Genomic DNA, 112615 nt, shown 5'->3' on the forward strand with positions numbered 1-112615 from the left:
GCAGGATCCGCGGCCAATATTGCACATGTTGTGCCTGTCGTCACACCCACCGTTTCCCCAGACTTCAGGTCAAGCCCGCAGGCACGACCCCGTGCAAGGAGTGCAGAGTGTCAGCCCAACACCAGACCATCAAGGCTTCTGTCGCCGTGAAGGCGTCGCGGACCAGCCGTCCGGAAATCGTCGAGACCGTCGCGGACGTGATCGCCGACGTACGGGCGCACGGCGACGCCGCCCTGCGCCGCTGGTCGCAGAAGTTCGACGACTGGAGCCCGGAGTCCTACCGGCTCGGCCCCGACCGGATCGCTTCCATCGTCTCCTCCGTCCCCGAGACGGTCCTCGACGACCTGCGGTTCGCCCAGAAGCAGATCCGCGGCTTCGCCCAGGCGCAGCGGGACTCCCTCACCGACTTCGAGGTGGAGACGCTGCCCGGCGTGTTCCTGGGGCAGCGCAACATCCCCGTCGGCGCGGCCGGCGCCTATGTGCCCGGCGGCCGCTACCCCCTCACCGCGTCGGCCCACATGACCGTCCTGACCGCGAAGGTCGCCGGTGTCGAACGGGTCGCCGCGACCACCCCGCCGGACCGGGGCGCGCCGCCGCCCGTCAGCGTCGCCGCGATGCACCTGGCCGGCGCCGACGAGATCTACGTCATGGGCGGTGTCCAGGCCGTGGCCGCCCTGGCACTGGGCACCGAGACGATCGACGCGGTCGACATGTTCGCCGGCCCCGGCAACGCCTACGTGGCGGAGGCCAAGCGCCAGCTCTTCGGCGAGGTCGGCATCGACCTCTTCGCCGGACCGACGGAGGTGGTGATCGTCGCGGACGACACCGCGGACCCGTTCGTGGTGGCGACGGACCTGCTGTCCCAGGCCGAGCACGGCCCCGACTCCCCGACGGTCCTCATCACCACGTCGGAGGAGGTGGGCAGGCGGACCATCGCCTGGGTGGACGAACTGCTGCCGGACCTCCCCACCGGAGGAGTCGCCGGGCCGGCCTGGCGCGACCACGGCGAGGTGATCGTGGTCCCCACCCTGGACGCCGCCTACGCACTCGCCGACGAGTACGCCAGCGAGCACGTCCAGATCCTCACCGCCGAGCCCCGCGAGGCGCTGCACCGGATGCGCAACTACGGTGCCCTGTTCCTCGGGGACAAGACCTGCGTCGCGTACGGCGACAAGGTCATCGGCACCAACCACGTGCTGCCCACCCTGGGAGCGGCCCGGTACACCGGCGGTCTCTGGGTCGGCAAGTACCTGAAGACCGTGACCTACCAGGAGATCAGGGACGCGGGGTCCAGCGCCCGGCTCGGCGAGATCTGCGGCAGGGCCTCACGCACCGAGAACTTCGAGGGACACGCGCGCTCCGCGGACGTCCGCGCCGCGCGGTACGGATCGGCCCGGCTGGACTGGACCGACCACACCTTCGAGCAGAGCTGAACCGCGATGACGGATCGCGACTTATGCCGGACCGCACACGCGGCACGGCAGCCGTTCGGCAAGGAGCACGTCCCCCTCGACCCACGGAGATCGTCATGTCAGCTACAAGAAACGAGGCGCACACGGCGCCCACATCCACCCCCGTAGGCCCCTCGGGCGGGGCCGCGAGCCCTGTTTCATCGGCCGAGGACGCGGAACTGCTCGCCGTACTGGGCTATGAGCAGAAGTTCGACCGCAAGGTCAGCCTGTGGGGGAACTTCGCCCTGGGCTTCGTGTACCTCTCACCCCTCGTGGGTGTCGTGTCCCTCTTCGCGGTCGGTCTGGCGACGGCCGGCGGACCGTCCGTCTTCTGGATCGGCATCGTAGGGGTCGGGCAGTTCCTGGTCGCGCTGGTCTTCGGCGAGGTCGTCTCGCAGTTCCCGCTCGCGGGCGGGCTCTACCAGTGGGTCAGACGCCTGTGGAACGGGCGATATGCCTGGTTCAACGCCTGGATCTACATCTGTACCATCACCATCGGCATCACCAGCACCGCACTCTTCAGCTCGGACTTCCTGGCCAGCCTCTTCGCCGGAACCGCCGACGCGCCCGGCATCAGCTCCACCCCCACCCAGCGCCTGTGCATCGCGATCGGCATGACCGTCATCTGCCTGATCTGCAACTGCTTCGGCACCAGGACACTGGCTCTGATCTCGAAGATCGGACTCGCCGCGGAGCTGATCGGCATCGTTCTCGTGGGCCTCTACCTGCTGATCTTCGAACGGCACAACTCCGTCTCGATCTTCTTCCAGACCAGCAGCTCCAACCACGACAACTACCTCATAGCCTTCATCGCCGCCTCGCTCGTCGGGCTCTTCCTCTTCTACGGCTTCGAGGCATGCGGCGAGATCGCGGAGGAGGTCCCCAATCCCTCCCGCAGCATCCCGCGGGCCATGCAGCTGACCGTGGCCGTCGGTGGAGTGGCCGCGCTCCTCGCGTTCGTCGGTTACGCCCTCGCGGCTCCGGACCTCGCTTCGATCCTCTCGGGCAAGGACACCAACCCGATCCCCTCGATCCTGCAGAGCTCGCTCGGCAGCGTGGGCACGAAGGCGGTGCTCGCGGTCACCATCACGTCCTTCATCGCGGGTGTGATGAGCCAGCAGGCCGCCGCGAGCCGGATCGTCTTCTCCTTCGCCCGCGACGACATGTTCCCGGGATCCCGCGTCTTCTCGAAGATCTCCCACAAGCAGCGCGTCCCCATGAACGCGTTGCTGGCCGTGAACGTCGTGCCGGTGCTGATCTACGTGTTCGTCTACTTCTCGCCCGACTCCCTCACCAAGATCGTGTCGTTCCAGGTGCTGGCCGGATACGCGGCGTTCATGATGGTCGTACTGGCCGCGCTGCGGATGCGTCTGAAGGGCTGGCGTCCCGCCGGAGCCTGGAGCCTCGGCCGCTGGGGCTTCGTGGTCAACGTGGCGGCCCTGGTCTACGGCGTGCTCGGGATGGTTCTTCTCGCTCTGCCCACCGGCGGCTCGGGAACCTCGTTCGTGGACCAGTGGATCGCACTCGTCGGTTTCCTCGTCGTCTCGGCCGTGGGTCTGGTGTATCTGCTGACCATGAAGCCGGACCGCAAGTCGACCGCGCCGGAAGGCGACGCCATGGAGGTGGCCGAGCGCCTGCGCAGCCGCGCCGCGGCCCTTGGGAGCACGCCCGGAGGGAACCTGTCATGACACGCGTCCTGTATCTGTACGGAGGCTGGCCGGGGCACAAGCCCTACCAGGTGGCCGAGGAGTGGGCCCTCCCGATCTTCAAGACCCTCGGATTCGACGTCGACGAGACCAACGACATCTTCTCGCTCGACGCCGACCTCACCGGCTACGACCTCATCGCGCTCAACTGGAACAACGCCCTGCTGTCCGAAGGGCTCACCACCGCTCAGGAGTCGAACCTGCTGGGGGCGGTGGAGAGCGGCACCGGGATCGCCGCCTGGCACGGCGCGGCCGCCGCATTCCGCACCAGCCTCAAGTACCACTGGCTGCTCGGCGGCAGCTTCCTCGAACACCCCGCGGGCGAAGGCGTGAAGTACCCCTACGAGGTCACCGTCACGGACACCGGCCACCCGATCACCGCCGGGGTGAAGGACTTCCGGGTCGCGTCGGAGCAGTACTACATGTCCGTCGACCCCAACAACCACGTCCTGGCCGAGTCCACCTTCACCGGCGAACACCTGCCGTGGCTGGAGGGAAAGACGATCCCTCAGGCATGGACCCGCACCTGGGGCGAGGGCCGCGTCTTCTACAGCGCGGTCGGACACGACCTCGACGACCTCCAGAACCCGGACGTCACCCGCCTGTGCACCCAGGGCTTCGCCTGGGCCGCCCGTCGGAACGCCTGATCCCACCGTCCGATCCGAGCTGATTGGGAACACACCATGCCTGTCCTCACCGGAGGCCAGATCGTCGCGCGGACCCTGCGCAACTACGGGGTCGACGTCGTCGCCGGTATCCCCGGCCACGGCATCTGGTCACTGACCGACGCCTTCCTGGACGACGAGTCCAGGATCCCCTTCATCCAGACCTTCCACGAGCAGAGCGCCGTCCACCTCGCCGACGGCTACTACCGCGCCACCGGCCGCCCGCAGGCCGCGGTGACCTCCATCGGCGCCGGCGCGAGCAACACCGTCATCGGCATGGGCACCGCGTTCACGGACTCCACCAGTGTCCTCGTCGTCACGGGCGGCCCGCCGACCCACATGCGCGGCCACGGACTGCTGCAGGAACTCGACCGCTACACGGCGAACGACTTCCCCAAGGTGGCCGAGGCCGTCAGCAAACGGCACTGGGTCGTCACCCGGGTCGAGGAGCTGCCCTTCGTCCTGCACCGTTGTTTCAACTCCATGCTGACCGGCCGCCCGGGCCCGGTGCACCTCGAAGTCCCCATGGACGTACAGGCCGAGGCGGCGGACGTACAGCTTCACGACCTGGAGCGGCGCATCCCGGTCGGCCGCCAGCACCCCGACCCGGAAGCCGTGGAGCGTGCGGTCGACGTGCTGCGCGCGGCCACCCGGCCGGTCATCGTGGTCGGCGGCGGTGCGATCACGTCCGAGGCGTCCGACCAGGTTCTCGCGCTCGCCGAGCGGTGGCGGATCCCGGTCGTCACCACCTGGAACGGCAAGAGCGCCTTCCCCGAGGACCACGAGTTGTTCGCCGGCAGTGTCGGCCAGACCGGCACGATGACCGGCAACGCGATCGCCAGCTCCGCCGATGTCGTCATCTCCGTCGGCTGCCGCTTCACCGACTGGTCCGCCTCCAGCTACGCCAAGGGCATCAGCTTCTCCATCCCGCCCGCGAAGCTCATCCACATCGACATCGACCCGCACGAGATCGGCAAGAACTACCCCGCCGAAGTGGGCATCGTCGCGGACGCGCAGCGAGCCGTGGCAGCCATCGTCGACTCCCTCCCCGGCAAGGGCGTAGACCGCTCCGAGTACCTCGCCGAACTCGCAAGCCTCAAGCAGGACTGGGAGGAGAAGCTCGCCGGCCGCCGTGACAGCGACCGCTTCCCGTTCACCTCGCAGCGCCCGCTCGGCGCCCTGCGCTCCGTGCTCCCGCGCGACGCGATCATCGTCGCCGGGTCGGGCAACACCCAGGGGGCGGTCAAGCAGACCTTCCCCGTCTACTCGCCGCGCACCCACCTCACCTCCGGCGGCTTCTCCTCCATGGGCTGGGCCATCCCGGCGGCCATCGGCGCCAAACTCGCCCGACCGGACAGCCCGGTCGTGTGTGTCCTCGGCGACGGCGACTTCCTCATGACCTCCCAGGAGATCGCCCTGAGCGTCACTGCCGGCGCACCGGTGATCTTCGTCGTCCAGAACAACGCGGGCTACATGTCGATCCGCGGTGGCCAGCGCAAGCAGACCTCGCGCCACATCGGCACCGAGTTCTCCCACCCCGACGGCTCGCCGTACAGCCCCGACTTCGCGGCCATGGGCCGGGCCTTCGGCATCGAGTCATGGAAGGTCGACGACGCCGCGTCCCTGGAGCCGACCCTGCGCAAGGCGGTCCAGTCCGGGGCGCCCGCCGTGATCGAGGTTCCCACGGACCGCGACGCCGCGGGCCCCTGGGTGCCCGGCTGGTGGGACTTCCCGGTCCCGGCGTACATCACCGACGAGCGCCAGGACGAGTACCACCGCACCCGGGCCACCGAACAGCACCTCTGAGACGGCCCCGCGCCCTCCGGCAGACGACCGCCCGTGCAGCCGAGACCCGGCCACACGGGCGGTCGTCATCGCATCCGGGATGTGTGGACCCGGGTAGGAGCCCCAGCCCCTCAGCACTCGATGATGTTCACCGCGAGCCCGCCCCGGGCCGTCTCCTGGTACTTCACGTTCATGCCGGCGCCAGCTGCGATGATCCCCTTGACCTGCGGATTCAAGGTCAGTTTCTCGTCTCTTCCCAACCTGCGCATGTGCGAGATCAGCGATGTGGTGGTGCGTCACCCGCTACACATTGAAGCGGAACTCCACCACGTCGCCGTCGCGCATCACGTAGTCCTTGCCCTCCATGCGCGCCTTGCCGGCCGCGCGGGCCTCGGCGACGGAGCCCGTCTCGACCAGGTCGTCGAAGGAGATGACCTCGGCCTTGATGAAGCCCTTCTGGAAGTCGGTGTGGATGACACCGGCCGCCTCGGGGGCCGTGGCGCCCTTCTTGATGGTCCAGGCGCGGGACTCCTTGGGGCCTGCCGTGAGGTAGGTCTGGAGGCCGAGGGTGTTGAAGCCGACGTGGGCGAGAGTGGCGAGGCCGGGCTCGGTCTGGCCCACGGACTGGAGGAGTTCGAGGGCTTCCTCGTCGTCGAGTTCGGCGAGGTCGGCTTCGAGCTTGGCGTTGAGGAAGATCGCCTCGGCGGGGGCGACGAGGGAGCGCTGCTCGGCCTTGAAGGACTCGTCGGTCAGCTCGTCCTCGTCGACGTTGAAGACGTAGAGGAACGGCTTGGTGGTGAGCAGGTGCAGGTCGTGGAGGAGGGCGGCGCGCTCGCTGCCCTGGACGATGCCGGCGGAGAAGAGGGTGCGGCCCTCGTCGAGGATGGCCTTGGCCTCTTCGACGGCCTTGACCTGGGCCTGCTTGTCCTTCTGGATCCGGGACTCCTTGACCAGGCGGGGCAACACCTTCTCGATGGTCTGGAGGTCGGCGAGGATCAGCTCGGTGTTGATCGTCTCGATGTCGCTCTTGGGCGAGATCTTGCCGTCGACGTGGACGACGTTCTCGTCCTTGAAGGCGCGGATGACCTGGCAGATGGCGTCGGACTCGCGGATGTTCGCCAGGAACTTGTTGCCCAGTCCCTCGCCCTCCGACGCGCCCTTGACGATCCCGGCGATGTCGACGAAGTCGACGGTGGCGGGCAGCTTGCGGGCCGAGCCGAACAGCTCGGCGAGCTTGTCGAGGCGGGAGTCGGGGACACCCACGACGCCGACGTTGGGCTCGATGGTGGCGAACGGGTAGTTGGCCGCCAGCACGTCGTTCTTGGTCAGGGCGTTGAAAAGGGTCGACTTGCCGACATTCGGCAGACCGACGATTCCGATCGTGAGCGACACGTTGGCGACTTCCCGTAGCTTCCCGGAGCGGGATCGAATGCGAGGACAGGACCGGCCCCCACGGGGGCCGGTCCACCAGTCTACGGGGCCGCCTCCGGTCACCCGTCCGGGCGGACCGTCACCCTCCCGGACTGACAATCAGTCGAACAGACTGCCAAGGTCCCGCGAAGGGCGTGTCCCAGTCCGGATTCCAGCCCTCCGCCCGCCTACGTTGGTCTGGTGGAGTACTACAGGACACGTACGCCTCGCCGGGCGGCCGCCCCCTCGCCCCGCCCGGCGGCGGACGACACGTACCCGGGCCGGGGCAGGAGCGGCGGCCAGAGCGCGGGCGGCGCGGCGCGCGGCGCCCGCCCGGCGGCACGTGGCGGCGAACGGGGCGCCGCGCGAAGGGCCGCCGGACGAGGCGGGCTGCTGGGCGCGGCCGCCGCGCTGCGCGACCGGCCGGTCACCCTGCCCAGCGCCCGGCTCACCGCCCTGGGCGCGGGGGTGCTGACCGCGCTCGCGATGCTCGCCTTCGGCTGTCTGGACGCGCTGCTGCTGTCCGGGTCGCACACCGCCTACGGAGTGTTCTTCTTACTGGCGTGCACGGGCTGCGGGATGTGGGTGCGGCCCGCCGACCTGTTCCCGGGGGCGATCGGCGTGCCGATCGCCTTCACGGCCGGGCTGCTGCCGATCAACGACGGCAGCGACGGGTTCGCGGGTCAGGCGCTGGGCGTCTTCACCGCGCTGTCGCTGAACGCGGGCTGGCTCTACGGCGGGACGCTGCTGACCGCCGTGATCGTCCTCGTCCGCCGGATCGCCCTCATGGGGCGGCAGCGGCGGCGCCGTCAGCAGCGGCAGCCGCGGCCATCGCGGCACCCACGATCCCCGCGTTGTTCTGCAGCTGCGCCGGGACGATCTCGGCCCTGATGTCCTCGATCAGCGGCAGGAACTTGTGCGCCTTGCGGCTCACCCCGCCGCCGATCACGAACAGCTCCGGCGAGAACAGCATCTCCAGGTGCGCCAGGTACTTCCGCACCCGGTGCGCCCAGTGCGGCCAGCTCAGGTCGTGATCCTCGCGGACCTTGGTGGAGGCGCGCTTCTCCGCCTCGTGGCCGTCCAGTTCCAGATGGCCCAGCTCGGTGTTGGGCACCAGCCGCCCGCCGGTGAAGACCGCGCTGCCGATGCCGGTGCCGAGAGTGAGCACGATCACGGTGCCGTGACGGCCGCGGCCCGCGCCGAAGGTCATCTCGGCGACCCCGGCCGCGTCCGCGTCGTTGAGCACGGTGACCGGTGCGCCCAGCCGCTCGCCGAGCACACCGGCCAGATCGGTGCCGATCCAGCTCTTGTCGACGTTGGCGGCGGTCCGGGTCACCCCGTCCGTCACCACGCCCGGGAAGGTCACCCCGACCGGGCGCCCGGTCCAGCCGAAGTGCCCGGCGACCTCCAGCACCCCGGCCACGACCGCCTCGGGCGTGGCCGGATGGGGGGTGAGCACCTTGTGGCGCTCCTCGGCCAGGTCACCGCGGTCCAGGTCCACCGGCGCGCCTTTGATCCCGGACCCGCCGATGTCCACGCCGAACACGCGCACGGCGGGGCCGTCGCCGTTTCCGTGGGTCACCGCTCCGCGCCGTCCGTCCCGGCGGCCGTCGTGCCGACGGTGGTCGCGGCGGCGGTGGTCGCGGCGACCTCGGACCGCAGGTCCCGGCGCAGCTCCTTGGGCAGCGAGAAAGTCAGGCTCTCCTGCATGGGCTGTACGACCTCCACGTCCCCGTAGCCGCGCTCGGCCAGCCAGTCCAGGACGCCCTCGACCAGCACGTCCGGTACGGAGGCGCCCGAGGTCACGCCGACCGTGCTCACGCCCTCCAGCCAGGCCTCGTCGATCTCGCTGGCGTAGTCGACCAGATGGCCGTCCTTGGCGCCGGCGCCGAGCGCGACCTCGACCAGCCGCACCGAGTTGGAGGAGTTCTTCGAGCCGACGACGATGACGAGGTCGGATTCGGCGGCGACCTGCTTGATCGCGGTCTGGCGGTTCTGGGTGGCGTAGCAGATGTCGTCGCTGGGCGGGCTGATGAGCTGCGGGAAGCGCTCCTTGAGCGCGTCCACGGTCTCCATCGTCTCGTCGACCGAGAGGGTGGTCTGGGACAGCCAGACGACCTTGGACTCGTCGCGGACCTCGACGTTCTTCACATCGTCCGGGCCGTCGACCAGGGTGATGTGGTCCGGCGCCTCACCGCTGGTGCCGATGACCTCCTCATGGCCCTCGTGACCGATCAGGAGAATGTCGTAGTCCTCCTTGGCGAACCGGACGGCCTCCTTGTGGACCTTGGTGACCAGCGGGCAGGTCGCGTCGATGGTGGCCAGCTGGCGCTGCGCGGCCTCCTCGTGGACGACCGGGGCGACGCCGTGCGCCGAGAAGATCACGATGGAGCCCTCGGGCACCTCCTCCGTCTCGTCGACGAAGATCGCGCCCTTCTTCTCCAGGGTCTGGACGACGTACTTGTTGTGGACGATCTCCTTGCGCACGTAAATCGGCGCGCCGTACTGCTCCAGGGCCTTTTCGACGGCGATCACGGCACGGTCGACGCCCGCGCAGTAGCCACGCGGGGCAGCGAGCAGGACCCGGCGGGCGGAGGTTGCAGTCATGTCCCCATCGTAGGGGCGATGACGACGGGCTCTGTCGGCGGTGGCCGATACGCTCGCGGGCATGGCTGTCAACACGTCCGCGGAAGCGCCGATCCCGGTCGGCGAGGTGTCCCGGCTGATCGGGGGGTGGATCGACCGCCTCGGGGCGGTGTGGGTCGAGGGGCAGATCACCCAGCTGTCCCGGCGGCCGGGCGCCGGGGTGGTCTTCCTGACGCTGCGCGACCCCAGCTACGACATCTCGCTGACCGTCACCTGCTTCCGCGCCGTCTTCGACAAGATCGCGGACACGGTCTCGGAGGGCGCCCGGGTCGTCGTGCACGCCAAGCCCGAGTGGTACGCGCCACGCGGGCAGCTGTCCCTGCGGGCCGCCGAGATCCGGCCGGTGGGCGTCGGGGAACTGCTGGCGCGGCTGGAGCAGTTGAAGAAGGCCCTGGCGGCGGAGGGGCTGTTCGCCGCCGAGCGCAAGAAGCCGCTGCCGTTCCTTCCGCAGCTGATAGGGCTGGTCTGCGGCCGCGCCTCGGCCGCCGAGCGCGACGTCCTGGAGAACGCCCGGCTGCGCTGGCCCGCCGTCCGCTTCGAGGTGCGCAACGTCGCGGTGCAGGGCACCCATGCGGTGCCGCAGGTGATCGAGGCGGTCAAGGAGCTGGACGCGCTGCCCGAGGTGGACGTGATCGTGGTCGCGCGCGGCGGCGGCAGCGTGGAGGACCTGCTGCCGTTCTCGGACGAGCAGCTGGTGCGGACGGTCGCGGCGTGCGTCACTCCGGTGGTGTCCGCCATCGGCCACGAGCCGGATTCGCCGCTGCTCGACCTGGTCGCCGATCTGCGCGCCTCCACGCCCACCGACGCGGCGAAGAAGACCGTGCCGGACGTGGGCGAGGAGCTGGTGCGCATCCAGCATCTGCGCGAGCGCGCGCTGCGCAGTGTGAACGGGCTGCTGGACCGCGAGGAGCGCGGGCTGGAGGCCGCGCTCGCCCGGCCGTGCCTGCGGCAGCCGCGACGGATGGTGGAGGAGCGCGAGGAGCAGATCGCGTCGGTGCTCGACCGGGCCCGCCGCTGTCTGGGGCACCTGCTCGACCGGGCGGACTCGGAGCTGGCACACACCCAGGCCCGGGTGGTGGCCCTCTCCCCCGCCGCGACGCTGCGGCGCGGCTATGCGGTGCTGCAGCACGCCGACGGGTCGGTGGTGCGGGCGGCGGCCGAGGTGTCGGCGGACGAGGAGCTGCGGGCGCGGGTCGCCGAGGGCGAGTTCACGGTGCGGGCCGCTGTCGGACCGGCTGAATAGGGTGAGGGGCATGGCGAAGACGGACGGGACGGCCGGGGTCGGCGAGGACGCCGGGATCGGCGAGAAGACCGGGGCGGCGGAGACGACGCTCGGCTACGAGCAGGCGCGGGACGAGCTGGTCGAGGTCGTGCGGCGGCTCGAGGCGGGCGGCACCAGCCTGGAGGAGTCGCTGGCCCTGTGGGAGCGGGGCGAGGAGCTGGCCACGGTGTGCCGCCGCTGGCTGGAGGGTGCGCGGGCGCGGCTGGACGCGGCGTTGGCGCGCTCGGGGGATGGCGAGGGTGGCGGGGAAGGCTGATCTTTCCCCACCCCGCCCCTTCCCGAACCGGGGGCACGGCCCCCGGCCCCCCTGGTGGGGGCTCCGCCCCCACACCCCCGCCGGGGCTCCGCCCCCGGACCCCGCTCCTCAAACGCCGGAGGGGCTGGGGGTGAGGCATCCCCGCCCCCGGACCCGCGTCCCGGACGCCGGAAGGGCTGAGGGCGGGCGTCTCCGCCTCCGGAGCCGCATTTCCGGACGCCGGAAGGGGCCAGGGGGGAGGCACTTCCGCCCCTGAAACCGGGCCCCGAACGCCGGGAAGACTGAGGGTGAGGCATTTCCGCCCCCGGAACCGGGCCCCGAACGCCGGGAAGACTGGGAGTGGGGCATCTCCGGCCCCCGGACCCGCGTCCCGGACGCCGGAAGGGGCCGGGAGGGGAGGCATCTCCGCCCCTGAAACCGGGCCCCGGGCACCGGAGGGGCTGGGAGTGGGGCAGAGCCCGCGCCGCGAAGCTCGGACGGTCCTCAGCCGGGGGCCGGGGCTGAGCCGGGCGGGTTGGGGCGGGGCGTCTCCGCCTCCGTGGCCCGCTCCACAAGCGCCCCCGGGTGCCGGCGGGGCGTCTCCCGGGGCCGGGGCGGAGGTCCGGGCAGGCTGGTCGGCGGGGCTTTCGGCTGTGATTCGGAGCACCCTGCCCCGGCTTTAGTTGAAGATTAACCTAAATCTCGTACAGTGGAGGCAGCGCACAGCGATATCACCACCGTGACCAGGAGGTTTACCATGACGCTCGCACTCGAACCGGCCGCCCAGGACCTGCTTTTCCGTGAGGCGCACACCGCCAACACCTTCACCGACGAGCCGGTCTCCGAGGAGCAGGTGCAGGCCATCTACGACCTGGTGAAGTACGCGCCCACGGCCTTCAACCAGTCGCCGCTGCGCATCGTCCTGGTCCGCTCCGCCGAGGCGCGGGAGCGTCTGGTTCCGCACATGGCGGAGGGCAACCAGCCCAAGACGGCGTCCGCGCCGCTGGTCGCGATCCTCGCCGCGGACAACGAGTTCCACGAGGAGCTGCCCACGCTCTTCCCGCACGCCCCGCAGATCAAGGACATCTTCTTCGGCGAGCGCGGCAACCGTGAGCAGGCCGCGGCCCTCAACGCCTCGCTGCAGGCCGGTTACTTCATCGTGGGCGTCCGCGCCGCCGGTCTGGCGGCCGGGCCGATGACCGGTTTCGACCCGGCCGGGGTGCAGAAGGAGTTCCTGGACGACGACCACACCCCGCTGATGGTGGTCAACATCGGCAAGCCGGGCGAGGACGCCTGGAAGGCGCGCCTCCCGCGCCTGGACTACGAGCAGGTCGTCACCACCGTCTGAGGTGATGCGCGACCCGCACCGCGCCCCTTCGGCGAACCCGGCCGAAGGGGCGCGGTGCTGTCCGGTCAGCCCTTTGCGGGCTTCTCCGCCTTCTCCGCCTTCTCCGCCTTGAGCGCGGCGGCCATCTTCGCGAGCTGCCCGTACGACGCGGTGCCGGTGACGACCGTGGTCACGCCCGGTTCGCGGCGCACCAGGGCGTCGTACTTGTCGCCCTCGTAGCGGACCCACTCATGGCCGCCGATCTTCTGCTTGGCCTTGGTCTCCCGCGCCTGCTGGGTGACGTCCTCGATGAAGGGGACCGGCCTGCCGTCGCTCTGCTCGATCGCGATGTACTCCTGGTCCTGGTCCAGGAAGCCCAGGTGCCAGGCCGCGCCCTTGTCCTCGGTGGTACCGGGCCGGTACGTCACGGAGGTCGCGCGCCACCCCTTGGGCAGGCTGCCCTTCTCCGGGGCGGCGACCGGGTACGGCGCCGCGCGCCGGGCGGTGTCCACCTCCACCCGGTAGTCGACCGTCTTGACGCCCTTGCCCTTGCCACCGTCGTCGTGCGGAATGCCGAAGACGTAGATGGCCGCCGCGACGACACCAATCACCGTCAGCGACAGGACCATGTCCCGCACCGTCTCTTTGCCACGCATACCTGCCACGCCCCCTATCGTCCCTCATCGCCCCTCGGCACCCGGCAACAGGGCCGTGCTCATGCGTGGGGTCCTCTGCTCACTTTCGCAATGAACGGATAAGGTCATGAGCACCCTCACTTTCCGGTTCGTCGCCGTACAGAAAGGTGCGCTCCGATGACCGAGCATCATCTGCCGTCCCAGCTCGAGGTCAGTCCCGCGGCTCCCGACCGCAACCTCGCCCTTGAGCTGGTCAGGGTCACCGAGGCGGGGGCCATGGCATCCGGCCGCTGGGTGGGCCGCGGCGACAAGAACGGCGCCGACGGCGCCGCCGTGAAGGCCATGCGCTCCCTCGTCCACACCGTGTCGATGAACGGTGTCGTGGTCATCGGGGAGGGCGAGAAGGACGAGGCGCCGATGCTCTTCAACGGGGAGCGCGTCGGCGACGGGACCGGTCCGGAGTGCGATGTGGCCGTGGACCCGGTGGACGGCACCACGCTGACCGCCAAGGGCATGGCCAACGCCGTCTCCGTGCTCGCCGTCGCCGAGCGGGGCACCATGTTCGACCCGTCGGCCGTCTTCTACATGGACAAGCTGGTCACCGGCCCCGACGCCGCCGAGTTCGTGGACATCACCGCGCCGCCCGGGGTGAACATCCGGCGGATCGCGAAGGCGAAGAAGTCCAGCCCCGAGGACGTCACCGTGGTGGTCCTGGACCGCCCCCGCCACGAGGGCCTGGTGCAGGAGATCCGGGAGGCGGGCGCCCGGATCAAGTTCATCTCCGACGGCGACGTGGCCGGTGCGATCATGGCGGTGCGCGAGGGCACCGGCGCGGATCTTCTGCTGGGCGTCGGCGGCACGCCGGAGGGCATCATCGCGGCCTGCGCGATCAAGTGCCTCGGCGGCACGATCCAGGCCAAGCTGTGGCCGAAGGACGACGAGGAGCGGCAGCGGGCCGTCGACGCGGGCCACGACCTCGACCAGGTCCTCCAGACCGACGATCTGGTCAGCGGCGACAATGTGTTCTTCGTCGCCACCGGCATCACCGACGGTGATCTGCTGCGCGGGGTGCGGTACCGCGCGGAGACCGCCACCACCCAGTCGCTGGTGATGCGGTCCAAGTCCGGGACGATCCGGCAGATCGACTCCACCCACCGGCTGTCCAAGCTGCGCGCCTACGCCTCGGTCGACTTCGAGCGCCCGCGCTAGGGGGAGTCTTGTCGATCAGGCCGGTTCAGGGAGCGGGATCTGGTGCGTGCGACCACGACACCGCGGCGAGCGTGCGTGCCAGGGCCGCGAGCCCGGCATGATCCGGAAGACACCCCCTGGACGCCCTCTGACGCTCGGGCGTCCGCCAGGGCCGTACGTACGCCAGGGCCGTATGTACGCCACGGGCCGGACTCCGCCGCACGGCGGGGCCCGGCCGGCGACCCGGAGGGTTCACCCGGCGGCGGCGACGCGCACGGCACGCTGCAGTTCCGCCTCGCGGCGTCGGCGGCGGGCCAGCACCACCCGGCGCTCGGCCGCGGTCAGCCCGCCCCACACCCCGTACGGCTCGGGCTGGAGCAGCGCGTGCTCCCGGCACTCGACCATGACCGGGCAGCGCGCGCAGACGCGCTTGGCGGCCTCTTCCCGCGACAACCGGGCAGCCGTGGGCTCCTTGGAAGGAGCGAAGAACAGCCCGGCCTCATCCCGGCGGCACACCGCCTCCGAGTGCCAGGGGCCGGCCTGTTCCCGAGCGGGGATGCGCTGCGGGGGCACGGCGGCGTCCAGCAGGGGCTGATGCGGTTGCAGCACGGTCTACTCCTGACGAAGGCTCCGGTGTTCACCCTTGCCCGTCTCCCGCCCCACGGCCCCCAGTGCACCCCCATCAGCCGCGCGAGAAGACGATGCACCAAGCCTTACCCGCTGTGCGCACGCTTATGCACACGGTTGTCCTGCCCGGAAATTCCGTATGCACAGCGGCTGTTCAGCCCTTATGACCTCAGGTTCTTCACACGTTTCCCGCGCTTCGGCTTGGCCTCGATCCCGCCGAAGAGGGCGAATCCGCTGACCCGGATCACCGGCGCGTCGGGGTCCGGAGCCTCCTGTTCCGCGATGTCCACGCCGCCGAACACGCCGGAGCCCGAACCGTGCAGCGAGACGTTCTCCGGGACCCTGATCTCCACCCCGCCGAAGACGGCCCACGCCTGGATGACGATCTCCCGCTGCTGGAAGACCGCCTCGGTGAGGTCGATCTCGACGCCGCCGAAGACCGCGAAGGCGTGCGTACGGCGGCGGGGCCGCCAGCGGCCCTTGCGCACGGCGCTGCCGAAGACCGCGATCAGGTTCTCCGGGCCTGTGGCGGGGCCGGACGCCGCGCCGGGGGGCGGTCCCGCCGCGGCGGGGGCTCGGCCCACGGGCACGTCCCGGACCAGGGGCTCCAGCTCGCCGAGGGTCTTGGCGCGGTAGACCGCGTCGATCCGCTCGGCGTGCTCCTCGGGTTCGAGCCGCCCCTCGGCCAGGGCCTCCCGCAGGATGTCCGCGATCCGGTCCCGATCCGCGTCGGACGCGCGGATCTCCGCCTCCGCGACGCGCGCCGGGGCGGGTGCCGGGGCGGGGGCGGATTTGGTCAGGGGGACCGGCTGCTGCGGCTGCTGCTCATCCACGCCGCTCAGCGTACCCAGACGCGATAGATCGCGACTAGGGGTCTGCGGCGGGGCGGCGAGCCGTGGGCGGCGGGCGGCGGGCGGTGGCCTAGTGAGCCTTACCTCACACGCCGCCGCTCCCCCTCCTCGTTCTACGCTTGTCCACGCGCTGTCGACGAAGTCAGCCATAGCCCCCCGTCGAGTAAGGAATGGCCGCGATGCCCGCCGCTTCCCACCCAGCCCACCCGGCGTTCGCCTATTCGGACCTGCTGCCCCTGGGAGAAGACCGAACGACGTACCGTCTGGTGACCTCCGAGGGCGTGAGCACTTTCGAGGCCGACGGGCGCACCTTCCTCAAGGTCGAGCCGGAGGCGCTGCGCAAGCTCGCGGCCGAGGCGATGCACGATATTTCGCACTACCTGCGCCCCGATCACCTCGCCCAGCTGCGCCGCATCCTCGACGACCCCGAGGCCAGCCCGAACGACCGCTTCGTGGCGCTGGACCTGCTGAAGAACGCCAACATCGCGGCGGCCGGGGTGCTGCCGATGTGCCAGGACACCGGCACCGCCATCGTCATGGGCAAGCGCGGCCAGAACGTGCTCACCGAAGGCGGTGACGAGGAGGCCCTGTCGCGCGGCGTGTACGACGCGTACACCAAGCTCAACCTGCGCTACTCCCAGATGGCCCCGCTGACCATGTGGGACGAGAAGAACACCGGTTCCAACCTGCCCGCGCAGATCGAGCTGTACGCGACCGACGGCGGCGCCTACAAGTTCCTCTTCATGGCCAAGGGCGGCGGCTCGGCGAACAAGTCCTTCCTCTACCAGGAGACGAAGGCGGTGCTGAACGAGGCATCGATGATGAAGTTCCTGGAGGAGAAGATCCGTTCGCTGGGCACCTCCGCGTGCCCGCCGTACCACCTGGCGATCGTGGTCGGCGGCACCAGCGCCGAGTACGCGCTGAAGACCGCGAAGTACGCCTCCGCGCACTACCTGGACGAGCTGCCCGCCGAAGGCTCCCCGACCGGTCACGGCTTCCGGGACAAGGAGCTGGAGGAGAAGGTCTTCGAGCTGACGCAGAAGATCGGGATCGGCGCGCAGTTCGGCGGCAAGTACTTCTGCCACGACGTACGGGTCGTGCGGCTGCCGCGGCACGGCGCGTCCTGCCCGGTCGCGATCGCCGTGTCCTGCTCGGCCGACCGCCAGGCGCTCGCGAAGATCACGCCGGAGGGCGTCTTCCTGGAGCAGCTGGAGACCGACCCGGCGCGCTTCCTGCCCGAGACGACGGACGAGAACCTGGACGAGAGCGACGTCGTACGGATCGACCTGAACCGGCCGATGGACGAGATCCGGGCCGAGCTGACCAAGCACCCGGTCAAGACGCGGCTCTCGCTCACCGGCCCGCTGGTCGTCGCCCGTGACATCGCTCACGCGAAGATCAAGGAGCGGCTGGACGCGGGCGAGGAGATGCCGCAGTACCTGCGCGACCACGCCGTCTACTACGCGGGCCCGGCCAAGACGCCGGAGGGCTACGCCTCGGGCTCGTTCGGCCCGACCACGGCGGGCCGGATGGACGCGTACGTGGAGCAGTTCCAGGCGGCGGGCGGCTCGTTCGTGATGCTGGCCAAGGGCAACCGCTCGAAGCAGGTCACCCAGGCGTGCGACGCGCACGGCGGCTTCTACCTGGGCTCGATCGGCGGCCCGGCGGCGCGGCTGGCGCAGGACTGCATCAAGAAGGTCGAGGTCCTGGAGTACGAGGAGCTGGGCATGGAGGCGGTCTGGAAGATCGAGGTGGAGGACTTCCCTGCGTTCATCGTGGTGGACGACAAGGGGAACGACTTCTTCACGGATCCGGGTCCCTCGCAGCCGTTCGTCAGCAGCATCCCGGTCCGCCCCGGCGCCTGACCGGCACCCGCCGCCTGTGACGGCCCCGGCTTCCGGAGCCGGGGCCGTCGGCCTGTCCGCCTGTCGGCCGTCAGCCGGACAGGGCCGCCTCGAAGGCGCCCAGGCGCTGGGGGATGCCACTGCAGGAGGTGCTGGGGGCGGTGGCGGCGGGTTGTTCGGGGGCCGCGGCGCCGGAGTCGCCCGTACCGGAGCCCGTATCGGCGTCCGTACCGGAGTCCGTGCCGCTGCCGGTGTCGTCGGCACCGGCACCCTCGGGGGCGCACGGGCGGTCTCGTTCCGCCGACCACATCGACAGCCGTCCGATGCCCTTGCGGGCCGCGAAGCGGGCGAGTCCGGCCGCGTCCTCCAGCGTGAAGACCTCGCCGGTCACGTCGTTGACCCCGATCATCGGCGTCACGGCGAGGGTCTTCCACGCGGCGGCGTCGGACAGCCCGAGCACCCCGCGGACCTTCTCATGGGCGGCGGTGGCCGCCTGGATGGCGTACTGGCCCATGTCGCCCGTGTGGTCGCCGCTGTAGTTCATGGCCATGACGTTGACCGACGAGACGGTGACGCCCTCCTGCCGGGCCGCGGTCAGCTGGGAGAGTGCCGCCGGCGTCAGCCCGTCCGGCATGGCGGGCAGCGTGAAGGAGACGTTCAGCCCCTCGTGGGTGCGCTGGACGAGGGCGATGGCCTGGGCCCGGCGGGCGGTGGCGGCCGCGTCGTCGAGGGCGTCGCCCTCGATGTCGAAGTCGGCCCGGATGATCCCGTAACGCTCGATCACCTCGGTGTACGCGGCGGCGAGTTGCGAGGCGTCCTCGCAGGCCGTCGCCAGCTCCGTGCCGTCGGCGCCGCCGAAGGAGATCCGTACGTCGCCGCCGGCCCGCCGGGTGGCCTCGATACGGGCCGTCAGCGCCGGGTCGTCGAACGGGATGCCGCTGTCCCACGCCGGGGCGCAGCCGTCACCCGATACGACGAAGCCCAGGGTGAATTCCTTGATGCCGCGCGCCGCCGCGGCGGGCATGTCGTAGCGCGAGCCGGCCCAGGCGCTGACGTACGGCACGAAGTCGGCGGGGGGCGGCGCCGCCGGGCGGGGGGCGGCGGGCGAGGCCGCCCGCTGCGGCTCGGACGGCTGCTCGCTGCCCGCCCAGACGGCGACGGTGGCGCAGAGCACGGCTCCGGCCATGGCGATTCCGCTCATGCGGGGGCTGGCCTTCAATCGCACGCGCTCTTCCTTCCGCTCCGGTCTGAAGGGGGTGGGGAGGTGAGGGCCGGGGCCGGAGGGCTTCCGGCCGACCTCTCCGCAAACCTCGCACATCCAATGAAAAGTGATGGACTATGACACACCGCATGTTTGACACATAGGTTGTATGTCGTATTTTCTGGATTAGCCTCTGACGCATGGATCCTCAGTCAGATGTGGCCGAGCGTGCGCCCTCGCGTCCCGTCCGCTCCGACGTGGCCGGGAAGGGGCCCGTGTTCGTGGACCTCTCCGGGCGCCGCGGCCGGCTGGTACGGCACGCGGGCGCGCTCGCGGGAGCCGTCTGCTTCGGCTATTCGGCGGTCCTCGGGGTGGGTTTCGCGGGCGGTACGGCCATCGCGCCCAAGACGCTGATCCCGGGTCACCCCATCACCACCGAGGCGTTCCGCCGGGAGCCGAGGAGCGCCCCGGAGGGGCACGTCGGCGGGCGTTCCGGCGTGCGTGAGCACCCGTCGGGAGACCGGTACGCCCCGGCAAGCGGCCCGGACCGCCCCCGGCCGCACTCCCCCGCGGACGTACGCCCCGCGAGCGCCCGGAAGCCCACCGCGCTCGCCCGCCCCGCGCCGCCCCAGCCGCACCGCGCGTCCCCGGCGCGTGACGCGCGGCCCGCGCGCGCGGCGCACCCCGCGCGCTCCGGCCACGGACCGGGCGCGCACCACGCCCCGCGGCATCGGCGGTCCGCGGCCCACCGGCCGGGCCATGCGCCGCATCACGCGCGGCACCACAAGCCCGCCTCCTCACCCGGGCGCCCGGCGTCCCACAAGCCGTCCCACAAGCCGTCCCGGAAGCCGGTGGGCCCGGCGCCCGACCCGGTGAAGAAGCCCCCGGCCGCGAAGCCCGCCAAGCCCGCCAAGCCCGCCGCTCCGGGCCCCGGCCGCCCCCAGAACCCCGGCAACGGCCAGGCCGACCCCCCGGTGAACGAGCCCGGGACCGCGGGATGGGGGCCGGCCATGCCCGCGGGCATCGACTGGCAGTCGCTCACGTCGTTCCGCGACGGGGTGTCATGAGCGGCGGCAGACCGCCGAAGCTGCCACGGCCACGCGGCCGCAGACTCCCGACAACCGGCAAGAAGACGCCCGGAAGGACACACTCCGGCAGGCCGGCCAAGTCCCGCAAGCTCCACACGTCCCGCAAGCTCCGCACGTCCCGGACGTCCCGGACGTCCCGCACCCGGATGGCCTTCGCCCTGGCCACGCTCCTCGCGCTGGTGTGCGCCCTGCTGCTGGACGGCTATCTGTACGCCGAGATCGGCAACGACGCCCGGGTGCACGCCGCGCATTCGTACCGCACCGTGCCCGAGCGGCTGCGCAGCGGCGGCCCGGTCATCACCTTCGACCGGAAGGGGAAGGCGACCGAACACCCCATCCCCGCCAAGACCATCGCGCTGACCTTCGACGACGGACCGGACCCGCGCTGGACCCCGGAGATCCTGGCCGTGCTGCGCGAGCACCACGTGCCGGGGACGTTCTTCGTGCTGGGCCAGATGGTGGTGCGCCATCCGGGGCTGGTGCGCCGGATGGTGGCCGCCGGCCATGAGGTCGGGGTGCACACCTTCTCCCATGTCGACCTGTCCTACCAGGACAGGCAGCGGATGAACCGCGAACTGGCCCAGTCCCAACTGGCGCTGGCGGGCGCGGCGGGTGTCACCAGTTCGCTGTTCCGGGCGCCGTACGCCTCGGAGGTCTCCGCGCTGGACGACCGCACCTGGCCGGTCCAGCGGCATGTGGGCGCCGAGGGCTATGTCAGCGCGTTCGTGGACACCGACAGCGAGGACTGGCGGCGGCCCCCGGTCAAGGAGATCGTCCAGAACGCCACCCCGCGCGGCACGAAGGGCGCGTCGGTGCTCTTCCACGACGCGGGCGGCAACCGCTCGCGGACCGTGAAGGCCCTGGAGCGCTACATCCACCGGATGGCGGCGCGCGGCTACTCCTTCACCACCATCACCGGCGCGCTCGGCGCCAAGAGCGCCAACCACCCGGCCCCCGCCCTGCGGGTGTGGGAGGGCCGGACGCTGATCTGGGCCGCGCTGGCCACCCAGTACGCGCTGCCGGTGCTCATCGGGCTGCTGGGGGTCGTCGGCTTCGCGGTGTCCGGCCGGCTGCTGCTGATGCTGGGCCTGGCCTGGTGGCACCGCCGCACCCGGGACCGGCGGCGCTACACCCTGGTGCAGGAGGTGGGCGACCCGGTGAGCGTCATCGTGCCCGCGTACAACGAGAAGGAGTGCATCGCCCACACCCTGAACTCGCTGGCCGCCTCCACCCATCCGGCCGAGATCGTGGTGGTGGACGACGGCTCGACCGACGGCACGGGGGACATCGTGGAGGCGATGGGGCTGCCCCACGTACGGGTGCTGCGGCAGCCGAACGCGGGCAAGCCCGCCGCGCTGAACAACGGCATCGCGAACGCCCGCCACGAGCTGATCGTGATGATGGACGGCGACACCGTGTTCGAGCCCACCACCATCCGGGAGCTGGTCCGCCCCTTCGCCGACTCCCGGGTCGGCGCGGTCGCGGGCAACGCCAAGGTCGGCAACCGCCATCGGCTGATCGGCGTCTGGCAGCACATCGAGTACGTGATGGGCTTCAACCTCGACCGGCGGATGTACGACCTGCTGCGCTGCATGCCCACCATCCCCGGCGCGATCGGCGCCTTCCGCCGCCGCGCGCTGCTGGACGCCGGGGGCATGAGCGCCGACACCCTGGCCGAGGACACCGACATCACCATCGCGCTGCACCGGGCCGGGTGGCAGGTGGTGTACCAGGAGCACGCCCGCGCCTGGACCGAGGCGCCGGGCACCCTGGGCCAGCTGTGGAAGCAGCGCTACCGGTGGAGCTACGGCACCATGCAGGCGCTGTGGAAGCACCGCCGCGCGCTAATCGACCGGGGGCCCTCGGGGCGGTTCGGCCGGGTGGGGCTGCCGCTGGTGGTGCTCTTCCAGATCCTCACCCCGCTGTTCGCGCCGCTGATCGACCTGTTCACGCTGTACGGGGTGATCTTCGTGGACCCGGTGCGGTCGCTCACGGCGTGGGGCGCGCTGCTGCTGGTGCAGCTGCTGGGCGCGGCGTACGCCTTCCGGCTGGACGGCGAGCGGTACCGGGTGCTGGCCGTACTGCCGCTCCAGCAGATCGTCTACCGCCAGCTGATGTACCTGGTGCTGCTGCATTCGTGCGTGACGGCCGCCACCGGCGCCCTGCTGCCCTGGCAGAAGCTCAAGCGCACCGGTGAGGTGGAGGCCCCGCGCGCCCCGGAGGCCGTACGGTGACCCACCTCACCGCTCGGTCTGCGGCGGTGCGGGAAGACGGCGGGGAAAGACAACGCTGTCGTGCACGGAGGTGTCCTGATGACCGAAGAGAGCTACCGGACCGAGCACGACTCCATGGGTGAGGTGCGGGTGCCGGCGCACGCCAAGTGGCGGGCGCAGACCCAGCGCGCGGTGGAGAACTTCCCCGTCAGCGGGCAGCGCCTGGAGCGGGCGCACATCGAGGCGCTGGCCCGGATCAAGGCCGCGGCGGCCGCGGTCAACGCCGAGCTGGGCGTGGTGGAGACCGACATGGCGGCGGCGATCGCGGAGGCGGCCGTGGAGGTCGCCGAGGGCCGCTGGGACGAGCACTTCCCGGTGGACGTGTTCCAGACCGGCTCCGGCACCTCGTCCAACATGAACACCAACGAGGTGCTGGCCACCCTCGCGACCGAGCGGCTGGGCCGCCCGGTGCACCCCAACGACCATGTGAACGCGAGCCAGTCGTCCAACGACGTCTTCCCGTCCTCCATCCACGTCGCCGCCACCGCGGCCGTCACCGCCGACCTCATCCCGGCGCTGGAGCACCTGGCGGAGGCGCTGGAGCGCAAGGAGGCCGAGTTCGCCGAGGTGGTGAAGGCAGGGCGCACCCATCTGATGGACGCGACCCCGGTGACGCTGGGCCAGGAGTTCGGCGGCTACGCGGCGCAGGTGCGGTACGGGGTGGAGCGGCTGCGCGCCGCGCTTCCCCGGCTGGCGGAACTGCCGCTGGGCGGCACCGCCGTGGGCACCGGCATCAACACCCCGCCCGGTTTCCCGGCCGCGGTCATCGCCGAGCTGGCCCGGGCCACCGGGCTGCCGCTGACCGAGGCCCGGAACCACTTCGAGGCGCAGGGAGCGCGGGACGGGCTGGTGGAGACGTCCGGTCAGCTGCGGACCATCGCGGTCGGCCTCACCAAGATCGCCAACGATCTGCGCTGGATGGCATCGGGCCCGCGCACCGGTCTCGCCGAGATCGCGCTGCCCGATCTGCAGCCCGGCTCGTCGATCATGCCGGGGAAGGTCAACCCGGTGATCCCCGAGGCCGTCCTGATGGTCGCGGCCCAAGTCACCGGCAACGACGCGACCGTCGCCATGGCCGGGGCCGCCGGGAACTTCGAACTGAACGTGATGCTCCCGGTGATCGCCAAGAATCTGCTGGAATCGATCCGGCTGCTGACCAGCGCCTCCCGGCTGCTGGCCGACCGCACGATCGACGGGATCACGGCCAACGCGGAGCGGGCCCGGGAGTACGCCGAGTCCTCGCCGTCCGTCGTCACGCCACTGGGCCGCTACCTCGGCTACGAGGAGGCGGCGAAGGTCGCCAAGAAGTCCCTGGCCGAGCGGAAGACCATCCGCGAGGTGGTGCTGGAGTCGGGCTATGTGGAGCGCGGGCTGCTGACCCGGGAGCAGTTGGACGAGGCGCTGGACGTGCTGCGCATGACGCGTCCGTAAGCCCCTGTTGTACTGTGCGTGCGGCATAGGTCACGGCACGGCGGCCCCGTCGCACCTAAGATCTGCTCATGACAGCGGACATCGCGGAGACGAGGGGCATGGCGGGCGGCGCCCGATGGGCGCCGGGGGATCACATCCTCTGGCGTTATCGGGCCAACGCCTCCGACGCCATTCACATCTGCCGTCCGGTGACCGTCGTCCGGGACTCCTCCGAGTTACTGGCCGTCTGGCTGGCACCCGGCACGGCGTGTGTGAAGCCGCAGCTCGCGGACGGTACGCAGGTGCACCGCGAGCCGCTGTCCACGCGCTACACCAAGCCGCGCGTCACCGCGCTGTCCCAGTGGTTCGGCACCGGGGTGCTCAAGCTCGCCCGGCCCGGCGACCCCTGGTCGGTGTGGCTGTTCTGGGAGCGTGACTGGCGCTTCAAGAACTGGTACGTGAACCTGGAGGAGCCGCTGGCCCGCTGGAGCGGCGGGGTGGACTCCGAGGACCACTTCCTGGACATCGCGGTCTACCCGGACCGGAGCTGGGAATGGAAGGACGAGGACGAGTTCGCGCAGGCGCAGCGGGCCGGTCTGATGCCCGGTGAGCAGGCCGAGCGGGTGCGGGCGGCGGGCCGGGCCGCCGTGCGGCTCATCGACTCCTGGGACGCTCCGTTCCGGGAGGGGTGGGAGGAGTGGCGCCCGGACCCGTCGTGGACGGTCCCCGTCCTCCCGGCGGACTGGGACCGTATCGACAGGGGGCGTACGTCGGCGCACTCGAGGTCCTGAACCTCTTGTTGTGTCCCCGTGTTTCAAACGTAGGATCGTCGTCCGGAACACTGCACATGCGGGAAACAAGACATAGGCGCAACTCACGGACGATGCGCATGATCTGACGCAATGTCACAGGAGGGGCGGGAGTCGTGAGCGGTGAGGACGACTACGGCGACGGCTATGCGGGCTATGAGGACTTCGACCGCCTGGCGCTCGACCGCAGCGGTCAGGCAGAGGCGTTCGACGCCATAGGCGACCGGTACGACGACGCCTTCCCCCATAAGGAAGGCCAGGTCGCGGCCGGTCAATGGCTGGCCGACACGCTGCCGCCCGGTTCCCGCGTGCTCGACGTCGGCTGCGGTACGGGACTGCCCACGGCCCGTCAGCTGACGGAGGCCGGACACCGGGTGACGGGCATCGACATCTCACCGGGGATGCTGAAGCTGGCCCGGGACAACGTCCCGGACGCCGAATTCCACCAAGTGGACATCGTCGACCTCAGAGTCGGCGGCCGGTACGGCCCCGGGGGATCCCGGGAACTCGGCCCCTTCGACGGCATCGCCGCCTACTTCTCGCTGCTGCTGCTGCCCCGCCCGGAGATCCCGTACGCCCTGCGCGCCCTGCACGCCGTGCTGAGACCCGGAGGACTGCTGGGACTCGCCATGGTCGAGGCGGACGTCGACGACTTCGCCATCCCGTTCCTCGGCAACTCGGTCCGGGTATCGGGTTATCTGCGGGAAGAACTTCGACAGGTCGTGACCGATGCGGGCTTCGAGATCGCCGGGGAGGACTCGCACGCGTACGCCCCGGCCAGCACGGACGTACCACCCGAGATCCAGCTCTATCTGAACTGCCGACGACGTGCCTGACACTCGGTGCGCCCCCGACGAGACGGGGGCGCACGGCCCCGGACGGATGGAAACCCACGCGTGACGGAGCACCCCACCCCCCACAACAGGCGACAGGCCACCACCCCTGCCGCCGCCTCGGGCATGCCCGAGGACGCGCACGGCGCGGTCCCGGACCCGCGGACCGCCGTGCGGCAGACGGCAGCCCCCGGCCAGGAGCCGGGCGGCGGCCGGCCGCGTCCCGCCTTCCCCGCGGACGGCCCGTCGGCCGCCCCGGGCCCCGGCGGCGCCCCGGACCCGGAGCCGGACGGCGCCGGGGGAGACGCCCGGCCACGGCCCGGGCGCCGCGGCGGAGGGACCAAGCGCGCCGGTGACGGGACGCAGCGCCGGAGCACGGCGCAGAGCGAGCAGCCGGAGCACGGCACACCGGAGGGCGAGCCTGTGTGGGACGCGGACCGCAATGCCGCTTCAGGCGCGGCGAGCCGACCCGGGGCCCGGGACGACGCCCCCAGCACCACGGCGGGCGAGCACCCGGCCCCGGCGCAGCCGGACGGGGGCACGTCGGCGGGCACGGCCGCGGCCGCCGGTGAGGTCGCGTACACCACCCCCGAGGGCGGGATGCCCGCCGTACCGCCCTCGACCGCGCCCGGCGCCGACAGCACCGCCGCCGTGCGGGACCGGAGCGGGGACCGGCTGCGGTTCGTCGGGGCGGCGACGCGGCGCATCGCGCGCGGCATCGACCTCGACGAGATCGTGCTCGGCCTGTGCCGGGCCACCGTGCCCACCTTCGCCGACGCGATCCTGGTCTATCTGCGCGATCCGCTGCCGGTCGGCGACGAGCGCCCGGTCGGCCCGGTGGTGCTGCGGCTGCGCCGTACCGACCGGATCCCGCTGGACCCGGACACCGAGAGCGGGCGGCTGCCGCTGATGTCCTCGCAGCCCGATCTGGCGCCCGCCGTGGGCGGCGGACCCGCCGCCGAGCTGTGCGAGGTGGAGGCGGGCGGTCCGCTGGCCGAGGTGTTGCGCGGGGTGCGGCCGGTGTTCGGCGACTCGCAGGCCGCCCGCGCCGCGCTGCCCGAACTCCTCGGCGAGGGGCCGTCGGTGGCGACCGGCCAGCGCACCGTGCTGGCCCCGCTGCGCGGCCGCCGCCGGGTGATCGGCGCGGCCGTGTTCGTACGCCGCCCGGACCGGCCGCCGTTCGAACCGGACGATCTGCTGGTCGCCGCCCAGCTGGCCACCCACACCGCGCTCGGCGTCGACAAGGCGGTGCTGTACGGGCGCGAGGTCTACATCGCGGACGAGCTGCAGCGCACCATGCTGCCCGACTCGCTGCCCCAGCCCACCGGCGTCCGGCTGGCCAGCCGCTATCTGCCCGCGGCCGAGACCGCCCGGGTCGGCGGCGACTGGTACGACGCGATCCCGCTGCCCGGCAACCGGGTGGCGCTGGTGGTCGGCGACGTGATGGGCCACTCCATGACCTCGGCCGCGATCATGGGCCAGCTGCGCACGACCGCGCAGACCCTGGCCGGGCTCGACCTGCCGCCGCAGGAGGTGCTGCACCACCTCGACGAGCAGGCCCAGCGGCTCGGCACCGACCGCATGGCCACCTGCCTGTACGCGGTCTACGACCCCGTCGCGCACCGCATCATGGTCGCCAACGCGGGCCACCCGCCGCCCCTGCTGCTGCACCGCGGCGGCCGCGCCGAGGTGCTGCGGGTGCCGCCGGGGGCGCCGATCGGGGTCGGCGGCGTCGACTTCGAGGCAGTCGAACTGGACGCGCCCGCCGGGGCCACCCTCATGCTCTACACCGACGGCCTGGTCGAGTCGCGGATGCGCGACGTGTGGACCGGGATCGAGCAGCTGCGCGAGCGGCTGACCGCCACCGCCCGGCTCACCGGCCCCAACCCGCCGCCGCTGGAGCCGCTGTGCGACGAGGTGCTGGACATGCTCGGGCCCGGCGACCGCGACGACGACGTGGCGCTCCTCGCGGCCCGCTTCGAGGGCATCGCGCCCAGCGACGTCGCGTACTGGTTCCTGGACCCCAAGGCCCAGACCGCCGGACAGGCCCGCCGCCTGGCCCGCCGGGCGCTGACCCGCTGGGACCTGGAAGACCTGACGGACGCGGTGGAGCTGCTGGTCAGCGAGGTGGTCACCAACGCCGTACGGTACGCGGAGCGGCCCATCACCCTGCGCCTGCTGCGCACCGACGTGCTGCGCTGCGAGGTCGGCGACGACGTGCCGCAGCTGCCCCGGCTGCGCCAGGCCCGGCCCTCCGACGAGGGCGGCCGCGGGCTGTACCTGGTCAACCGGATGGCCCGCCGGTGGGGTGCGACCCGGCTGTCCACGGGCAAGGTCGTCTGGTTCGAACTGGCCATGCCGAACTGAGCCGCCCGGCACCTTCCGTGCGGGAAGGTGCCGGGCGGCTCGGGGCGTCTCCGTCGGGCCGGGTGGTCAGCCCAGGCCCTGGCCCTGCTCGCCCCCGCCGTTCTCGTTGCCCGGCGGAGGGATCGGCGAGGTGGGCAGCGACGCCGGCGGGGAAGACGGCGTGGACGGCGGGGTCGACGGCGTCGCGGGCGTGGTCGGGGCGGTGGGCGTGGCGTCCGCGGTCGGGCTCTCGGTCGAGGTCGGGCTCTCGTCATCCGTGGGCGTCGGGGACGTGCTCGGGCTTTCCTCGGACTCCGTCGCGGACGGTGTGGTCGGCGCGACGTTGTTCAGCTCGGTGTCCAGGTCGAACTTCGTGGTCGAGGAGCCGTTCAGGGTGCTCCCCATGTACGCGGACCAGATCCTGGCCGGGAAGTCACCACCGTTGACCCGGCCGCCGCCGGCCGTGCCCTTGAGCGAGACCTGCGTGCCCTTGCCCTCCCTCTCGCCGAACATGCCGACCGAGGTCACCAGGTCGGGGGTGTAACCGGTGAACCAGGCGGACTTGTTGTCGTCCGAGGTGCCGGTCTTGCCCGCCATCTCCTGGCCCTTGGTGCGCACGGCCTGGCCGGTGCCGTCGTCGACCACACCGGTGAGCACCTGGGTGACGGAGTCGGCCGCGCCACGGCTGATCGCCTGGCCGTTGGTCGGGTCCGGCAGATCGGCCTGCTGCTCCTCGCCCTTCTGGGCCGACTTCACGAACGCCGGGGTGACCTTCTTGCCGTGGTTGTCGAGGGTCGCGTAGACCCCGGCCATCTCCTTGGGGCTGGCGCCCATCACGCCCAGCGACATCGCGGGGCGCACGTCGAAGCCGTTCTTCACGTCGCCGACCATGCCGAGGTCCATGGCGGTGTTCTTGACCTTGCTCAGTCCCACGTCCACCGCCATCTGCGCGAAGACGGAGTTGACCGACTTGTTCATCGCCTTCTGGACGTTGATCGGGCCGTAGGACTTGTTGTCCTCGTTCGGCGGGGCGAAGGCGGTGTCGCTGCCCTTGACCGGCCGTCTGCTGGTGCCGTCGTAGAGGGTCTTGGACGTGATCGGCGTGCCGCTCTGGGTGGTCGAGCCGTTCTCGTAGGCCGAGGCCAGGATGAGGGGCTTGAAGGTGGAGGCGGGCTGGTAGTCGGAGCGGGTCGCGTTGTTGGTGTAGTGCTCGGTGTAGCCCGCGCCGCCGTACATCGCCACGATGCCGCCGGTCTTGGGGTCCACCGAGACGGCGCCGACCTGGGCATCCTTGTCGACCTGGCGCTTCTTCGGGTCCAGCTTGTCGGTCAGCTCGGTGCGGACCGCCTTCTCCAGCGCCTTCTGCTTCTTCTTGTCGATGTTGAGGGTGATCGTCCAGCCGCCGGCCTGGACCTCGCTCTCGCTCACCCCCGCCTTGTACAGCTCCTTCTTGGCCGCCTCGATCACGTAGCCGGTCTGGCCATCGAGCCCGGGGATGGGGCGGGGTGCGATGGGCTTGTCGAACTTCAGCCCGTCGCGCTCGCTCTTGGACAGCCAGTCCTTCTCGACCATGTTGTCGAGGATGTAGTTCCAGCGGGCCACGACCAGCCTTTTGCCGTTGGGACCCGCCGTTGAATAGTCGTACTGGCTGGGGGCCTGGAGCAGTGCCGCGAGGTAGGCGCCCTGCGCGACCGTCAGCTTCTCGACGTCCTTGCCGTAGTACGCGCGGGCGGCGGCCTGGATGCCGTAGGCGCCGCGGCCGTAGTAGCTGGTGTTGATGTAGCCCTGGAGGATGTAGTCCTTGGACTTGTCCTGGTCCACCTTGAGGGAGATCACCAGCTCCTTGAGCTTACGGCTGACCGTCTGCTCCTGGCTCAGGTAGTAGTTCTTGACGAACTGCTGGGTGATGGTCGAGCCACCCTGCTTGCCCCGGCCGAGGGCGGTGTTGATCAGACCGCGCGCGGTGCCGGAGAAGGACACACCGGAGTCGGTGTAGAAGTCCTTGTTCTCGGCGGCGACGAAGGTGTGCTGCACCTTCTTGGGGATCTTGGACAGTGACACCGACTCGCGGTTGACGCTGCCCTCCTTCGCCATGACCGAGCCGTCGCTGTACTTGTAGATGTTGGCTTCCGCCCTCGCCTCGGCGTTGGCCGGGGGAACGTTCACGCTGAAGTACAGGATGGCGAACGCCCCGACGGCGAGGGCGCCCAGCCCGACGAAGTAGGCCAGCACCATCTTCCAGGTGAAGAACCTGCGTATGCCCCCCTGTTTGGCGGCCTTCTTGGCTCTGCGTGCGCCCTTCTGACGCGCCCGCCGCTCGTCCGCTCTACCCATCTCTCCCGCCGCTCCAGTCCATACCCGCCCCCCCAGCCCAGCTCATGAAGCTAGCACCGCATCAACCGGCACATACTCATCGATCAAGCTTTTTCCGTACGTGACAAAGAGCACGTCCCTCACGGGAACTGACAGCCCAGGGCGGCCGGGGGTTGCACGGGGAGATAAATGTGTTATCACTTTGCTAGACAGCATCCACGAAGCAGGAACGGGGACCCCATGACCGACACCACCGCCCCCACCGCCGACATACCGGCCATCCCCGAGCCACAGGTACGGGAGCGGCCCGCCCGGAACATCAGCGGCGGCCTCGCCCTGCTGCTGGGCCTGGCCGGGCTGGTCGCCGGGGTCGGGCTGATCCTCGCCGGGGCCGCCGTCGCCGCCGAGCACGAGGGCGCCGGATCCACGACGCTGATCGTCGCCGGGATCGTGGTGATCCTCACCGCGATCATCACGATGTGCGGGCTGAACATGGTCGCGCCGGGCGAGGCCCGGGTCGTCCAGCTCTTCGGCCGCTACCGCGGCACCATCCGCACCGACGGGCTGCGCTGGGTGAACCCGCTGACCAGCCGGGAGAAGATCTCCACCCGGGTGCGCAACCACGAGACCGCGGTACTCAAGGTCAACGACGCCTACGGCAACCCGATCGAGCTGGCCGCCGTCGTGGTCTGGAAGGTCGAGGACACCGCGCAGGCGATGTTCGAGGTGGACGACTTCCTGGAGTTCGTCGCCACCCAGACCGAGGCGGCCGTGCGCCACATCGCCATCGAGTACCCGTACGACGCCCATGACGAGAACGGCCTGTCGCTGCGCGGCAACGCCGAGGAGATCACCGAGAAGCTCGCGATCGAGCTGCACGCCCGGGTCGAGGCGGCCGGGGTCCGCATCATCGAGTCGCGCTTCACCCATCTCGCGTACGCCCCGGAGATCGCCTCCGCGATGCTCCAGCGGCAGCAGGCGGGCGCGGTGGTCGCCGCCCGGCGGCAGATCGTGGACGGCGCGGTCGGCATGGTCGAGGCGGCGCTGGCCCGGATCACCGAGGAGCAGATCGTGGAGCTGGACGAGGAGCGCAAGGCGGCGATGGTCAGCAATCTGATGGTGGTGCTGTGCGGGGACCGCGCCCCGCAGCCCGTCCTCAACACCGGCACGCTCTACCAGTGACGGAGCAAGAGGAGGAGGGCGCGGCCGGCCGGCAGCCGCGGCGGCAGCGCAAGCAGACGCTGCTGCGGCTCGACCCGGCGGTCTACGACGCCCTCGCCCGGTGGGCGGGCGAGGAGCTGCGCAGCGCCAACGCGCAGATCGAGTTCCTGCTGCGCAAGGCGCTTTTCGACGCGGGCCGGCTGCCCGGCACGGCCCGCCCGATCCCCCGCCGCGGCCGCCCGCCGCGCGCGGCGGGCGGGGACGGGGCCGAGGACGACGAAACCGGGGGCCGGACCGCACCGTAACCCACAGCAAGCCTGTGACCTGCGACAACACACTACTCACGGCATCTATACACGCGATGTATACGCATCGTGTAGAGTGCCGTGCATGTCAATCGGTCACACCCTGCTCGGACTTCTGGAGTCCGGTCCACGACACGGCTACGACCTCAAGCGCGCCTTCGACGAGAAGTTCGGGCACGACCGCCCACTGCACTACGGACAGGTCTACTCGACCATGTCCCGGCTCCTGAAGAACGGCCTCGTCGAGGTCGACGGCATCGAGCACGCGGGCGGCCCCGAGCGCAAGCGCTACGCGATCACCGACGCGGGCATCACCGATGTGGAGCACTGGCTCGCGCAGCCCGAGAAGCCCGAGCCGTACCTCCAGTCGGTCCTCTACACCAAGGTCGTCCTCGCGCTGCTCACCGGGCGCGACGCCGCCGATCTGCTCGACGTCCAGCGCTCGGAGCACCTGCGGCTGATGCGCGAGCTGACGCAGCGCAAGCGCGGCGGCGACCTGAGCGACCAACTCATCTGCGACCACGCCCTCTTCCACCTCGAGGCCGATCTGCGCTGGCTTGAGCTCACCGCGGCCCGCCTCGCCCCACTCGCCAAGGCGGTGCGTTCATGACTCCGGCGGGATCCCTGCTGATAGCCGACGGCCTGCACAAGTCGTACGGTCCCACCCCCGCGCTGGACGGCGCGGACTTCTCCATCCACCCCGGCGAGGTCGTCGCCGTGATGGGCCCCTCCGGCTCCGGCAAGTCGACGCTGCTGCACTGCCTGGCCGGGATCGTCCGGCCGGACTCCGGCGCGGTCCACTACAGCGGGCGCGAGCTGTCCGCCATGTCGGACGCCGAGCGCAGCAGCCTGCGCCGCGGCGAGTTCGGCTTCGTCTTCCAGTTCGGCCAGCTCGTCCCCGAGCTGACCAGTGTGGAGAACGTCGCGCTGCCGCTGCGGCTGAACGGGGTCAAGCGCAAGGAGGCCGAGGCGCGGGCGCTGTCCTGGATGGAGCGGCTGGAGGTCGCCGATGTGGCGGCCAAGCGGCCCGGTGAGGTCTCCGGCGGTCAGGGGCAGCGCGTCGCGGTCGCCCGTTCGCTGGTCACCGGGCCGCGGGTGCTGTTCGCCGACGAGCCGACCGGCGCGCTGGACTCCCTCAACGGGGAGCGGGTGATGGAGCTGCTGACCGAGGCGGCCCGGGAGACCCGTACGGCGGTCGTCCTGGTCACCCATGAGGCGCGGGTCGCCGCGTACTCCGACCGCGAGGTCATCGTGCGCGACGGCAAGGCGCGGGACATGGCGGGTGCCCGATGAGCGGCCCGCACGAGGGCCCCACCGGCCCGGACGGCGGCCACTCCGGCCGGGCGACCCTGACGGCCGCACCGCCCTCGCCCCCGCCCCCGCCCCCCGTGCCGCCGCGCCGCGTCGGCGTCGCCCGCTGGGCCGCGGACCTCGCCATGGGCGGGCGGTTCGCGGTCAGCGGAGGGCGGGAGAGCTGGGCCCGGACGATCATGACGGCGGTCGGGGTGGGCCTCGGCGTCACCCTGCTGCTGTTCGCCGCCTGCGTCCCCACCATGGACGCCGCGCGCACCGAACGGGACAACGCCATCGCCGCCTACGGCTTCGGGGAGGAGCCGGAGCCGGGCCCCGGCACGGTCCACGTCTCCCAGGCGGACACCGACTTCCGCGACATGGACATCTCGGGCATGGTGATGGCGCCCGACGGCGACCGTCCGCCCCATCCGCCGGGCATCAGCGGCCTTCCGGCCGCCGGGGAGATGTATGTCTCCCCCGCGCTGAAGAAGCTGCTCGCCTCCGACGAGGGCAAGCTGCTCCGGGACCGTTTCCCGTACCGCACCGCCGGGGTGATCGGCGACAGCGGACTGACCGGCCCCACCGAGCTGCGCTACTACGCGGGGATCACCCCGAAGCAGTTCGACAGCGTCCCCTCCAGCTACCACCTCGCCACCTGGGGTGCCACGGACACCAGCGGGGACGGGCTGGATCCCGCGCTGGTGCTGCTGGTGGTCATAGTCTGTGTGGTGCTGCTGCTGCCGGTGCTCATCTTCATCGCCACCGCCGCCCGCTTCGGCGGCGAGCGGCGCGACCGGAGACTGGCCGCGCTGCGGCTGGTCGGCGCCGACATCCACATGACCCGGCGCATCGCCGCGGGCGAGTCGCTCTTCGGCTCGGTCCTCGGGCTCGCGGTCGGCACCGCGCTCTTCCTGCTGCTGCGGGAGGCCGTCGGCGGTGCCTCGATGATGAACCTCAGCTTCTTCACCTCCGACATCACGCCCTCCCTCCCGCTCGCCCTGGTGATCGCGCTGGCCGTGCCCGCCTCGGCCGTCGCCGTCACGCTCATCGCCCTGCGCGCCATCGCCATCGAACCGCTGGGCGTCGTACGGGAAGCCACCCCCAGGCGGCGGAGGCTGTGGTGGCGGCTGCTGCTGCCGGTCCTCGGCGTCGGGATGCTGGCCCCGCTCGCGGGCGGCTTCGGGTCGAGCAGTACGACCGGCGAGGCCCAGGCGTACCAGGCAGCGGCCGGTGCCGTGCTGCTCCTCATCGGCATCACCGCGCTGCTGCCGTGGCTGGTCGAGTCCGTCGTGGAGCGCTTCGGCAAGGGCCCGGTGCCCTGGCAGCTCGCCACCCGGCGGCTCCAGCTCAGCAGCGGCACCGCGGCGCGCGCGGTCAGCGGCATCACGGTGGCGGTCGCGGGGGCCATCGCGCTCCAGATGCTCTTCGCGAGCGTGCAGGCCCGTAGCACCGAGGAGACGGACCAGGACCCGAACCGCGCCCAGCTGATGATGAGCATGAACGTGGACAACGGCGCCCAGGCCCGCGACGCCTTCGCCCGGCTCGGCGCGGCCAAGGGCGTGCGCAGCGTGCTCGGGATCACCCAGGACTTCGTCTCCGACGCGCGCAGCGAGGCGAAGGACCCGGCCGACATCCCGACCGGCGCCCTCACCGTCGCCGGATGCCCCGCGCTGCGCGAGCTGGCCCACCTCAAGAGCTGCCGGGACGGCGATGTCTTCATCATCGGCGAACCACCGGCCGACGCGGAGGCCGAAGGGACAGTGGCCTACGCGGACCCCGACAGCCCCTTCCTGAAACCGGGCGCGCAGGTCAATCTGAGCTCCGACGACGACGGCATGCCCACGTCCGGCAAGCGGAAGCTGTGGACGATCCCCCGCTCGGCCACGGCGGCGAAGCCCAGGAAGGACCCGACGGGCGCCTACCGCTCCGGCATCTTCGCCACTCCCGGTGCCTTCGACGTCACGAAGCTGACCGACCCGCAGGCGGTGGCCATGATGCGCATGGACCCGAAGGTGCCGGACGCCAACGAGTACGTGCGCAACGCCAGCGTGGCGATCGACCCGGCGATGGACGTGATCACGCTCACCAGCTCGTCGCAGTCGGCCGCATTCCAGACGATCCGCACGTCGCTGTTCATCGGCGCCACCGCGACGCTGCTGCTCATCGGGGCCAGCATGATCGTGACCACCCTGGAGCAACTGCGGGACCGCAAGCGGCTGCTGTCCGTCCTGGTCGCCTTCGGCACCCGGCGCTCCACACTGAGCTGGTCCATCCTGTGGCAGACCGCGGTCCCGGTGGTACTGGGTCTCGCGCTGTCGGTAGCGGGCGGGCTGGGCCTGGGCGTCCTGCTGCTGAAGATGGTCGATGAGGGAATGGCCGTGGACTGGGCCGGGCTCCTCACGATGACCGGCATCGGCGCGGGCGTCATCGTCCTGGTGACGCTGGCCAGCCTGCCTCCGCTGTGGCGCATGATGCGCCCGGAGGGGCTGCGGACCGAGTAGCCCCGGCGGGGGGAACCGGAATGCGCCGTCGCGGCGGGGAGGAATCCCCGCCGCGACGGCGCGTCGGCATGCGAGCCGCGTGGCGTGCGCCCCGCGTCAGCCCGCGACCCGCACCGGCAGCGGACGCACCGCCTCGCGCAGCGTCGCCGCCAGCTCCTCGAACTCCTCCGCCCGCGCGGCCCCGGCGCGCATGGCCAGGGCGACACGGCGGGTGGGGGCCGGGTCGGCGAAGTCGCCGGTGGCCAGCTCGTCGTTGCGGCCGGTCTCGACCCGTAGCGCGGTACGCGGCAGCAGCGTCACCCCGAGCCCGCCGCCGACGAGCTGCACCAGCGTGGAGAGTCCGGCGGCGGTCGTGGTCACCGGGGCGCCCTCGGTGCGGCCGGCCTCGCGGCAGATGTCCAGGGCCTGGTCGCGCAGGCAGTGGCCCTCGTCCAGCAGCAGCAGATCCAGTTCGCCCAGCGCCTCGCGCGGTATGTCCGTACGCCCGCCCAGCCAGTGGTTCCGCGGCGTGACCAGGACGAAGTCCTCGTCGAACAGCGGCAGTTCCACCACCCCCGGGGCACCGAGGGGGACCGCGAGCAGCAGCAGGTCCAGCCGCCCCTGGGCGAGCCCGTCCAGCAGCGAGGCGGTCTGCTCCTCGTGCACCTGCAGGTCCAGGCGCGGATACTGCTCGCGCACCAGCCGCAGCACGGTCGGCAGCAGATACGGGGCCACGGTCGGGATCACCCCGAGCCGCAGCACACCGGTGAACGGCGCCCGCGCCGCCTCGGCCTCCTCCAGCAGCGCACCGACCTCGGCGAGTACGGAGCGTGCGCGCGCGGCCAGCCGTTCACCCGCCGGGCTGAGCAGCACCTTGCGGGTCGTACGCTCGAGCAGCTGAACTCCGAGCGTGTCCTCCAGCGTGGCGACGGCGCCCGAAAGGGCGGGCTGGCTCATCCCGATGGCGGCCGCCGCATCCCGGAAGTGCAGATGCTCGGCGACCGCGGCGAACGCCTTGAGCTGGGACAAGCTCGGCTGCCGTGGCCTTCCGGGCGGGGTCACTGTCGCGGCCACTGATAGCCACCTCCAATCAACTTCAGCGAGTCTAGCTATTTCACTGATCAATGTGGAATGTGCCAGGGTGGAGATCGTCCAACCCCGGGAAACCCTCACAAAGGGGTCCCTCCCACGCGAAAGCTGCAAGGAGAAACGTGCTCACTGTCGGTGACAAGTTCCCCGAGTTCGACCTGACCGCCTGCGTCTCGCTGGAGAGCGGGCAGGAGTTCGAACAGATCAACCACAAGACCTACGAGGGCAAGTGGAAGATCGTTTTCGCATGGCCCAAGGACTTCACCTTCGTGTGCCCGACCGAGATCGCGGCCTTCGGCAAGCTGAACGAGGAGTTCGCGGACCGTGACGCCCAGATCCTGGGCTTCTCCGGCGACTCCGAGTTCGTCCACCACGCCTGGCGCAAGGACCACGCCGACCTGCGTGACCTGCCCTTCCCGATGATGGCGGACTCCAAGCACGAGCTGATGCGCGACCTGGGCATCGAGGGCGAGGACGGCTTCGCGCAGCGCGCCGTCTTCATCGTGGACCAGAACAACGAGATCCAGTTCACCATGGTGACGGCCGGTTCCGTGGGCCGTAACCCCAAGGAGGTCCTGCGGGTGCTCGACGCCCTGCAGACCGACGAGCTGTGCCCGTGCAACTGGAGCAAGGGCGAGGACACCCTCGACCCGGTCGCGCTCCTCTCCGGCGAGTGAGGTGAATTGACATGGCACTCGACGCCCTGAAGTCCGCCCTGCCGGACTACGCCAAGGACCTGAAGCTGAACCTCGGTTCGGTGATCGGCAACTCCGAGCTTCCGCAGCAGCAGCTGTGGGGCACCGTACTGGCCTGCGCGATCGCCTCGCGCTCGCCGCGGGTGCTGACCGAGCTGGAGCCGGAGGCCAAGGCCAACCTGTCGCCCGAGGCGTACACCGCCGCCAAGTCGGCGGCCGCCGTCATGGCGATGAACAACGTGTACTACCGGACCCGGCACCTGCTGTCCGACCCGGAGTACGGCAACCTGCGCGCGGGTCTGCGGATGAACGTCATCGGCAACCCGGGCGTGGACAAGACCGACTTCGAGCTGTGGTCGCTCGCGGTCTCCGCGATCAACGGCTGCGGCATGTGCCTGGACTCGCACGAGCAGGTGCTCCGCAAGGCGGGCGTGGACCGCGAGACGGTCCAGGAAGCCTTCAAGATCGCCGCGGTGCTGCAGGCGGTCGGCGCCACCCTGGACGCCGAGGGCGTCCTGGCCGCGGGCGGCTGACGACTGCGCCCACGAATGCGAAGGGGCGCCCCACCGGTCCGGTGGGGCGCCCCTTCGCGTTCGTGGCCACGGGAGTTACGCGCCGTCCTCACCCGGGCGCCGGACCGGCGCCGTCGCCACTACCGTCGCGCCGTGCGGGCGCGGGGCGGCGCGCAGGGCCCTCTCGCCGCCGTACGCGCGCAGATAGCCGACCACCGTGTTGACGACCGCCACCAGCGGTACGGCCACCACCGCGCCGCCGATGCCGCCGATCAGCGAGCCGCCCGCGACCGAGAGCACCACGGCGAGCGGGTGGACCCGCACCGCGCGGCCGAGGATGAACGGCTGCAGCACATGCCCCTCGATCTGCTGCACCGCCAGCACCACCACCAGCACCATCGCCGCCGTGAAGACGCCCTGGGTGACCAGCGCCACCATGACGGCGAGCGCGCCGGAGACCACCGCACCGACCAGCGGGATGAAGGCGAAGAGGAAGATGAAGACGGCGAGCGGCACGGCCATGGGCACGTCGAGGAAGAACAGCCCCACACCGATGAAGATCGCGTCGATGAGGGCCACGATCACCGTGCCGCGCACATAGGCGGTCAGCGTGGCCCAGGCGCGCGGACCCGCGCCCGCCACGCCCGGCCGGGCCGCCGCGGGGACGAGCCCCAGCGTCCAGCGCCAGATCCGCGGCCCGTCGTACAGCAGGAACAGCGTGCTGAACATGGTCAGCAGGATGCCGGTCAGCACCTCGACGACGACCGTGACGCCTTCGAGCCCGGCCGAGGTGATCTCCTCGGTGTTGGAACCGACGGCCTCGCGCAGGCTCTTGGCGACGTGGTTGATCTGCTTCTCCGTCACGTGGAACGGGCTGTGCAGCAGCCAGCGCCGCAGATCGTCGATACCGGCCTGGAGCTTGTTGGACAGCTCGTCGATGTTCTCCATGACCTGCCAGACCACGAACCACACGACCAGCCCCATGACGATGAAGCCGCCGATGAAGGTGATGGTCGTGGCGAGCCCGCGCGGGACGCCCCGGTTGCGCAGCCGGGTGACGGTGGGCTCCAGCAGGGCCGTGATGAGCAGGGCGATGGTGAAGGAGAACACGACCAGCTGGACGGAGCTGATGACCTGCATCAGCACATAGACCGTCCCGGCCAGCACCAGCAGCCGCCATCCGGCCTCGGCGGCGACGCGCACGCCCCAGGGGACGGCCTCGGCCGGCTCGGGCCGGGGCGCGACGGCGGGGGCGTAGGAGGGCGGGGCGGGCACGCTGGGCACTCCGGACGGCTCTTGCGGCTCGTCCGGCGCCCGCCCTTCACTCGGCGGCTCGTGGGGCTCTCCCGGCTGCGCCTCGCCGGGCGCGTGCGGCTCGCCAGGGGTGTGCGCCTCGCCGGGCGCGTGCGGCTCCCTCGGTGACTCCGGGCGGTGGGATGACGGCTCCGGGCCTCCGGCAGGCCCGGGCGGCCGGCCGGCCCCTCCGCCGCCCTCGTCACCCCGTGCCGCGGCCTCTTCGTGTTCGAGCCGCGCGGCAAGCCGGGTCAGACCGGCCCCCAACCTGCCGACCCACTCTGGCAATCTGGACATTTCGGCTTTCCCTACCCCCGGTTCCCCCGTGGTCGTCGGCATGACGTTACCGGCTCCGGACGCACGAAACCCCCGACCTGGCGGACGGGGGTTTCGCGAAGCTCTGTTACCGAGCGGCCGGAAGGCCCGGGCCGATCAGTAGTAGTTGTTGGCCTGCCAGAACGACCAGGCCTCACACGGGCTGCCGTAGCGGTCGTTCATGTAGCCCAGGCCCCACTTGATCTGCGTGGCCGGGTTGGTCTTCCAGTCGGCACCGGCCGAGGCCATCTTGGACGCGGGCAGCGCCTGCACCAGACCGTACGAACCCGAGGACGGGTTGGTGGCCTGGTAGTTCCAGCCGCTCTCGTGGTCCACGATGTTGCTGAAGCACTGGAACTGGTCGCCCGGGATCATCTGCCGGGCCATGGCCTGGACCTCGCTGATGGTGTACGAGGCCTTGACCGGGAAGGCACCGGAGTCACGCGTCGCCGAACGGCTCGCGATCTCCTGCTTCTTCTTTGCCTCGCGCTCCTTCGCCAGCTTCTCGGCGGCCGCCTTGTCCGCGGCGGCCTTCTTGGCCTTCGCGTCCTGGGCTGCCTGCTTGCGGGCCGCCTCCTCAGCGGACTTCTTAGCCTCCGCGTCGGCTGCGGTGGACTGCACGTCCGCCTGCTGCGTCAGGGATGCTGTCTGCGCCACGGCCTGCTGGCCGGCGGGTATGTCCGCAAGGAGCGTCGAGTCGGCGGCGGTCGCCTCGATCGGGTCGGACGGGCTCTGCTGCTGCCCGCCACCCGCGGCGACACCGACGACGGCGCCCACAGTGGTGACCGCGGTGGCCGAGGCCACTGCGAATCCCCGGACCGAAATCCGGCTCACTCGGTTTCCTTCCAGCATCGCCCGCTTAGGTGACCTCGCGGGCGCCAATCGTGCCCCTGACGCTGGCCTCCCCTTGTTCCGTCCCCGGTACTGCTCGACGGGTACGGCTGGTCACGGGAGGCGCTGGCCCGGTGCGTCCTCCCGAGGGAGGGCCGCAAGGTGCTCGGGCGGCATACGGCGAACTCTCTTCAGTTCTGGTACTGCTGTGGTTCTGTACCGCTGGGGGTACTGGTGTGCCGTATGCGGGGCCTGACAGAACCCACACACTGCCGGACACGCATACCGGAAGGCAATTCCCCGGGAGGTGCGAAAGCTCACACCCCGTTTACGCCCTAGGTTTTCTGGAAATCCACGCGCGTGAACGCGCCGCACAGTTAGGCTCTTTGGCCTTCCCGTGCGGCGCGTTGCCGACGTACCGGACGCAACCGGCTCAGATGTGGCCGTCCTCCAGCATTTCGGTCACCAGGGCCGCGATCGGCGATCGCTCCGAGCGGTTGAGGGTGATGTGCGCGAAGAGCGGATGCCCCTTCAGCTTCTCGACCACCGCCACCACCCCGTCGTACCGCCCGACGCGGAGGTTGTCACGCTGCCCCACGTCATGGGTGAGCACCACGCGGGAGTTGGCGCCGATTCGGGACAGAACGGTCAGAAGGACGTTCCGTTCGAGCGACTGCGCCTCGTCGACGATCACGAAGGCGTCGTGCAGCGACCGGCCGCGGATGTGGGTGAGCGGAAGCACCTCCAGCATGCCGCGCTCCACCACCTCCTCGATCACCTCGGAACTGGTCACCGCGGACAGCGTGTCGAAGACCGCCTGAGCCCACGGGCTCATCTTCTCGGCCTCGCTGCCGGGCAGATAGCCCAACTCCTGGCCGCCCACCGCGTACAGCGGCCGGAAGATCATCACCTTGCGGTGCTGCCGCCGCTCCAGGACCGCCTCCAGGCCCGCGCACAGCGCGAGCGCCGACTTGCCCGTACCGGCCCGGCCGCCCATCGACAGGATCCCGACCTCGGGGTCCAGCAGCAGATCCAGCGCGATGCGCTGCTCCGCGCTGCGCCCGTGGATGCCGAACGCCTCCCGGTCGCCGCGCACCACCCGCACCTGCCCGTCCGGGGTGACCCGGCCCAGCGCCTTGCCGCGCTCCGACTGGAGGACCAGTCCGGTGTGCACGGGCAGTTCGGCCGCCTCGGGGATGTACGCGGTCTCGGCGGCGAACAGGTCGTCCACCTGCTCGGCGGAGACGGCCAGCTCCGCCATCCCCGTCCAGCCCGAGTCGGTGATCGCCAGCTCCGCGCGGTACTCCTCGGCGAGCAGCCCCACCGAGGACGCCTTGATGCGCAGGGGCAGGTCCTTCGAGACGACGGTGACGTCGTACCCCTCGGCCTGCAGGTTCCGGGCGACGGCGAGGATCCGCGCGTCGTTGTCCCCCACCCGGCCCCCGTGGGTCAGGAAGGCCGCGGGGAGGATTCCCGGGTCGGAGTGGTTGAGCTCGACGCGCAGGGTGCCGCCCAGGTCGCCGATCGGAATCGGAGCGTCCAGACGGCCGTACCGGATGCGGTACTCATCCAGCAGGCGCAGCGCCTGCCGGGCGAAATACCCCAGTTCCGGGTGGTGCCGCTTGGCCTCCAGTTCCGTGACCACGACGACCGGCAGCACGACTTCGTGCTCGTCGAAACGGGCCATGGCGCCTGGGTCGGCAAGCAGGACGCTGGTGTCGAGGACATAGGTGCGCCGGTCGTGCTCGCGGCGTTTCTTGCTGGTCACCACGGGTGGACGAACCCCCTCGGGAGAGGTTGGGGTGCGACGGCGTCGCGGGAGTGAGGCGTCCCCGCCGTAGACGGGGAGCGGACCGGGCTCAGGCTCCACGGAACGGGCCGAGCGCCGGCCCTCCGCGTCATACGCACGATCCGCACAGTCGTCCGTGTGCAAAGGGCCTCCCGGGCGAACGGCCCGATGCCGTCCGCTGGCAGTTCGACACCCACTGGACAGTGGAACAGGGCGTCGACCTGGAAGGGATATTCCCTCGAAGGTGCGCGGCCATGCAACGGCATATGACGGCCCGTACATGAACGTTGTGGAACGAGCGACGCGAGACGGCGGCCGGGGCCGGACGCCGTCTCGCGTCCGGCCCCGGCCGGTGAACTGCTTTGTGGGATAAGGCGATCAGTTGCCGTAGCGGCGGTGCCGCGCCGCGTAGTCACGCAGGGCGCGGAGGAAGTCGACCTTCCGGAACGCGGGCCAGAAAACCTCGCAGAAGTAATACTCCGAATGGGCACTCTGCCACAGCATGAAGCCCGACAGCCGCTGCTCGCCGCTGGTGCGGATCACCAGGTCCGGATCGGGCTGACCACGGGTGTACAGGTGTTCGGCGATGAGGTCGATGTCGACGACCTCGGCCAGCTCCTCGAAGGACGTGCCCTTGGTGGCGTGCTCGAGGAGCAGCGAGCGCACCGCGTCGGCGATCTCCTGGCGGCCGCCGTAGCCGACGGCGACGTTGACCAGTATTCCGTCGACGTGCTCCGTGTCCCGCTCGGCCTCCTTGAGGACCGTCTGGGTACGGGAGGGCAGCAGATCCCGGTTCCCGACGTGGTGCACCCGCCACCGGCCGTCGGCGGCCAGGTCGCGCACGGCGCCCTCGATGATGTTCAGGAGCGGCTTCAGCTCCTTCTCGGGGCGGTCCAGGTTGTCGGTGGAGAGCATCCACAGCGTGACGACCTCGACGTCCGTCTCACTGCACCAGCCCAGCATCTCCCGGATCTTGCTGGCCCCCGCCTGGTGACCCTGCTCGGTGGTGCCGCCGGAGGCGCGTGCCCAGCGGCGGTTGCCGTCGAGGATGACCCCGATGTGCTTGGGCACCTGGTCGTGGTCGAGGCGACCTTCCACCCGGCGTGCGTAGAGCCCGTACACCAGGTCGCGCAGTTTCACGTCTTCCAGCCCCTCAGTGCTTTGCATGGCTCGCCATGGCTGTCCGCCCCAAGGGCAGCACCCTACTGCGGGGCGGCGGGGGTGGCTAACCGAGCCGGTCGGACGGGGTTTCGGACGACCGGACAGACGTACGGGGCCGTACGCGATCCCCGCACTGGTCACGGTGGGTGACGGTCCGCGCGGGCTGGGTTCCGCTCGCGCAGGGCGCTGACCCCGTAATAGAGCGGGCCGGTCCGTGGGGGGGAGTACGGACCGGCCCGAGGGGGGGTTTCCACCATAACCCTTCGTGAGCGGTTGTCCATGCATCGGCGGGGGTGAGGATGCGCGCGGCGCCGATCGGGTGGGGCGTCATCCGGTGCCGAGCGCCCCCAGTACCAGCCCCGCGCCCGCACCGAGGATCATGAACGGGCCGAACGCCAGCGGCGTCCCGCGGCCCGCTCGCCGCGCCAGGACCAGGGCCATCGCGTACAGCGACCCCAGCAGCACCCCGGCGAACCCGCCCCAGAAGAGCACCGCCCAGCCGTACCAGCCGAGGGCCACCCCGAGGGTCAGCGCCAGTTTGACGTCGCCGAAGCCCATGCCGCGCGGGTTGATCAGGAACAGCACCAGATACGCCCCGCCCAGCACCGCCCCGCCCAGCAGCGCCCGCGGCCAGGACCCGGCGCTGTGCGGCAGCAGCGCCACGGCGCCGAGCAGCGCCGCCGCGGCGCCCGCCATCGGCAGGGTCAGCACGTCCGGCAGCCGGTTCACCGCCCGGTCCACCCCGGCCAGCAGCACCGCGGGCGGGGCGAGCAGCAGCCACACCGCCAGCTCGGGGCGCACCCCGGTGGCCGCCGCCAGGACCGCGCACACCAGCGCGGTGAGCAGGGCGGGCAGCGCCGGTCCCGGGCCGTACCGCCGCCCGCCGTCCCCGCACCGGGGGCAGCGCGCGGGGCCCAGCCAGCCGCGGGCCGGGCCGGTGAGGGCGTGCCCGCGCGGGCAGTCCGCGCGCCACGGCTCCTCGGGCTCGACCGCCAGCCGGTACAGCGGACGCGGCACCAGCAGCCCGGCGGCGGCACCGTACGCGGCGGCGAGGGCGATCAGCAGCGGTTGCACGGCCCGAGCCTACGGAAGCGGCGGGCCCGGGGGACCGCTTGGTGGAACACTCATCCCAAGGGTGGACGACGGTGGTGAAGGGGACGGGCATGGGCCGTTGGCGGGACGGCACCGGAACGCTGCGCGTGCTGCGGGACACACCGGTCGACGTACCGCCCGGCGTGCCGGTCGACGTACCGGTCGACGTGCCGGTCGACGTACCGGTCGACGTGCCGCTGGAGATCGCCGCCTCCTACCGCGCCCGGTCCCGCGGGCTGCTCGGCCGGGACGGGCTGACCGGCGCGATCCTGCTGACCCCCGCGAGCGGGGTGCACACCTTCCGGATGCGCTTCGCCATCGACGTCGCCTATCTCGACCGGCGGCTGACCGTGCTGGCCGTCACCACCCTGCGCCCCGGGCGGCTCGGGCTGCCGCGGCCGCGAGCGCGCCACGTCCTGGAGGCGGAGGCGGGGGCGATGGAGCGCTGGGGCCTGCGGCGGGGCACCCGGGTCGCTCTCGACCCCGGCCCTTCTTCGGCTCAGCCGCCTTATGTACGCTGAGCTCGCTGTTCGATGAGGTACATGAGGTAGAGGTACAGGGGTAGGGGTGGCACGTTGACGACGACGGGCAAGATTCTGCGGTTCGACGAGTTTCGCGGTTACGGCTTCATCGCCCCGGACGACGGCGGCGAGGACGTGTTCATGCACGCGAACGACCTCCTGGACGAGAAGCACCTGTTCCAGCCCGGTTCGAAGGTGCGGTTCATCCCCGAGTACGGCGACAAGGGCCCCAAGGCGTCCGAGGTCCGCATCCTGGAGCGCGCCGCGGCCCCCATCGTGCGGTCCTCCCCCGGGCCGGACTCCGGCGACGACACCATGTGCGATGTGCTCTCCGTGGGCGAGTTCCGGCAGGAGCTGACCGAGACGCTGGTCGACATGGGCGGCAGCCTCACCGCCGACCAGATCAAGCAGGTGCGCCGGCGCGTCATCGAGCTGGCCCAGGCGCACAACTGGATCGAGTCCTGACCCGCCTCTGACCTTACGAGGGTCCTGGGTGATCAGGGCGGCGGTGGCGGCAGCGACTCGATGCCGGGCGCTGCCGCGGGCCACACCAGCAGGACGGCGCAGGGCGCGTGGTCCACGACGAAGCGCGCGGCGGGCCCCAGACTGTGCGGCCCCAGCCGGTCGCGGTCCCCGTCACGTGCGGCGACGAGCAGGTCCACGCCGTCCGCCTCCCGCACCACCTCGTGTTCGACCCGGCCGTGCCGGTGCAGCCGGGTCACCGGCCGGTCCAGCCGCTCGGCGGCGGCGTCCAGCAGCTCCGACGCGGCGGCCTTCGCCGCCTCCTCCACCCGGTCGCCCGGATCCCGCCCGGGGCGGCCCCGGCCCAGCAGCCCCGCGAAGGCGCCGTGCGCGGCGCCCGCTACGTGGTCGTCGGTGACGTACAGCAGGCGGATCTCGGTGTCGCCCTCGGCCGGCAGCTGACCGCGTGCGGCGTCCACGGCGGACCGCCAGGTGCCCTCGGCGATCCAGATGAGCACGATCATGAGTCCCTCATAGCGTCGCCAGCATGGCCCATAGCGCCACCGTCGCCGCCACCAGCGTGGTCGGCACGGTGAGCAGCCCGAGGCGGGTGAACTCGCCCAGCCCGGAGTCGGCGTCCGCCCCGTGGTGGCGGACGATACGCCGCCACAGCAGCGTGGCCAAGGAGCCGACGTAGGTGAGGTTGGGGCCCAGGTTGACCCCGATCAGCACGGCCAGAACCGGACCCGGGCCGCCCCCGGCCGCGATCGGCAGCAGCGCCAGCGTGGCCGGCAGGTTGTTGACGAGGTTCGCCAGCACCGCCGCCACAGCCGCGATCGCGAGCAGCGTGAGCAGCCCGGTGCCCACCGGCAGCACCCGGGACAGCGCCGCCTCCAGGCCGTTGTCCAGGACCGCCTGCACCACGACGCCCAGGGCGAGCACGAACAGGCAGAACAGCGGGCCCGCCGCGCCCACCACGCCCCGTACCGTCGTCGTCCGCCGCCGCACCGCCCGTACGGCGAGCACCAGCGCCCCCGCCCCCGCGGCCCACGCGGGCTCCAGCCCGACCAGCGACGTCACGACGAACCCGGCCAGGGTCAGCCCCAGCACGCTCAGCGCGAACACCGGCACCCGCGGCCACTCGGCGGGCGGCGGCTTCGCGGTCCCGGCGGCCAGGTCCGCTGCGAAGAAGCGGCGGAAGACCACGAATTCGATGGCGATCGACACCAGCCAGGCCGGGGCCATGACCAGGGCGAACCGGGTGAACGACAGTCCGCTCGCCTCCAGCGCGAGCAGGTTGGTGAGGTTGGAGACCGGCAGCAGCAGCGACGCGGAGTTCGCCAGATGGGTGCAGGCGTAGACATGCGGCCGGGAGCGGGCGCCGAGGCGGGTCGCAGTCGCGAACACCACGGGCGTCAGCAGGACGACCGTCGCGTCCAGGCTCAGCACGGCGGTGACCAGCGCCGCCACCGCGAACACCCCGCCCAGCAGCCGGTCCGTACGCCCCCGGCAGGCCCGCGCCACGGCCTGCCCGGCCGCCTCGAACACCCCCTCGTCCGCGCACATCTGCGCCAGCAGCAGCACGGCCGCCAGAAACCCGACGACGGGCAGCAGGCTCCGGGTCTCCTCCCACGCCGCCGCCGGTGTCACGGCCCCGGTCGCCACCGCGACGGCGGCCGCGGGCACCGCCGCGACCGCCTCGGGCCAGCCGCGGGGGCGGGCGACGGCGAAGGCCAGTACGGCGAGGAGGAGGGTGACGGCGAGGATCTCGGCGACGGTGGTATTCAGGGGGTACTCCCGCGCGGGGTGGGGCGACGTGCTCCATGATGCGGCACGGTTCGGCGGGGGTCTCTCCCCCACCCCGCCCCTCCCCGAACCGGGGGCACGGCCCCCGGCCCCCTGGTGGGAGGTGCCTCCCGCGCCGGGCGTCGGCGTTCAAGCGGCGAAGGGGTGGGGCACTGGCCCGGGCCCGGCGGGGCTCCGTGGCTCGTGGCCGGGGTCCAGGGGCGGAGCCCTTGGGTCGGGAAGGGGCGGGGTGGGGGAAACACCCCCCGCGCACCCCTACGCTCCGCGCGGGAAGCTGACCTCCACGCGGCGGTTCTTCTTGCGGCCCTCCTCCGTCGCGTTGTCCGCGATCGGGTACTGCTCGCCGTAGCCGCGGATCTGGTACGCGACCGAGGAGTCCAGGCTGTCCGCCAGCCGCTGCTGCACCGCGTCGGCCCGCTTCCGGGACAGTTCGAGGCCGTGCGCGGCCGAGCCCAGGTTGTCGGTGAAGCCGAAGACCCGCACGCTCTTCGCGTGCTGCCGCTTCGCCTCGTCCGCGATGTCCTGGATACGGGCGTTCGCCTCGGCGCCGAGCTTCGCGCTGTCCTTGCCGAACAGCACCTCGGCCTGGAGGGCGAAGCTCACCTTGGTGTTGGTGTCCTCGCGCCGCTCGTCGCCGTCGTCCGTCTCGACGACCGATTTGATGTCCAGGACCCGCCCGGCCGCGAGCCTGGCGCCTTCGGGCATCCGCAGATCGGGGTCGTCGGCGTCGAGCTTGACGGGCGGCCTGGTGTCGGCGGGGGCGCCGGGGCCGCTGTCGGCGCGGGCCGGGGCGGTGAGCGTCGGTGTGGTGAGCACCAGCGCGAGGGCGGCCAGGGCCGGGCCGTACCGTACGGCGCGGCGGGCTGTCGTACGTGTCGACGTCATGGCGGGGCTCACCCGGAGAGCTTGATGCTGACGGAGGGCATGGTCGGAAGCTGGAAGTCGACCTCCGTGACGCTCTTGGGCGGGGCCGGGAACTGCGCGAAGAACGGGCGGCTCTCGTTCGGCTTGAGCCCGGACAGCCCGGTGGTGCACAGACACTGGCCATCGGTGTCCCGGAGCACGAGATACCGCTTCTTGCCCTTCGCGTCGACGAGGGACGCACCCGAGACGGACGAACGGGATTTGGCCAACTCCACCTCCGTGGAGCGCCAGTCGACCGGGTTGAACAACAGGTTGCCGCGGTTGGTCACCGTGCCGTTCACGGTGACGAATCCGCCGCTGTCGCGCACCGCGGAGTGGAGGCTGACGACGATGTTCTTCGGCCCCTTCATCTCGCCGATGACCTTCTTGGAGTCCGCGGCGGGCTCCGTCTCCCCCTGCTCGTCGTCGGTCCTGACCGCGGGTGACTTCTGCGGGGAGCCGCTGTCCTTCCCTCCGTCGTCGCCGCTGCCGCACCCGGCCACGGCGAGGGCCAGGGCCGCTCCGAGCGCCGCCGCGGCAGCCCCCCTCCGGGCCTTCGTCGTGTGCCGAATGCTCATCGCTCGCTGTCCTTTGCTCGTCTACTCGTCAGTCGCTCAGTCGGCAAGGTGCACGGAGAACAGGTCCTTGACGTCCGGGAAGAGTTCCGGGTGCGCCGGGTCGATGGTCACGTCCCTGCCGTCGCACCTCAGGGACACCGAGGGCTTCTCGTCCCCGCCGCCGTTCCCGCCGCCGTTCCCGCCGCCGTTCCCGCCGCCGTTTCCGTCCTCGTCGCCCGGCGGAGTCGGCCTCGGGGAGGCCGTCGGCTCGTCGGGCGGCTGGAGCGTACAGCGCGGACCTATGACCGCCTTGGCCGTCGCTTCTCCGTACGTGCGCTCCGTACCGGGGATGACGGTCTTGCCCACCGGCTTCTGCGTTTTGACCTTGACGGTGAAGGAAGTGGGCAGATAGTCCGGCCCGTTGCAGTCCGTCACATCGGCGCCGTTCTGGCCCGCGAACCACTGTGCCTCGTCGCAGGCGCCCGTCGCGCCGATCCCCCGCCCGTTCAGCAGGTCCTCCAGCGCGCTGCCGTCCGTCACGGCCTTCAGCAGCGCCGTGCCCAACTGGTCGCGGTAGTCCTGGGCGGCGGCGAGGGCGGCCGCGTCGGCGGCGGTCTGTCCGCCGTTGCGGGTGGCCCCGGCCTGGCCCACCGCGAAGAAGGCGAGGGCGAGGAAGAGCAGGGCCGCGACCGCGGTGATGTAGATCGGAAAGGCCTGCCCGGTGTCGCTGTCGCGGTATCCGCGAGCCTTCACGCGCTCGCTCAGATGCCGACGACCTGGGAGATCTTGTCGGAGATCGCGTTCGCGATCATGCTTCCGAAGTCCGTCGTCGACAGCACCAGGACGATGGCGACCACCACGGCAATGATCCCCAGGTACTCGATCGAGGTCTGCCCCCGGTCGTTCCCCATAACGCGCTTCCCCATCGTGTTCCCCTCCATGGGTGGCCGTCCCACTCCGGTCCGGCGACTGGGCCCCCGTGGTGTCGCTCGCGACACGAGCAAAGTACGCCGAAACCGTCGCCTCGGAACAGTGTCCCAGGGGGGATTGCCTTCCCGATACACGGTGTTCGAACCCTGTGCGCGGACGTTCGCCGCGGCTCATCCGTCTCACCCCCTCCCGCCGCCGAGGAGTTCACCGTCGACGACTGTCCCACACCTGATTGCGATCGCGAAGCATATTCGCCCAAATGACCGTCAATCTCCCGTGATCGAACCGAAGTCCGTGCCGGACCCGATGAAGAACCCCGCCACGAGCAGCACCATCGTCCCGGGCACCATGAAGGTGGTGATGACCATGGTCGCCTTCGGGACGGCGCGGGCGGCCCGGCGCCGGGCGTTCTGGGCGTCGGTGCGGCGCATGTCGTTCGCGATGGCGATCAGTGTCTCGACGATCGGAGCGCCCAGTTCCTCGCCCTGCTGCAGTGCCGTGACGAACTGGGCGACCTGTTCGGAGTCGTTCCGCTTCCGCAGTTCTTCGAACGCCTGGCGCCGGCTGACGCCCATGTCCATTTGCCGCAGTGTGATGCGAAGTTCATCCGCCCAGGGGCCCTCGTACTTCTCCGACACCCGGTCCAGCGCCTGCCGGAAACCGAGCCCCGCGCTCACCACGACCGCCAGCACGTCCAGGAAGTCCGGCAGGGTCCGGTCGATCGCGTCCTTGCGCTCCCGCACCGCCGCCCAGATCCCGACCTCGATCCAGAACAGCCCGAACACCACCATCAGCAGCGCCAGCAGCAGCTGGCCCTTCAGCAGCATGACCAGCGCGCCGCCGAAGCCGAGCATCCCGTACACCGCCCGGCGGGCCGCGTACCGGTCGACCGTCAGCCCGCCCGGATGGCCCGCCAGATCGATCCGGCGGCGCACCCGGGCCACCCGCTTCTCGCCCATCAGCCGCAGCACCAGCGGGGCGTAGCGCATGCCGAGCCGGTCGACGGCCGAGCCGACCGCGTTCGTACGGGTCGCCCCGACCTCCAGCGCGACCGCGAGGTCGCTCGGCAGCTTGGCCTCGCTGCGGTACAGCGCGATGCCGTACGCGAGGCCCGCGACCGACAGCCCGGCCGCCAGCGCCAGCAGCATTCCGAAACCCATGCCCACTACCCCGGTCAGACGTCGATCTTCGACATGCGGCGGATGAGGAAGAAGCCGATCCCGTACAGGGCGAACGCCCCGATCACCGCGGCCTGTCCCCAGATGGACCCGGTCATGCGGTCCAGCGAACCCGGTGCGATCCGGTTCATCAGCAGCAGCGTCCCGATGCCCATCAGCGGCACCACATACGCGGTGACGGTCACCTGGGACAGCTGGGTGCGGACCTCGCGCCGGGTCTCCTTGCGCTCCTCCAGCGTGTGGGTGAGGTTGCGCAGCGAGCTGACCACGGTGCCGCCCGCGCGGTTGGACAGCACCAGCGTGGTGACCAGCACCACCAGCTCCCGCGACGGCAGCCGCTCCGCCAGTTCGCCCAGCGCGTCGTCGATCGAATGCCCCACGGACAGCTTGTCGGAGACCTTGGACAGCTCCTCGCCCGCCGGGGCCTCCATCTCGTCCGCCGCCATGCTCAGCGCGGTACGCAGCGCCAGCCCGGCCTGGGTGGCGTTGGCCAGGATGCGGGACAGCTCGGGCAGCTGGTTGATGAACCGTTCGATCCGCTTCTGCCGCTGCCAGCCAAGGAACCCGAACGCCGACCAGACGGCGACGACGGCCGCGATCGGGCCGAAGAACGACGCCAGCAGCGACGCCGCCAGCAGCCACAGCCCGGCCGCCGCCGCGGCCGTGTAGACGAAGAACTCGCCGGGGGTGATGTCCAGGCCCGTCGCCGCCAGCCGCAGCTCCAGCCGCCGCCCCGCCGAGGTGGTGCGCAGCCGCCGGTCCACGCGGGCGAAGCGGCGCGGCCGCCGGGACGATTCCGCCGCCCCCGACTCCGACAGCCGGTCGATCAGCGCGCGCTGCCGGTCCGTACCCCGGGCGTAGGTGTGCACCCCGGCGACGCCCAGCGTGCCGCACACCAGCGTCGCACCGAGGGTCAGCGTCGCGAGCCGGTCCATCCGGCTACCTCCCATCCCGCGCGCCGTACGCGCCCGTGTCGTACGCGGCGCCCCGCGTGGTCAGCTGCGCCGGGGAGGCGGCCACCCCGAAGGCGGGCGGCACCGCCTCACCGGCCAGTCGCAGCCGCTCCGCCACCCGCTCCGGGAGCGGGAAGCAGGAGAACCGTCCGTGCACGATGCGGTCGGCGCCCATGGGCGCCGCGTCGAAGCGGCAGACGGTGGCGATGCGGTACTCCTCGTGGCCGTGGCTGTCCAGGAGCGCGATCTCGCTGATCCGGCGGGAGCCGTCGGCGTGCCGGACGAGCTGGACGATGCAGTCCACGGCGCTGTTGATCTGGTCGCGCAGCGCCTCGTACGGGATCGCCACATCGGACATCGAGGCGAGCGTCTGCAGCCGCATCAGCGCGTCCTCGGCGCTGTTGGCGTGGACGGTGGCGAGCGAACCGTCGTGGCCGGTGGACATGGCCTGCAGCATGTCCAGGGTCTCGCCGCCGCGCACCTCGCCGACGATGATGCGGTCGGGGCGCATCCGCAGCGAGTTGCGGACCAGGTCGCGGATGGTGATCCGGCCCTTGCCCTCGACGTTGGGCGGCCGGGACTCCAGCCGGATGACATGGGTCTGCTGGAGCTGGAGTTCGGCCGCGTCCTCGACGGTGATGATCCGCTCGCCGTCCGGGATCAGCCCGGAGAGCGCGTTGAGCAGCGTGGTCTTTCCGGAGCCGGTGGGCCCGGAGACGACGACGTTGAACTTGCCGCGCACCAGTGCCGCCAGCAGCATCAGCATCTGCTCGTCCAGCGTGCCCATGCCGATCAGCTGCTTGAGGGTGTAGGCGCGCGGGAAGCGGCGGATGGTGAGGGTGGCGCCGGTGAGCGCCAGCGGCGGGATGATCACGTTGACCCGCTCACCGGACGGCAGGCGGGCGTCGACCATCGGATTCGACTCGTCCACCCGCCGGTTGACGGTGGAGACGATGCGCTCGATGGTCTGCATCAGCTGCTCCTCGGACGCGAACCGGACGGGCACCAGCTCGACCCGGCCCGCCCGCTCCACGAAGATCTGGTCCGGACCGTTGACCATGATCTCGGTGATGGAGGCGTCCTCCAGCAGCGGTTCCAGCACGCCGAGGCCCAGCGCCTCGTCCACCACCCGGCGGATGAGCTGGGAGCGTTCGCCGGTGGACAGCACCGGGCCCTCGCGGCTGATGATGTGGCCCAGCACGCGCTCCAGCCGGGTCCGGCGCTCGGCGGCGGCCAGCGAGGACATCTCCGCGAGGTCGATCTCCTCCAGCAGCTTGGCGCGGTAGACGGCCACGAGATGCCCGTCCTGGCGGCCCTCCGCGGGCCCCTCGGGCGCGTTGATCCGGGACCGCAGGCTCATGGCCGTCCTCCCGCCGCCTGGAGCTGTCCGTCGTCGCACGGCATGGTGGCGCTCCTCTCCGCGCTGCCGAAGCCGTCGAAGCCGGGGATGACCGAGGGGATCTTCACCGTCGCGGTCGCCTGTGCCTCGCCGCCGCCGCAGCTGCCGCCGCTGATGTTGGTGCCGCCCGCCAGCCAGCCGCTGATCGCCGCCTTCCCGGCGGTGTCCGGGGTGCCCGGTTCGTCCAGCGAGCCGGTACGCGCCGCCGCCCGGGCCGCCGTGCCCGCCTGCTGGACGGCGTACGCGGCGATCCCCAGCTGGACGGCGGCCAGCGCGACGAGGATCAGGATCGGCAGAAAGCCGAGGAATTCGATCGACGCCGAGCCCCGGTCGCGTCCGGTCCTCCAACGGGTCATCGCTGTACGCCCCCTCACTGCCCCGCGCCCGCCATGGTGTCCGTCTCGTCCGCGGCGCCCGCCGCACCGGTCACCGTCCACGGGAAGTCGGCGGCGCCCGGGAACAGAATCGGCACGCTCAGCTTCACCGTCGACCGGTACACCGTGCCGTCGCCCGCGCCGGGGCAGTCGATCTCCGCGCTCCAGGAGCCGGGGATGTCGTCCTGCGCCGCGGCCTGGCAGGCGGCGGCGCCCTTGGCCGCGCCCGCCCGGGCGCCCTTGTCGGCCGCGTTGCCCGCGAGCGAGTACGTATAGCCGACGAGGACGAGCTGCCAGACCACCGCGAGCACGATGAGCGCCAGCGGCAGGACGCCGATGAACTCCACCGTCACCTGACCGCGGTCGCCGCCCCGCTTGCGCAGGAAGCGGCCGGTGGCGGACGGGGGGATCTCGTTCAGCGCGTCCGTCCCCGGGCCCGCGTCGCCCCCGTCACCGTCGTCGGCCTGCCCCGCTCCTATGGCACGGCGCCGCCGCAGCCCGGGCAGCGTGCGGTCGCCGCCCTGGGAGCCCTGGCCGCCGTGGGTGCCCTGGCCGCCGTGACCGTGCCCGCCCCGGTGGGCGGCGCGGCGGCCGGGCGGGGGCGTGCCCTGCGCTCCGTCCACCAGGCCCAGTTCCCCGGCGAGCCCCCACAGCGCCTGCTTGACGGCGGACTTGGCGTCCAGGTCCTGCATGCGGCCGGAGTCGACGGCGGGCTGCAGCTCCTTGAACCCGGCCGGGATCGCCGTCCGCGCCACCGCCGTACCCGTGGCGCGCGCGACCAGCTGCGGCTGAATCTCGGCGCTGCGGGTGTGCCGGTTGACGACCGTCACGGTCTCCTCGGCCTTGCGGATCTGGAGCCGGTCCCACAGCCGCACCATCCGCTTGGCGGCCCGCACCGCGACCACGTCCGGGGTGGTGACCAGCAGCGCGGTGTCGGCCTGTTCGACGATGGCGGCGCCCGCCGACGTCATCTGCGTACCGCAGTCGACGACCACCAGCTCGAACCGGGTCCGCAGCGCGCCGATCACCTGCCGGGCCGCCCGGTCGGTGACCTCCTCGCCGCGCTCCCCCTCCCCCGGCGCGAGCAGTAGCCCGAGCCCGGTGTGGTGGGTGAAGACCGCGTCCTGGAGCACCCGCGGCGAGATGTCGGTGATCTGGGCCAGGTCGGCGATGGAGCGCCGGAACTGGACGTCGAGGTACGAGGCCACGTCGCCGGACTGGAGGTCCAGGTCGACCAGGGCGACCGTGCGGCCCGCCGCCCGCGCGGCCAGCGCCAGCTGGACGGCGGTGACGGTCGTACCGACCCCACCCTTGGCGCCCGCGACGGCGACCAGCGTGCCGCCCGGCCCGGTGGCGGCCACGTCGCCGCCGCCCCCGAGGTGGCGCCGTACGCCGGCGGCCCACTGGGCGGCGGCCTGGACACGGGCCGCCAGCTCGTCGTATGACAGCGGCAGCCCCGCGATGCCGCGCGCGCCCGCGTCCATGGCGGCCGAGTACAGGGCCGGTCCCGCGTCGCCGGTGACGAGCACCACGCCCACCGCCGGGAAGCGCAGCGCCACCTCGCGGATCAGCTCCAGGGCTGGGGAGGGGCCGATCCGCTCATGGACGAGGACGACCTCCGGCAGCTCCTCCAGGGAGGCGGCGGCCAGCGCGGCGAGGGCGTCCAGCAGCCGGGTCGAGTCGCCCACCGGCGCCGACGGTTCGACGCCGGGCAGCTGGCCGAGCAACCCGCCGATGGCGCGGGCCGCGTCGGGGTCGCCGACGGCCGGGAGGATTCTGATCGTCACCGCGGCACCTCCTCACTCTTCTCCGTCATTTGTCGCCGTCGAGGGTGTAGGTGCGGTCGCGCGGCGCCACGGGGGCGTCCGCGCCCGGGCCGATCAGGGCGAGCCGTACGTGTGAGGCGAACGACTCGGCGTACGCGACGCGCTGCGCGTCCTTGGTGTCGAGCGCGAAGGTGATCGGCACCGCCTGGTCCACGCGCCGCTCGTCGCCCTCGTCCGGCTTCAGCGCGGACAGCTTGCCGACGTCGATGACCTCCGCCTCGTCGACGATCAGCTTGGAGACGGACTCCTCGCCCTGCGCCTTGCCCTCGAAGGTGGCGTAGATGTTGACCTTCGCACCGGGGGTGATCTTGCCCGCGACGCCCGTCGCGGCGTCGATCATGATGGCGATCTCCTGCTGCCCGGCTTTCAGCGCCGGGCGGTTGGCGATCATGTCCGTCTGGAGCAGCGATCCCCGGCTGAGCTTGGCCGCGGCTATCCTGCCGCGCACCTCGGAGAGATCGGTGACGGCGGTGGAGGGCACCCAGCGCTCGGGCATCGACACCTTCTCGAAGTCCCCCGCGGTCAGCGCCTGATACGCCTCGATGTTCCCCTTCAGCTTGTACGCGGTCGTCTCGGGACCGACCTTCGACTCCACGTCGTTGACGACGGAGAGCACCCCGGCGAACGCGCCACCGGCGCACAGGACCGACAGGACCAGCAGGATGACTCCGCGTCGCTGGCGAGAATTCATGGACGGGCAACCTCGTGAGTGGGGGCGTTTACCGGCTGGTCAGGGCGGGTCGCTCGGCGGACTGGGTCAGGGCGGGGATCTCATCGCCGCGCGGCACCGGACAGGAGCAGAAGGCGCAGCGGTCCCCGATGAGTTCGAACCCGCACCAGTGGCACTCCTCTTTCCGTACGGACGCCACGAGTTGGTAGAGCACGGAGAGGTCCGGGATGGCCGCCGCGAATTCGATCAGCTTCGCGGTGCCCCACCAACGCGCCGACTCGGCGGGCAACGGCACCTCCTGGACGTCCCCGACGCCCCAGGAGGGCGCCAGCGCCCCGCTGACCCAGTCGTCGCGCGGGGCCGTCCCATGCCCGTGGCTGGTGAGCTGGCCGCGCGCGATGGTCATGTGGGTGGCGAAGGCGGGCCCGGGCAGCGCGCCGCCCCCACCCACCTTGACCAGCTGCGGCTCGGGGTGCGCGAGCACGGCGAACTGGGCGCCCGGCATCCAGGACTTGACGTGCGAGGTCAGGCTCACCGGCACCCGGTCCAGCTTGGCGACGCTGCCGAGCAGCGCGCCCGCGTGCACGTAGTGCGCCAGCAGCCGGGCGGAACAGGCCAGCACGCCCGGGCTGATGTCGGAGACGGACAGCTGCCGCAGCTGACGGGCGATGACCGCGACGGCCAGCGGCGGCAGTTCGAGCGGGCACAGCGCCATCCGTTCGCTCTCCAGGACCGAGCGCACGGTGTGCAGCCTGCGGATGAAGGGCGGCGGGGTGGCGGCGGGATAGAGCGCCACCAGATAACCCTGGTGCTCCAGGAGCGCCCCGACCTCGGCGAGCGCGTCGTCCAGCGACTGCTCCTCCGGCGGCCGCAGCACTACGGCCGACGGAGTCTGCCCGTCGGGCGGTGGAAGCACCAGCTCACGGCTGGTGACTGCTATCGCGGTGGGCACGTCGGCTACCCCGTCTCACGTCGTCGCCGACCGGCGGCGGCCGCAGTTCATGAACTGCCCCTGGCTGGTGCATCGTCACTTTATCCACGAAAGCCGCGTGAGAGAACAGTTCCTCTGCGTTACACCCTCCTGGTGACGGTGCGGCCCCCGCGCGGCCCCCACCCAGCTATTTACGCCATGGTCTTGACAACCGCATTGGTCTGGACCACCTTGGTCGCACGCCTCAGGGGCCCCTGGACGCGCACAGGCACCACCTCCCTTCCCCCCACACATCGGAGGCTGTCGTGGCACGCGCACACATCAGGAAGAGGCTGCTCGGAGTGGCGGCGGTCGCCGCGCTCGCCGCCGGCGGACCGCTGTCCACCGGCTCCGCCGACGCGGCCGGCGCCGCCGTACCGGCGCACGCCGTCACCGGTTACTGGCAGAACTTCGACAACGGCGCGACCGTGCAGAAGCTGCGTGACGTCCCGGACGACTACGACATCATCGCGGTGGCCTTCGCGGACGCCACCGGCACCCCGGGCGGTGTCGACTTCCGCCTCGACCCGGCCGTCGGCTACACGAGCGAACAGCAGTTCAAGGACGACATCAAGGCCAAGCAGGCGGCCGGCAAGTCCGTCATCATCTCCGTCGGTGGTCAGAACGGCACGGTCTCGGTCGCCGACGACGCCTCGGCGGACGCCTTCGCCGCCTCCATCACCGGCCTGATGGACGAGTACGGCTTCGACGGCGTCGACATCGACCTCGAAAACGGCGTCAACAGCACCTACATGGCCAAGGCGCTCAAGGCCGTCCACGACGAGAAGAGCGATGTCGTGGTGACGATGGCGCCCCAGACGATCGACATGCAGTCGACGTCCACCGAGTACTTCAAGACGGCCCTGGCCATCAAGGACTTCCTCACCGTCGTCAACATGCAGTACTACAACAGCGGCTCGATGAACGGCTGCGACGGCAAGGTCTACGCCCAGGGCTCGGTCGACTTCCTCACCTCCCTCGCCTGCGTCCAGCTCGAAGGCGGCCTCGACCCGTCCCAGGTCGGCATCGGCGTCCCCGCCTCGCCCAAGGGCGCCGGCTCCGGCTATGTCGAACCGTCCGTGGTGGGCGCGGCCCTGGACTGCCTCGCCAAGGGCACCGGCTGCGGCAGCTTCAAGCCCGCCAAGACCTACCCCGGCATCCGTGGCGCGATGACCTGGTCCACCAACTGGGACGCGGCGGCGGGCAACGCCTGGTCCAAGGCGGTCGGCCCGCACGTCCACGGCCTGCCGTAGCCCCACCCGTCCAGCACGGTCGTTCGACGAATACCGGTGCGCCCAGGCCATGGAGGCCGGGGCGCACCGGCTCATGTCACGACTTGCGTCACGGCTTGGGCAGCGCGCATCCGGCGAGGCTGAGGTCGATCTTGTTCCCGGTGGTCACGCACGTGGTGATCCCGTACGTCTGCTGGGCGTAGTTGATGCCCTTGCGGACCGTCACCGCGCCGCTCTCGTCGACCTCGCACGGGTTGTTGAGGGTGCACCGCGCCCCGTCCTCGTTGCCCGTGTTGTTCACGGCCAGGACCGTGCCGGTCGCGCTGTCGACGACGGGCGAACCGGACGTTCCGCCGATCGTGTTACAGGCGGAGGTGTAGCGGACCGAATCCTTCCAGGTCCAGTCGCCTTCCTTAAGACGATATGCGAATCCGTCGATAGTGCAGGAGTAGATCTTCTTCCAGTAGCCGGAGACCACCTTGATGCTGGTGCCCTGGGCCGGGCGACTGTCGGACAGCCGCAGGGCCTTGATGCCGTACCTCTGCTGTATTTGGGCGTACGTCGAGGTCAGCTGGTACAGCGAGACGTCGGTGTCGGTCATGGTCGCGTACGCGACCTTGCTCGCCCGTACCGTGCCCGCGTTCCCGCCGGAGCTGTTCAGCAGGGTGAAGCTGCGGCTCGACGACTGGTCGACGATCACCTCGCCCGCGCTCGGGAAGCCGCTCTCCAGGCAGTGGCCGTTGGAGAGGACGAGCGCGGGGTCGGTGTCGGCGGACTTCGCGGTCCGTACGACCGAGCCGGAGCAGTTGCTGAGCGCGACCGTTCCGGCGAAGTCGACCGCCTGCGCGGCCCGGGGGTGGGAGGAGGAGGCGGCCGCCGGGGCGGCGCCGACGCCGACGAGGGTCGCCCCGCCCAGTAAGAGGGCCGAGAGCGCGCCGACGAGAGGTCTGTTCACAGGGGGGTTCCTTCCCTCGATGAGAAGTTCCTTCGGCTTCGACCATTTCCCGCCCTTGACCATGTCATGCGCATGGCCGAACACTGGCGCAGCAGTCGCTCGCCTCTCACCTCCCAGGAGCATGTATGCGACTTCGCACCCGCGGCAGACGGGTGACCGCCCTCGCCGCCCTGTTGTCCCTCGCCCTCGCCGCCCCGATCGCGGCCCAGGCCGACGATCCGGCCTCCGGGCGTGCCCCCTCGGCCGGTGCGGCTTCCGGCCCGGCGTCCCGCGCCGCCGATGAATCCGTACGCCAGTACGAGGTCGCGGGCCCGGCCACTCCCGCCCAGCGCTCCGCCGTCGCCGCCACCGGGGTCTCCATCGATGAGACCGACGCCCGCTCCGTCGTCGTCACCGCCGACCCAGCCCAGGTCAGACGGTTGCGCGGGCTCGGCTACCGGCTCACCGCGCTGCCGGGCCCGGCCGATCGCGGTGCGGGCCGGGACGCCGTGCCGTTCGACTTTCCCTCGGCGGACGCGAAGTACCACAACTACGCCGAGATGAACGCCGAGATCGACGCGGCCGTAGCCAAGTACCCCACCATTCTGAGCAAGCGCGTCATCGGAAAGTCGTACGAGGGCCGGAACATCGTCGCGCTGAAGATCAGCGACAACGTGGCCACCGACGAGGCCGAGCCCGAGGTGCTGTTCACCCACCATCAGCACGCCCGGGAGCACCTCACCGTGGAGATGGCGCTGTATCTGGTGCACCAGCTGACCGACGGCTACGGCACCGACTCCCGCATCACCGACATCGTGAACGGCCGGGAGATCTGGATCGTCCCGGACCTCAACCCGGACGGCGGCGAGTACGACATCGCGACCGGCCGCTACCGCAGCTGGCGCAAGAACCGGCAGCCCAACTCCGGCTCCTCCTCGATCGGCACCGACCTCAACCGCAACTGGGACTACAAGTGGGGCTGCTGCGGCGGCTCCTCCGGCTCCGCGGGCTCGGAGACCTACCGCGGCGCCAAGGGCGAGTCGGCCCCCGAGGTCAAGGTCGTCGCGGACTTCGCGCGCAGCCGGGTCGTGGGCGGCAAGCAGCAGCTCAAGGCCGCCATCGACTTCCACACCTACAGCGAGCTGGTGCTGTGGCCGTTCGGGTGGACGTACGACGACACCGCGACCGGGATGACCAAGGACGACCATGACGCGTTCGCCGCGATCGGCAAGAAGATGGCCGCGAGCAACGGCTACACCCCCGAGCAGTCGAGCGACCTCTACATCACGGACGGCACGATCGACGACTGGCTGTGGGGCAGTCAGAAGGTGTTCGCGTACACCTTCGAGATGTACCCGTCCTCCAGCGGCGCCGGCGGCTTCTACCCGCCGGACGAGGTGATCGACCGCGAGACGAGCCGTAACCGGGACGCGGTGCTGCAACTGCTGGAGAACGCGGACTGCGTGTACCGGTCGATCGGCAAGGAAGCGCAGTACTGCGCGACGGCCTGACCGGCCGGGGAGCCCCGGGGCGCGGACCCGCCCCGGGGCGTATCCGTGGCTAAGGGCTGTCCCGCAATCCCCAGTGGATCAGCGAGCGGCGTCAGATGCGGTCAATCGCAAGGCGGAGGGTCGTCCTCGTACCGGGTCGTACTCGGGCGATCCCGACAACGCAGCGAGTGGCCGTAGCTGGCGTCGGGAGCCCGCTGGGGATTGCGGGACAGCCCTTAGTGCCGCGTCAGTCAGGGTTTGCCCGGTAGCGAGGCGTCCTGGTGCGGTCAGATGCAAGGCGCCGGATCGGCCTCGTAGTGGGCCTACTCGGTCGATTCGGCAACGCCGCAGATGGCCGTGCCAGGGCGGCGAGCGGGGTGAACCTTGGCTGACGCGGCACTAGATCACCAGGCTCAGCAGGCCCGCCACCGCGAAGCCCGCCACCGACAGCACCGACTCCAGCACGGTCCACGACTTGAGCGTGTCCCGCTCGGAGATCCCGAAGTACTTCGCCACCATCCAGAAGCCGCCGTCGTTGACGTGCGAGGCGAAGATCGAGCCCGCCGAGATCGCCATGATGACCAGCGCCAGATGGGCCTGCGAGTAGTGGCCGGAGGCCAGCATCGGGGAGACGATGCCCGCGGTGGTGACGATGGCGACCGTCGCCGAGCCCTGCGCGACCCGCAGCACCACGGAGATCAGCCAGGACAGCAGGATCACCGGCAGGCCCGCGCTGTCGAAGGCGTCCGCGAGGGCCTGGGCGACGCCGCTGCCCTTGAGGACGGCGCCGAAGACGCCGCCCGCGCCGACGACCAGGATGATGTTGCCGACCGGCTTGAGGGAGGCGGTGGAGACGGTCTCCAGGGACTGGCGGGACCAGCCGCGCCGGATGCCCAGCAGGTAGTACGCGAGGAACAGGGCGATCGTCAGCGCCACGAAGGGGTGGCCGAAGAACTCGATGACCGAACGCCCGGTGCTCGGGTCCAGCGCGATGGAGGAGAACGTCGCGCAGAGGATGAGGACCAGCGGCGTACCGATGATGGCGAGGACCGTGCTCACCGCCACCGGCCGCTCCCCGGCTCCGCCGCCCGCGGCCCGCTGCTCGGCGGCGACCGCCTCCCGGGACTCCTCCGCCGCCTCGACCATGTCCTGCGGTACGGGGACGAAGATCCGCCGGCCGATCCAGGCGGCGTACGCCCACGCGGCGAGCACGGACGGGATGCCGACGAGGATGCCCATCAGGATGACCCAGCCCAGGTCGACGTGGAGCAGTCCGGCCGCGGCCACCGGACCGGGGTGCGGGGGCAGGAAGGCGTGGGTCATGGAGAGCCCGGCGAGCAGCGGCATCGCGTACAGCACGATCGACTTGCCGCTGCGCTTGGTGGCCGCGTACACGATCGGCGCCAGGACGAAGATGCCGACGTCGAAGAAGACGGGTATGCCGAAGATCAGGCCGGTCAGCCCCATGGCGAGCGGGGCGCGCTTCTCGCCGAAGAAGCCGAGGAGGCGGGAGCTGAGCGCCTCGGCGCCGCCGGAGACCTCCAGGATCGCGCCGAGCATGGTGCCCAGGCCGATGATGATCGCGATGTGGCCGAGGATGCCGCCCATACCGGATTCGATCAGCGAGACGGCGTCGGACTTCTGGACGGTGCCGAAGAGTTCGGTGACCGAGAGCCCGGCGGCCAGGCCGACGGCTATGGAGACGCCGAGCAGCGCCACGAAGGGCTGCAGCCGGACCTTGATGATCAGGTAGAGGAGGAGGGCGATGCCCAGGGCGGCGACGGTCAGCAGACCGGCGGTGCCGGGGATGATCGCGAGCAGACCACCGGTGTGGGGTGGGGTCTCGGCAGCGGGCGCGGCTGCGAGCAGCATGGGGACTCCGGAAAGTGGGTAGGGCGTAGCGCCGCACGGCGGGGGGCCGCGCGCGGGGGAGGACGAGGTGCGGGTGATCAGGGGTCTGGTCCCGGCGACGACGACGGTGGGTATGGGGGATCCCGGGGCAGGCGGGTTACGGACGCCGCCCGCCCCGGGCGTATCAGGGCCTGCTCAGCCGAGGACGGCGAGGGCGTCGATCTCGACGAGCAGCCCGGCGGGGAGGCCGACGTAGATCGTCGTACGGGCCGCCGGGGCCTCCTTGAGGTCCGCGAAGAACTCGTTGTAGATCTCGTTGAACTCGGCGAAGTGGCCGGTGTCGGTGAGGTAGACGCGGATCATCATCACGTCCTCCCAGCTCGCCCCGCCCTCTTCCAGCACGGACTGCACGTTGCGCAGGGTCTGCAGGGTCTGCTCGCGCAGGGTCGGCCCGACCGGGGCGGGGGCCTGACCGGGGACCGCGGGGCCGAAACCGACCTGACCGGCGACCTGGAGGATGTTGCCCTTCTTGACGCCGTGCGAGAACTTCGCGGGCGGGGCGGTGTGCGTGGCCGGGGTGATCGCGGTCTTGTTCAGCTTCTCGGTCATGAGGAGGGTTCCTCGGCTCTCTTCTCGGGTGTTGTTTCGGTTGCTTCGTCGGTTGGTTCGTGGGTCGGCCGGGCCGGGGCGCCGCCCGAGTACTCCCGGCTGATGTCCTCCGCGGTGCCGCGCACCATGGGCAGCAGGGTGAGGAGTTCGTCCGCGGTGACGACGACGTTCGGCGCCGACATCGAGCACGCGGCGACGACCCGGCCGTCCGCGCCCCGGATGGGCGCGCCGACGCAGTTGATCGACTCCTCGTGGCCGCCGAGGTCGGTGGCCCAGCCCTGCTCCCGCACAGTCTCCAGCTCCCGCAGGAACGCGGTGGCGTTCGGGGTGGAACGGGACGTGTACGCGGGGTACGGAAGCCGTTCGGCCAGCGCCCGCCGCTCGGGCTCCGGCAGGTCCGCCAGCAGCAGCTTGGCGACCGCCGCGACCGTGATCGCGACGGGTTTGCCGATCCGCGAGTACATCCGGACCGGGTAGCGGCTCTCCACCTTGTCGATGTAGAGGACCTCGTTCTCCTCGTACACCGCGAGGTGCACGGTGTGTCCGCAGCGCTCGTTGAGCGCGACCAGATAGGGGTGGGCGATCTCCCGTACGTCCAGGTTCTCCACCGCCTCCTGCGCGAGCGCGAAGAGGCGGGCCCCGAGGCGGTAGCGCTGGTCCTGCTGGCGATAGACCATGCCGTGCTCGTGCAGCGTGCGCAGCAGCCGCAGCGCGGTCGACTTGTGCACGCCGAGCCGCGAGGCGACCCGCTCCAGATTGGCGGGCCCCTCCGCCAGCAGGGGCAGGATGCTCAGCGCTCGGTCGACGGTCTGGCTCATGAGTCGATGACCTCCACCACCGTGGTATCGGACCCCGAGTGCGCCGGGTCTGCCCAGCCGGGACCGAATCGCAGTGTGCCCCACGCGGCGTCGTCCAGGGTCACCAAACGGTCGGCGTAGGCGCGGGAGGGCGGGGTGCCGAGGTCGCCGGGGACGGTGAGGGCGGCGGCCGCCATCAGATGGCCGTGGCGCAGCCGCTGCGCGACGGGCAGGCCGCGCAGGGTGCCGGAGAGGAAGCCCGCGGCGAAGGCGTCTCCCGCCCCGACGGGGGCCACGACGTCCACGCGCAGGGCGGGCGCGAAGGTGACGGTGTCGGCCGCCCCGCCCGCGTCCGTACCGGCTCCGTCGGCTCCGTCAGCTCCGTCGGCTCCGTCGGACCCGCGGGCGTACGCGGTGGCCCCGGTGGCGCCCTGCTTGACCACCAGCACCTCCGGTTCGGGCAGGGCCTCGCGGATCGCGGCGGCGCCGCCGCGTATGCCCCAGGCGGCCTCCGCCTCGTCCTCGCCGACGAAGACCACGTCGCAGCCGCGCGCGAGGTCGAGCAGCACATCAGGACCCTCGTCCCGCTCCGGGTCCTCCCACAGCGAGACGCGGTAGTTGAGGTCGAAGGAGACCAGCGGCCGGCCGGGGGCGCGGGTGGTCAGCTCGCGCATCAGGGCGAGGCAGTCGGCGGAGAGGGCGGCGGTGATGCCGGTGAGGTGGAGCACCCGGCCGGACCAGGTCTCCTCGTGCGGCATGAGCGCCGGGGACATGGCCGCGGCGGCGGATCCGGCGCGGTAGTAGACGACCTCGGCGAGCGGCTGCTCGCCGTCGTCTCCGGGAGCCCCGGAGGCGGGGACCCCGGAGGTGGGAGCCCCGGATTCCACCGCCCGCTCGCCCGCCGTGCGGAAGTAGATGCCGGTGGGGCGGCGCGGGTCGCGCTGGACACAGCCGACGTCCACCCCGGCCGCCGCGATCTCCGTCAGCAGATGGTCGCCGAAGCCGTCCGTACCGACCCTGCTGATCCAGCGCACGCTGTGCCCGGTGCCCGCCAGCCCGCACGCCACGTTGGACTCGGCACCGCCGATCCCCCGCGTGAAGGCGGGTACCTCCGCCAGGCGGCCCGGCCGGGACGGCACGAAGGTCACCATCGACTCGCCGAGGCACACGACGTCGACACTCGGGGCTGGGCGCACGATCAGTCTCGCTCCTTGCGCATCTGGGTGGGGCACGCACCGTTGACCCGGTGCTTGGCCGGATGTTAAACAGCGCTAAGCGTTATACGCAATGAACGTTGCAGACAGTGCAACCAGAAATGTACGGGAGGCACCTCCATGGCCACCGACCACAGCGAGCGCGCCGCCGACCACCGCGTGCGCCCCGCCGCGCACCCGGCCGTCGCCCGGCTCGCCGAGGAGCGTGTCGACCACCGCTTCAAGGGGCTGCCGCCGGACGCCGGAGGCCGCACCGTGGGCGAGCTGGCCGCCGAGCGCCGCTCCCTGTTCACCGGCGGCTTCACCACCCCCGTACTGGCGCTGTCGGCCGAGGCACTGGAACACAACCTCCTCGCCATGGAGCGCTATTCCGCCGCCCACGGCCTGGCCTTCGCCCCGCACGGCAAGACCTCCATGGCCCCGCAGCTCTTCGAGCGCCAGCTCGCCCACGGCGCCTGGGGCATCACCGCCGCCGTCCCCTCCCACGTGCGGATCTACCGGGCCTTCGGCATCCAGCGGATCTTCCTCGCCAACGAGGTCGTCGACGCCGCCGCCCTCCACTGGCTCGCCGCCGAACTCGACGCCGACCCCGGCTTCCGATTCGTCTGTTACGTCGACTCCACGCGCGGCGTGGAGCTGATGGACGCGGCCCTCCGCGAGGCCGGCGCCGGGCGGCCCGTCGACGTCGTGGTCGAGCTGGGCGCGGGCGAGGGCGCGCGCACCGGGGTCCGCGACGAGGCCGAGTGCGCCGCCGTCGCCGACGCGGTGGCCGCCGCCGGGACGCTGCGGCTGGTCGGCGTCGCGGGCTACGAGGGCGAGGTACGACAGGCGGACGGCGAGCGGGTACGGGCCTGGCTGCGCCGCCTCACCGCGCTCGCCGCCGACTTCGACGCCGCCGGCCGCTTCGACGGCGTGGACGAGGTGGTCGTCAGCGCGGGCGGCAGCGCCTGGTTCGACGCCGTCGCCGATGTCTTCGCCGAGCTGCCCGCGCTCTCCCGGCCCGTCCTGAAGCTGCTGCGCTCGGGCGCGTACGTCTCCCACGACGACGGTCACTACCGGCACATCACCCCCTTCAACCGCATCCCGGAGGAGGGCGATCTGCAGCCCGCCTTCCGCCTCTGGGCCCAGGTCGTCTCCAGCCCCGAACCCGGGCAGGCGTTCCTCAACGCGGGCAAGCGGGACGCCGCGTACGACCTCCACATGCCCGAGCCCCAGCTCGTCCGCTCCGCCCGCGACGGCTCCGTCCGCCCCGCCCACGGCCTCGTCGTCACCTCCCTCTCCGACCAGCACGCCTGGGTCACGGTCGCGGAGGGCGCCCAGCTGGAGGTCGGCGACTGGGTCGCCCTCGGCCTCTCCCACCCCTGCACCAGCTTCGACAAGTGGCAGATGATCCCACTGGCGGAGGCGGACGGCACGGTCACGGACTACATCCGCACCTTCTTCTAGCCCACCGGCAGCATCCACTGTGAGAGAGGCAAGGGGACACATGGACCTCGTCATCCGCGACGCGCACGTCATCGACGGCACCGGCGGTGCCGCCTACCGGGCCGACGTGGCCGTGGACGGCGGCCGGATCGCCGCCGTCGTCCGCGAGGGCGGCGGCGCGCGGCCCAGCGCCCGCCGCGTCCTGGACGCCGACGGACTCGCCCTCTCCCCCGGCTTCATCGACATGCACGCGCACAGCGACCTCGCGCTGCTCCGCGACCCCGACCACTCGGCGAAGGCCGCCCAGGGCGTCACCCTCGAAGTCATCGGCCAGGACGGCCTGTCGTACGCCCCCGTCGACGACCGCACGCTCGCCCAGATCCGCACCGCCATCACCGGCTGGAACGGCGACGGCTCCGACATCGACTTCACCTGGCGCACCGTCGGCGAGTACCTGGACCGGCTCGACCACGGCTTCGACGGCCGGGGCATCGCCGTCAACGCCGCGTACCTCATCCCCCAGGGCACCGTCCGCATGCTCGCCCTCGGCTGGGAGGACCGCGACGCGACGCCCGCCGAGATCGCCCGGATGAAGCAGCTGGTGGCCGAGGGACTCGAACAGGGCGCCGTCGGCCTGTCCTCCGGCCTCACCTACACGCCCGGCATGTACGCCACCGACTCCGAACTCACCGAACTGTGCCGGGTCGTCGCGGCGTACGACGGCTACTACTGCCCGCACCACCGCTCCTACGGCGCGGGCGCCCTGCGCGCGTACGAGGAGATGGTGGCCGTCACCCGTGAGGCGGGCTGCGCCCTCCACCTCGCCCACGCCACCATGAACTTCGGCGTCAACAAGGGCCGCGCCCCCGAACTCCTCGCCCTCCTCGACACCGCCCTCGCCGACGGCGCCGACATCACCCTCGACACCTACCCCTACCTCCCCGGCTGCACCACCCTCGTCGCCCAGCTGCCCAGCTGGGCCGCCGAGGGCGGCCCCGAGGCGATCCTCACGCGGCTGCGCGACGACACGGAGGCCGAGCGCATCCGGCACGTCATGGAGGTGGAGGGGGCGGACGGCTGCCACGGCGTGCCGATCGAGTGGGACACGATCGAGATCTCCGGCGTGAGCGACCCCTCCCTGGGCGACTACGTCGGCAAGACGGTCGCCGCGAGCGCCCGCGAACGCGGCGAGGAGCCGTGGACCACCGCCCGCCGCCTGCTCCTGGAGGACCGTCTCGGCCCCACGATCCTGCAGCACGTGGGCCACGAGGAGAACGTCCAGGCGATCATGAAGCATCCCGTCCACATGGGCGGCAGCGACGGCATCCTGCACGGCGCGAAGCCCCACCCCCGGGCGTACGGCACCTTCCCCCGGTACCTGGGCCGCTACGTCCGCGAACTGGGCATCCTCTCCCTGGAGGAATGCGTCGCCCACCTCACCAGCCGCCCCGCCGCCCGCCTCCGCCTCCCCGACCGGGGCGAGGTCCGCGAGGGCTACCGCGCCGACCTCGTCCTCTTCGACCCGCAGACGGTCGCGGCGGGCTCCACCTTCGACTCCCCCCGCACCCTGCCGATCGGCATCCCCCACGTCCTCATCGACGGCCGCTTCGTCATCGAGGACGGCCGCCGCACGGACACCCTGGCGGGGCGCGCGGTACGACGTGTCACCGACCGCCGGAGCTGACGCTTACCGAGACCCCGATGGGATCGCCCGAGGGGATGAGTCACCGTCACGTCAGGTTTTACTCACGGACGTTGGCTTCCGGAACTATGGCCGCATGGCCTCCATGAAACAGTTTGCCCGCCTCATGACTCACGAGTAACCTTTGCCCCTGTGTGCGACAACCCGTCAGTTCGCATACCAAACGGGGAGCAAAAGGGGGAAGTTTCGTGCGCATGCGCATATTTCTCGTATCAACCGCGTCGGCCGCGCTGATCGCCGGGGGCCTGACGACCACACCGGCGATGGCCGCGCCTGCCGCGCCGTCCGAGGTCGGGACGTACATCACCAACGGTGACCGCGTTCATGTCTCCAGCACGCCGCCCAGGACCGCGTCCGCCCACGGCTGGTGGATCAAGGTCAGCGGGGCGGGCACCAAGGCCAAGGTGACCATCTGGCTGCAGATGAAGAAGGGCAGCGGCCGGTGGCGCTCGGTGGCCAAGGGCCAGAAGACCGTCAAGTCGGGCGGCGGTAGCTCTCGCCGGGCGAATGTCCGCAAGACCTGCGCGAACGCGCAGAAGCGGCAGTGGCGCAGCCTGATCGACGTGGACATCATTGGCGTCAGCGACTCGCCGGAGAAGGCGGTCACCAAGGCCGTGACGGTGCGCTGCGGCCTTTGAGCCATCGAGGAGACGACATGAGGGATGCCGGTCGCGGGGCCGCCAAAGACCCCACGCTCATTGTGGGGCTGCACGGGGTCCTGGACCGGCATCCCTGGTTCGAGCGCGCGAGCGCCGCATACGACCTCGACGAGGACGTCTTCAGTCTGGCCACCAAGCGGGCCACCGCATACGGCTTCAGCTCGACCCTCCTCGGCCGGGCGGCGGCGGCCAACGCGGAGCTGTGGGAGCACAACGACGCCGGGGGCGACTGGACCCAGGACGGCCGGGTGCGCGAGCTGGCGTGGCTGCAGGCCCGCCTCCCGGGGCGGGCGCGCGGACGGCGGCTGCCGCTGCTGCCCGTGGTGACCGTCCTCGCCGACGCGCTGCGCCGCGTCGGCGCCGTTCGCCTGACCGGTCTGCACGCGCTCGTACCGCTTCACGGCACGGCGGATGTCCGCGCCGAACTGGCCACCGTGGCCGACTGGTTCGCCCTCGCCGACCCGGACGGCGCGGCCCGGCTCGCGGTGACGGTGTCGGCGCGGCCCTCGGCCGGGCTGTGCGGCCGGGCGGACGAGCTGTGCGAGGGGGCGCGGGCGCGGGTGTACGAACGGATGACCGTCGAGACGGCCGACGCCCCCGGCACGGACGCGGGGCTGGCGCGGCCCTTGGCCGGACAGGTGCAGGCCGAGGGGATGCGGCAGGAGCTGGCCTTCCGGTGCGGGGCCCGCGAGTGGTCCCCGGATGTCGCCGCGTGGACGGCGGAGGTCTTCGCCGACGTCCTCCGCGACGCCGGTACGGCCGAGCCCGTCCTGATCACCGTCTCCGTCGCCTGAGCCGGTCGCAGCGGCTCCCCGGCAAGGGACTCACGCCAAGCGTCCGGGGCGTTAGCCGGGCGTTAGCAGTACGGCGGCGGTTCAACAGCGGCGGCCGACAGGCTCGTTGTCACGAGCCCGCACCACCGCTTCGACAGATACGGGGAAGCCCATGTCGCACTTTTCCACCCTCCGTGCCCGCAAGGCCGCAGCCGCCGTGGCGATCGCCGTTGCCGCGCTGGGACTCACGGCCTGCCAGGGCAACGAGAAGGACGCGTCGTCCTCGCAGGACCGCACCTCGGCGAGCGCCGCCCAGTCCCCCGGTTCCTCGGACAAGGCCGATGGCGCCAAAGCCTCGAAGAGGGTCCCGAACAAGCCCGACATGAAGTGCACCGACCAGATCAACTACGCGGGCGACCCCCGGGACAACGCCACGATCAACAGCATCGGCTCCGACACCGGCACCTGCCCGCCCGTGCAGAGCGAGAAGTCCGAGGGCACCCCCAACATCGACGGCGTCAAGTGCACCGACCAGATCAACTACGGCGGTGACCCCCGCGACAACGCCACCATCAACAGCATCGGCTCCGACACCGGCACCTGCCCGCCCGTCCAGGGCGACCAGACCGAGGGCACCCCCAACATCGACGGCGTCAAGTGCACCGACCAGATCAACTACGGCGAGGACTCCCGCGACAACGCCACCATCAACAGCATCGGCTCCGACACCGGCACCTGCCCGCCCGTCCAGAAGAAGTGAGCCCGCGCCACCCAGGCGCCCGTAGCAAGGACACCGTCCTCGACCGCCCCGCGCCGACTACGCCCTGGCCCGAGGCGACGGAAGGTCCCTCACGACCCGAAGATCAACGCTGGAGCCATTCGAGGAGTTCGTCATGGCGCACCCGGTAGACGGTGCCGGCCGATCTCAGCAGTCCGCGCTCGTCGCACCAGCGCAGGAAGCCGGCCAGGCGCAGCGGCAGCTTTCCGCGGGTGGCCGCGATCAGGCCGGCGTACTGGCGGATGGTGACCGCGACGAAGCCAGGGCCGGCGGCTACGCCGCAGGCGAGGGCGGTGGTGACGGCGAGGGGCCAGGAGACCTGTAACCACTCGACGCGCAGCGTCGCGTAGAGCGTGAGGGCCGCTACGACCGCACCGGACACGACCCCGGCCATCGCGTCGTTGCGCAGCGGTGAGAGCGGCGTGGGCACGCCGGGCGGGTTCGGGTCCGGCTCTCCGCCGTTGTGGCGCCGGGCGGAGCGCAGCCCCGCGGGCACCCCCACCGCCAGTCCGATCGCCCCGGCGCCGCATCCGGCGATGAGGCCGATGAAGTCGCCGAGGCGAGCGGCGAGGAATCCGGCCGCCACCGTCACCCCCAGGGCGGACGGAGTACCGGCGCCCACCAGGTGGCGGCGGTCGATGTCCGCCCGCACCGACAGCGCCAGGCCGAAGCCGAAGACGACCGCGAACCCGGCTCCGGCGGTCAGCGCGAAACCCGGCCCGAACAGCGCCGTCAGCGGCAGCATGAGGACGCCGCCGAGGGTGACGCCGAGGGCGATCCGGCTCCAGCCGAGTCCGCCGCGCAGGCGCCCGAACAGGATGCGGCGGGGCTCGACGTACCGTGCGCGCGCGTTCCAGGCCGACAGGAGCGGAGCGGGAAGCAGCAGGGCCAGCAGGACCGCGCCCGGCAGCGGCAGCGTGTGGTTCCGGTGGAGGCAGACCGTCAGGAGGAGCAGGGCGGGCAGCCAGCAGGCGAGGGTGATCGCCGCGGCGGCGTAGCGGGCGCTGCGGGGCCCGGCGACCGACCACAGGGTGTGGATGGCCAGGCTGTGGGGCGGCGCGGTGGAAGGGCCGCCGTCGGCCGGGGCCGCGCCGCCGCCGCGCGGGCCGGCGGTGAGCAGCCGCAGCCACCGGGTCACGGCTGGTGCCCGGTACGGCCGGCGCCGGTCCGCCGGGTCCGGCTCGCACAGGGAGGGGATGAATTCCTCCAGCAGCGCCGCGCGCAGTCTGGCCTGCTCGGGGCCGCCCGAGGCCGGCACCCGGATGAACGAGCGGAGTGTCGCGGCTCCGGCCTCGGTCCGTAACGCCAGTGAGGCCAGCGTGAGCATCCATGGTGAGGACAGCACCTCTTTGGTGACCGTGCCCGCCGTGAAGAGGTCGTCCTTCATCCCGGCGAGCCGGGCCCGGTTCGTGGCCCGTTCGACCAGGAACCGCCGCCCGTCGACGGGCTGGACGGTCTCGATGCGCACCGTCGCGCAGTCCAGCAGACGCTGATCGGCGCGGCTGAGCTCGGTGTACTCATCGGAACGGCAGGTCAGCACCAGCGGTCCGGCGAACCGGTTGAGCTGGGCCAACGCGGTGCGGGCCCGGTGCCGCCCGCTCCCCGGGAGGTCCATCTCGTCGAGGCCGTCCAGGACCGGCATGATGCGCCCGGATGCCAGCAGGTCCCGTGCCGTCGCGTCGGAACCGCCCAGGTACTCACTCCCCACCCGGGCGCTGAACCAGTCGGCGAACGTCACGCCGGTGTCCCACTCCGACAGGCCGGCCGGCACGGGCACCGGACCGTCGTAGCGCTTGCGGTCGAGCACGCGGTGGACGAGTTCGTAGGCCAGGAGCGTCTTGCCCGAGCCGGGGCCGCCCGTGATGACCATGCGCTTCGGCCGGAGAGCGGCCAGGTATCGGGCGATGCCGTCGAAGTCTCCGCGCGGCCAGGCCCCGTCGGCGTCCCTGCCGCTCTGCGGCAGGGTGACGAAAGTGACGTTGATGGCCTTCCTGTCGTTGCCCAGCAGCTGCCAACGGCGCCGGTCCACCTCGCCCCGGACGGTCTCGCCCAGCCGCTGGAGCGCGGCTTCCCGGCCGCCTGCCACCGGTCGCGGGCCCCGGAGCCGTCCGATGCCCCAGGTGGTCAGCACGCCGGAGAGCGTCGACCCGAGCGGCCATGTGGCGCCCGACGCCGGTGGGGAGAGCGCCAGGAGCGCCAGGGTCGTCGTCGTGCCCGCCGCGGCGGGCACCAGCAGCTTCCTCATGCGCTGCCACGAGGAGGGCGGGGGCATGGCTATCGGCGCGAAGTCCGTGTCGTCGTCGGCGTCCGGAGCGGTCCCACCGATGTCTTCGGTGACGAAGTGGACTCCGTAGGCCCGTAAGGTCTGCTCGAATCCGGACAGTTCGGCGAGGACGCTGACGGGTACGGCCTCCAGCACCCCGGGGGCGAGGCCCATCTCCCTGGTCACGACCGCGACCAGGTGCGGGCCGCACAGCAGCCCGGTGCCCGAGCTGCCGCGCCACCCCGAGCGGCCCGGCACGATGCCCACGTCGACGTGCACCGTGGTCATCCGCGACTTCATGCGGTGCAGCGGGTCCACATGGCCGCGTATGGGCATGGTGTCCCGCGCATGGTCGGGGCGTGCGACGGCGTTGGGGAAGCCCAGCCCGAGGCAGGGGACGCGGTCCTGGCCCACGATCCGCCCGAACCGCACCGGCGGCGTCGCCGGCGGTCGCCAGCCCGGCCCGGTGATCCGCAGCAGCGCGCCGTCCGCCTCCTGCGACGCCGGGGAAGCCTCCGCTTCCGGCGACCACACCAGTTCGGCGGTCGTCCACACCGTACGGCTCTCGGGATCCAGCCGCCGGACGTCCACAGTGCCGCGCGGCCGGACCCCTTCCACCGCGTGGAGCGCGGTGAGCACGACGTCGTCACCGATCAGGTATCCGCTGCCCGACTTCCCGAGCGCCGGATTCCAGATTTCCATGACCCTGGCCTGGTCCATTCCCCGTCATGTCCCTTCACCTGACGAGCCGTTCCACGCGGATCGTCCGAGGTCATTCCGGGCGCCGTGGAGAGTCGGCGGAGATCCTCAGGTCGTTGTCGTCGCCGTCGACCGGCTGCAGCGTGACCTTGACGCGGTGGGTCCGGCCCACGGCGGCCGTGCCCTGGGCCTCGGCCGTCCAGGGGAGGACGAACACCTTGGCCCTGGCCCCGCCCTCCTTCCTGACCTCCACGGTGAACTCCAGCTCCACGGGGCCGGTTCTGAATTTCAGGGTCTCTTGCGCGCCCGCCTCCATCGCGCTCTGCAACTCGGCGCGAACAGCGCTGATGGTTTCCCCGAGTTCGGCCCACGGTTCCTGCGCCACACCGGCACCCCCTGCTGGCTCAGCCTCACGTCCGGACAGCGCGAACGACCCCGCCGCCCGCCTCGGACCGAACCGTATACGGTCGCGCCGGGCCCGGGGGCGTGGTCCGCCGAACCGGGTCCGGCCCGGTAGCGGCACCACCGCTCAGCCGCCCAGCTCCGCCTCGGCGAAGCGCCACAGGTGCCGTCGCGCGTCCTCGACGCTCAGCGCCGGGACCTGCCGGAGCCGCCGCAGGGCGAGGCCGTCGGCGAGGGCCGAGAAGCGCAAGGTGAAGTCCGCCGGGTCGGCACAGCGGAAGTCGCCCTCGGCGCAGCCCCGCTCCACCAGCGACCGGATCTCGCCGTGCCAGCTCTCGTACCGCTCGGCCTGCCCGCGGGCGAACGTCTGGTCGCGCTCGCCCGCGTTCCAGTAGTCGAACCACATCCGCCAGTGCCGGTCCGTGTCGTCCGTGAAGAGCGCGTCGATGACCAGCCGCAGCCCCTCCGCGCCGCTGGTGGCGCGGTCGGCGGCCTCGGTGAGGGCGGCGTAGTAGCGCTCTATGTGCAGGACCATGGCCTCGGAGAGGACTTCCTGCACGCTCCCGAAGTGGTACGTGACGGTGCCGACCGAGACCCCCGCCGCGGCGGCGACCTCGCGCACCCCGACCCCCGCGGTGCCCCGCTCCGCGATCAGCGGAACGGCGGCCTCCACGATCAGCCGGCGCCGTACCTCGGTCGGCTGCCGGGTGCGGGCCGAGGCCGCGACGGCGCGGCGCGGGGGGCGGCGGCCGGAAGCCCGATCGGAGGACGACGTCACGCGGATGTCCTCGGGATCGTGTGCTGCCATGCGCGGTTGGCCACTGTCTCTCCGTTCGCCCGTGCCTCGACACTGCTGTCCATGATGAATTCCTCCGCCGTGGCACGCAGTTCGGTCGCGGTGTGGATCTCCGCGTCCCAGCCGTCGCGCCGCAGCCGGATCGTCCACCGCGAGCTTGCCACGGCCGACAGCGGGTCCTCGGAGCGGATGCGGTACGTCTCGCGGGCGCTCTCCTCGTACCGCAGCCCGTCCGGATACGTGCGCGAACCACCGTAGTTGGGGTCCACATCCAGCACCCACTCGCCCGTGGCGACGTCATGGGTGACGGTGCGTTCCGGGCGGGGTTCGGCGGGGGCCTCCACGGTCACGGCCAGCGGCGGGGCCTGTTCGGGCTCCTCGAAGGTGATCGGCGCCCGCGCGGCGTCCGCGCCCGGGTCCCGTACCGGCAGCAGCAGCGCGCTCTCGCCGGGTTGTACGGTCAGCTGCCCGCGCTCGCCGTGCGGCCAGACCCACGGCCAGTACGCGTCGGAGACCGCGACCCGGACCCGGTGCCCGGGCGGAAAGGCGTAGCCGGTCCCGTTCAGCTCGAACTCGACGTCCTCGTAACGCCCCGGCTCCCACTCCACGGCCTGCTCCCGGCCGTGCCGGGACATCAGGTTGAGCACACCGCGGGTGACGAGGGTGGACGAGCCGTCGGGCGCCACGTCGCAGACGCGCGCGATGACGTGGGCGCGCCGGGTCGCGCTGTCCAGCCGCAGCCGTACGCGGGGGCGGCCCAGGATCTCCACCCGCTCGGTGAGCGGCGCCGAGTCGAAGCACACCGAGCGGCCGTCCTCCTCCCGCTGGTCCGGCGGCAGATCGGTGGCGTTGCCGAAGGGGAAGTAGCGGCCCGCGTCGAGCCCGGTGTGCGGCGGGGACCGTACGATCACCGGCCCGTCGCCTCCCAGGGGGCGTTCGTCCCAGGTCACGGACGGGGCGGGCCAGGCGTCGTCGCCGACCCAGCGGCCGGGCATCGTCTCGTACGAGGTGGCGGGCGGCACCGGGTCGTTGATCCAGGCCCGCAGCAGCGGCTCGTCCATCACCCCCGTGTCGGTGTCCTTCAGCCAGTGGTCCCACCAGCGCAGCGTCTCCTGGAGGAACCCGATCGCCGGGCCCGGCGGCAGTCCCCGGTCCGGGTACTGGTGCGACCAGGGGCCGATCAGCCCGCGCACCGGCGCGTCGAGGTGCTCCACCAGGCGCAGCACGGTGTCCCGGTACGGATCGGCCCAGCCGCCGACCGCGAGCACGGCGGCGTCGATCGCCGCGTAGTCCTCGCACACGCTGCCGTGCCGCCAGTACGCGTCCCGCTCCTGGTGCGCGAGCCAGGTGTGCAGATACGGCTCCAGCGCGTCGAGCCGTTCCCGCCACATCGGCAGCCAGCGGTCCTCGCCGACGGAGGCGGGGTGCGGGGGGCGGGCGGTGAACGCGAGCATCGTGCCCGCCCAGGCGAGCATGTCGATGCCGAGGACGGCGCCGCCGATGTAGTGGACGTCGTTGTCGTAACGGTCGTCGGCGGAGCACACGGTGACGATCGCCTTCAGCGGCTCGGGGCGCAGCGCGGCGATCTGCAGCGAGTTGAACCCGCCCCAGGAGATCCCGAACATCCCCACCTTGCCGGTGCACCACGGCTGCTCGGCCAGCCAGTTGACGACGTCCACGCCGTCGGCCAGCTCGGTCTCGTCGTACTCGTCGCGCATCACGCCCTCGGAGTCGCCGCTGCCGCGCAGATCGACGCGTACGGAGGCGTAGCCGTGGCCGGCGTACCAGGGGTGACGCTGGGCGTCGCGGGGGGCGGTCCAGTCACTCTTGCGGTACGGGAGGTATTCCAGCAGGGCGGGTACGGGGGCGGTCTCCGCGTCCGTCGGCCGCCAGACGCGGGCGTGCAGCCGGGTCCCGTCGCGGGTCGGAATCCACACGTCCTCGACCCGCACGTCCCGGTCGAAGGCTTCCCTGTACCTCACGTGTCTCCCTTTTTTTGCGCCTGAACCGGCGCCGCTCTCGCGGACCGGGCTCTCGCCGTCGGGGTTCCTCAATTGATGGTTACGGCAACGAGCTGGGGCTCACCCACGACGGCGAACCCCCAAGGGGCACCCCGCTCGGCGTGAGGGCTACGCATCCGCCGGCCGCCACCTGCGGACCCGGTGGCCGTCATCCAGCTCGTCCCAGACCTCGCCCGGTTCGGCGGCGTCGGACCAGTCGTCGGCCGCCTCGACGACCGCTTCGGCGTCCGGGTCGGGTTCGAGCGCGGCGGCCATCAACTGCCGCGTATACGGGTGGCCCGGAGCGGCGAAGACGGCGTCCGTCGGGCCCTCCTCCACCACCACGCCGTGCCGCAGCACCACCACCCGGTCGGCGATCCCCCGCACCACCGCCAGGTCGTGGCTGATGAAGAGGCAGGCCAGGTCGCGCTCGCGGCGCAGATCGTCCAGCAGGCGCAGCACATCGGCCTGGACGGACACGTCGAGCGCGGTGGTGATCTCGTCGGCGATCAGCACGTCCGGCTCACCGGCCAGCGCCCGCGCGATGCCGATGCGCTGCCGCTGCCCGCCGGAGAGCTGGGCGGGGAGCCGGTCGGCGAAGTCGGGGTCGAGGCGGACGTCGGAGATGAGCGCGCGGGCCCGCGAAGCCGCCTCGTCGCGTGAACCGGCGGCGCCGAAGAAGCGCAGGGGCCGCCGTACGGCGTCGCCGACCGAGCGTCGCGGGTTCAGCGACGTGTCGGCGTTCTGGAAGACGAGCTGGATCTTGCGCCGGAGCGCGAGGGGGCGCCGCCGCGCGGAGGCGCCCAGGTCACCGGGCGCGCCCAGGTCGCCGGGCTGGTGGGTCATCGCACCGCCCGAGGGGGCCCGGAGCCCGGCCAGCGCCCACGCCAGGGTGGACTTGCCGCTGCCGGACTCGCCGACCAGGGCCAGCACTTCGCCGCGCCGCACCTGGAAGGAGACGCCGTGGACGGCGCGTGAGGAGCCGTAGTCGATGGTGACGTCCCGGACGTCGACGGCCCGCACCGCGCCGGACGGCACCGGCCGCTTGGGCCGCACCTCCCGCGTGCCGTCGTCGCCGACGAGGGCGAGCCCGGTGTCGGACAGCCGGGGGACGCTGGCGAGCAGGCGGCGGGTGTAGGGGTCGGCGGGGGCGGCGAAGAGCCGCCGGGTGGGGGCGGCTTCGACGACCCGGCCCGAGCGCAGCACGCACACCTCGTCGGCCATCCGCGCGACGACGCCCAGGTCGTGGCTGACGAGGACGGCGGCGAGGCCGAGTTCGTCGCGCAGGGAGCCGACCAGGTCCAGGACGGAGCGCTGGGTGAGGACGTCGAGTCCGGTGGTGGGCTCGTCGAGGACGAGCACCTTGGGGCGGGCGGCGATGGCCATGGCGATGGCGACGCGCTGCTGCTGCCCGCCGGAGAGTTCGTGCGGGTAGCGGCGGGCGAGTTCGGCGGGGCGCGGCAGCCGGACCTGTTCGAGGAGGTCGGTGACGGGCACGTCGCCGCCGGCCTCGGCGATCTGCCGTCCGACGCGCATGGAGGGGGTGAGGGCCTGGCCCGCGTTCTGGGCGATCATGGCGACCGTGCCGCCGCGCAGCCGCCGCAGTTCGCGCGGCGGAAGGGCGAAGACGTCCCGCCCGTCGACGCGCACCGTACCGGCGGTGAGCCGTGAGCCGTGCCGCAGGTGGGCCAGCAGCGTCGCGGCGACGGTGGACTTGCCGCTGCCGGACTCGCCGACCAGGGCGAGGGTCTCCCCCGGCGACAGGTCGAAGCTCACGTCGTGGACGACGGGGATCTCCCCACCGCCGGACCGGTAGGCGACACCGAGATCTGTCACCGACACGATGGCGCTCATCAGGAGCCCTCCCGGATGCGGTCGACGCCCCACGCCTTGGACAGCCCGTCGGCGGCGAGGTTGAGCCCGACGACGAGGGTGGCCAGGGCGATGATGGGCGCGAGGCTGGCCAGCGGTACGACGGTGATGGCGGTGCGGTTCTCGGAGACCATGAGCCCCCAGTCGGGGGTGGGCGGGTCGGCGCCGAAGCCGAGGAAGGACAGCGAGGAGATCAGCAGCACGACCCATGAGGCGCGCATGGCGAACTCGACGCACACCACGTCGGTGATGTTGGGCAGCACCTCGCGCCGCAGGATCGCCCACGTCCCCTCCCCGCGGGCGCGCGCCGCGGTGACGTAGTCCTGGGGCACGACGGCGAGCGCGGCGGCCCGCACGACGCGTACCACCTGGGGGACGCAGATGACGCCGATGGCCAGCACGATCACCCCGGAGCCGGTGCCCAGCGCGGTGACGATGACCAGCAGGACGAGGATCGCGGGGATGGACAGCACCGCGTCCAGGATCCGCATCAGCACATCGTCCAGCCAGCCGCCGCGCAGGGCGGCCGCGCAGCCGAGGACGGTGCCGAGCGCGATGGTGAGGAGGGTCGCGGTGACGGAGACGCCCAGCGCGTACCGCCCGCCGTACAGCACCCGGGTCAGCACGTCGCGCCCGTATTGGTCGGTGCCCGCCCAGTGGTCGGCGCCGGGCCCGAGCAGCGCGTGCGAGGCGTCGCCGACGGTGGGGTGGTACGGGGTGAGCAGCGGGGCGAGCAGCGCGATCACGAGGTGGACGGCGACGATCGCGAGCCCGATGGCGGCGGGGCGGGAGGTGCGTACGGTGCGCCAGGCGCGGGCGGCGGCGGAGCCGGGGACCCCTGATCGGGCGGACGGTGCGGGAACGGGGGCCGCGGCAGGCGTCTTCAGCGCGTTCAACGGTTCCTCCCTCCTCGGGTGCGGAGCTTGGGGTTGAGGGCCATGGAGCCGAGGTCGGCGGCGAGGTTGCAGACGACGTAGACGACGGCGCTGATGAGGGCGATGGCCTGGATGACGGGCAGATCGCGGTTCTGCACGGAGGTGAGCAGCAGCTTGCCGATGCCGGGGTAGTTGAAGACGTTCTCCACGACGGCGACGCCGCCGATCAGCCAGGCCACGTTGAGCGCGATCACATGGAGGGTGGGCAGCAGCGCGCCGGGGAGGGCGTGCCGGGTGACCACGCGCCAGGTGGACAGCCCCTTCAGCCGCGCGGTGGTGACGTATTCGCCGGCCATGACGTCGATGACCGACGTACGGGCCATCCGCACGATGTACGCGGCCATCACGATCGCGAGCGAGGCGGCGGGCAGCCAGACGGCGGGGAGCAGTTCGCCCGTGGAGGCCCCCGGCCCGTACAGCACCACGGCGGGCAGCACGGGCACGGCGACGGAGAAGACGAGCACCAGCAAGGTGGCCACGACGAATTCGGGGATGGACATCCCGACCAGGCTGACCGTGGAGATCACATGGTCGGGCCAGCGGTCGCGGTAGAGCCCGGCGAGGATGCCGAGCACGAGCGAGCCGGTGACCGCGAAGAGGACGGTGACGACGGCGATGAGGGCGGAGTTGCCGAGGTACTGGGCGACCTCGCCGCCCACCGGCTTGGTGGTGACCAGCGAGGTGCCGAAGTCGCCGTGCAGGGCGCCCTTGATCCAGTCGGCGTAGCGCTCCCAGGCGGGCTGGTCGAGCCCCATCTGCTTGCGCAGCGCGGACACCGCGTCGGGGGTGGCGTCCTTGCCGAGCACCTGGGTGGCGACGTCGCCGGGCAGCGCCTGGACGGCCAGGAAGACCATGACGGAGGAGAGCAGCAGGGTGCCGAACGCGGCGACGACGCGGCGGGCGATGAAGGTGAACACGCGCCTCACGCCCCCTTCAGGCCGATGCCGCGGTAGTCGAACTCGAAGCCGTGCTCGGCGTAGCCGCGCACCTTCCGGGAGATGCCGGTGAGCCGGTCGGCGAACATCGGGGTGATCGCCCCGCCCCGCTCGATCACCAGGGTCTGCGCCTGCCCGTACAGCTCGCGGCGGCGGCTCCCGTCGGTCTCGCGGCGGGCCCGGTCCAGGAGCGCGTCGAACTCCTTGTCCGACCAGGCGGTCTCGTTGTAGGAGGAGCCGCCGCGGAAGACCTGGTTGAGGAGTTGGTCGATGGGGCGCCCGGTGTACCAGTAGGTGGCCATGAGCGGCTTCTTCATCCAGATCTGGGTGTAGTACGAGTCGGCGGCCGCGGTCCTGATCCGGACGCGGATCCCGGCGCGGGCCGCGGACTCCTGGTAGGCGAGGGCCATGGGCGTGAAGATCGGGTCGTAGGAGGACGTGTAGAGGTCCACCGCGAGCCGTTCGTGTCCGGCCCGCTTGAGCAGTTGGCGCGCCCGCTCGGGGTCGTGGGCGGGGTGGGCAGCGACGTGGGCGGGGTCGTTCGGCGGTACGGGGTTGTCCCAGCCGAGCGTGCCCGCGCCCTGGAGGGCGACCTTCCGGATGTGCTCGGGGTCGTAGGCGAGCTTCATGGCCTGCCGGACCCGCACGTCGGTGAAGGGCTTCTCGGTGGTGAGCATCGGCAGTACGTACCACTGCGCGTTCTTCGACCGGGCGATCGTGGCGCGGCTGGAGGCGGCGACGACGCGGGCGGTGGCGAAGTCGAGGTTGGTCTGGGAGAGCAGGTCGACCTGGCCGGCGAGCAGGGCGTTGGCCCGGGCCTGCATGTCGGCGACGGAGAAGAAGTCGATGGCGTCCAGCACCGGGCGCCCGGCCCAGTGGTCCTCGTACGCCACGACCCGGCCGGGTCCGGCGGAGGCGAAGGAGGCCAGTTTGAAGGGGCCGGTGCCGATGCCGGTGCGGCCGATCGAGCGGGCGCTGCCGTCGGGGATGACGTAGCAGTTGTAGTGGGTGAGCAGGCTGGGGAACTCGGCGTGCGGGCTCTTCAGCGGGACCACCAGGGTGTGCGCGTCGGGGGTGCGCAGCCGCTTCGGGTCGACGAGCGGCGCGAGCACCGGGCCCTGCGGGGAGGCGGTCGCGGTGGCGAGGATGTGCCGCAGGGTGTAGGCGGCGTCGGCGGAGGTGAGGGCGGAGCCGTCGTGGAAGGTGACGCCGCGGCGCAGCCGGAAGGTCCAGGTGGTCGCCTTGGCGTCGGGCTCCCAGGATTCGGCGAGGTCGGGGGCGACCTTGCCGTCCTTGCCGACGCGGACGAGCCGGTTGTAGAGGGCGCCGAGGTATTCGTACGCGGACAGCGCGCTCGCCGGGTCCAGGGTCTCGGCGTCGGAGGCGGGCGGCCGGGCGATGCGCAGGGTGCCGCCGCGGTCGGGGCGCCCGGCCGGGCCGCTGGTGGGCACGGCCTCGGTCGGGGACGCGGACGCGGCACCCGAGCAGCCGGTCAGCAGGGCGGATCCGGCGAGGGCGCCGCCGCCCGCGGCGGCCGCGGCGAGCACCGACCGCCGGGGTATCCGGGCCGCCCCGGGGTCTGTTCGGTGGGAGGTCTCGGACATGGACGGGGCGCCTTCCCGGCTCGTTTCGTTCAGCTGAACGATTGGGTGAGGTGCGTGAACGATAGTCATCGGTTCCGCCCAGGCCAACCCCTCTTTCGCGAAAATTAACGGGGGTAACTCACTCGTTACCGATGAGCACGGAAGGGGGCGCGACGCGCCCGGCCGGACCCGGGAGCGATCCCGTACACCGTCCACGTGGCGAAAAACACCGAGCGTGGCCGGATGCTCCGCCGTAAGGTGGCCGACATGCAGGTGATCCAGTCCACGAAGCTCGCCAACGTCTGCTACGAAATCCGTGGCCCGGTTCTCGAGGAGGCGATGCGACTGGAGGCAGCGGGTCACCGCATCCTCAAGCTCAACACCGGCAACCCGGCGACCTTCGGTTTCGAATGCCCGCCGGAGATCCTCGAGGACATGCTGCGCAACCTCGGCGGCGCCCACGGCTACGGCGACGCCAAGGGCCTGCTCTCCGCCCGGCGCGCGGTGATGCAGCACTACCAGACCCAGGGCATCCACCTCGACGTCGAGGACATCTTCCTCGGCAACGGCGTCTCCGAGCTGATCCAGATGTCGATGCAGGGGCTGCTGGACGACGGCGACGAGGTCCTCGTCCCCTCCCCCGACTATCCGCTGTGGACCGCCTCGGTCTCGCTCGCCGGCGGCACGGCCGTCCACTACCGCTGCGACGAGCAGGCGGACTGGCTGCCGGACCTCGCCGACATCGAGCGCAAGGTGACCGACCGCACCAAGGCGATCGTCATCATCAACCCGAACAACCCGACGGGCGCCGTCTACAGCGAAGAGATGCTGCGCGGCATCACCGACATCGCCCGCCGCCACCAGCTGATCGTCTGCTCCGACGAGATCTACGACAAGATCCTCTACGACGGCGCCACCCACACCCCGACCGCCGCGATCGCCCCGGACCTGCTGACGCTGACGTTCAACGGGCTCTCCAAGGCGTACCGCGTCGCGGGCTACCGCAGCGGCTGGCTCGCGGTCTGCGGCCCCAAGGCCCATGCCGCCAGCTACCTGGAGGGGCTGACGATCCTCGCCAACATGCGGCTGTGCGCCAACATGCCCGCCCAGCACGCGGTGGCCACCGCCCTCGGCGGCCGTCAGTCGATCAACGACCTGGTGCTCCCGGGCGGACGGCTGCTGGAGCAGCGCGACACGGCGTACGAGCTGCTGACCCAGATCCCGGGCGTGAGCTGCGTGAAGCCCAAGGGCGCGCTGTACGCGTTCCCGAAGCTGGACCCCAAGGTCTACAAGATCAAGGACGACCGGCAGATGGTGCTCGACCTGCTGCGGACCGAGAAGATCATGATCGTGCACGGTACGGGCTTCAACTGGCCGGAGCCGGACCACTTCCGCATCGTCACCCTCCCGGCGAAGAAGGACCTGGCCGACGCGGTGACCCGGATCGGGCGGTTCCTCGACGGCTACGGCCAGCCCTGAGCCAGATCCCGTGACCGGATATCTGTAGAAGGCTCAACTTTAGACGCCGTCCAAGTTAGGATGGCCTCCTGAACGTTTGGAGGCCATCCATGTACGAGCCGATCCGCACCAAGTCGGTCCACACCATGGCCGAGCCCCAGCCCGATTTCCCGCACCGCTCCCGCGAGGAAGAGCTGGACATTCGGCTCGCCGGACATCTGACCGCGCTGCTGACCGTGACCGACGAGTTGCGGGCCCTCACCCCGGACCCGGCCTTGGACGAGGCCGCCGAGCGCCTGGCCGGCCAGGTCGTACGGCTGCGCGACGGCCGCGCCCCGCTGCGCGCCGCCCCCACCACGGCCGCCGCCGACCCGGCCCATGTCGCCGCCCTCCACCAGCGCGCCCACACCCTGGCGGGCTGGGCCCTGGTCATCGCCACCTCGCGCGAGGACACAGCGGCCACCGCGCTCACCGCCGAGCGCCTGGAGGCGCACACGGCGGCCCTCGGCGTCGCCGCCTGACGTTCGGGACGGACCGACCGGCCGTGGCCCACGATGGAGCCATGGCCACCATCACCCTCGTCCACGGCGACATCACCGCGCAGCACGCCGACGCCATCGTGAACGCGGCGAACTCCTCCCTCCTCGGCGGCGGAGGGGTGGACGGCGCGATCCACCGGAAGGGCGGGCCCGACATCCTCGACGCCTGCCGGAGCCTGCGCGCCGCCCCCTACGGCGAGGGGCTGCCCACCGGCCAGGCCGTGGCCACGACGGCGGGACGGCTCGACGCCCGCTGGGTCATCCACACCGTCGGGCCGGTGTGGTCGGCCACCGAGGACCGCTCCGGCCTGCTGGCGTCCTGCTACCGCGCCTCCCTGCGCGTCGCGGACGAACTGGGTGCCCGGACGGTCGCGTTCCCGGCGATCTCCACCGGGATCTACGGCTGGCCGATGGACGACGGCGCCCGGATCGCGGTGGAAACGGTCCGCGCCGCGGACACGGCCGTCGAAGAGGTGCGCTTCGTCCTCTTCGACGAGCCCGCGTACGCGGCGTTCACGGCGCAAACCGGTTAGGAGCGTCTTCCGGGGTCAGGCGCCCTCGCCGAAGCGGGCCGCCTCCTTCGTCCAGGCCGCCGCCTGGTCGCTGAGCGAGAGGCCGAGACCAGCGCGGCCGGGGATGACCATGCGGCCCTCGCGCAGCTCCAGCCGCTCGTTGAACAGCGGCTCCAGCCACTCGAAGTGCTCGACCCACGCGGTGCGCGGATAGGCCGCCGAGAGATGGACGTGGATCTCCATCGCGAAGTGCGGGGCGAGGCTCCGGCCCTTGTAGTCGGCGAGCGTCATGATCTGCAGGAACGGGGTGATGCCGCCGACCCGTGGGGCGTCGGGCTGTACGAAGTCGGAGGAGCCCGCCTCGATGAGCGCCGCGTGCTCGTGCGCGCTGGTCAGCATCTCGCCGGTGGCTATGGGCGTGTCCAGGGTGGCGGCGAGGGCCGCGTGGCCCTCGGCGTCGTACGCGTCGAGCGGCTCCTCGATCCAGGTGAGGTCGAACTTCTCCAGCGCCCGGCCGACCCGGGTGGCGGTGATCCGGTCCCACTGCTGGTTGGCGTCCACCATCAGCGGAACGCCGTCTCCCAGATGCTCCCGTACGGTCTCCACCCGGGCGAGGTCCACGCGCGGGTCCGGCGAGCCGACCTTGAGCTTGATCCCGGCGACGCCGCGGGAGCGGGCCAGGTCGATGTTCTCCAGCACCTGCTCGATGGGCGTGGAGAGAAAGCCGCCGGAGGTGTTGTAGACGCTGACCGCGTCGCGGTGCGCGCCCAGCAGCTTGGCCAGCGGCAGCCCGGCGCGCCGGGCCTTGAGGTCCCACAGCGCGATGTCGAACGCGGCGACCGCCTGCACGGCGGCTCCGCTGCGGCCCATGGACGCGCCCGCCCACACCAGCTTGTTCCACAGCCGGGCGATGTCGCTGGGATCCTCGCCGATCAGCTCGGGCGCGATCTCCTGGGCGTGGGCGTACAGCGCGGGCCCGCCGGCCCGCTTGGAGTAGCTGAAGCCCAGGCCCGCATGGCCGCCCTCGGTGCTGATCTCGGCGAAGAGGAAGGCCACTTCGGTGAGCGGCTTCTGCCTGCCGGTCAGGACCTTGGCGTCGCTGATGGGCGCGTGCAGCGGCAGGTACACCAGGGAGAGCCGGATCGCCGACACCCGGTCGGTGCTGGCCTCACCGGGCGCGGAGGCGAAGGGTTTGAAGGCGACGGAATCACTGGGGGCGACACTCATACGGTGCTCTCCTCGGCATCGTGCTGGCCTCGAAGGCCTACCATCCGCCGCCGCACCGGAAACCGCCCGGCCCCGACGTGTAGGAACTCTCCTTGATCACGTCCGGGCTCGATCACGGCCGCCGCACAGGCCGGGGCCCGCACCGTGCGGTGCGGGCCCCGGCCTGATGGCGTCCGGTCCGATGACCTGGCGGTTCAGCCCAGGCGCTGCACCAGCGCCCGGTACTCGTCCCACATCGCCTTCGGCGTGCGGTCACCGAAGGTGTTGAGGTGCTCGGGGACCAGGGCGGCCTCCTCGCGCCACACCTCCTTGTCGACGTTGAGGAGGAAGTCCAGCTCCCCGTCGTCCAGTCCGAGGCCGTCGGTGTCGAGGGACTCCTTGGTCGGCAGGATGCCGATGGGGGTCTCGACGCCCTCGGCGCGGCCGTCGAGGCGGTCCACGATCCACTTCAGGACGCGGCTGTTCTCGCCGAAACCGGGCCAGACGAACGCGCCCTCGTCGTTCTTGCGGAACCAGTTGACGTAGTAGATCTTCGGGAGCTTCGCCTGGTCCTTGTCCTTGGCGACGTCGACCCAGTGGGCCATGTAGTCGCCCATGTTGTAGCCGCAGAAGGGCAGCATCGCGAACGGGTCGCGGCGCAGCTCACCGACCTTGCCCTCGGCGGCCGCGGTCTTCTCGCTGGCCACGTTGGCACCGAGGAAGACGCCGTGCTGCCAGTCGAAGGACTCGGTGACGAGCGGGACCGCGCTGGCGCGGCGGCCGCCGAAGAGGATCGCCGAGATCGGCACGCCCTTGGGGTCCTCCCACTCGGGCGCGATGATCGGGCACTGGCCGGCGGGCACGGTGAAGCGGGCGTTGGGGTGGGCCGCGGGCGTCTCGCTCGCCGGGGTCCAGTCGTTGCCCTTCCAGTCGGTGAGGTGGGCGGGCGCCTCCTCGGTCATGCCCTCCCACCACACGTCGCCGTCGTCGGTGAGCGCGACGTTGGTGAAGACGGAGTTGCCCCACAGGGTCTTCATCGCGTTGGCGTTGGTGTGCTCACCGGTGCCGGGCGCGACACCGAAGAAGCCCGCCTCGGGGTTGATCGCGTACAGCCGGCCGTCCTCGCCGAACCGCATCCACGCGATGTCGTCGCCGATCGTCTCGACCGTCCAGCCGGGGATGGTTGGCTCCAGCATCGCCAGGTTGGTCTTGCCGCACGCGCTCGGGAAGGCCGCGGCGACGTACTTCGACTCCCCCTCCCGTCGCCCACCATCACCCTCAAACGAGGACCCTTGGTCCGCTGCCTTGCTGGGCGGCGGGGTGAGCTTGAGGATCAGCATGTGCTCGGCGAGCCAGCCCTCGTCACGCGCCATGACGGAGGCGATGCGCAGCGCGTAGCACTTCTTGCCGAGCAGCGCGTTGCCGCCGTAGCCGGAGCCGTAGGACCAGATCTCCCGCGACTCCGGGAAGTGCGAGATGTACTTGGTCGCGTTGCACGGCCACGGCACATCGGCCTGGCCGGGCTCCAGCGGGGCGCCGAGGGTGTGGACGGCCTTGACGAAGGCGCCGTCCTCGCCGAGCTCTTCGAGCACGGCGCTGCCCATGCGGGTCATCGTGCGCATCGAGACGGCGACGTACGCGGAGTCGGTGATCTCGACGCCGAGCGCGGACAGCGGCGAGCCGAGCGGTCCCATGCAGAACGGGACGACGTACATGGTGCGGCCGCGCATCGAGCCCCGGAATATGCCCTGTTCGCCCGCGAAGATCCGGCGCATCTCGGACGGGTCTTTCCAGTGGTTCGTCGGACCCGCGTCCGCCTCCTTCTCGGAGCAGATGAAGGTGCGGTCCTCCACGCGCGCCACATCGCGGGGATCGGAGGCCGCGTAGTACGAGTTGGGGCGCTTGATCGGGTCGAGACGTTTGAACGTGCCCTTCTCGACGAGTTGCGCACACAGACGGTCGTACTCCGACTCCGAACCGTCACACCACACCACTTCATCGGGCTGGGTGAGGTCGGCGATCTCGCCGACCCAGGCGATCAGTTCCTGGTGGCTGGTCGGGGCCGTGATGAGGGCGGAAGCCACATTGCTGGGCGCCACGATCGCTCCATCCCGCCGGAACCGCACTCGCTCCGGCGCTTGGTTTGAGGGTTTGGGCGGATATGTGCACGCATATCCGCATATGGAGACAGCTACCCCTTGGGGGCTGCGACCCGGATGCTCAGCTCATCCGGTGCCGACCGCGCTCATTTGATCATCCGACGATGTGGGCGATCTGTCCAGTGGGCATCTTCGTGACCATCACCACTCGACACGGCCGGTAACTTACGGTGGCTGGGTAGCATGAGCGTCATGACTGCAGCCGCGCCCGACGCCGCCGTTGACCAATCGCCAGGGCCCGAGACAGCCCCTCTCCCCCTCAAACCCATGCTGCGCGGCTGGCTGCACGCCGGCATGTTCCCGGCCGCGCTCATCGCCGGAGTGGTACTCACCGCGCTCGCCGACAGCCCGCGCGGGCGCATCGCGTGCGCCATCTTCACGCTCACCGCCTGCGCGCTCTTCGGGACGAGCGCCCTGTATCACCGGGGCAATTGGGGCCCGCGCGCCACGGCGGTGCTGCGCCGCCTGGATCACGCCAATATTTTCCTGATCATCGCAGGCACCTACACGCCCTTCACGCTGCTGCTGCTCCCACGGGGCAAACAGGAGCTGCTGCTCTGGCTGGTGTGGGCCGGAGCGCTCGCCGGGATCGCCTTCCGGGTGTTCTGGGTCGGCGCCCCGCGCTGGCTCTACACCCCGTGCTACATCGCCCTGGGCTGGGCGGCGGTGTTCTTCCTGCCGGACTTCCTGCGCACCGGCGGCATCGCCGTCATGACGCTGATCGTCGTCGGCGGCCTGCTCTACAGCGCGGGCGCGGTGATCTACGGGACCAAGCGCCCCAACCCCTCACCCCGCTGGTTCGGCTTCCACGAGGTGTTCCACTCCCTCACCCTCGCCGCCTTCGTCGTGCACTACGTCGGGATCTCGATGGTCGCCTACCAGCACTCCTGATCCCGGCCGCCCGCCGGTGCCCGACAATGACCGGCATGGCCTCCGCACACACCACGCCCGCCGGGCAGCGACCCGGGCTGCGCGAACGCAAGAAGATCCAGACCCGGCAGGCGATCCGGCTGGCCGCCTACCGGCTGTTCGCGGAACAGGGCTACGACGCCACCCCGGTGGACCGGATCGCGGCGGCCGCCGACGTCTCCCCCAGCACCGTCTTCCGCTACTTCCCCGCCAAGGAGGACATCGTCCTCACGGACGAGTACGACGAGGCCATGGCCGCCGGGATCCGGGACCGGCCGCTGGACGAGCCGCCGGTCGCCTCCCTGCGGCGCGTCCTGATCGACATGGCGCGGCGGCTCACCGACGACGAGCGCGAGGAGATGCTGACCCGGCTCACCCTGATCCGCCAGGTCCCGGCGCTGCGCGCCCGCATGGGCGAGGGCATGGCCAAGACCGGGGCCATGCTGGGAGAGGTCCTGGCCGAGCGCAGCGGCCGGTCACCGGAGGACTTCGAGGTGCGGGTGCTCGTCGGGGCCGTCCTCGGCGCCCTCCAGGAGGCGGTCCTCCACTGCTTCGACCACCGCCGGGAGGAGACCATGGAGGACAGCGTCGACCGCGCCCTGGGCATGCTCGCCCGCGGCCTGCCCCTGTGACCGCCGCGCCCCCGCCGCCGTAGACCCCGCCCTCCGGGGCTTTACGGCGTCAGCCGCCGAGCCGGGCCGTGAGCGCCGCCACATCGTCGGTCGGGGCGTCACAGGTGAAGTGGCGGCAGACGTATGCCGCCGGGCGCCCCTCCAGCAGCACCCGCCCCTCCAGCAGCGGCACCTCCTCGGAGCCGGGAGCGCCCACCGCGATCACCGCGCCCGGCGCCGTGGCCAGCAGCGCGGCCCGGTGCAGGGCGCGGGTCCCGGGGTCGTCGTCCGGTCCGACGACGGCCACCTCGCGCGGCCCGTCCAGCAGCGCCTCGGCGACCGCCAGGCCCCAGCCGATGAACCGCGGCACCCGTCCTCCCAGCGCCCGCACCACGACCAGGGCCCGCTCGGCCGCCTCCCGGTGGCGGCTGCTGCCGGAGACGGCGGCGTAGGACAGCAGCGCCCCGGCGGCCGCCGTCCAGCCCGAGGGGGCGGCGTTGTCGGTCGGGTCCTGGGGGCGGCGGATCAGCGCCTCGGCGTCGTCGGCGGTGTCGAACAGGGTGCCGTCCTCGGCGGCGAAATGGTGCAGCACGGTGTCCAGGAGCAGCCCCGCGAAGTCGACCCATACGCCCTCGCCGGAGACCGCCGCCAGGGCGAGGAAGCCCTCGGCCACATCGGCGTAGTCCTCCAGCACGCCCGCGTGGCCGCCCACGGCGCCGCCCAGCGAGGTGCGGGCGAGCCGCCCGCCGGTGTCCATGTGGAGCCGCACGAGCAGGTCGGCTGCCTCGGTCGCGGCCTCGACCAGGTCGGGGCGGTCGAAGTAGGCGCCGGTCTCGGCGAGGGCGGCGATGGCCAGCCCGTTCCAGGCGGCCACGATCTTGTCGTCGCGGCCGGGACGCTCCCGCCGCTCCCGCGCGGCCAGCAGCCGCTCCCGTACGGAGGCGAGCCGGGCGGCGTCGGCCGGAGGCGCGCCGTCGGGCAACTGGAGGACGGACGCTCCCCCGCCGCGGCCGCGGCTGATGTCACTGTCGAACGTGCCGTCCTCGGTCACCCCGAAATACGCGGCGGCCTGCTCGGCGTCCGCCTCGCCCAGCACCTCGCGCAGCTGCTCCGGCGTCCAGACGTAGTACGCGCCCTCGACGTGCCGGCCGGTGCCGTCGTCGCTGTCGGCGTCCAGCGCGGAGGCGAATCCGCCCTGCTCGGTACGCATCTCGCGGACCAGGAAGTCGGCGGTCTCCAGGGCGACGCGGCGCGCGAGGTCCGAGCCGGTGGCCCGCCACAGGTGGGCGTAGACGCGGCACAGCAGCGCGTTGTCGTAGAGCATCTTCTCGAAATGCGGAACGATCCATTCCGCATCGACGGAGTAGCGTGCGAACCCGCCGCCGAGCTGGTCGTAGATGCCGCCGCGGGCCATCGCCTCACAGGTGGCCTGCACCATCTGCAACGCACCCTCGGAGCCCGTCCGGGCGTAGTGCCGCAGCAGGAACTCCAGCGCCATGGACGGCGGGAACTTCGGCGCCCCGCCGAAGCCGCCGCGCACGGCGTCGAATTCGCGGGTCAGCCCCATCAGCGCGGCCGCCATGTCCTCGGCGCCGGGCGGCTGCGGCGCGCCGGAGCCCAACGCGATGCCGGTGCGCCCGGCCAGGTCCCGCACGATCTTCCCGGCCACCTCCCGCACCTCGTCGCGCCGGTCGGACCACGCGGCGCGGACGCCCTCCAGCACCTGCCGGAAGGAGGGCATGCCGGGCCGGGGGCGGGGCGGGAAGTAGGTGCCGAAGTAGAAGGGCTCGGCGTCGGGCGTGAGGAACACCGTCATCGGCCAGCCGCCCTGCCCGGTCGCGGCCTGCACCGCCTCCATGTACACGGCGTCGACATCCGGCCGCTCCTCGCGGTCGACCTTGACGGACACGAAGTGGGCGTTCAGATACTCGGCCGTCTCGGCGTCCTCGAACGACTCGTGCGCCATGACGTGGCACCAGTGGCAGCTGGAGTAGCCGACGCTCAGCAGCACGGGCACCCCGCGGCTGCGCGCCTCCTCGAACGCCTCGTCCGACCACGGTCGCCAGTCGACCGGATTCTCGGCGTGCTGCAGGAGGTAGGGGGACGTTTCGTGCGCCAGGCGGTTCGGCATACCCCCATCCTCCCCCACCGCGCGGGGCGCGGGTGAGTTGTCCACAGGGGGAGTTATCCACAGGGCTGCCGGATATGAGGCAGAAGCGGAAGACTTGGGGAGCAACGCGCGATTCACGCGTGGCGCTCGTGCAGGAGGGGGATCACATGCCGGGCTCACTGGCCGTGCTGCGGGACAGCCACCGGACGGAGGTCGAGCGGCTGCTGACGCGGGCCGTCGAGGAGGAGGTGCGGCGCTCCGGCGGCCGCACGGACAGCGGGGTGCTGCTCAGCCGCGCGCGGGGCGCGCTGGACGGGATGGCGGCGACCGCGGCCGAGGAGTACGGCGCGTATGTGCGCGCGCTGGACGAGGCGGAGGCCGGCAGCAGACCGCTCTCGGCGATGCTGGGGCGTGAGCGGCTGTCCACCCCGGCGCTGGCCGCGGCGGTGGCGGCGGCCGCAGCGTTCGGCGCGGACCTCACCTTCGGCACCTCGGCGGGCACGGCGCTGGGCGCGGGCGTGACCGCGGCGGTGGCGGGGTCGGCCGCGGCCGTCCTCAAGCTCACCGCGGCCCACTGGCCCGCCGCCCACCGCCAGGCGGCGCTGCGCAACCAGCCCGGCGGGCCCGAGCAGTTGCGGCTGCAGTGGCTCACGGCGGTCGAGGTGCGGGGCATCCGGCCGTTCATCGATCAGCACCGGATGACCTCGGCCGCCACCCGCCAGGGCGGCGGCCCGGCCAAGCGCTCCTCGTCCCCCACCGGCGGGCAGGTGCCGCGGCTGCGGGGCGCGGACCGCAGTCAGGCGGCCCGCAGGCGCACGGTGCTGGAGCAGTCCTTCGGCCAGCTCCCCCAGGCGGACGGCCCGTTCGCCGGGCGCCGCGCGCAGACCGGCCAGATCGCCCAGTGGGTGCACCAGGCGCGGGCCAGCACCGAGACCAAACCGACAGTGGTGCTGCTGGAGGGCCCACCGGGCTCGGGCCGCACCACGCTGGCGGTGCGGGCGGCCCATGAGCTGCGCGATCAGTTCCGGGGCGCGTGCCTGGTGGATCTGCGCGGGGACAGCGCCGAGCAGGCCCCGCTGTCGACCCGCGACGCGCTGCTGCATCTGCTGAACCGGCTCGGCGCGCCCCGCGACCAGCTGCTCTTCCGGGAGCGGGCGAGCCAGGACCAGCACCTCAAGCGGCTCACCGAGCTGTATCACCAGCATCTGACCGGGCTGCCCGTCACGATCGTGCTGGACGACGCGAGCGACGCCGAGCAGGTGCGCACGCTGGTCCCGGAGCGGTCCGACAGCCTGGTCCTGGTCACCTCGCGCACCCCGCTCACCCTGCCGCCGGACCTGGCCGCGTGGGTGCACCGGCTGGAGGTCGGCCCGCTGGACGAGTCGGGCGCCGAGGAGCTGCTGCGGGTCTCCGCCGAGAACCCGGCCGGGCCCGGCCCGTACGACGGGCAGTCCGTGGAGCGGATCGCCGAGCTGTGCGGGCGGCTGCCGCTGGCGCTGCGGATCGCGGGCTCCTCCCTCGGCCCCCGCACCCCCGCCACCCTCGCCACCGACCTCGAGGCGTACGGGCCGGTCGGCCCGGTCGAGCGCACCCTCTGGCTGCGGTACACCGACCAGCAGGAGAGCGCCCGGCGGCTGCTGCGCCGCCTCGCGCTGGCCGGGCGGGCGAGCCTGGGCGCGGCGGCGGCCGCGGCGCTGCTGGGCGCCGACCAGCAGGAGGCGGCCCGCCATCTGGACGCGCTGGGCCGCGCCGGGCTGATCCAGCATGTGCGCGGCAGCCGCTACCGGCTGCACGACCTGGTGCGCTCGTTCGCCGCCGCCCGGCTGGCCGACGAGGAGGAGCCCGAGCAGCGCACCGCCGCCCAGGAGCGGCTGATCCGCAGCTATGCCGAGCTGGCGGACTCGGTGATCCGGCTGGTCGACGGCAAGACCTCCACCCGCGCCGATGTCTTCACCAAGGGCACGGCGGGCGGCCACGGCTTCACCTCGCTGGACGCGGCGCTGGGCTGGCTGGACGACGAGTCGAGCTTCATCACCGCCGCGCTGCGCCATGCGGAGGGCGTGGACCAGTCCGCGGTGCTGCATCTGCTGGGCGCGCTGTGCGACTACTGCCTGCTGCGCGGCGACCTGTACCGGCTGGGCGAGATCAGCGAGCTGACCCAGGCCGTCGACCAGGGGCTGCTGGTGCGGTCCGTGCAGTGGCGCACCGGTATCGCCGCCCGCCAGCTCGGCGAGCTGGACCAGGCGCGTACGACGCTGTCCTCGGTGGTCGACCTGTATTTCGAGGCCCACCACGAGGCGGGTGCGGCCCGCGCGCTGTGCAGCCTGGGCATCACCCTGCACCACCAGGGCAATCTGGTGGAGGCCGCGGCGAAGCTGCGCGAGGCGCTGGCCCTGCAGGAGTCCGAGGCGCTGCGCGGGGACCGGGGCTGGACGATGCACGCGCTGGCCGCCGTGGAGCGGGACCGCGGGCAGCTCGCCGAGGCCCTGGAGCTGCTGCGGCGGTCGCTGGAGCTGCACCGGGAGTCCGAGAGCCTGCACGGCCAGGCGTGGGCGCATTTCCAGCTCGGCCAGGCCTGTCTGCGCATGGGCGACGTGCCCCGCGCGGAGGCCGAGCTGAGGGAGGCCCTGGGCGCGTACGACCGCACCCATGACCAGCGCGGTGAGGCCTGGGCGCTGACCCAGCTGGCCCGCGCCCGGCTGGTGGCCGGCGAGCCGTCGGCGGCCGTGGACCAGCTGCGCCAGGCCCTGTCCCGGCACCGGGACAACGAGGACGCGCGCGGTGAGGCCTGGACGCTGTACTACCTGGGCCAGGCGCTGGAGGAGCGTGGGGACCGGGACGCGGCGGTGCGCGAGCTGGAGCGGGCCCGCACGTTGTTCAGCCGGATGCGGGATGTGTACGGGCTGGCGTGTGCCCGGCATCACTCGGCGCGGGTCACCCGTGATCTGCGGGCGGCGCAGACCGGCTCGCTGCGCAACAGCGGCTTCGCGCGGCAGCTGCTGCAGGACGCGCGGCAGGACTTCCACCGGGTGGGGGTGGCCCACGGCGAGGCGTGGTCGTGCGTCGAGCTGGCGGTGATCGACGCGGGGAACGGCCGGTCGGCGCAGGCGCTGGAGCTGGTGGACGAGGCGGCCCGGCTGTTCGCGGAGTACGGGGACCGGCGCGGCGGGTCCTGGGCGAGGTTCCTGCGCTGCACGCTGCTGCCGTTCGCCTCGGCGGGCGGCTCGGTCATCGGCACGGCGGTGGCGCAGGAGGAGCTGGCGGAGCTGCTGCGGGAGCTGCGCGAGCCGGGCGCGGCCGCGGCGGGCGGGGATCCCCGGGTGGAGGAGTGCGCGGAGGCGTTCGCGCTGGTGCTGGAGCGCGGTGTGGAGCCGGAAACGGGATGGCAGGCCTGGCAGCTCGGCATGGTGCCGAGCCGCCGCTCCCGCGAGATCATGGCCGTGCTCCCGGACCGGCCCCACGCCTGAGCCCGGTCCGGCCCCGGACCTCGGCCCGGACCGGCCCCGCGCCCGAGCCCGAGCCCGGTCCGGGCTCAGGCCGAGGAGGTGCCGTCAGGCCGTGCGCTCCTCCTTGGGGCCCTTCGGGGAGGCGGCGGCCCGGGCTTCACCGGGCTCCGGCTCCTCCTCGAAGTCCACCTTGTTCATGTGCTTGTTCATGGACTTCATCAGGAGCCACACCGCGCCGCCGATCAGTGCGAAGACGACGAACCCGAGCAGGCCCGGGGTCACCTTGTTCTCGTCCAGATCCTTGGCGAGCGGGACGAGATGCGTCATGGCGAGGGTGCTGGTCGCGCTCATCATGGGGTCAATTGTTGCGGATGCCCGCGAAGAGGTCGTCCTCGGGGAGGGAGGTATCCACGAGCGACTTCGCGAGCTCGTATTCTTCCGTCGGCCAGACCTCCTTCTGGATGTCCATGGGCACCCGGAACCAACCGCCGTCGGGGTCGATCTGCGTGCGGTGCGCGATCAGCGCCTTGTCGCGGATCTCGAAGTACTCGGCGCACGGCACATAGGTGGTCAGGGTGCGCTCCCGCCGGGAGAAATCCTTCCAGCGCTCCAGCCACTCCCCGTACGGCGACTCCAGGCCGCGCGCGAGCAGCGCCTCGTGCAGGGCGACGGTGCGCGGCCGGTTGAAGCCCTGGTTGTAGTAGAGCTTCTGCGGCTGCCACGCCGGGCCCGCCTCGGGGTACTTCTCGGGGTCCCCGGCCGCCTCGAAGGCCACCATCGTGATCTTGTGGGTCATGATGTGGTCGGGGTGCGGATAGCCGCCGTTCTCGTCATAGGTGGTGATGACCTGCGGCCGGAAGGAGCGGATCAGCTTCACGAGCGCGCCCGCCGCCTCGTCCACGTCCTGGAGCGCGAAGCAGCCCTCGGGCAGCGGCGGCAGCGGGTCGCCCTCGGGCAGCCCGGAGTCCACGAAGCCCAGCCACTCCTGCTTCACCCCGAGGATCTCGCGCGCCTCGTCCATTTCCTTGGCGCGCACCTCGTGAATGTGCTCCTCGATATACGGATCCCCCTGGAGCTTGGGGTTGAGGATGGAGCCGCGCTCACCGCCCGTGCAGGTCGCGACCAGCACGTCCACCCCCTCGGACACGTACTTGGCCATGGTGGCCGCGCCCTTGCTCGACTCGTCATCCGGATGTGCGTGCACGGCCATCAAACGCAGCTGCTCAGTCAAGTTCGATCCTCAGTGATTCGTCGCGGAAGACGGCTTCTATAGTGACCCACAGCGGGACCGAATAATTCCGGGTCTCCCGAGCAGGAGGAAGCGATCATGTCGGCGGTGCGTGAGGGCCTTCCCGAGGGGCGCTACGGCCGCTCCGCGGACGAGCGGGCCGACCGCAAGCTGAAGATCATCGGTTCGGTGCTCGGCGCCGGATTGATCGCCCTGATCGCCTGGTTCGGTTACGTGTACGTCGTCGAGGAGGACGTCAGCGGCCAGCTGACCGGTTTCAAGGTGACCGCGGCCGACACCGTCGACGTCCGGCTGGAGATCACCAAGGACCGGGACGCCACCGCCGTGTGCACGGTGCGCGCCCTGGACACGCGCCACGACGAGGTGGGCCGTAAGAGCTTCACCTTCGGTCAGCGCCAGGACGACCTGATCAAGGTCATGACAGTGCGCACCACCGGGCGCGCGACCAGCGCCGAGCTGGTCGGCTGCGATTCCGCCACGCACGGCTGAGCCGCGCGCCGGGCCGCCCGCCCGGTCACCGCCCCGACGCGGCCCGGAGAGCGGCTGGACACCGGCCGGAGGGCTCGGTCGATCACACCCGAACTAGCCGGTTTTGTCCCGTTTCATGCGCATGGAGCTGAGTTCCCTCCTCCCCGTTTCCTGTCGGAATTGTTAGGCTCGTGGTTTCGCCCGGCTTTGAAGGCGCACCCTTCTGAGTAGGGCGTTCATTTGTATTCCCAGCACCGACGAGGAGCACCTGTGACCCAGACCAGCGAGAACGTCACCTGGCTGACCCAGGAGGCGTACGACCAGCTCAAGGCCGAGCTGGAGTACCTGTCGGGTCCGGCACGTATCGAGATCGCGAAGAAGATCGAGGCTGCCCGGGAGGAAGGTGACCTCCGGGAGAACGGTGGTTACCACGCCGCCAAGGAAGAGCAGGGCAAGCAGGAGCTCCGGGTGCGTCAGCTGACGCAGCTCCTGGAGCACGCGAAGGTCGGAGAGGCACCCGCGGACACCGGCGTGGTCGCCCCCGGCATGGTCGTCACCATCGCCTTCGACGGCGACCCGGACGACACCCTGACCTTCCTTCTCGCCTCTCGTGAATACGCGAGCTCGGACATCGAGACCTACTCGCCGCAGTCCCCGCTGGGCACGGGTGTGAACGGCAAGAAGGTCGGCCAGGACGCCGAATACGAGCTGCCCAACGGCCGTACGGCATCGGTGCGCATCCTGGACGCCAAGCCCTACCAGGGCTGAGCGCCGCCCTCGAACGCCCGCACCCGCACGACTCACGGCGAGCCCCCGGCCCACATCCACGGCCGGGGACTCGCCGTATGACACAGACGGTCAGGCGGTCGCCGAGCGGTACTTCCGGACCGACAGCGTCCGGAACACCACGATGATCACCACTGACCACAGCACCGACGCCGGCACCGGATGCTGCATCGGCCAGGCGTCCGACACCACGCCCTGCGGATTGCCGAACAGCTCCCGGCATGCCTGCACCGTGGCGCTGAACGGGTTCCAGTCCGCGACGTGTCCCAGGAACTCGGGCATCTTGCTGGACGGCACGAACGCGTTCGAGATGAAGGTCAGCGGGAACAGCCAGATCAGTCCGCCGGACGTCGCGGCCTCGGGAGTCCGCACCGTCAGCCCGATCAGCGCGCCGATCCAGGAGAAGGCGTAGCCGAGCAGGAGCAGCAGGCCGAAGGCGCCCAGCGCGCTCAGGATTCCGTCGTGCACCCGCCAGCCCACGATGAGCGCGACGATCGCCAGCACGACCAGCGTCAGCGCCGTCTGCACCAGATCCGCGAGCGTACGGCCGGTGAGCACCGCGCCGCGCGCCATCGGCAGGGAGCGGAACCGGTCGATCAGCCCCTTGTGCATGTCGTCGGCGATCCCCGCGCCCGCGCCGGCCGTCGCGAAGGTGACGGTCTGCGCGAAGATCCCGCCCATCAGGAACTCGCGATAGACATCGGCGTCCGCACTGGCCTGCCCCGGCACCATGATCGCGCCGCCGAATACATAACTGAACAGCACCACGAACATAATGGGCTGAATCAGGCCAAAAATAACCACTTCCGGAATCCGCATCATCCGGATCAGATTCCGCCGGGCGACCACCAGCGAGTCCCGGACCGCCGCGAGCGGTCCGCCGCGCGGCCGGGGGGCGGTGGCGACGGTGGCGCCGGACTCCTCGGCAACGGCCATCACTTGCCTCCCTCGTGAGCACCGTTCGCCAAACCGCTCTCCAAACCGTTGTCCAGGCCGCCGTCCTCGGCGCCATGGCCGGTGAGCGAGATGAAGACGTCGTCGAGCGTCGGGCGGCGCAGCCCGATGTCGTCGATCTCCACGCCACGGGTGTCCAGTTCGCGGATGACCTCGGCGAGCAGCTTGGCCCCGCCGACCACCGGCACGGTGACCTTGCGGGTGTGCTCCCGCACCGTGGTCTCGCCCTTGCCCAGCACGCTCAGCACGTGCTCGGCGACCGCGATGTGCTCCCGCTCGTGCACCACGACCTCCACCCGCTCCCCGCCGATGCGGGCCTTAAGCTGGTCGGAGGTGCCGCGGGCGATGACCTTGCCGCGGTCGATCACGCAGATGTCATGGGCCAGGTGATCGGCCTCCTCCAGATACTGGGTGGTCAGCAGCAGCGTCGTGCCGCCCGCCACCAGCTCCTGGATGACCTCCCACAGCGCCTGCCGGTTGCGCGGGTCGAGCCCCGTCGTCGGCTCGTCCATGAACATCACGGGCGGGCTGACGACCAGGGCGGCGGCGAGGTCGAGGCGGCGGCGCATGCCGCCGGAGTACGTCTTGGCGGTGCGGTCGGCCGCGTCCGCCAGGTGGAACCGCTCCAGCAGCTCGTCCGCGCGGGACTTCGCCTCGCGCGCGCCCATCTGGTAGAGCTGACCGACCATCCGGAGGTTCTCGCGGCCCGTCAGATACTCGTCGACGGCGGCGAACTGCCCGGACAGGCCGATGGACCGGCGGACCTCATTGGGGTACTTGAGCACGTCCACCCCCGCGACCACCGCCGTTCCGCTGTCGGGGCGCAGCAGCGTGGTCAGCACGCGCACGGCGGTGGTCTTCCCGGCGCCGTTGGGGCCGAGCAGTCCGAGCACCGTTCCTTCCGGCACATCGAGATCGACGCCGTCCAGAGCTCTTACTTCGCCGAAGGTCTTCACCAGGCCCTCGGCGTGGATCGCGCCTGGCATGTTGGCACTCCCAGAGTTGGGTGTTCCTGGGTTGAGTCAGGTCCACGAAAGATCGTTTGACGTGACATGCGGCGGCGAATACTTCTCGCCACACAGGGACGCGTCCCCTCAATAAAGGCATATGTCAGCTCACAAGGGCAGCGTCGCGACAGCAACTGGAGAGGAATCCTAGCGCAGTCGCGATACAACGCGATATACGGGAGGTGACGAACGGCCCGCCGTGAACCGTCAGACCATCACGGTGTACCCGGCCCCGTGCAGCGCCTTCCGGACCTCGGCGCAGTGCTCCGGACCCTTCGTCTCCAGCTGCAGCTCCACCTCCGCCTCGCTGAGCCCCAGCCGCGGATTGATACGTACATGGCTGATGTCGAGCACATTGGCGTCCGCCGCCGACAGCTCCGCCAGCAGCGTCGCCAGCGCCCCCGGCCGGTCGGTGAGCCGCAGCCGCAGTGACAGATAGCGGCCCGCCGCGGCCATGCCGTGCCGCAGAACGCGCTGCATCAGCAGCGGATCCACATTGCCGCCGGAGAGCACCGACACCACCGGCCCCTCGAAGGACCCCGGATCCGCCAGCACCGCCGCCACCGGGCTCGCCCCCGCCGGTTCCACCACCAGCTTCGCCCGCTCCAGGCACAGCAGCAGCGCGCTGGACAGCTCGTCCTCGCTGACCGTACGGACCTCGTCGACGAGCGCGCTGATGATCCCGAACGGAACGTCGCCCGGCCGCCCCACCTTGATGCCGTCCGCCATCGTCACCGGCGCCTCGACCGACACCGGCCGCCCCGCCGCCAGCGACGGCGGATACGCCGCGGCGCCCGCCGCCTGCACCCCCACCACCCGTACGTCCGGCCGCAGCGCCTTCACCGCCACCGCGATCCCGGCCGCGAGCCCGCCGCCGCCGATGCCCACCACGATCGTGCGCACCTCGGGGCACTGCTCCAGGATCTCCAGGCCCACCGTGCCCTGTCCCGCGATGATGTCCGGGTGGTCGAACGGATGGATGAAGATCGCGCCGGTCTGCTCCGCGTACCGCTGCGCCGCGCGCATCGTCTCGTCCACGATCTGGCCCTCGAGACGGACCTCCGCGCCGTAGTCCCGGGTCGCCGCGATCTTCGGCAGCGGCGCACCCTCGGGCATGAAGACGGTCGACCGCACCCCGAGCAGCGAGGCCGCGAGCGCGACGCCCTGCGCATGGTTCCCGGCGCTCGCCGCGACCACCCCCGCAGCCCGCTCCTCCGCCGTCAGCCGCGCGATCCGCACATAGGCCCCGCGCAGCTTGAACGAGCCCGTACGCTGCAGGTTCTCGCACTTCAGCTGCACCGGGGCGCCGACCAGACCGGTCAGAAAGCGGCTGCCCTCCAAAGCGGTCAGCCGGGAGACTCCCGAGAGCGTCTTCTGCGCCTCGCGCACATCATCCAGGGTGATCGCCAGCGGGGTGGACGGTACGGAGCGTGCGGGGCGCCGGGCGGGGCCGGGCCCGTCCTCTCCGCCGGATCGTGGAGCCATGGCCCCAGTCTCGCAGCTCCCCCGGAACACGGCCGGGCGGGGGCGACCGGCGCCTGGCCGGTTGTCGGCAGGTTTCTGCAGCCCCCGTACGGGCAGCGGCCGGGCCGCGTACTCTGTGCCACATCCCACAGACCACCGCATGAAGTGAGCCCTAGGCCATGCCCACCCAATCGGACATGACGACTCAACTCGACACCGGCGTACTCGAATCACTCCAGCACCAGGTCGCGGTCTTCGCCCGCCGCGCGGAGCAGACCCGGCTCGGCGGCGTCGGACAGGCCCGCAACTCGATGGACCGCGCCGCCTACCTGCTGCTCAACCGGCTCGATCAGGAAGGCCCCATGGGGGTCAAGGCACTCGCCGGAGGCATGGGCATCGACTCGTCGACCGTGACCCGGCAGGTCGCCCCGCTGGTCGACTCCGGCCTGGTCAAGCGCACCTCGCACCCCGAGGACGGCCGCGCCGTCGTCCTCCAGCTCTCCCCGCGCGGCAAGGCCCGCCTGGAGGAGGTGCGCTCCTCGCGGCGCGAGCTGATGGCGCAGGTCACGGACGGCTGGACGGCGGAGGAGCGCGATATGTTCTGCGATCTGCTCACCCGCTTCAACGTCGCCCTGTCCGCCGCGCACGGCGGGATCCCGCAGGCGGCGGCACCGGCGTCCTGAAGCCAGGCACTCCCGACCGCCCGGACCTGTGACCGGACCCTTGACCGGGCGCCCCTGCCTGCCGTGTCCTTGAGGGACGAACGGCGGAGGGCGCGGTGCGAGAGCGGCGGGCAGCACGGGAGATCCGCCGGGCCCGGGAATTCGAGGCATTCGTCGCGGGCGCCGGTGGCAGGTTGCTGCACGCGGCCACACTGCTCACGGGGGAACCGACGGGGGGATCCGCGGGGGAAACCACGGGGGAAACCGAAGCCGCGCAAGCCCTGCTGACCGCCGCGCTCGCGCGCACCTACGCCCGCTGGGACCGGCTGCACGGCGAGGATCCGTACGACCGCGCCCGCCAGGAACTGGCCGCCCTCTTCGCCCACCGGGCCCGCCGCTACCGCCGCCCGCGCGGCGGCGTGCTCGACCGGCTCACCCCGCGTGAGCGGCTGGTGCTGGTGCTGCGGCTGTACGAGGGGATCGCGGAGGAGCAGACGGCGGCCACGCTCGGCCTGCCGGTCGAGCGCGTACGGGCCATCTGCACGCGCGCGGTGACCCTGATGCGCGCCGCCCCGCCCCCGACCGGCGCCCGGGCCGCCCCCGGCCCACCCCCGGTGGCGGCACGATGAGCTTCCCGGACCGCAAGGAGGACCAGGTCCGGCGGATGCTGGAGGGCCCGCACCCCGTGCTGCCGCCGGATCTGGCCGGGCGGGCGGCCGGGAGAGGGCAGCGGCTGCTGCGGCGCCGCCGGGCGGCGCGGGCCGTCGGCTGGGCGCTGCTGCTGGCCGCCGTCGTCGCGTTCACCGTCTGGGCGGCGGTCGTCCACCCGTGGGCGGGGCCGCCCACCGACACCACCCCTCCACTGGAGGGGTGGTGAGCGGTTCGGACGGGTCTCAGGCGAGCGCCTGGGTCAGATCCCCCAGCAGGTCGTCGATGGACTCGATGCCCACGGACAGCCGTACGAGATCCGCCGGCACCTCCAGCGCCGAACCGGCCGCCGAGGCGTGCGTCATCCGCCCCGGGTGCTCGATCAGCGACTCCACGCCGCCCAGCGACTCGCCGAGCGTGAAGAGCTTCGCCCGGTTGCAGACCTCGACCGCCGCCTCCTCGCCGCCGGTGACCCGGAACGACACCATGCCGCCGAAGCCCCGCATCTGCTTGGCCGCGACCTCGTGGCCCGCGTGCCCGGGCAGCCCCGGGTAGAAGACCTCGGTCACCTTGGGGTGGGCGGTGAGCAGCTCCGCGACGCGCGCGGCGTTCGCGCTGTGCCGGTCCATCCGTACCCCGAGCGTCTTGATGCCGCGCAGCACCAGCCAGGAGTCGAAGGGGGCGGCGACGGCGCCCATCGCGTTCTGGTGGAAGGTGAGTTCGTCGCCGAGGCCCGGGTCGGAGACGATCAGCGCACCGCCGACGACGTCCGAGTGGCCGCCCATGTACTTGGTGGTGGAGTGCACGACGACATCCGCGCCGAGCGCCAGCGGCTGCTGCAGGTAGGGGCTGGCGAAGGTGTTGTCCACCACGAGCCGGGCCCCCGCGGTGCGGGCGACGTCGGCGACGGCGGCGATGTCGGTGATGCCCAGCAGCGGGTTGCTCGGCGTCTCGACCCAGAGCACCTTCGTACGGGGGCGCAGCGCGGCCCGCACCGCCGCCGGGTCGGAGGTGTCGGCGACCGACCACTCCACGCCCCAGCGCTCGACGACCTTGGCGAAGAGGCGGAACGTACCGCCATACGCGTCGTTCGGGATGACCACGTGGTCGCCGGGCACCAGCAGCGTGCGCAGCAGGCAGTCCTCGGCGGCGAGGCCGGAGGCGAAGGCGAGCCCGCGGCGGCCTCCCTCCAGGGCCGCCAGGTTCTCCTCCAGGGCGGTGCGGGTGGGGTTGGCGGAGCGGCTGTACTCATAGCCGCCGCGCAAGCCGCCCACCCCGTCCTGCTTGTAGGTGGAGACCTGGTAGATCGGCGGAACGACGGCGCCGGTGAGCGGGTCCGCCTCCTGGCCCGCGTGGATGGCGAGCGTCTCGAAGCTGTGAGGGTGCTGGTCGGTCATGGGCCCGAGCGTAACGCGCGACGCGCGGTCCAGGATTCAACCGCCGCCCGGGCGCATAGGCTGGACCACAAGCCGTCACGGGACTTCACACGGGGACACCTCATGGAGCTTCTGATCTTCCTCATCGCCGTCGTCATGATCGGCGGGCTGATCGTGCTGCCCGCCCTGCGGCGCAGGCGCGGCGGCCGCGAGGCCCTGCGGGGCGCGATGCGCGCCACGGACCCGGGTGAGTACGGCTTCGTACCGCGCGAACAGCTGGACGTACGGCTGCCCGGCCCGGACCCCCAACTGATCGAGACCCTGGAGGAGGTCCAGGCGAACCAGGACTGGCAGCCCGCCTCCCGGCTGCTCGCGCTCACCGAGGCGACCTCCGAACTGCGCTGGCAGCGCGTCCAGACGCTCGCCGGAGCCGCCGCGTACGAACTCGCCCAGGCCCCCGGCCAGGGCGGGATGTGGCTGCGCACCTGGCGCGTCGCCGCCCCCGAGGACCCGGGCGCGGCCGCCGTGCAGGCGGAGTTCCTGGTCCGCCAGGCGCTGCGCGACCCGTCCTCGCAGGACTTCCGCATGATCCTGGAGGAGGCCCGGGACGTCTGCCACGAGGCGGCGCGGCTGGCCCCGGACGACCCCGTTCCGTACATCGTCGAACTCGGCGTCGCCCGCGGTCTGCCCTATCGGCAGGCCGACTTCGAGGAGCTGTGGACCAAGGTCACCGACCGCGCCCCGCACCACATGGGCGCCCACCTCGCCGCCCTCCACTACTGGTGCGAGAAGTGGCACGGCTCCCAGGACCGCGCCGACGCCTTCACCCACGCCGCCGCCGGGTCCGCCCCCGACAAGAGCCTCCTGCCCGCCCTCCCCCTCTTCGGCGTCTTCGAGCACCTGCCCGAGGTCAACCTCGTCCGCAGCCTCTACCAGAGCGACGTGATCACCAAGGCGGTCGAGGGCGCCCTGTACGCCGTCCGCCAGGCCCCCGCCGACCACCCCGTCCTCCCCCACGTCCGCCATCTGCTGGTCTGGTTCCTGGTCCGCTCCGAGCGGTACGCGGACGCCATGGAGCAGCTGCGCCACGTGGACGGCCACGTGGGCGCCGTGCCCTGGTCGTACGGGGCGGATCCGGCGGCCGAGTACGCCGTCTACCGGGCGCTGGCGGTGGCCGGCTGGGAGGGGCGGGGCGGATCCCCCGCGACCCTCCCGAAGTGAGCCCCGCGGAATTCGCCGCCTCGGCCGCCCGTTGTAAGGAACAGCCGCCTATGCCCGAGGAGCCCTTCCCATGCTGTTCAACCGCCGCCAGAACCACCTCCCGACCCCCGAGGAGGCGCTGAAGGGCCGCCCCGAACCGGGCTTCACGGTCCCCGACCGCCACACCGTCCTCGGCAACCCGCTCGCCGGCCCGTACCCGCGGGGCCTGGTCGTCGCCGACTTCGGCCTCGGCTGCTTCTGGGGCGCCGAGCGCGTCTTCTGGCAGGCCCCCGGCGTCTGGACCACCCTGGTCGGCTACCAGGGCGGCCACACCGAGAACCCCACCTACGAAGAGGTCTGCAGCGGCCTCACCGCCCACACCGAGGCCGTCCGCGTCGTCTTCGACCCCTCGGTCACCTCCTACGGCGCCCTCCTGAAGCTCTTCTGGGAGTCCCACGACCCCACCCAGCACTTCCGCCAGGGCAACGACGTCGGCACCCAGTACCGCTCGGCCATCTACACCCACTCCGCCGAGCAGCAGTCCGAGGCCGAGTCCTCCCGCGCCGCCTACCAGTCCGTCCTGACCGGCTCCGGCTACGGCGAGATCGCCACCGAGATCCTCCCCGCCGGCCCCTTCTACCCGGCCGAGCCGTACCACCAGCAGTACCTGGACAAGAACCCCGCGGGCTACTGCGGCATCGGCGGCACGGGCGTCAAGCTGAGTGACCCGTCGACGGGCGGTTCTTGCCCGACAGGAATCGCTCCGGCTGGTGACTGAGGCGACGCCCCTCCGGCCGACGCGACGGCGATGCCCAAGCGCTCGCTGACCCCGCCATAGGCCGAGGTGGCGCGCCCTCACTCGTTCGGGCGATGCGATCGGGCTCGCACTCGATACGCTGCTCCCAGGGATCAGAATCTCGCCCATGGGAGCAGCAATGACCACCTCCGCCACTGGGCAGCCACTCATCCCTCAGCCGCCTGCCACTGTCACGGCCCTTCGCCAAGCCGTCGCGCAGATCGCCCCCGCCGCCCTTCCCGCCTTCACGCGGGAGCTGGATCAGGCCGCCGATCAGTCCCGGCAGGCTTCCGACCTGGCCCCCCTCCAGCGGTTCATCGCCCAGTGGGCCGTCTACGTCCACATTCAGCGGCAGCCGAATGTCGCCAAAGAGTTCCGTCACTGGGAGGACGCTGCCGAGACCGGCGACGCGACGCAGGCCCGACGCGCCGCGTCCGCAATCGGCAAGCTCCTGGACGACGCACATGCCGCGCTCGGACTCCCACCTCGATGAGCGTCGGATGGCGCTGGGAGTACGACCCCGATCACGCTCACGTGGCAGGCGGCATCCCCGCTCACGTGGTGACCGAAGTGGAGCGTCTCGCCGGACAACTGGTCGACCTGGCCGGCATGGGCGTCGATGTCAGCGACTACGGCAATGGCCCGCGGGCAGGGGGGATACGCCGCATGGACGCGGCAGGTGGCTATTTCTTCTTCCTGGTGGCACCACGAGACCAGCTGATCGTGATCGTCCGCATCATGCCACCGTTCCAAGACCTCTAGACGGGCGCCGGGGTCACATGGCAGCGCAGGCTCGGCGGCACGGGCGTCTCCTGCCCGATCGGGGTGGCCCCGGCGGATGGTTAGTCCGTGGCCTGCTTCCGCAGTGTTCCGGGCCAATGCACTCCATGGCGACTTCGGGGGCACGAAGCAAGGCGCTGGGTGGGCTGGGCCAGTGGTGGGGAGTTCCGGCAGGTCTGCTGCTCATCGCGGCGTGCGTCAACTCCTCTGCCGGACCAGCCGTAGTGACCGCGCTCTCGGCGATCACAGTCGCATGGTGCCTCTTCCAGGCGCCTGAGTTCTGCGCGGGCCTGTTCTCCGACGGAAAGGCCACCGTCGTCGACGCCGAACATGTTCCGAACGGCGCTGACGTCCTCCAGCCTCACCCGGGGTCCGGGCTTGGGCTGCTGGTCGAGCGTGCTCAACAGCCAGTCCCGGCTTGGTCCGATGCCTGCCACGGCGGCGAACGGTGCTGAGGCCAAGAACTTACGACGGTCCACGCCGTCCCTCCCCAAGTCGGCAACGGCGTCCAGGTGGAGGCGGTTCACCAGCCTGTTCCCTGCGCCGCCATGGGGGGCCGGAACGGCCCGGCCACCCCATCGCAGCTGCCCGGGACCCTCGAAGAGAGCTGTGCCGGCCTGCTCCGCGCTCGGGGGGCAGCGGTCCGGCCGTGGGGGCCGGTTTCAGCCGAGCCCGTCGATGAGGGCTTCCAGGCGGCGCTCCCCGTCCCGAGTCTGGGCGCCAGCGGCCAGCGCCTCCTGTCCGAGGCGGCCCGCGATGGGGGTGTTGAAGAGCCGGCCGAAGAGTTCGTTCGCCTTCCGCAGCCCGTCGGCGGTGGACACCGCGGCGGTGTCCACCGCTTCGACGGTGGCACGAGCGACGCCAGACGGCAGGGCGGCGATGCGGGCAGCGAGGGTGTCGACGACGTGGTCGAGTTCGGCACCCGGCACGGCCCGGTTCACCCAGCCCATCCGTTCCGCGGTCGTGGCGTCGATCAGCCCTCCGCCGAGGATGATCTCCAGCGCGCGGGCGCGGCCGACGAGGCCGGGCAGGTAGGCGGTGCCACCCGCCCCCGGGATGATGCCCATCCTGTCCTCCGGCTGTGCCAGGCCGGCGTGCTCACGCGCCGCGAACCGAAGGTCCATCGCGGACAGCAGTTCCGCACCGCCGCCGCGTGCCAGCCCGCGCAGCTTGGCGATGGTGATCTGCGGCAGCGTTCGAATGCGCTCGTGCAGCCGCATCATCGGATTCAGGGCCGGGTCCTGCTCGGGCGCGAGGGTGAGCGCCGCGAACGATGCGGGGTCGTCGGCGATCCGCATGTCGCCGTGCGCGACGAAGAATTCCGGGTCCGCGCTGTCAAAGACGATCACCCGGATGTCGTCGTTCACGGCCATGGAACCCGTGAAGTGGTCCAGGTCCGTCATGAGGGCGGCGTCGAGCAGATTGACTGGAGGGTTGTCGATGACGGCGTACGCCACGCCACCGGAGACAGAGACCTGGAGGGTCGAGTAGGTATCAGTCATGGGTCCTGTCCTCACGGAGAGAAGCAATAGGTATCTCATGTATATCTAGTAGTTCCAGTACACTTCAACGAGATCAGGTATCACGAAGGGAACCAGCGTGACCCGAACGGAACTCGACGAGAGCGGTCGGCAGCTGCTCGACCAGCTCTTCGACAAGTGGTCACTGCTGGTGCTGGCCGCCCTGTGTGACCGCCCCCGGCGTTTCAACGAGCTTCGCCAGCACCTGCCCGTCATCACTCCGAAATCACTGACCGCATGTCTGCGGCGGCTGGAACGCAACGGCGTGGTCGAGCGAGTGATCCTGTCCACGGAGCCGGTGGCGGTCGAGTACCGCATCTCCCCCCTGGGACGGACACTTGAGGCCCCCCTTCAGACCCTGCTGGGATGGGTGCACGATCATCTCGACACCATCGATGCCTCCCGCTCCCACTACGACCAGCGACGTGCGGACGGCTGAGGCTCGGGATTGCGCTGCTTCCCGCCTCGTACATGCGACCGAGGCAGGAAGCGCCGGACTGCCCGTCCCTGGCCAGACCTGCGGAGATCCGCGCGTAGGCCGCCACCGGCGCTGACTGAGAGTCGTTGGTCCTACCGCTCCCTGTAGTCGTCCCAGACTGATATCGCCTGAGAGGCAGGAGTACCTGGACGAGAACTCCGCGGGCTACTGCGGCATCTGGCGGCGCGGGCATCTCCTGCCCGATCGGGCGGACGGCTGACCTTCGATGGCCACCGGCTGAGGCCCGGCTTCGGGCCGGCTTCGGGCCGGCTTCGGGCCGGCTTCGGCGAATGGCGGGGCCGGCGGAGTGGTGCGACGATCGAATCACGTCTGTGCGGTCGCTGTTCCTCCCCGGAGGGAGCCGCCATGGCCAAGAAGCTGGTCCTCTGCTGCGACGGCACGTGGGACCTCGCCGACCAGCCCCACAAGACGAACGTCACCAAGATCGCCCTGGCCGTCCGGCGGCGGGCAGAGGGCGTGGAGCAGCGCGTGCACTACGGGCGCGGTGTAGGCACCCGCCGGTGGGAGCGCCTGGGCGGCGGCGCGTTCGGCATGGGGTTGTCCAGCAACGTCCTGGACGCCTACCGCTTCCTCGTCGACGCCTACGAGCCCGGCGACCAGCTGTACCTGTTCGGATTCAGCCGGGGGGCCTTCACCGCCCGCAGCCTGGCCGGCCTGGTTCGCAACTCCGGCATCCTGCGCCGGGAGAACGCCCACCGGATCAAGGAGGCGTGGGTCCTGTACCGCGACCGGATCGAGAAGCCGACCGGCACGGCCGCCACCCTGTTCCGCCAGGCGTATGCGTACGAGACGGAGATCCGCTTCATCGGCGTGTGGGACACGGTCGGTACCCTCGGCATCCCGGCTCCGGGCCCCCGGTGGCTCAAGCCGGTCGTGGCCTCGGTCAACCGCCGGTGGGCATTCCACGACACCGAACTGAGCAGCTGGGTGAAGGCGGCCTTCCACGCACTGGCCATCGACGAGCAGCGCACATCGTTCATCCCGACGCTATGGCACCAGCAGCCCGGCGCCGACGACAGCGGCCAGGAACTGAAGCAGGTGTGGTTCGCCGGAGTGCACAGCGACGTCGGCGGCGGCTACAGCGGGACGGCCCTGTCCGACATCACCCTCCTGTGGATGGTCCACCAGGCTCGCCGTCACGGGCTGGACTTCGACCCCGAGGTCCTCAGCGAGACCACGCCGCGCGCCATGGACTTCCCTGTGCGGCCCGACAGCATGGGCACGCTGCACACCTCACGCACCGGCCTCTACCTCATGGAACGCCCGTGGCACCGGCCCGTTGGGCAGTCCGCGGACACGTCGGGTCGCGCCGACGGGTGCGAGTACCTCGCGGAAACCGCTCGCATACGCCACGACGAGGACGCGTCCTACCGGCCGCCCGAACTCAGCCACTACCTCGCGCAGGGACGCGTACATATCGAGCCGGTACCCCTGACCGCTCCCGAGTCGCTTCGAGCGCCTGGGTAGGCAGTGCCAGTTGGGTAGGCAGTGCCAGTGAGCCGTGAGGAGTTCCGTCGCTGGGAGGACGCTGCCGGCACAGCCGTCTCCTGCCGGGCGAAGCCCCTCTCCCTCGGCAGAGGTCCTCCGCGGGGGCGGAGCTCAGCTCACTTCTTGCGCGCCCCGTCTCCCGAACCGCGTGCGGCGCTACCGGCGGCGGCGGATTCCTCGCGGTCGGACTGGGGAGCGACGTGGTGCTTCAGGACCTTCATGATTTCCACGGTCAGAGCGTCCGCCAGTGACGGTGCGAGAGCTTCCGCCAGAGCGCCCGCGAGGATCTGCGCGAGCAGCACTCTTTCGATTTCTGACCCTCCGAGGGCCGTGGGGCGCGACAGGGAATCCAGAGCCGCTTCGACCAAAGCGGCCGCCATGGGGTCCTTCTCGCGCTTCGTCCCGGTCTTGTACGGAACTCCCGCTTCTCGCGTCATTTCATCGAAGATCTCGTCGATGAAGCTCTGCACAGGATCCCGCTCTGATTCTTCGCCAGGCTCAGCCGCCATTGTGCTTCCTCATGTGTTGGGTTGTCGGTACGGGAACTGCCCTCCGGCTTTTCGCCCCGTGGCGCTTGGAGGGCAGTTCCTGTCAGCGACGTCGGACCGCCTCGCGACTCACATCGACGAGGCGCTCGTTCCCGCTCAGGGATGCGGAGCGGTCGCGGCGCCCTAACGGCAGGCCAGCGCGGCCAGCAGCAGCGGGTGCTCGATCAGACCCTCACCACCACGCCCCTGACGACCACGCATCAGCGCAGCCAGCAACAGCGGATGCTCGATCAGACCCTCACCACCACGCTCCTCACGACCACGCATCAGCGCAGCCAACAGCAACGGGTGCTCGATCAGACCCTCACCACCACGCCCCTGACGACCACGCATCAGCGCAGCCAACAGCAACGGGTGCTCGATCAGACCCTCACCACCACGCTCCTCACGACCACGCATCAGCGCAGCCAGCAACAGCGGGTGCTCGATCAGACCCTCACCACCACGCCCCTGACGACCACGCATCAGCGCAGCCAGCAACAGCGGATGCTCGATCAGACCCTCACCACCACGCTCCTCACGACCACGCATCAGCGCGGCCAGTAGCAACGGGTGCTCGATCAGAGGCTCCCGGCCGGCCTCTTCCTCGGCCTCAGTCGCTTGTTCACGTGCGGGGCTTTCGGCCGTCGTCGTCATGTTGCCCTCTTTCGGCGTAGGGATCTCGGGAGCAGTCCGTTGGCAGACTGGCTCACCACGCCAGGGTTCCATTATGTCCCGCTAAGCGCATTTTTTGCGTGTTCGTGCATGGTATGTCGGCTGCCTGTGCGTGTCCGTGCGCGCAGGCAGGACCTATCGAGGTCGGTGCTGCCACACAGCCACCCGCCCGGTCATTCGGGCTCGGGCGGCAGTCCGTCGGCGCGGTGGTTGTTGCGGTCGATTTCCGCCATGTGCTGCTCCGCCCACGTACGCAGGGCGTCCAGCGGGCCGTCCAGGGAATGGCCCAGCGCGGTGAGCTGGTAGTGCACGCGTTCGCTGGTCACCATGAGTTATCTGCTCTCCCGGAGTTCCCCATGCCTGAGCTGTGCCGCATTCCCGTCAACGGCATCGAGCTGAACGTCGCCCTGGCCGGATCGGGGCCGGATGTCCTGCTGCTGCACGGCTTCCCGCACACCTGGGAGCTGTGGAGCCCTGTGATGGCGGACCTGTCGGGCCGCTACCGCGTCATCGCGCCGGACCTGCGCGGGCTCGGCGCGAGCGCCCGGACCCGGGCGGGATACGACGCGATGACCCTGGCCGGGGACGCCGCGGGCCTGCTGGAGGCGCTGGGGGTGGGGTCGGCCGCCGTGGTGGGGATCGACGCGGGCACCCCGCCCGCCTTCCTCCTCGCGATGCGCCGCCCCGGGCTGGTACGGCGGCTCGTCGTCATGGAGTCCCTGGTCGGCCGCCTGCCCGGGGCCGAGGACTTCCTCGTCGATGGCGCACCGTGGTGGTTCGGCTTCCACACCGTTCCGGGGCTCGCGGAAACCGTGGTGGAGGGCAACGAGGCCGCCTACATCGACTGGTTCCTCGACGCGGGCACCCTCGGCTCCGGCGTGCCCGCGCGGGCGCGGGACGCGTTCGTCGCCGCCTACACCGGACGTGAGGCCCTGCGCTGCGCGTTCGCGTACTACCGGGCCCTGCCCGAGACCGCCGCGCAGATCGAGCGGGCCGTCGCCGCCTCCCGGCTGACGATGCCCACGATGGCCATCGGCTCGCACCCCGTGGGCACGGCGCTGGAACGCCAGCTCCGTCCGATCGCCGACGATCTCACCGGACATCTCCTGGAAGACTGCGGCCACATCATCCCGCTGCACCGCCCCGACGCCCTGCTCGGCCTGCTTCGCCCCTTCCTCGCCGGCCATCGCTGAGCGGCGGCGGCCATGCCGGGGTCCGGCGGCGGTCTCGGATTACCCGGGGGCCGTCTCGCCGGTACGTCGCCTTCGCGCGTGACTGCGGGCCTTCATCCGGTTGCCGCATGTGGCCATGGAGCACCAGCGTGCCGTGCCGGGGCGGCTGTGGTCGACGAGGAACAGGTTGCACGCCTCGTTCGCGCAGGGCCGCAGCCTGCCCGGTAGTTCTTCGCGGACCGTCGACCACGCGAGGACGACGCGGACGGCCAGTTTTTGATCACTTGCCGCTTCGAGCTGCCACTGAACGCCCTCGCTCGTGGCCGTGGGACACGAGCGGGCATGCCGGAGGACGGCGTTGAGGGCGTCCACATCAGTGGAGGTCCCGCGGATCAGCCGGTGCAGGCCGTCGCGCACGTCGCGCACCGCTTCGCGCTCGGCCGTCGTTCCGCGCCCTCCCAGCGCGCGGAGCCAGCGCGACGCTTCGTCCGCCGGTTCCAGCGCGTCCGTGGGCTTGCCGTCGATCACCGGAGCGCTGTTGAGCACCGCGAGCAGCAGTTCCTCGCCCTCGACCATCCCCTGCTCCTCCTTGACAAGCACATCCGGGGCACGCACACTCACCATAGCCTAACCAGTTAAATTGATTTAAGAGGTTATCTTCATGGTCGCTGTTCATCACCGCACCGTTGGGGTCGACGGGCTGACGGTCTTCTACCGCGAGGCCGGACCGGCGGACGCTCCGGTCCTGTTGCTGCTGCACGGGTACCCGACCAGCTCGCACATGTTCCGCCACCTCATCCCGGCCCTGGCCGGCCCCTACCGGGTGATCGCGCCCGACCACATCGGCTTCGGGAGGTCGTCGGCGCCGGGCGTCGACGAGTTCCCCTACACCTTCGACGCGCTCGCCGAGGTCACCCGCCACTTCCTGGCCACGATCGACGTGGACCGCTACGCG

General features: G+C 71.5%; 106 protein-coding genes and 1 pseudogene (1 of these 107 running past the window's edge). 51 read left to right on the forward strand and 56 right to left on the reverse strand.

All coding sequences use genetic code 11. The features are described from left to right. Window positions 1-107 precede the first annotated feature (107 nt). The 4 genes from hisD (at window position 108) to ASC60_RS07880 (ending at window position 5628) form a co-directional block, all read left to right on the forward strand. The gene (gene hisD, locus ASC60_RS07865; protein ID WP_055548167.1) at window positions 108-1433 is read left to right on the forward strand and encodes a histidinol dehydrogenase; all 1326 of its coding nucleotides are present in this window, start codon (window positions 108-110) and stop codon (window positions 1431-1433) included. A 95-nt stretch (window positions 1434-1528) separates the two neighbouring features. Beyond that, window positions 1529-3139, forward strand: coding sequence for an APC family permease (locus ASC60_RS07870; protein WP_107097008.1), 1611 nt, complete (start codon window positions 1529-1531; stop codon window positions 3137-3139). Then, window positions 3136-3804, forward strand: coding sequence for a ThuA domain-containing protein (locus ASC60_RS07875; protein WP_055548168.1), 669 nt, complete (start codon window positions 3136-3138; stop codon window positions 3802-3804). The genes ASC60_RS07870 and ASC60_RS07875 overlap by 4 nt, the downstream gene beginning before the upstream one ends. Window positions 3805-3840: 36 nt before the next feature. After that, window positions 3841-5628, forward strand: a complete 1788-nt coding sequence (locus ASC60_RS07880) for a thiamine pyrophosphate-binding protein (protein WP_055548169.1) — start codon at window positions 3841-3843, stop codon at window positions 5626-5628. Between the two features lie 110 nt (window positions 5629-5738). Here ASC60_RS07880 and ASC60_RS42100 read toward each other — a convergent pair whose 3' ends face one another. Together ASC60_RS42100 and ychF are read right to left on the reverse strand one after the other, a co-directional pair. Continuing rightward, on the reverse strand, window positions 5739-5876 hold the full coding sequence (locus ASC60_RS42100) for a hypothetical protein (RefSeq protein WP_199830887.1): 138 nt from the start codon (window positions 5874-5876) through the stop codon (window positions 5739-5741). A 34-nt stretch (window positions 5877-5910) separates the two neighbouring features. Beyond that, a complete protein-coding gene (gene ychF, locus ASC60_RS07885) occupies window positions 5911-6999 on the reverse strand; it encodes a redox-regulated ATPase YchF (RefSeq protein WP_055548171.1) in 1089 nt (362 codons plus the stop codon). A 219-nt stretch (window positions 7000-7218) separates the two neighbouring features. Here ychF and ASC60_RS07890 point away from each other — a divergent pair, with 219 nt between their 5' ends. After that, on the forward strand, window positions 7219-7908 hold the full coding sequence (locus ASC60_RS07890; RefSeq protein ID WP_055548173.1) for a DUF6542 domain-containing protein: 690 nt from the start codon (window positions 7219-7221) through the stop codon (window positions 7906-7908). Here ASC60_RS07890 and ppgK read toward each other — a convergent pair. Both ppgK and ASC60_RS07900 read right to left on the reverse strand, forming a co-directional pair. Next, the gene (gene ppgK / locus ASC60_RS07895) at window positions 7802-8569 is read right to left on the reverse strand and encodes a polyphosphate--glucose phosphotransferase (RefSeq protein WP_055548771.1); all 768 of its coding nucleotides are present in this window, start codon (window positions 8567-8569) and stop codon (window positions 7802-7804) included. The two genes, ASC60_RS07890 and ppgK, sit on opposite strands and share 107 nt — an antisense overlap. A 26-nt stretch (window positions 8570-8595) precedes the next feature. Further along, the gene (locus ASC60_RS07900) at window positions 8596-9624 is read right to left on the reverse strand and encodes a 4-hydroxy-3-methylbut-2-enyl diphosphate reductase (protein WP_055548175.1); all 1029 of its coding nucleotides are present in this window, start codon (window positions 9622-9624) and stop codon (window positions 8596-8598) included. 61 nt (window positions 9625-9685) lie between these two features. On the opposite strand from ASC60_RS07900, the gene xseA reads away from it, so the two are divergent. The 3 genes from xseA to ASC60_RS07915 all read left to right on the forward strand — a co-directional run bounded on the left by xseA (window position 9686) and on the right by ASC60_RS07915 (window position 12528). Beyond that, window positions 9686-10906 carry an exodeoxyribonuclease VII large subunit gene (xseA, locus tag ASC60_RS07905; protein ID WP_107097024.1) on the forward strand — a complete coding sequence of 407 codons (1221 nt, stop codon included), beginning with the start codon at window positions 9686-9688 and terminating at the stop codon, window positions 10904-10906. A 10-nt stretch (window positions 10907-10916) separates the two neighbouring features. Next, complete coding sequence (locus ASC60_RS07910) at window positions 10917-11201, forward strand: exodeoxyribonuclease VII small subunit (protein ID WP_055548180.1); 285 nt, start codon at window positions 10917-10919, stop codon at window positions 11199-11201. A gap of 736 nt (window positions 11202-11937) precedes the next feature. Continuing rightward, a complete protein-coding gene (locus ASC60_RS07915; protein WP_055548182.1) occupies window positions 11938-12528 on the forward strand; it encodes a malonic semialdehyde reductase in 591 nt (196 codons plus the stop codon). A gap of 65 nt (window positions 12529-12593) precedes the next feature. On the opposite strand, the gene ASC60_RS07920 is transcribed toward ASC60_RS07915, so the two are convergent. Continuing rightward, on the reverse strand, window positions 12594-13163 hold the full coding sequence (locus ASC60_RS07920; RefSeq protein WP_079038247.1) for a DUF4245 domain-containing protein: 570 nt from the start codon (window positions 13161-13163) through the stop codon (window positions 12594-12596). A gap of 156 nt (window positions 13164-13319) precedes the next feature. Between ASC60_RS07920 and glpX the strand changes: the two genes are divergently transcribed. Beyond that, window positions 13320-14351, forward strand: coding sequence for a class II fructose-bisphosphatase (glpX, locus tag ASC60_RS07925; protein ID WP_055548184.1), 1032 nt, complete (start codon window positions 13320-13322; stop codon window positions 14349-14351). A 231-nt stretch (window positions 14352-14582) separates the two neighbouring features. Here glpX and ASC60_RS07930 read toward each other — a convergent pair whose 3' ends face one another. Both ASC60_RS07930 and ASC60_RS07935 read right to left on the reverse strand, forming a co-directional pair. After that, the gene (locus tag ASC60_RS07930; RefSeq protein ID WP_055548186.1) at window positions 14583-14939 is read right to left on the reverse strand and encodes a WhiB family transcriptional regulator; all 357 of its coding nucleotides are present in this window, start codon (window positions 14937-14939) and stop codon (window positions 14583-14585) included. A 179-nt stretch (window positions 14940-15118) separates the two neighbouring features. Continuing rightward, the gene (locus ASC60_RS07935) at window positions 15119-15799 is read right to left on the reverse strand and encodes a DUF1707 domain-containing protein (protein WP_107097025.1); all 681 of its coding nucleotides are present in this window, start codon (window positions 15797-15799) and stop codon (window positions 15119-15121) included. 188 nt (window positions 15800-15987) lie between these two features. Here ASC60_RS07935 and ASC60_RS07940 point away from each other — a divergent pair, with 188 nt between their 5' ends. After that, window positions 15988-17673, forward strand: a complete 1686-nt coding sequence (locus tag ASC60_RS07940; protein ID WP_055548190.1) for a fumarate hydratase — start codon at window positions 15988-15990, stop codon at window positions 17671-17673. A gap of 70 nt (window positions 17674-17743) precedes the next feature. On the opposite strand, the gene ASC60_RS43685 is transcribed toward ASC60_RS07940, so the two are convergent. After that, window positions 17744-18877 carry a chitinase gene (locus ASC60_RS43685; protein ID WP_267892781.1) on the reverse strand — a complete coding sequence of 378 codons (1134 nt, stop codon included), beginning with the start codon at window positions 18875-18877 and terminating at the stop codon, window positions 17744-17746. Between the two features lie 176 nt (window positions 18878-19053). On the opposite strand from ASC60_RS43685, the gene ASC60_RS07950 reads away from it, so the two are divergent. From ASC60_RS07950 to ASC60_RS07975, 6 genes are all read left to right on the forward strand, one after another. Next, window positions 19054-19920, forward strand: coding sequence for a hypothetical protein (locus ASC60_RS07950; RefSeq protein ID WP_159043220.1), 867 nt, complete (start codon window positions 19054-19056; stop codon window positions 19918-19920). Continuing rightward, window positions 19917-22175 (forward strand): bifunctional polysaccharide deacetylase/glycosyltransferase family 2 protein, encoded by a 2259-nt coding sequence (locus tag ASC60_RS07955; protein ID WP_079038248.1) that lies wholly within the window; start codon window positions 19917-19919, stop codon window positions 22173-22175. Before ASC60_RS07950 ends, ASC60_RS07955 begins: the two co-directional genes overlap by 4 nt. A gap of 78 nt (window positions 22176-22253) precedes the next feature. Further along, window positions 22254-23645 (forward strand): aspartate ammonia-lyase, encoded by a 1392-nt coding sequence (locus tag ASC60_RS07960; RefSeq protein ID WP_055548197.1) that lies wholly within the window; start codon window positions 22254-22256, stop codon window positions 23643-23645. Between the two features lie 68 nt (window positions 23646-23713). Further along, window positions 23714-24415 (forward strand): DUF402 domain-containing protein, encoded by a 702-nt coding sequence (locus ASC60_RS07965; RefSeq protein ID WP_055548199.1) that lies wholly within the window; start codon window positions 23714-23716, stop codon window positions 24413-24415. A gap of 134 nt (window positions 24416-24549) precedes the next feature. Beyond that, window positions 24550-25269 (forward strand): class I SAM-dependent methyltransferase, encoded by a 720-nt coding sequence (locus ASC60_RS07970; protein ID WP_055548201.1) that lies wholly within the window; start codon window positions 24550-24552, stop codon window positions 25267-25269. Between the two features lie 60 nt (window positions 25270-25329). Further along, window positions 25330-27633, forward strand: coding sequence for a SpoIIE family protein phosphatase (locus tag ASC60_RS07975; RefSeq protein ID WP_055548202.1), 2304 nt, complete (start codon window positions 25330-25332; stop codon window positions 27631-27633). 66 nt (window positions 27634-27699) lie between these two features. Here the strand turns inward: ASC60_RS07975 and ASC60_RS07980 are convergent, their stop codons facing one another. Next, window positions 27700-29946: a transglycosylase domain-containing protein gene (locus tag ASC60_RS07980; protein ID WP_055548204.1), complete on the reverse strand. Its 2247-nt coding sequence runs from the start codon at window positions 29944-29946 to the stop codon at window positions 27700-27702. A 219-nt stretch (window positions 29947-30165) separates the two neighbouring features. Here ASC60_RS07980 and ASC60_RS07985 point away from each other — a divergent pair, with 219 nt between their 5' ends. The 5 genes from ASC60_RS07985 to ASC60_RS08005 all read left to right on the forward strand — a co-directional run bounded on the left by ASC60_RS07985 (window position 30166) and on the right by ASC60_RS08005 (window position 35185). Next, entirely contained in the window at window positions 30166-31107 is a 942-nt protein-coding gene (locus tag ASC60_RS07985; protein WP_055548206.1) for an SPFH domain-containing protein, read from the forward strand. Continuing rightward, entirely contained in the window at window positions 31104-31391 is a 288-nt protein-coding gene (locus ASC60_RS07990; protein WP_055548208.1) for a hypothetical protein, read from the forward strand. The genes ASC60_RS07985 and ASC60_RS07990 overlap by 4 nt, the downstream gene beginning before the upstream one ends. Before the next feature lie 85 nt (window positions 31392-31476). Then, window positions 31477-32001 carry a PadR family transcriptional regulator gene (locus ASC60_RS07995; protein ID WP_055548210.1) on the forward strand — a complete coding sequence of 175 codons (525 nt, stop codon included), beginning with the start codon at window positions 31477-31479 and terminating at the stop codon, window positions 31999-32001. Then, window positions 31998-32684 carry an ABC transporter ATP-binding protein gene (locus ASC60_RS08000; protein ID WP_055548212.1) on the forward strand — a complete coding sequence of 229 codons (687 nt, stop codon included), beginning with the start codon at window positions 31998-32000 and terminating at the stop codon, window positions 32682-32684. Before ASC60_RS07995 ends, ASC60_RS08000 begins: the two co-directional genes overlap by 4 nt. After that, window positions 32681-35185 (forward strand): FtsX-like permease family protein, encoded by a 2505-nt coding sequence (locus tag ASC60_RS08005; protein WP_079038249.1) that lies wholly within the window; start codon window positions 32681-32683, stop codon window positions 35183-35185. Before ASC60_RS08000 ends, ASC60_RS08005 begins: the two co-directional genes overlap by 4 nt. A 96-nt stretch (window positions 35186-35281) precedes the next feature. Here ASC60_RS08005 and ASC60_RS08010 read toward each other — a convergent pair whose 3' ends face one another. Beyond that, window positions 35282-36238 carry a hydrogen peroxide-inducible genes activator gene (locus ASC60_RS08010; RefSeq protein ID WP_079038250.1) on the reverse strand — a complete coding sequence of 319 codons (957 nt, stop codon included), beginning with the start codon at window positions 36236-36238 and terminating at the stop codon, window positions 35282-35284. Between the two features lie 137 nt (window positions 36239-36375). On the opposite strand from ASC60_RS08010, the gene ASC60_RS08015 reads away from it, so the two are divergent. Together ASC60_RS08015 and ASC60_RS08020 are read left to right on the forward strand one after the other, a co-directional pair. Further along, the gene (locus ASC60_RS08015; RefSeq protein ID WP_055548216.1) at window positions 36376-36930 is read left to right on the forward strand and encodes a peroxiredoxin; all 555 of its coding nucleotides are present in this window, start codon (window positions 36376-36378) and stop codon (window positions 36928-36930) included. 11 nt (window positions 36931-36941) lie between these two features. Beyond that, the gene (locus ASC60_RS08020) at window positions 36942-37481 is read left to right on the forward strand and encodes an alkyl hydroperoxide reductase (protein ID WP_055548218.1); all 540 of its coding nucleotides are present in this window, start codon (window positions 36942-36944) and stop codon (window positions 37479-37481) included. A 75-nt stretch (window positions 37482-37556) separates the two neighbouring features. Here ASC60_RS08020 and ASC60_RS08025 read toward each other — a convergent pair whose 3' ends face one another. From ASC60_RS08025 to ASC60_RS08045, 5 genes are all read right to left on the reverse strand, one after another. Continuing rightward, window positions 37557-39050, reverse strand: a complete 1494-nt coding sequence (locus ASC60_RS08025) for an AI-2E family transporter (RefSeq protein WP_079038251.1) — start codon at window positions 39048-39050, stop codon at window positions 37557-37559. 135 nt (window positions 39051-39185) lie between these two features. After that, a complete protein-coding gene (locus ASC60_RS08030; RefSeq protein WP_055548221.1) occupies window positions 39186-39902 on the reverse strand; it encodes a transglycosylase SLT domain-containing protein in 717 nt (238 codons plus the stop codon). Window positions 39903-40332: 430 nt separating this feature from the next. Beyond that, window positions 40333-41670 carry a PhoH family protein gene (locus ASC60_RS08035; protein WP_055548223.1) on the reverse strand — a complete coding sequence of 446 codons (1338 nt, stop codon included), beginning with the start codon at window positions 41668-41670 and terminating at the stop codon, window positions 40333-40335. Between the two features lie 396 nt (window positions 41671-42066). Next, entirely contained in the window at window positions 42067-42828 is a 762-nt protein-coding gene (locus ASC60_RS08040) for an isoprenyl transferase (protein ID WP_055548225.1), read from the reverse strand. A 348-nt stretch (window positions 42829-43176) separates the two neighbouring features. Next, complete coding sequence (locus ASC60_RS08045) at window positions 43177-43923, reverse strand: A24 family peptidase (protein WP_055548227.1); 747 nt, start codon at window positions 43921-43923, stop codon at window positions 43177-43179. 89 nt (window positions 43924-44012) lie between these two features. On the opposite strand from ASC60_RS08045, the gene ASC60_RS08050 reads away from it, so the two are divergent. Continuing rightward, a complete protein-coding gene (locus ASC60_RS08050; RefSeq protein WP_055548229.1) occupies window positions 44013-44462 on the forward strand; it encodes a DUF192 domain-containing protein in 450 nt (149 codons plus the stop codon). A gap of 54 nt (window positions 44463-44516) precedes the next feature. Beyond that, entirely contained in the window at window positions 44517-44927 is a 411-nt protein-coding gene (locus tag ASC60_RS08055; RefSeq protein ID WP_055548231.1) for a cold shock domain-containing protein, read from the forward strand. A 32-nt stretch (window positions 44928-44959) separates the two neighbouring features. Here the strand turns inward: ASC60_RS08055 and ASC60_RS08060 are convergent, their stop codons facing one another. The 13 genes from ASC60_RS08060 to ASC60_RS08120 form a co-directional block, all read right to left on the reverse strand. Then, window positions 44960-45448: a universal stress protein gene (locus ASC60_RS08060; RefSeq protein ID WP_055548233.1), complete on the reverse strand. Its 489-nt coding sequence runs from the start codon at window positions 45446-45448 to the stop codon at window positions 44960-44962. A gap of 7 nt (window positions 45449-45455) precedes the next feature. Further along, window positions 45456-46712 carry an SLC13 family permease gene (locus tag ASC60_RS08065; RefSeq protein ID WP_055548777.1) on the reverse strand — a complete coding sequence of 419 codons (1257 nt, stop codon included), beginning with the start codon at window positions 46710-46712 and terminating at the stop codon, window positions 45456-45458. Between the two features lie 273 nt (window positions 46713-46985). Continuing rightward, window positions 46986-47615, reverse strand: coding sequence for an OmpA family protein (locus ASC60_RS08070; protein ID WP_055548235.1), 630 nt, complete (start codon window positions 47613-47615; stop codon window positions 46986-46988). Window positions 47616-47623: 8 nt separating this feature from the next. Further along, a complete protein-coding gene (locus ASC60_RS08075) occupies window positions 47624-48211 on the reverse strand; it encodes a hypothetical protein (RefSeq protein WP_055548236.1) in 588 nt (195 codons plus the stop codon). Window positions 48212-48247: 36 nt separating this feature from the next. Continuing rightward, a complete protein-coding gene (locus ASC60_RS08080) occupies window positions 48248-48943 on the reverse strand; it encodes a pilus assembly protein TadG-related protein (RefSeq protein ID WP_079038252.1) in 696 nt (231 codons plus the stop codon). Between the two features lie 8 nt (window positions 48944-48951). Beyond that, the gene (locus ASC60_RS42105) at window positions 48952-49116 is read right to left on the reverse strand and encodes a hypothetical protein (RefSeq protein ID WP_199830888.1); all 165 of its coding nucleotides are present in this window, start codon (window positions 49114-49116) and stop codon (window positions 48952-48954) included. Between the two features lie 270 nt (window positions 49117-49386). Then, on the reverse strand, window positions 49387-50280 hold the full coding sequence (locus ASC60_RS08090) for a DUF5936 domain-containing protein (RefSeq protein ID WP_055548240.1): 894 nt from the start codon (window positions 50278-50280) through the stop codon (window positions 49387-49389). 14 nt (window positions 50281-50294) lie between these two features. Further along, complete coding sequence (locus ASC60_RS08095; RefSeq protein WP_199830889.1) at window positions 50295-51233, reverse strand: type II secretion system F family protein; 939 nt, start codon at window positions 51231-51233, stop codon at window positions 50295-50297. Window positions 51234-51237: 4 nt separating this feature from the next. Beyond that, entirely contained in the window at window positions 51238-52611 is a 1374-nt protein-coding gene (locus ASC60_RS08100; RefSeq protein ID WP_055548243.1) for a CpaF family protein, read from the reverse strand. Further along, window positions 52608-53006 carry a TadE/TadG family type IV pilus assembly protein gene (locus ASC60_RS08105; RefSeq protein ID WP_055548245.1) on the reverse strand — a complete coding sequence of 133 codons (399 nt, stop codon included), beginning with the start codon at window positions 53004-53006 and terminating at the stop codon, window positions 52608-52610. The genes ASC60_RS08100 and ASC60_RS08105 overlap by 4 nt, the downstream gene beginning before the upstream one ends. Before the next feature lie 14 nt (window positions 53007-53020). Next, on the reverse strand, window positions 53021-54811 hold the full coding sequence (locus tag ASC60_RS08110) for a P-loop NTPase (RefSeq protein ID WP_055548247.1): 1791 nt from the start codon (window positions 54809-54811) through the stop codon (window positions 53021-53023). Window positions 54812-54836: 25 nt separating this feature from the next. Next, on the reverse strand, window positions 54837-55541 hold the full coding sequence (cpaB, locus tag ASC60_RS08115; RefSeq protein ID WP_055548249.1) for a Flp pilus assembly protein CpaB: 705 nt from the start codon (window positions 55539-55541) through the stop codon (window positions 54837-54839). Between the two features lie 28 nt (window positions 55542-55569). Continuing rightward, window positions 55570-56472, reverse strand: coding sequence for a hypothetical protein (locus ASC60_RS08120; protein ID WP_055548251.1), 903 nt, complete (start codon window positions 56470-56472; stop codon window positions 55570-55572). 284 nt (window positions 56473-56756) lie between these two features. On the opposite strand from ASC60_RS08120, the gene ASC60_RS08125 reads away from it, so the two are divergent. Continuing rightward, window positions 56757-57743 carry a chitinase gene (locus ASC60_RS08125; protein ID WP_055548253.1) on the forward strand — a complete coding sequence of 329 codons (987 nt, stop codon included), beginning with the start codon at window positions 56757-56759 and terminating at the stop codon, window positions 57741-57743. Window positions 57744-57831: 88 nt separating this feature from the next. Here ASC60_RS08125 and ASC60_RS08130 read toward each other — a convergent pair whose 3' ends face one another. Then, on the reverse strand, window positions 57832-58677 hold the full coding sequence (locus ASC60_RS08130) for a serine protease (RefSeq protein WP_055548255.1): 846 nt from the start codon (window positions 58675-58677) through the stop codon (window positions 57832-57834). Window positions 58678-58802: 125 nt separating this feature from the next. Between ASC60_RS08130 and ASC60_RS08135 the strand changes: the two genes are divergently transcribed. Continuing rightward, window positions 58803-60167 (forward strand): M14 family metallopeptidase, encoded by a 1365-nt coding sequence (locus ASC60_RS08135; RefSeq protein ID WP_079038253.1) that lies wholly within the window; start codon window positions 58803-58805, stop codon window positions 60165-60167. A 378-nt stretch (window positions 60168-60545) separates the two neighbouring features. On the opposite strand, the gene ASC60_RS08140 is transcribed toward ASC60_RS08135, so the two are convergent. The 4 genes from ASC60_RS08140 to ASC60_RS08155 form a co-directional block, all read right to left on the reverse strand. Further along, window positions 60546-62018, reverse strand: coding sequence for a GntP family permease (locus tag ASC60_RS08140; protein WP_055548259.1), 1473 nt, complete (start codon window positions 62016-62018; stop codon window positions 60546-60548). A gap of 174 nt (window positions 62019-62192) precedes the next feature. Beyond that, window positions 62193-62606, reverse strand: a complete 414-nt coding sequence (locus tag ASC60_RS08145; RefSeq protein WP_055548260.1) for a RidA family protein — start codon at window positions 62604-62606, stop codon at window positions 62193-62195. Beyond that, a complete protein-coding gene (locus tag ASC60_RS08150) occupies window positions 62603-63424 on the reverse strand; it encodes an IclR family transcriptional regulator (protein ID WP_055548262.1) in 822 nt (273 codons plus the stop codon). The genes ASC60_RS08145 and ASC60_RS08150 overlap by 4 nt, the downstream gene beginning before the upstream one ends. Beyond that, complete coding sequence (locus ASC60_RS08155) at window positions 63421-64554, reverse strand: sugar kinase (protein WP_234356868.1); 1134 nt, start codon at window positions 64552-64554, stop codon at window positions 63421-63423. The genes ASC60_RS08150 and ASC60_RS08155 overlap by 4 nt, the downstream gene beginning before the upstream one ends. 183 nt (window positions 64555-64737) lie before the next feature. Between ASC60_RS08155 and ASC60_RS08160 the strand changes: the two genes are divergently transcribed. From ASC60_RS08160 to ASC60_RS08180, 5 genes are all read left to right on the forward strand, one after another. Then, entirely contained in the window at window positions 64738-66063 is a 1326-nt protein-coding gene (locus ASC60_RS08160; RefSeq protein ID WP_055548266.1) for an alanine racemase, read from the forward strand. 40 nt (window positions 66064-66103) lie between these two features. Continuing rightward, window positions 66104-67726, forward strand: coding sequence for an amidohydrolase family protein (locus ASC60_RS08165; protein WP_055548268.1), 1623 nt, complete (start codon window positions 66104-66106; stop codon window positions 67724-67726). Window positions 67727-67938: 212 nt separating this feature from the next. Further along, complete coding sequence (locus ASC60_RS08170; RefSeq protein ID WP_234356869.1) at window positions 67939-68382, forward strand: hypothetical protein; 444 nt, start codon at window positions 67939-67941, stop codon at window positions 68380-68382. Between the two features lie 17 nt (window positions 68383-68399). Further along, window positions 68400-69197 (forward strand): hypothetical protein, encoded by a 798-nt coding sequence (locus ASC60_RS42665; RefSeq protein WP_055548272.1) that lies wholly within the window; start codon window positions 68400-68402, stop codon window positions 69195-69197. 151 nt (window positions 69198-69348) lie between these two features. After that, window positions 69349-69936: a hypothetical protein gene (locus ASC60_RS08180; RefSeq protein WP_055548274.1), complete on the forward strand. Its 588-nt coding sequence runs from the start codon at window positions 69349-69351 to the stop codon at window positions 69934-69936. Between the two features lie 103 nt (window positions 69937-70039). Here the strand turns inward: ASC60_RS08180 and ASC60_RS08185 are convergent, their stop codons facing one another. The 8 genes from ASC60_RS08185 to ASC60_RS08220 all read right to left on the reverse strand — a co-directional run bounded on the left by ASC60_RS08185 (window position 70040) and on the right by ASC60_RS08220 (window position 81460). Continuing rightward, window positions 70040-72937: an NACHT domain-containing NTPase gene (locus ASC60_RS08185; protein ID WP_055548275.1), complete on the reverse strand. Its 2898-nt coding sequence runs from the start codon at window positions 72935-72937 to the stop codon at window positions 70040-70042. 52 nt (window positions 72938-72989) lie between these two features. Continuing rightward, window positions 72990-73301, reverse strand: a complete 312-nt coding sequence (locus ASC60_RS08190) for a trypco2 family protein (protein WP_234356841.1) — start codon at window positions 73299-73301, stop codon at window positions 72990-72992. Between the two features lie 144 nt (window positions 73302-73445). Next, on the reverse strand, window positions 73446-74126 hold the full coding sequence (locus ASC60_RS08195; RefSeq protein WP_055548277.1) for a TetR/AcrR family transcriptional regulator: 681 nt from the start codon (window positions 74124-74126) through the stop codon (window positions 73446-73448). Further along, window positions 74093-76096, reverse strand: a complete 2004-nt coding sequence (locus tag ASC60_RS08200) for a CocE/NonD family hydrolase (protein WP_055548279.1) — start codon at window positions 76094-76096, stop codon at window positions 74093-74095. Before ASC60_RS08200 ends, ASC60_RS08195 begins: the two co-directional genes overlap by 34 nt. Window positions 76097-76243: 147 nt before the next feature. After that, complete coding sequence (locus ASC60_RS08205; RefSeq protein WP_055548280.1) at window positions 76244-77968, reverse strand: ABC transporter ATP-binding protein; 1725 nt, start codon at window positions 77966-77968, stop codon at window positions 76244-76246. After that, window positions 77968-78882, reverse strand: coding sequence for an ABC transporter permease (locus tag ASC60_RS08210; protein ID WP_055548282.1), 915 nt, complete (start codon window positions 78880-78882; stop codon window positions 77968-77970). Before ASC60_RS08210 ends, ASC60_RS08205 begins: the two co-directional genes overlap by 1 nt. Beyond that, window positions 78879-79838 carry an ABC transporter permease gene (locus ASC60_RS08215; RefSeq protein ID WP_055548783.1) on the reverse strand — a complete coding sequence of 320 codons (960 nt, stop codon included), beginning with the start codon at window positions 79836-79838 and terminating at the stop codon, window positions 78879-78881. The genes ASC60_RS08210 and ASC60_RS08215 overlap by 4 nt, the downstream gene beginning before the upstream one ends. 5 nt (window positions 79839-79843) lie before the next feature. Next, window positions 79844-81460: an ABC transporter substrate-binding protein gene (locus ASC60_RS08220; protein ID WP_055548283.1), complete on the reverse strand. Its 1617-nt coding sequence runs from the start codon at window positions 81458-81460 to the stop codon at window positions 79844-79846. 246 nt (window positions 81461-81706) lie between these two features. On the opposite strand from ASC60_RS08220, the gene ASC60_RS08225 reads away from it, so the two are divergent. The 3 genes from ASC60_RS08225 to ASC60_RS08235 all read left to right on the forward strand — a co-directional run bounded on the left by ASC60_RS08225 (window position 81707) and on the right by ASC60_RS08235 (window position 83969). Next, window positions 81707-82918, forward strand: a complete 1212-nt coding sequence (locus ASC60_RS08225) for a pyridoxal phosphate-dependent aminotransferase (protein WP_055548785.1) — start codon at window positions 81707-81709, stop codon at window positions 82916-82918. 89 nt (window positions 82919-83007) lie between these two features. Continuing rightward, window positions 83008-83418 carry a hypothetical protein gene (locus tag ASC60_RS08230; RefSeq protein WP_055548284.1) on the forward strand — a complete coding sequence of 137 codons (411 nt, stop codon included), beginning with the start codon at window positions 83008-83010 and terminating at the stop codon, window positions 83416-83418. 41 nt (window positions 83419-83459) lie between these two features. Continuing rightward, on the forward strand, window positions 83460-83969 hold the full coding sequence (locus tag ASC60_RS08235) for an O-acetyl-ADP-ribose deacetylase (protein WP_055548285.1): 510 nt from the start codon (window positions 83460-83462) through the stop codon (window positions 83967-83969). A 15-nt stretch (window positions 83970-83984) separates the two neighbouring features. Here ASC60_RS08235 and ASC60_RS08240 read toward each other — a convergent pair whose 3' ends face one another. Together ASC60_RS08240 and ASC60_RS08245 are read right to left on the reverse strand one after the other, a co-directional pair. Next, a complete protein-coding gene (locus tag ASC60_RS08240) occupies window positions 83985-85175 on the reverse strand; it encodes a mandelate racemase/muconate lactonizing enzyme family protein (RefSeq protein WP_055548286.1) in 1191 nt (396 codons plus the stop codon). 194 nt (window positions 85176-85369) lie between these two features. Then, complete coding sequence (locus tag ASC60_RS08245) at window positions 85370-87253, reverse strand: phosphoenolpyruvate carboxykinase (GTP) (RefSeq protein WP_055548293.1); 1884 nt, start codon at window positions 87251-87253, stop codon at window positions 85370-85372. Window positions 87254-87496: 243 nt separating this feature from the next. Between ASC60_RS08245 and ASC60_RS08250 the strand changes: the two genes are divergently transcribed. Further along, complete coding sequence (locus tag ASC60_RS08250) at window positions 87497-88204, forward strand: hemolysin III family protein (protein ID WP_370592893.1); 708 nt, start codon at window positions 87497-87499, stop codon at window positions 88202-88204. Between the two features lie 26 nt (window positions 88205-88230). Beyond that, the gene (locus ASC60_RS08255) at window positions 88231-88854 is read left to right on the forward strand and encodes a TetR/AcrR family transcriptional regulator (RefSeq protein WP_199830890.1); all 624 of its coding nucleotides are present in this window, start codon (window positions 88231-88233) and stop codon (window positions 88852-88854) included. Window positions 88855-88903: 49 nt separating this feature from the next. Here the strand turns inward: ASC60_RS08255 and ASC60_RS08260 are convergent, their stop codons facing one another. After that, entirely contained in the window at window positions 88904-90964 is a 2061-nt protein-coding gene (locus ASC60_RS08260; protein ID WP_055548312.1) for a thioredoxin domain-containing protein, read from the reverse strand. A 146-nt stretch (window positions 90965-91110) separates the two neighbouring features. Between ASC60_RS08260 and ASC60_RS08265 the strand changes: the two genes are divergently transcribed. Continuing rightward, window positions 91111-94410 carry a tetratricopeptide repeat protein gene (locus ASC60_RS08265; protein ID WP_079038254.1) on the forward strand — a complete coding sequence of 1100 codons (3300 nt, stop codon included), beginning with the start codon at window positions 91111-91113 and terminating at the stop codon, window positions 94408-94410. Between the two features lie 84 nt (window positions 94411-94494). On the opposite strand, the gene ASC60_RS08270 is transcribed toward ASC60_RS08265, so the two are convergent. Next, a complete protein-coding gene (locus ASC60_RS08270) occupies window positions 94495-94740 on the reverse strand; it encodes a hypothetical protein (RefSeq protein ID WP_055548788.1) in 246 nt (81 codons plus the stop codon). 7 nt (window positions 94741-94747) lie between these two features. Next, on the reverse strand, window positions 94748-95620 hold the full coding sequence (gene mca / locus ASC60_RS08275) for a mycothiol conjugate amidase Mca (protein WP_055548319.1): 873 nt from the start codon (window positions 95618-95620) through the stop codon (window positions 94748-94750). Window positions 95621-95716: 96 nt separating this feature from the next. On the opposite strand from mca, the gene ASC60_RS08280 reads away from it, so the two are divergent. Together ASC60_RS08280 and greA are read left to right on the forward strand one after the other, a co-directional pair. Next, window positions 95717-96127 carry a DUF4307 domain-containing protein gene (locus ASC60_RS08280; RefSeq protein WP_055548323.1) on the forward strand — a complete coding sequence of 137 codons (411 nt, stop codon included), beginning with the start codon at window positions 95717-95719 and terminating at the stop codon, window positions 96125-96127. A gap of 249 nt (window positions 96128-96376) precedes the next feature. Beyond that, window positions 96377-96874, forward strand: coding sequence for a transcription elongation factor GreA (gene greA / locus ASC60_RS08285; protein WP_055548325.1), 498 nt, complete (start codon window positions 96377-96379; stop codon window positions 96872-96874). A gap of 90 nt (window positions 96875-96964) precedes the next feature. Here the strand turns inward: greA and ASC60_RS08290 are convergent, their stop codons facing one another. The 3 genes from ASC60_RS08290 to ilvA all read right to left on the reverse strand — a co-directional run bounded on the left by ASC60_RS08290 (window position 96965) and on the right by ilvA (window position 100338). Beyond that, on the reverse strand, window positions 96965-97828 hold the full coding sequence (locus tag ASC60_RS08290; protein WP_055548333.1) for an ABC transporter permease: 864 nt from the start codon (window positions 97826-97828) through the stop codon (window positions 96965-96967). Further along, window positions 97828-98832 carry an ATP-binding cassette domain-containing protein gene (locus tag ASC60_RS08295; protein WP_055548340.1) on the reverse strand — a complete coding sequence of 335 codons (1005 nt, stop codon included), beginning with the start codon at window positions 98830-98832 and terminating at the stop codon, window positions 97828-97830. The genes ASC60_RS08290 and ASC60_RS08295 overlap by 1 nt, the downstream gene beginning before the upstream one ends. Window positions 98833-99060: 228 nt before the next feature. Further along, complete coding sequence (gene ilvA / locus ASC60_RS08300) at window positions 99061-100338, reverse strand: threonine ammonia-lyase (RefSeq protein WP_234356842.1); 1278 nt, start codon at window positions 100336-100338, stop codon at window positions 99061-99063. A gap of 158 nt (window positions 100339-100496) precedes the next feature. Here ilvA and ASC60_RS08305 point away from each other — a divergent pair, with 158 nt between their 5' ends. From ASC60_RS08305 to ASC60_RS40640, 3 genes are all read left to right on the forward strand, one after another. Further along, on the forward strand, window positions 100497-101000 hold the full coding sequence (locus tag ASC60_RS08305; RefSeq protein WP_079038255.1) for a MarR family winged helix-turn-helix transcriptional regulator: 504 nt from the start codon (window positions 100497-100499) through the stop codon (window positions 100998-101000). Window positions 101001-101095: 95 nt separating this feature from the next. Continuing rightward, window positions 101096-101608 (forward strand): sigma factor-like helix-turn-helix DNA-binding protein, encoded by a 513-nt coding sequence (locus ASC60_RS08310; RefSeq protein WP_055548350.1) that lies wholly within the window; start codon window positions 101096-101098, stop codon window positions 101606-101608. After that, a complete protein-coding gene (locus tag ASC60_RS40640) occupies window positions 101605-101856 on the forward strand; it encodes a hypothetical protein (RefSeq protein WP_055548351.1) in 252 nt (83 codons plus the stop codon). Before ASC60_RS08310 ends, ASC60_RS40640 begins: the two co-directional genes overlap by 4 nt. 16 nt (window positions 101857-101872) lie before the next feature. Here the strand turns inward: ASC60_RS40640 and ASC60_RS08320 are convergent, their stop codons facing one another. Next, the gene (locus tag ASC60_RS08320; RefSeq protein WP_055548353.1) at window positions 101873-103024 is read right to left on the reverse strand and encodes a cystathionine gamma-synthase; all 1152 of its coding nucleotides are present in this window, start codon (window positions 103022-103024) and stop codon (window positions 101873-101875) included. Between the two features lie 102 nt (window positions 103025-103126). Here ASC60_RS08320 and ASC60_RS08325 point away from each other — a divergent pair, with 102 nt between their 5' ends. From ASC60_RS08325 to ASC60_RS08340, 4 genes are all read left to right on the forward strand, one after another. Beyond that, window positions 103127-104224: a hypothetical protein gene (locus tag ASC60_RS08325; protein ID WP_055548355.1), complete on the forward strand. Its 1098-nt coding sequence runs from the start codon at window positions 103127-103129 to the stop codon at window positions 104222-104224. Window positions 104225-104294: 70 nt separating this feature from the next. Then, window positions 104295-104981, forward strand: a complete 687-nt coding sequence (msrA, locus tag ASC60_RS08330; RefSeq protein WP_055548357.1) for a peptide-methionine (S)-S-oxide reductase MsrA — start codon at window positions 104295-104297, stop codon at window positions 104979-104981. 157 nt (window positions 104982-105138) lie between these two features. Continuing rightward, a complete protein-coding gene (locus tag ASC60_RS08335) occupies window positions 105139-105492 on the forward strand; it encodes a DUF6247 family protein (RefSeq protein WP_055548358.1) in 354 nt (117 codons plus the stop codon). Beyond that, window positions 105489-105761, forward strand: coding sequence for a hypothetical protein (locus ASC60_RS08340; RefSeq protein WP_055548360.1), 273 nt, complete (start codon window positions 105489-105491; stop codon window positions 105759-105761). The genes ASC60_RS08335 and ASC60_RS08340 overlap by 4 nt, the downstream gene beginning before the upstream one ends. A gap of 341 nt (window positions 105762-106102) precedes the next feature. Here the strand turns inward: ASC60_RS08340 and ASC60_RS42670 are convergent. Both ASC60_RS42670 and ASC60_RS08345 read right to left on the reverse strand, forming a co-directional pair. Next, a pseudogene (locus ASC60_RS42670) lies at window positions 106103-106291 on the reverse strand (transcriptional regulator); the annotation flags it as partial. A gap of 150 nt (window positions 106292-106441) precedes the next feature. Then, window positions 106442-107281 carry an enoyl-CoA hydratase/isomerase family protein gene (locus ASC60_RS08345; RefSeq protein ID WP_055548362.1) on the reverse strand — a complete coding sequence of 280 codons (840 nt, stop codon included), beginning with the start codon at window positions 107279-107281 and terminating at the stop codon, window positions 106442-106444. Window positions 107282-107378: 97 nt separating this feature from the next. Here ASC60_RS08345 and ASC60_RS08350 point away from each other — a divergent pair, with 97 nt between their 5' ends. Further along, complete coding sequence (locus ASC60_RS08350) at window positions 107379-107738, forward strand: helix-turn-helix domain-containing protein (RefSeq protein WP_055548364.1); 360 nt, start codon at window positions 107379-107381, stop codon at window positions 107736-107738. A 405-nt stretch (window positions 107739-108143) separates the two neighbouring features. Beyond that, complete coding sequence (locus ASC60_RS08355) at window positions 108144-109265, forward strand: DUF2235 domain-containing protein (protein ID WP_055548366.1); 1122 nt, start codon at window positions 108144-108146, stop codon at window positions 109263-109265. 137 nt (window positions 109266-109402) lie between these two features. Here the strand turns inward: ASC60_RS08355 and ASC60_RS08360 are convergent, their stop codons facing one another. The 3 genes from ASC60_RS08360 to ASC60_RS40650 form a co-directional block, all read right to left on the reverse strand. Beyond that, on the reverse strand, window positions 109403-109795 hold the full coding sequence (locus ASC60_RS08360; protein WP_055548367.1) for a hypothetical protein: 393 nt from the start codon (window positions 109793-109795) through the stop codon (window positions 109403-109405). Between the two features lie 162 nt (window positions 109796-109957). Continuing rightward, window positions 109958-110470 (reverse strand): hypothetical protein, encoded by a 513-nt coding sequence (locus tag ASC60_RS41530; RefSeq protein ID WP_159043221.1) that lies wholly within the window; start codon window positions 110468-110470, stop codon window positions 109958-109960. A gap of 191 nt (window positions 110471-110661) precedes the next feature. After that, window positions 110662-110817, reverse strand: coding sequence for a winged helix-turn-helix transcriptional regulator (locus tag ASC60_RS40650; protein WP_199830891.1), 156 nt, complete (start codon window positions 110815-110817; stop codon window positions 110662-110664). A 27-nt stretch (window positions 110818-110844) separates the two neighbouring features. Between ASC60_RS40650 and ASC60_RS08370 the strand changes: the two genes are divergently transcribed. After that, window positions 110845-111681 carry an alpha/beta fold hydrolase gene (locus ASC60_RS08370; RefSeq protein WP_055548371.1) on the forward strand — a complete coding sequence of 279 codons (837 nt, stop codon included), beginning with the start codon at window positions 110845-110847 and terminating at the stop codon, window positions 111679-111681. Window positions 111682-111720: 39 nt separating this feature from the next. Here the strand turns inward: ASC60_RS08370 and ASC60_RS08375 are convergent, their stop codons facing one another. Continuing rightward, complete coding sequence (locus tag ASC60_RS08375; protein WP_055548373.1) at window positions 111721-112236, reverse strand: CGNR zinc finger domain-containing protein; 516 nt, start codon at window positions 112234-112236, stop codon at window positions 111721-111723. Between the two features lie 85 nt (window positions 112237-112321). Between ASC60_RS08375 and ASC60_RS08380 the strand changes: the two genes are divergently transcribed. Next, a protein-coding gene (locus tag ASC60_RS08380; protein WP_055548375.1) for an alpha/beta fold hydrolase crosses the window boundary here: on the forward strand, window positions 112322-112615 show its beginning. It continues 591 nt past the right edge of the window; only the first 294 of its 885 coding nucleotides appear in the window; its start codon is at window positions 112322-112324; the stop codon falls past the right edge of the window.

It is taken from the genome of Streptomyces sp. NBRC 110028 (assembly GCF_001417735.1).
GTDB lineage: Bacteria > Actinomycetota > Actinomycetes > Streptomycetales > Streptomycetaceae > Streptomyces.

Excerpts from the sequence above, each read along its gene's own strand:
- ASC60_RS40650 (WP_199830891.1), bottom strand. The coding sequence starts at position 110,817 with ATGGTGACCAGCGAACGCGTGCACTACCAGCTCACCGCGCTGGGCCAT.
- ASC60_RS08205 (WP_055548280.1), bottom strand. The coding sequence starts at position 77,968 with ATGAGCGCCATCGTGTCGGTGACAGATCTCGGTGTCGCCTACCGGTCC.
- ASC60_RS08235 (WP_055548285.1), top strand. The coding sequence starts at position 83,460 with ATGGCCACCATCACCCTCGTCCACGGCGACATCACCGCGCAGCACGCC.
- ASC60_RS08305 (WP_079038255.1), top strand. The coding sequence starts at position 100,497 with ATGCCCACCCAATCGGACATGACGACTCAACTCGACACCGGCGTACTC.
- ASC60_RS07870 (WP_107097008.1), top strand. The coding sequence starts at position 1,529 with ATGTCAGCTACAAGAAACGAGGCGCACACGGCGCCCACATCCACCCCC.
- ASC60_RS08090 (WP_055548240.1), bottom strand. The coding sequence starts at position 50,280 with ATGGGTTTCGGAATGCTGCTGGCGCTGGCGGCCGGGCTGTCGGTCGCG.
- ASC60_RS08230 (WP_055548284.1), top strand. The coding sequence starts at position 83,008 with ATGTACGAGCCGATCCGCACCAAGTCGGTCCACACCATGGCCGAGCCC.
- ASC60_RS07965 (WP_055548199.1), top strand. The coding sequence starts at position 23,714 with ATGACAGCGGACATCGCGGAGACGAGGGGCATGGCGGGCGGCGCCCGA.
- ASC60_RS07995 (WP_055548210.1), top strand. The coding sequence starts at position 31,477 with ATGTCAATCGGTCACACCCTGCTCGGACTTCTGGAGTCCGGTCCACGA.
- ASC60_RS08075 (WP_055548236.1), bottom strand. The coding sequence starts at position 48,211 with ATGAGCATTCGGCACACGACGAAGGCCCGGAGGGGGGCTGCCGCGGCG.
- ASC60_RS08355 (WP_055548366.1), top strand. The coding sequence starts at position 108,144 with ATGGCCAAGAAGCTGGTCCTCTGCTGCGACGGCACGTGGGACCTCGCC.
- ASC60_RS07910 (WP_055548180.1), top strand. The coding sequence starts at position 10,917 with ATGGCGAAGACGGACGGGACGGCCGGGGTCGGCGAGGACGCCGGGATC.
- ASC60_RS08265 (WP_079038254.1), top strand. The coding sequence starts at position 91,111 with ATGCCGGGCTCACTGGCCGTGCTGCGGGACAGCCACCGGACGGAGGTC.
- ASC60_RS08145 (WP_055548260.1), bottom strand. The coding sequence starts at position 62,606 with ATGACCGAGAAGCTGAACAAGACCGCGATCACCCCGGCCACGCACACC.
- ASC60_RS08105 (WP_055548245.1), bottom strand. The coding sequence starts at position 53,006 with ATGACCCGTTGGAGGACCGGACGCGACCGGGGCTCGGCGTCGATCGAA.
- ASC60_RS07915 (WP_055548182.1), top strand. The coding sequence starts at position 11,938 with ATGACGCTCGCACTCGAACCGGCCGCCCAGGACCTGCTTTTCCGTGAG.
- ASC60_RS08295 (WP_055548340.1), bottom strand. The coding sequence starts at position 98,832 with ATGCCAGGCGCGATCCACGCCGAGGGCCTGGTGAAGACCTTCGGCGAA.
- ASC60_RS07950 (WP_159043220.1), top strand. The coding sequence starts at position 19,054 with ATGGATCCTCAGTCAGATGTGGCCGAGCGTGCGCCCTCGCGTCCCGTC.
- xseA (WP_107097024.1), top strand. The coding sequence starts at position 9,686 with ATGGCTGTCAACACGTCCGCGGAAGCGCCGATCCCGGTCGGCGAGGTG.
- ASC60_RS08375 (WP_055548373.1), bottom strand. The coding sequence starts at position 112,236 with ATGGTCGAGGGCGAGGAACTGCTGCTCGCGGTGCTCAACAGCGCTCCG.
- ASC60_RS08135 (WP_079038253.1), top strand. The coding sequence starts at position 58,803 with ATGCGACTTCGCACCCGCGGCAGACGGGTGACCGCCCTCGCCGCCCTG.
- glpX (WP_055548184.1), top strand. The coding sequence starts at position 13,320 with ATGACCGAGCATCATCTGCCGTCCCAGCTCGAGGTCAGTCCCGCGGCT.
- ASC60_RS08140 (WP_055548259.1), bottom strand. The coding sequence starts at position 62,018 with ATGCTGCTCGCAGCCGCGCCCGCTGCCGAGACCCCACCCCACACCGGT.
- ASC60_RS08185 (WP_055548275.1), bottom strand. The coding sequence starts at position 72,937 with ATGGACCAGGCCAGGGTCATGGAAATCTGGAATCCGGCGCTCGGGAAG.
- ASC60_RS08325 (WP_055548355.1), top strand. The coding sequence starts at position 103,127 with ATGGAGCTTCTGATCTTCCTCATCGCCGTCGTCATGATCGGCGGGCTG.
- ASC60_RS07940 (WP_055548190.1), top strand. The coding sequence starts at position 15,988 with ATGCCCGCCGCTTCCCACCCAGCCCACCCGGCGTTCGCCTATTCGGAC.
- ASC60_RS08155 (WP_234356868.1), bottom strand. The coding sequence starts at position 64,554 with ATGGTGACCTTCGTGCCGTCCCGGCCGGGCCGCCTGGCGGAGGTACCC.
- ASC60_RS08360 (WP_055548367.1), bottom strand. The coding sequence starts at position 109,795 with ATGGCGGCTGAGCCTGGCGAAGAATCAGAGCGGGATCCTGTGCAGAGC.
- ASC60_RS07985 (WP_055548206.1), top strand. The coding sequence starts at position 30,166 with ATGACCGACACCACCGCCCCCACCGCCGACATACCGGCCATCCCCGAG.
- ilvA (WP_234356842.1), bottom strand. The coding sequence starts at position 100,338 with ATGGCTCCACGATCCGGCGGAGAGGACGGGCCCGGCCCCGCCCGGCGC.
- msrA (WP_055548357.1), top strand. The coding sequence starts at position 104,295 with ATGCTGTTCAACCGCCGCCAGAACCACCTCCCGACCCCCGAGGAGGCG.
- ASC60_RS40640 (WP_055548351.1), top strand. The coding sequence starts at position 101,605 with ATGAGCTTCCCGGACCGCAAGGAGGACCAGGTCCGGCGGATGCTGGAG.
- ASC60_RS07880 (WP_055548169.1), top strand. The coding sequence starts at position 3,841 with ATGCCTGTCCTCACCGGAGGCCAGATCGTCGCGCGGACCCTGCGCAAC.
- ASC60_RS08025 (WP_079038251.1), bottom strand. The coding sequence starts at position 39,050 with ATGTCCAGATTGCCAGAGTGGGTCGGCAGGTTGGGGGCCGGTCTGACC.
- ASC60_RS08320 (WP_055548353.1), bottom strand. The coding sequence starts at position 103,024 with ATGACCGACCAGCACCCTCACAGCTTCGAGACGCTCGCCATCCACGCG.
- ASC60_RS07960 (WP_055548197.1), top strand. The coding sequence starts at position 22,254 with ATGACCGAAGAGAGCTACCGGACCGAGCACGACTCCATGGGTGAGGTG.
- ASC60_RS08170 (WP_234356869.1), top strand. The coding sequence starts at position 67,939 with ATGCGCATATTTCTCGTATCAACCGCGTCGGCCGCGCTGATCGCCGGG.
- ASC60_RS08335 (WP_055548358.1), top strand. The coding sequence starts at position 105,139 with ATGACCACCTCCGCCACTGGGCAGCCACTCATCCCTCAGCCGCCTGCC.
- ASC60_RS08070 (WP_055548235.1), bottom strand. The coding sequence starts at position 47,615 with ATGACGTCGACACGTACGACAGCCCGCCGCGCCGTACGGTACGGCCCG.
- ASC60_RS41530 (WP_159043221.1), bottom strand. The coding sequence starts at position 110,470 with ATGACGACGACGGCCGAAAGCCCCGCACGTGAACAAGCGACTGAGGCC.
- ASC60_RS08165 (WP_055548268.1), top strand. The coding sequence starts at position 66,104 with ATGGACCTCGTCATCCGCGACGCGCACGTCATCGACGGCACCGGCGGT.
- ASC60_RS08255 (WP_199830890.1), top strand. The coding sequence starts at position 88,231 with ATGACCGGCATGGCCTCCGCACACACCACGCCCGCCGGGCAGCGACCC.
- ASC60_RS08260 (WP_055548312.1), bottom strand. The coding sequence starts at position 90,964 with ATGCCGAACCGCCTGGCGCACGAAACGTCCCCCTACCTCCTGCAGCAC.
- ASC60_RS08345 (WP_055548362.1), bottom strand. The coding sequence starts at position 107,281 with ATGACTGATACCTACTCGACCCTCCAGGTCTCTGTCTCCGGTGGCGTG.
- ASC60_RS07980 (WP_055548204.1), bottom strand. The coding sequence starts at position 29,946 with ATGGGTAGAGCGGACGAGCGGCGGGCGCGTCAGAAGGGCGCACGCAGA.
- ASC60_RS08150 (WP_055548262.1), bottom strand. The coding sequence starts at position 63,424 with ATGAGCCAGACCGTCGACCGAGCGCTGAGCATCCTGCCCCTGCTGGCG.
- ASC60_RS08270 (WP_055548788.1), bottom strand. The coding sequence starts at position 94,740 with ATGAGCGCGACCAGCACCCTCGCCATGACGCATCTCGTCCCGCTCGCC.
- ASC60_RS07955 (WP_079038248.1), top strand. The coding sequence starts at position 19,917 with ATGAGCGGCGGCAGACCGCCGAAGCTGCCACGGCCACGCGGCCGCAGA.
- ASC60_RS08340 (WP_055548360.1), top strand. The coding sequence starts at position 105,489 with ATGAGCGTCGGATGGCGCTGGGAGTACGACCCCGATCACGCTCACGTG.
- ASC60_RS07875 (WP_055548168.1), top strand. The coding sequence starts at position 3,136 with ATGACACGCGTCCTGTATCTGTACGGAGGCTGGCCGGGGCACAAGCCC.
- ASC60_RS08095 (WP_199830889.1), bottom strand. The coding sequence starts at position 51,233 with ATGGACCGGCTCGCGACGCTGACCCTCGGTGCGACGCTGGTGTGCGGC.
- ASC60_RS42105 (WP_199830888.1), bottom strand. The coding sequence starts at position 49,116 with ATGGGGAAGCGCGTTATGGGGAACGACCGGGGGCAGACCTCGATCGAG.
- ASC60_RS08370 (WP_055548371.1), top strand. The coding sequence starts at position 110,845 with ATGCCTGAGCTGTGCCGCATTCCCGTCAACGGCATCGAGCTGAACGTC.
- ASC60_RS08250 (WP_370592893.1), top strand. The coding sequence starts at position 87,497 with ATGAGCGTCATGACTGCAGCCGCGCCCGACGCCGCCGTTGACCAATCG.
- ASC60_RS42665 (WP_055548272.1), top strand. The coding sequence starts at position 68,400 with ATGAGGGATGCCGGTCGCGGGGCCGCCAAAGACCCCACGCTCATTGTG.
- ASC60_RS08020 (WP_055548218.1), top strand. The coding sequence starts at position 36,942 with ATGGCACTCGACGCCCTGAAGTCCGCCCTGCCGGACTACGCCAAGGAC.
- ASC60_RS42100 (WP_199830887.1), bottom strand. The coding sequence starts at position 5,876 with ATGCGCAGGTTGGGAAGAGACGAGAAACTGACCTTGAATCCGCAGGTC.
- ASC60_RS08180 (WP_055548274.1), top strand. The coding sequence starts at position 69,349 with ATGTCGCACTTTTCCACCCTCCGTGCCCGCAAGGCCGCAGCCGCCGTG.
- ASC60_RS08195 (WP_055548277.1), bottom strand. The coding sequence starts at position 74,126 with ATGGCAGCACACGATCCCGAGGACATCCGCGTGACGTCGTCCTCCGAT.
- ASC60_RS08280 (WP_055548323.1), top strand. The coding sequence starts at position 95,717 with ATGTCGGCGGTGCGTGAGGGCCTTCCCGAGGGGCGCTACGGCCGCTCC.
- cpaB (WP_055548249.1), bottom strand. The coding sequence starts at position 55,541 with ATGAATTCTCGCCAGCGACGCGGAGTCATCCTGCTGGTCCTGTCGGTC.
- ASC60_RS08100 (WP_055548243.1), bottom strand. The coding sequence starts at position 52,611 with ATGAGCCTGCGGTCCCGGATCAACGCGCCCGAGGGGCCCGCGGAGGGC.
- ASC60_RS08160 (WP_055548266.1), top strand. The coding sequence starts at position 64,738 with ATGGCCACCGACCACAGCGAGCGCGCCGCCGACCACCGCGTGCGCCCC.
- ASC60_RS08225 (WP_055548785.1), top strand. The coding sequence starts at position 81,707 with ATGCAGGTGATCCAGTCCACGAAGCTCGCCAACGTCTGCTACGAAATC.
- ASC60_RS08060 (WP_055548233.1), bottom strand. The coding sequence starts at position 45,448 with ATGATCGTGCTCATCTGGATCGCCGAGGGCACCTGGCGGTCCGCCGTG.
- ASC60_RS07920 (WP_079038247.1), bottom strand. The coding sequence starts at position 13,163 with ATGCGTGGCAAAGAGACGGTGCGGGACATGGTCCTGTCGCTGACGGTG.
- ASC60_RS08050 (WP_055548229.1), top strand. The coding sequence starts at position 44,013 with ATGGGCCGTTGGCGGGACGGCACCGGAACGCTGCGCGTGCTGCGGGAC.
- ASC60_RS07900 (WP_055548175.1), bottom strand. The coding sequence starts at position 9,624 with ATGACTGCAACCTCCGCCCGCCGGGTCCTGCTCGCTGCCCCGCGTGGC.
- ASC60_RS08240 (WP_055548286.1), bottom strand. The coding sequence starts at position 85,175 with ATGAGTGTCGCCCCCAGTGATTCCGTCGCCTTCAAACCCTTCGCCTCC.
- ASC60_RS08000 (WP_055548212.1), top strand. The coding sequence starts at position 31,998 with ATGACTCCGGCGGGATCCCTGCTGATAGCCGACGGCCTGCACAAGTCG.
- ASC60_RS08290 (WP_055548333.1), bottom strand. The coding sequence starts at position 97,828 with ATGGCCGTTGCCGAGGAGTCCGGCGCCACCGTCGCCACCGCCCCCCGG.
- ASC60_RS08220 (WP_055548283.1), bottom strand. The coding sequence starts at position 81,460 with ATGTCCGAGACCTCCCACCGAACAGACCCCGGGGCGGCCCGGATACCC.
- ASC60_RS08005 (WP_079038249.1), top strand. The coding sequence starts at position 32,681 with ATGAGCGGCCCGCACGAGGGCCCCACCGGCCCGGACGGCGGCCACTCC.